A 113,756-nucleotide genomic window follows, 5' to 3' on the forward strand; every position below is an offset into this window, starting at 1 on the left:
ACATCCAGGCAAATGACAGTGCTTCGCCGGACAAGAGCCGGCGGAGACGACGTCGATCCCTCTCCAAAAAACCGGAATATCACATGACAGATGCGGACTCTCCGGCACCGATCGAAAGCGCGCTGCTGAACGAAGCGGCCGGCAGCACGATCCGCCACGGCTATTTCACCCGTGCGGGCGGCGTTTCCCAGGGAATCTATCGCGGCCTCAATGTCGGCCTTGGCTCGCATGACGAGCGCGAAAATGTGCAGGAGAACCGCAGACGCGTCGCCGCCTGGTTCGGCCTGCCGGTCGAGCGGCTGGCGACGGTCCATCAGGTCCATTCCCCCGATGTCGTCACAATCGGACCGGACTATGATGGCGACCGGCCGCAGGCAGATGCCATGGTCACGGCAACACCGGGCATCGCGCTCGGCGTGCTTGCGGCCGATTGCGGCCCGATCCTGTTTGCCGATCCGGAAAGTCGGGTCATCGGCGCGGCCCATGCCGGATGGAAAGGCGCGCTGACCGGCGTGCTTGAAAACACCATCGATGCCATGGAGGCCCTTGGCGCGACCAGGGACAACATCGTCGCCTGCCTCGGCCCCTCGATCAGCCAGGCAAGTTACGAGGTCGGCCCGGAATTCGTCGAGCGCTTCCTTGCCTATGATCCGACCTACGAACGCTACTTCGTCCCCTCCCAGTCAGCGGGCCACGCAATGTTCGATCTGCCGGCACTGACCGTCGAACGGCTGAAAAACGCCGGCGTGCGCGCCGAAAGCCTGGGTGTCTGCACTTATCCCGATAGCGAGCGCTTTTTTTCCTATCGCCGGACCACACATAAAAAGGAGCCGGATTACGGCCGCCAGATTTCGGCGATAAGCATAACGGAGATGTAAGCAGCATGGCACTTCATTTCGAACCGGCTGAATTCGCCAGCCGCCTCGCCCGCCTGACGGACAAGATGAAGGAAGAAAAGCTCGATGCGCTGCTGCTTTTTGCACAGGAGAGCATGTACTGGCTGACCGGCTACGACACCTTCGGCTACTGCTTCTTCCAGACGCTGGTCGTCAAGGCTGACGGCACCATGGCGCTCCTTACCCGCTCGGCCGACCTGCGCCAGGCCCGGCACACCTCCGTTATCGAGGACATCCATGTCTGGGTCGATCGCGTCAACGCCGACCCGACGATGGATCTCAAGAATCTGCTGGTCGAAATGGACCTGCTCGGCGCCCGTATCGGCGTCGAATATGACACGCATGGCATGACCGGCCGCGTCGCCCGGCTGGTCGACGCGCAGTTGACGACCTTCGGCCAGCTCAGCGACGCCTCCTACCTCGTCAGCCGCCTGCGCCTCATCAAGAGCCCGACCGAAATCGCCTATGTCGAGCACGCGGCCGTGCTGGCCGACGACGCGCTGGATGCTGCGATCGGCCTGGCCAAGCCTGGCGCCGACGAAGCCGATATTCTTGCGGCCATGCAAGGCGCGGTCTTCACCGGTGGTGGCGACTATCCGGCCAACGAATTCATCATCGGTTCAGGCGCCGACGCCCTGCTCTGCCGCTACAAATCTGGCCGTCGCAAGCTCGATGCCAATGACCAGCTGACACTCGAATGGGCCGGCGCCTACGCGCATTATCATGCCGCCATGATGCGCACGATCGTCATCGGCGAGCCGACACACCGCCACCGCGAGCTCTACAATGCCTGCCTCGAGACGATCCAGGCGATCGAGACCGTGTTGAAGCCCGACCACACCTTCGGCGATGTCTTCGACATGCATGCAAGGATCATGGACGAGCGCGGCCTCGCCCGCCATCGCCTCAATGCCTGCGGCTATTCGTTGGGAGCCCGTTTCTCGCCCTCCTGGATGGAGCATCAGATGTTCCATGCAGGCAATCCGCAGCCGATCGAGCCCAACATGTCGCTCTTCGTGCACATGATCATCGCCGATTCCGATACAGGTACGGCCATGACGCTCGGACAGACCTATCTGACGACAGATGAAGGCCCGCGTGCGCTTTCACGCCATCCGCTGGATTTCATCGGCGCCTAAGTTCTGCAATCACCGGCAAGAATCCGGAATTGACAGACAGGTCCCCCCACCCCCATAAATTCGCACGGGGCTGATGCTGACGTGGGAAGGGACGAACCGAGGGATGACGCGAGTTGCGACTGCGCCCACGCTCCTGATCTGTCTTGCCTTGCTTTCTGCTTGCAACACGACCGATGCATTGACGCTCACGCCGCCGATGGAAATCGGCCACTCCTCGACGGACCAGCGCTCATCCACACCGGTGACGCAGGGCGAAGCCGAGCGTATGGCCGGAGCGCCGCAGCAGACATTTCCAGCTGCACCCCGTCGGAACGGCTATACGCCAGCCTATAGCCAGCAGACATATCCGACCCAGCCGGATTATCAGGCGCAGACCTACCGGCCCGGCACCGGCGCTCCGCCGACGACCATGCAGGCCCAAGCCGATGCGCTGTCCCGCAACGGCTCTTCGCCCGCTGCGTCCGGACCGATCGAAAGCGGGTCGCTTGCGCCACCTACCGTCGCTGCCGAACAACCGCCGTCGCGTCAGCCGACACAGACGGCAGCGCTTGATCCGTCCGTTTCTTCATCGACGTCGGCGCGCGGCAATACCGTGCGCTTCCTGCCCATCATCGGTGCGCCGGTGCAGGCCGTGACCCCGCTGTCCCGCCAGCTCGGGACGGAAGCCCGCGCCCATGGCCTTGCCATCAAGAGTTCCAACGACACCAGCAGCGACTATATTCTGAAGGGTTACCTCTCCGCCTTCAGCGACGAAGGCAAGGTCACCGTGGTCTATGTCTGGGATGTGCTGGACAATGCCGGCGGCCGGCTGCACCGCATTCAGGGACAGGAAAGCGTGCCGACGGCGGCAACCGATCCCTGGGCCGGCGTGCCCGCCTCCGTGATGCAGCAGATCGCCTCCAAAACGATTTCGGAATTTACATCCTGGCGGCAAAGCCAGGGCGGTTAGTCACAAGCTTTTTATAAATATAAAAGTATGTGATGCCTTAGCCCTTGCATTCACCGGGAAGCTGGCTAAAAAGCGCGGCTATCAGCGCATAACAGGCGGACCAAGATGAAGGTTTTCGCAGGCAATTCGAACCGGCAACTCGCCGAAGCGATCTGCAACTATCTCAATGTTCCCTTAGGGAAAGCCAGTGTCCGAAGGTTTGCCGACCAGGAAATCTTCGTGGAAATCCAGGAAAATGTCCGCGGCGAGGACGTCTTCCTCGTGCAGCCGACCGCCTTTCCTGCCAATGACCACCTGATGGAGCTGCTGATCATGATCGACGCCATGCGTCGTTCGTCAGCCCGCCGCATCACCGCCGTGCTGCCGTATTTCGGCTACGCCCGCCAGGATCGTCGCGCCTCAGGCCGCACCCCGATCTCCGCCAAGCTGGTCGCAAACCTGATTACCGAAGCCGGCGCCGACCGCGTCATGACGCTCGACCTCCATGCCGGTCAGATCCAGGGCTTCTTCGATATACCGACAGACAACCTCTTCGCCCTGCCCGTACTGACGCGCGACATCAAGAGCCATTATGACCTCAGCAACGTCATGGTCGTCTCGCCTGACGTCGGCGGCGTGGTGCGCGCCCGCGCGCTCGCCAAACGGCTGGACTGTCTTCTGGCCATCGTCGACAAGCGTCGCGATCGGCCCGGTGAATCCGAAGTCATGAACATTATCGGTGACATCACCGGCAAGGATTGCCTGTTGATCGACGACATCGTCGATTCCGGCGGCACGCTCTGCAACGCCGCCGATGCCATGCTCGCCAAGGGCGCTTCCAGCGTCACCGCCTACATCACCCATGGCGTGCTCTCCGGCGGCGCGGTCACCCGCGTAACCTCGTCGAAGCTGCGCGAACTCGTCATCACGGATTCGATCCAGCCAACGACGGCCGTCCTCTCGGCCCACAACATCCGCGTCGTCACGACAGCACCGCTGATCGGCGAAGCCATCAGCCGCACGGCACAGGAAGAGTCCGTCTCGAGCCTCTTCGACTAAAAAGAGCCGGTATTCGACCGGCTCTTTTGTTTCGGCTTGCATTCTTGTTACTGTCCGGTCTCACTCAGCCCTATCAAGGGCTGATTGTTCACCGTCACAGAACCATCCGGATGTCGAACAACGGCCCACAATGAACGGCCATCTCCCTCTTGAGTAAAGCCCTTCGCCACCGTCATCCAGAGGCTGACTTGACCTCGACCTTCGGTGCCGGATCAAAAAAGCCGGCACGGAGCCGGCTTTTCATTTTCAGATTGAAAGCCGAATGCCTTATTGCGGCTGTACCGGCTCCTGACCTTGTTCCTGTTCCTGATCGGGTTCCTGCCCTTGATCCTGATCCTCGCTCTGATCTGGTTCCTCGGCATCCGGTCCCTTGATCTGCTGACCGTTGACCGCCACCGAACCGTCGCCGGCAACGCTGATATCCCAGCGCGAGCGGCCATCCGGATCGGTCTTGGCAAAGCCCTTGGCCATCATCATGCCGAAGGAGACCTGCTGGAGGTTCGGATCGCTCTTGGCAAGCTCCTGAATCGCGGCGATCGACTTGTCGAGATCGCGCGCAAGAACCGAAGCCTGAACCGAATAGTCCTTCTGCGTATCGATGCGGCCCAGCAGTTTGCCGGTGACGTCGATATCGTAGACGTCGGAGACCGCGGTAAACTTCGGCAAGTCGACGACGAGCATACCATCATGGAAAAGCTTTTCGGCCGCCTGCTTGCCGCTTTCCTCCGAATTGCTGCCGGCCGAGAAATCGATCTTCATGAACTCGTCGCCGAAAGCGGCAAAATCCATGTCGGGGACGGCGATCTGCATATCGATGCTCTTCGGCAGGAAGGCGTGGTAGCTCGCCGGCACGACAGGGCTATCGAGCGTCACATCTGCAGCGTTCATACCGAAGGCAAACCGGACGGCGTCGCTCGGCCCGGCGATCGAGAAATTATAGCCGAACGCCTTGGCGCCACCGTTACCTGCGGCAGTACCGACCGTCAGGTTGTTCGCCGTGATCGATTCATTGAGCGAGGAAAATAGCGGGAACGATGCCTTGAGCACCGATTTCAGCTTTTCGCCATCCTCCTTGCTCAGTTCCTTCTCGTCCATATGCTCCAGGATGAAGAAGACGATATCGCGGATTTCCTTCGCCGGCAGGCTGGCGACATCGGCGTTGAAGTCTATCGAATCCGCCTTGATGTTGACCGGTGGCATCTGCGGGCTCGTGACGGTCTCCGACAGCGCGGAAAGCGAACCGTTGGCCTTGAAATCGAGACGACCATTACCGCTGGCGCTGTCGGTCGAATCGAGCCGGTAGTCCATGCCCGCAAATGTCGCGTCGACCTGGTCCATATCGGACTTTGACGTGACGCGAATGTCAGTGGCCTTGAAATTGCCGGAGCGCAGATAGGCGATCGCAGGATCGAAAACGCCGTCATAGACCATCGATGCTATCGAGTAGGTAAAATCCGTGGCCTTGTCATCCGGCCCCTTGAGGTTGCCGGAGATATTGAAGCTGTTATTGCCTTCAAGGTTCCACAGACCGCTGTCGAGCGGCGTGGCAAAAACCGACCATGGTGTCAGGCCATTCACCACGACCTTGGTCGTGTCGACCTTGCTGAGCAGCTTGGCGAAATCATAAACGATCTCGTATCGGCTACCCGCCGGGTTGACGGTTAGAAAACCGCTCTTTGCAAAATCGTCAGGCAACACTTTCGTCAGGCTGTCGCGAAGCTTGTTGGCTCCATCCTGATTGATCTCAGCCGCATTCGCTGCCCCGAACAGCGATAGGGCAATAATGCTCGTCGTGGTGACAAGTTTGAGACGCATCCGTACTCTCCTCAGCCGCTTTGAATGCGGCATAGGAAGATCGGATATCTTCCGGTGTCAAGCCGCAGTGTTGAGTGCAGCGGCTTGTTTTTCCATTCGTGCCGGGCGGCCAAAGTAGTAGCCCTGAGCCTCATCGCATCCTTCCGACGTCAGCAGCTCGAGCTGGCTCAGCGTTTCCACGCCTTCCGCCAGCACCGGAATCGACAGCCCGCGTCCGAGGGCCAGGATGGACCGAATGACCGCTTTCGCCTCCTGGCTCGTCTCGACTTCGTTCATGAAGCTGCGATCGAGCTTGATCTTGTCGAAGGGGAATGAGCGAAGGGTCTCGAGTGACGAATAGCCTGTTCCAAAATCGTCGATGGCGATAGCGACGCCCTGCTGCTTGAGCGCGCGCATTGCAACCAGCGCCTTGCTCTTGTCGACGATGATCGACGACTCCGTTATTTCAAGTTCGAGCCGCGATGCCGGCAGGCCGGTTTCCTGGAGCACGGCGCGAACGAGCTCGGCTATGTTTGCATGGGCGATCTGGATGGGCGAAATATTGACGGCGATCTTGATGTCGTCCTTCCAGCTGACCGCTTCCCTGCATGCCTCGCGAAGGACCCATTCTCCGATGGGCACGATCGCGCCGCATTCTTCGGCAATCGGAATGAAATCGACGGGCGAGATGTTTCCGCGTTCAGGATGGTTCCATCTGAGCAGTACCTCGTAGCCGGTCGTCTTGCCGGTCGCGACCGACTTCTGCACCTGATAGTGAAGGTACATCTGGTCACGCTCGATCGCGGTCCAGAGGTCACGCGCCAGCCTTCGTCTGTCACGAGACGCTTCATCCATGGATTCTTCATAGAAGCAGACATTGCGCCCGACCTCATGCTTTGCACGATACATGGCCAAATCTGCGTTTGCGAGAAGCGTTTCGGCATTTTCGCCGGCCTCGGGGTAAAGTGCGACGCCAACGCTGGCGCCGGGGACGATATGGTGTCCCTCGAAATCCATCTTCTCCATGAGCGTAGCTTCCAGCCGCGCAACGAAGTCGTCAAGCTCTGCCCTGTCGTTGAAGCGCTTCACGGCTGCGAACTCATCGCCGCCAAGTCGGGCGACGAGCTCCTCGTCGCGCAGGATTCCGTTCAAGCGGGCGGCCAATGTGCTCAACACGAAATCACCTGCGACATGACCCATCTGGTCATTGATTTCTTTGAACTTGTCCAGGTCGATGCCAATCACCGCAACCTTGCTCGACAGCCTTTTGGCGATTGTCAGCTGATGTGAGAGATAGTCGTTGAACGTGGGACGGTTAGGAAGGCCAGTCAACGCATCGTGCTTGGCCATGAACGCGATTTTCTCTTCGCGTGCCAGTCGTTCGGTAATGTCTTCGAATGTCGTAACCCAGCCGCCATCCGCCAGAACGTTGAATGTCGCAAGAATCGAGCGACCGCTCGTCGTCTGATGCACTAGGGTTTTCTGGCCGGAGCGCATGGTCGCCATATGCCGGCGATAATGATCGGTCGCCCTTGTATCTGCGGCGTCGCCATCGCCAAAGACGATCTGATAGCCGCTGCGAACGATCTCGGAATAGGCAAGGCCCGGGCGAATGAAATTCTCGGGAAACCCGAAGAGCTGGCTATATCTGGCGTTTGCGAGGATCAGCCGCTCATTGCGGTCGAACATCGAGATGCCCTGGCTCATGTTCTCGAGTGCCAGATCGAGGTTCCTCGATACTTCCCTGATCCGATCCCCGTCGATCTTTGCCTGCGTGATATCGCGGGTAATCTTCACGTATCCGATGAGATGATGGTCATCATCATACACGGGTTGGATGACGACATGTGCCCAGAACGAGGATCCATCCCTGCGAAAACGCAGCCCTTCCGCTTCAAATCTGCCGTTGGCGAGAGCGGATTGGAGCGCACGCTGCGGAAGACCATTCTTCTGATCCTCTTCGGAGTAGAACCGTGCGAAGCTCTGGCCGACGATTTCAGCGGCGCTATAGCCCTTGGCGCGTTCCGCCCCGGTATTCCAGTTCGTCACGATGCCTGAAGGGTCGAGCATGTAGATTGCGTAATCTGTCACGCCCTGCAGGAGCAGCTCGAACCTGGTTTYGCTTGCACTCGCCTGCCTGGCGGCGCGAAACGCAATGATCGATGCCGAAATGCCCGAGGCGAGCATTGAGATCGATACGGCAAGAATGGTCGCCAGAAGAAACGGCTTCGAAAGCGCCTGCGGCTCGATCGCGTTTGCGCCTCCTTCGATAATCGTCAGCGCCCCCATCGCGGTGAAATGCATGAGGACGATGCCGAGTGATAGTGCGGACGCTGCAGAGAGAATGCTCCAGTTCGAGCCCTTCCAGTTCTTTGTGAGCGTAAATCCCCAGGTCGCCATGGCCGCCGATATGATCAGCGCAACGACAACGAGATACCGATCCCAGACGATGGTCCCTGGAACCTGGAGTCCGGCCATGCCGATGAAATGCATGGCTGCGACGCCGACGCCAAAAGCCAGGCCCGCGGCAATATTGGCCTGGGAGCCCGCAAGTGACACGGCAGCAAGGCCGGCCACAAAAGTGGAGGCAAAGGCCGCGCCGAGTGAAATAAGCGTCAGATCGCGATCAAAACCGACGACGATGCCCGGATCATAGGCGAGCATCGCGACGAAATGCGTCGACCAGATACCGAAGCCGCCCGCTGCCCCGGCCACGGAAAGCCAGATCCAGCGCGGCACACCTTTTGCCCTGCCAGCGCTTCTCAAGAACAGGATCGTTCCCAGATTGGACACAAGGCATAGTGCGGCAGCCAGGAGAACCAGCGTCAGGTCATGTTGGTATGTCAGGCAGTATGCGATCGCAAACATGAGAAAACCCATTCTTTTCAAGCCTGACATCGATCTGACCGCGTTAAAGAAGGGATAATCCGGCGCCTTTGCAGGCAAAGTGGAACCTTCTGTTCGACTTTGTGATTAACGCCCGGACAACGAAAGCTTATCAGTGGTTTTGGTGCCACCCTCGCAATACCAACGATTGCATTGCGCGATTTTTCGGGTGTATTACGGCAAGACGCGATGGGCAGGATATGGCCGACGACATGCTCTTCTCGACAGAGCCTGTCACCGCTTGCGTTTCCGTGACACTTATATTATAGGCCACGCGTCCGCGTAGACACCCTTGGAGGCAACGCGGATGAGGACGGGCACGCCCGCCTCCGGTCCGACGGCACAAGGCTTTTTGCCCGCCGCGGGCTCTCCAAATAACCTCGAAAGGACTAGCCATGAGCCACGAAACTTACGAGCTCAAGGCCGAGGCGCGCGAACGGGTTGGTAAGGGGTCCGCCCGTGAACTCCGCCGCAACGGCTTTATTCCCGCTGTCATCTATGGTGACAAGCAGGCCCCGATTTCCATCGCTATCAACACCAATGAGGTGACGAAGCGCATTCATGCCGGTGGCTTCATGACCACCGTTGCGACCATCGACGTCGACGGCAAGAAGTACCAGGTTCTGCCGAAGGACTACCAGCTCGATCCGGTCCGCGACTTCACGATGCACGTCGATTTCCTGCGCGTATCTGGCAACACCCAGGTTACCGTTGAAATCCCGGTTCACTTCGTCAACGAAGACAAGTCCCCGGGCCTCAAGGTCGGCGGCGTTCTGAACATCGTTCGTCACGAAGTCGAAGTTCAGTGCCCGGCAAACGCGATCCCGGAATTCTTCACGGTTGACCTCTCCGGCCACAAGATCGGCGACAGCATCCACATTTCGGAAGTCACGCTGCCGAAGGGCGTTACGCCCACTATCGCCGATCGCGACTTCACGATCGCAACGATCGTTGCTCCGGCTGCAGGCATCGACGAGTCCGCTGCCGAAGGCGAAGCAGAAGCCTGATCGCTTCTACCAATTTGTAAAGCATAAGCCCGTTTTCCCTGAGGAAAGCGGGCTTTTTCATTTCCGGAAAAGGCCCATTTCAGCAACATTTAACACATTCRTGGAAGCATGTTCCTGCTGGTTGCGAAGTCCCCGCCCTGCTGCGTGACCGCAGAATATTCCGACCCCGTGGAGCAAACGGAACCATGAATAATTCCGTTGAGAACAGATTTTTTGCGATTGTTTGCGGCGCGCTGCTTGTTTTTGTAGCCCCCCTTTTTGTTCTTTTTCTTTTCCTTTCCTCCGAACGCGCCGACAAGGAAATACGCGACCATATTTCCGTTCTTCTTGTTGCCAATGCCCAGGCGCTTGCCAAGCCGCTTTGGGATCTTGATGCCGACAGCGTAACCCAGATCAGCGCGACGGTCGTTTCGCAGGGTGCCATCGTTAAGGTGGAAGTGCGCGATCAATCCGGCCAGCTCGATGTCAGCCAGTCGACCATTCCGAGGTCATTCGACGGTAAGCTGGTTCAGGTATCACGCGCCATCATCTACAACACCGTCGATGGGCCGAAAAACCTCGGCAGCATTTCCGTCTTCTATCCGGCACTCGGCCTGTTTTCCGGCCTGAAGCAGGAAGAGGTCGTTTTCGTCTCGATCTTCATCTTCGCGGTGCTGGCCGTTTTCGCCACCGCGCTCATCGGCAACCGCATCTTCGTCATCCAGCCCCTGATGCGCCTGACGGCCGCAATCGAGGCGACACGCCAGCTCGGCTCCCGCCATCATGTCGACTGGCGGTCGAACGACGAAATGGGCCGCCTCGCCCAGAGCTTCAACGAAATGCAGACGAAGCTCGAGAATGAGGAAACCGAGCTGAAGCTCGCGCATCGCCGCACCACCGATATCTATGACCTGACGCCCGCCATGCTCTTCTCGCTCGACGACGAAGATCGCATCACCGCCGTCAGCGACTATTGGCTGCTTGCAACCGGTTATCACCGCGCCGCCGTAATCGGCCGGAATTTCTCCGATCTCGTGACCTCCTTCACCCGCGACAAGTTCGTCAATCGCAAGAGCCAACGTGAGAACGGCACCGGTGACGTCACCGTCAAGTTCATCTGCATGGACGGCCGCATCATGGACGCCCTGATCATGGAGTCGGCGCTGACGACCCAGGGACAGGAAGGTCAGTCGCTCTCCGTCATGACCGATGTGACGGAACTGAAGGCCTCCGAAGACCGCAATCATCGCCAGGCGATATCGGACCATCTGACAGGTCTGTTGAACCGCCAGGGCTTCGAAGCCGTACTCGACAGCAAGATCGCAGCCGCCGATGCCGCCGATCAGGAACTCGCCTGCCTCTTCGTCGACCTCGACCGCTTCAAGTGGATTAACGACAATATGGGCCACGCCGCAGGCGACGCGGCCCTCATCGAACTCGTCGAGCGGCTGAAGACGTTGCTTGCTCCCTCCGATGAAGCTGCCCGTCTCGGCGGCGATGAATTCGCCATCCTGCTGCCCGCCAAGAATGCCGAGAAGCGCGCTCGCGCCATGTGCGACCAGATCGCTTCGATCTTCGAGACCCCTTTCGGCCCGGACATGCATCTCAGCGCCTCTGTCGGCATCGCCATCTATCCGCGCCATGCTGCGACGGCAGCCGAACTGCTGCAGAAGTCCGACATGGCCATGTATGCCAAGAAGCGCGACGGCAAGAACGGCGCACGGATTTTCGACAACGGCATGCTCGACCATGCCCGCCGGCGCGCCGAGATCGAAGCGCATATCGAAGCCGGCCTCGCCGACGACTGGTTCGAGGCCTATCTCCAGCCGATCGTGAACCTCAACGGCCGCGGCATCGCAGGCTTCGAGGCGCTGATGCGCCTCAACCATCCGCAGAAGGGTCTCATGCCGCCGGCCGAGATCATCAGCGTGGCCGAAGAGACTGCCAAGATCGTTCGCGTCGGCAATGTCATCATGGAAAAGGCGATCGCCAATCTGGCGAAGATTTCTCGCCTGCCCGGCATGCAGAATACCTATCTCGCCATCAATTTCTCGCCGCTGCAATTCGAGCCGGCGCTCGCCGCCCGCCTCGCCGCCATCCTCGGCCGCCACAGCATTCTGCCGGATCGTATCGTCGTCGAGATCACGGAAGCGGTGCTGATGCACGACAACCCGCAGATCCGCATGATCGTGACGGAACTGCGCCGTTTCGGTTGCCGCATCGCGCTTGACGATTTTGGTACCGGGTATTCGTCGCTGAGTTATCTCAATCGTTTTCCGGTCGACATCATCAAGATCGACCAGTCCTTCACCCGCGCCATCAATGACGCTGACGATGACGTGCGCCAGAAGAGCCGCATGCTGATCGAGGGCATCACGACGCTGTCGCACAAGATGAACTGCACCGTGATTGCCGAAGGCATCGAGACCGAGGAGGAATGCGGCACCCTGCACCAGATGGGCCTCGATTATGGTCAGGGCTATCTGTTCCACCGTCCGCAGAACGCCGCCAGGCTGATCGAGGAATTGAGCAGCTCGCTCTCGGATGTGGCGCGCGCTTCATGAATTGACGAGATACGGGAGGTATCGCGATGAAAAGGCTGCTGCTTCTTGCACTTCTTGCCCTGCCCTGCTTTTCCGCGTCGGCGTCAGCCCAGACGGTAGCCTTCGTGACCGAGGAATACGCCCCTTTCAACTACCGCGACGGAAAGGTTATCAAGGGCGCCACCGTCGAACAGGTTCAGAAGGTGATGGCCGATATCGGCGTCGATTATACGCTCGACGTCATGCCCTGGGCCCGTGCCTTCAGTCTCGCACGCACGACATCGATGACCTGCGTCTTCGCGACCGCCCACAATGCCTCGCGCGACGGCCTGTTCAAATGGGTCGAGCCGCTTCTCGTCGACCGCAACATCCTGATTACCCGCCAGGGTTCAGGCGTCTCTGCCGCCAACCTCGAGGCGGCAAAGAAATACGTTATCGGCACACAGCGTGACGACTATACCGAAGTGACACTCAAGGAGAAAGGCTTTACCAAGCTCGACGTCGCCAGCGATTTCAACGCGACGCTGCGCAAGCTGCTCGGCGGCCGTATCGACATGATGCCGATCTCCGAACTCTATTTCGACAAGCTGAAGGCTGACCAGCCGCTGGAAATGGTGACCGTGCTGTCCTCCCAGCCGATGGGAATTGCCTGCGAGAAGAACTTCCCGGACGATCTCCTGGCCCGCATGCAGGCCTCGCTGGACAAGCTGATTGCCAGCGGCGAACAGAAGCAGATCTTCACGAAGTATGGCCTGCATCTGCTGAATTGATCGGCCGCCCGCCGTTCACGCCCGCCTTTGCCACTTGACTTTCCCGCCGTTTCGCGGTGGTGAACGCCAACAGCTCTTGCAAGGAAGACAGGCCATGCTGATCATCGCGGGTCTCGGCAATCCCGGCGCGAAATATGCCGGCAACCGGCACAATATCGGCTTCATGGCGGTGGATGCCATCTATCGCCGCCACAGCTTTTCGCCCTGGTCGAGGAAATTCAAGGCCGAGATTTCCGAAGGTGAGCTGGCGGGTGAGAAGGTGCTGCTGATCAAGCCGCAGACCTTCATGAACCTGTCGGGCGAAGCGGTCGGCGAAGCCATGCGCTTCTACAAGCTGCAGCCTTCCGATCTCGTGGCGATCTATGACGAGCTCGATCTCCCGGCCGGCAAGGCGCGGCTGAAGACCGGCGGAGGCCATGGCGGCCACAATGGCATCAAGTCGCTCGACGCCCATTGCGGCAAGGAATACCGCCGCCTGCGCCTCGGCATCGGTCATCCAGGCGCCAAGGAACTCGTGCACAACCATGTGCTTGGTGATTTCGCCAAGGTCGACCGGGATTGGCTGGAACCGCTGCTCGACACGCTCGCCGACAACGCCGACATGCTGGTCCGCAATGAAGATTCCCAGCTGATGAACAAGATTGCACTCGCGCTCGGCGGCAAGGCGGAAGAGGAAAAGCCGAAGCCGGAGAAGAAGCCGGCAGGAAAGTCCCACATTCACCAGGCCCGCAATCACGGCCAGCAGAAGCTTCCGGCGACTGGCCCCATGGCCGAGATGCTGAAAAAGATGTTCGGCAACAAGGGCGACTGAACGCGATGGTAGGCGGGGACTTCAGCATCCGGCCCGCGGCCGTCGGCGATTTGCAGGGCCTGACCACCCTCTACCAGCACCTCAACCCGACCGATCCGGTCCTCTCTGCCCATATGGCAACGGAACGTTTTTCCGCCATTCTGGCGCAGCCCGGCATGACGGTCTTGATTGGTTTTGCCGGCGAGATCGCTGCCGCGACCGTCACGCTGGTCATCGTGCCCAACCTGACGCGCAATGGCGCCTCCTACGCACTGATCGAAAACGTCGTCACCCACGCTGATCACCGCAAGCAAGGTTATGCCGGCAAACTCATCCGGCATGCGATTGAAGAAGCCTGGAACGTCGGCTGCTACAAGGTCATGCTGCTCACCGGATCCAAGAATCCGGCAACCCTGCGCTTCTATGAAAACTGTGGTTTCATGCAGGACAAGACCGGCTACCAGATCCGCCGCCCGTGTTGAGACGCACGTCCTTTCCTCCGGCCACTATTCCTCAGGCTCCGTCGTGAACATCAGTGGAAAGCCCATCTCCTTGGCAAGGTCGATGGCTTCCTTGGCCTTCGTCTCCGCAATATCTTTGGTACAAACCACGACCACGCAGGAGCCGAGCTTGTGTGCCGTCATCATCACGCGGTAACCGGCCTCTTCGCTCATGCGAAAAACGACCTTCAGCACCACGGTGACAAATTCGCGTGGCGTATAATCGTCATTGACGAGAATGACCTTGTAGAGCTTCGGCTTGTCCAGCTTCGGCTTCACCCTGGTCTTGGGTTTTAAGGCAATGTCGTTGTCAGCCATCGGAAATCCGCCCGTTGATGACATGGGAAGGGGTTTGGATCTAACTAAGCTTTTTAGATTGCAGAATTTCGACACCTGGTGCCGGGGGAAATCCCGCGAGAGTAAGAATAATGCTGCCAAGCCCCGACGGCAAGGGAGCGGCGAGAAAAGCGCTCTAAGACTTGACCGCTCCCCTCCTTTATCCCATAGCCACGGCCAAGGATTTCTTGAGAACAGCAGGTTTCAGCCATGGGCTTCAAATGCGGTATCGTCGGTCTGCCGAATGTCGGCAAGTCGACCCTCTTCAACGCACTCACCAAGACGGCGGCAGCGCAGGCGGCGAACTATCCCTTCTGCACGATCGAGCCGAACACCGGCGAAGTGGCCGTTCCCGACGCCCGCATGCAGAAGCTTGCCAATATTGCCAAGTCGAAGGAAATCATCCCGACCCGCATCAACTTCGTCGATATTGCCGGCCTCGTGCGTGGCGCATCGAAGGGTGAAGGTCTCGGCAACCAGTTCCTCGCCAATATTCGTGAAGTCGATGCCATCGTGCATGTCCTGCGCTGCTTCGAGGACGGCGACATCACCCACGTGGAAGGTCGCATCGATCCGGTTGCCGACGCCGATACGATCGAGACCGAACTGATGCTCGCCGATCTCGAAAGCCTTGAGCGCCGCACGGAGCAGACCCGCAAGCGCGCCGCCGGCAAGGACAAGGAGTCCTTGGCCATGCTGCCGATCATGGAAGCCTCGCTCGCCCTGCTGCAGGACGGCAAGCCGGTTCGCACCCTGCTCGCGAAGCTGGACGCGGAAGAGATCCGTATCCTCCAGGGCCTTAACCTCCTGACCTCGCATCCAGTCCTCTATGTCTGCAACGTCGCCGAAGGCGACGCTGTGACCGGCAACCAACATACCGAGGCTGTCGCCGTGATGGCGAAGGCGCAAGGCGCCGAAACCGTCATTATCTCGGCTGCGATCGAATCCGAAGTCGCCCAGCTTCCAGATGAGGAAGCCAAGGAGTTCCTTTCAGCCCTCGGCCTTGACGAAGCTGGCCTCGACCGCTTGATCCGCGCAGGCTACAAGCTGCTCGACCTTATCACCTATTTCACGGTCGGCCCGAAGGAAACGCGCGCCTGGACGATTGCGCGCGGCACCAAGGCGCCGCAGGCAGCCGGCGTGATCCACTCGGATTTCGAACGCGGCTTCATCCGCGCCAATACGATCGCCTATGACGACTACATCCAGTTCAATGGTGAAGTCGGCGCCAAGGAGGCCGGCAAGGCGCGCGACGAAGGCAAGGAATATGTCGTCCAGGACGGCGACGTCATCCACTTCCGCTTCAATACCTGATGCATAGGCATGTCGCGCAAAAGCCCGCAGCGTTTTTGCGATAACGACATGCGTCAAGCAGAAAAACCAAAGCTGCCGCTCAGCCGGGCGGCAGTCTCTCTACCACGCCTGACGGCAAGGCACGCAACACGATGCGCCGAAGCGGCATCCAGCCCGTACCGATGACTAGCACGATCACGCCGACGATAATGAGCGTTCCGAAAATATAGGTATCGACGGTCGCACTCCCCTGCCGGAATATCCCATAGATCGCCAGTCCCAGCGTCAGCAGGCCAGACGTGACGAAAGCGCGCCGGTCGATGATCAGGCCGATCAGCATCAACAGCACGACGATTACGACGACAACCGGGGTCTTGAAGGAGTTGGCGTCCATGATGTCCAGCCAGCCGCCGTCGAGTGAGAGCAAGATCCGGATGCTGTAGAGCAGCGCAGGTGCGGCAACGAGATGAAGCCAGAAGGCGACATCCGATCGCGTCGTGCGGCGAAGCCTGTCGCTGAGATCGAAACCGAGTGCAGCGACGAACAGGCCGACGGCGCAGGCAAACAGGATGACCGACACAAGAGTCGGATGGTTGAGGATGAAGGCATCGTCGCCGCTCGCCCATTGCAGCAGGCGGAAGACAAGCGCGAGCACGAGTGCCAACCCCGAGAAGATGGAAAGCGCAAGCGCAAGCGGCACACGGTAGCGCAGATAGAAAAGCCCCATGATGACGGGGAATGCGACGATGAACCTGTCGATGCCATCGCCTGTCAGCCACAGATCGGCATTGGAGGGATAGACCGACAGCATCATCCGGAAGGTCCAGGCAAAAACCGCCAGCGTCAGCACGACAGCCGGCAGCGCGAGGCGCTGGCGCTTCACGAGGATTTCTGCCAGCAGGAGGATTGCCGGCAGCACCGCATAGAGCGAAGCAAGTCCCCAGAGGCCCGCCAGCGCGATCAGGATGCCGATGGTGATGAGGACGTCGTGAAAGCCCCTGACGAAGCGTGGCGTCTCTGTATCCGACCAAGCCGGCTCCAAGGGCCCCGCTGCACGCGCGTCGACGACGACACCGCGTGCAGCCAGGAACGGCACCAGCCGCTCGCCAGCCTCGGCGGTAATCAGCCCCTCGCGCGCCGCCTCGTCGAGTATCGACCTTAGTTCAGCCATGCCGGTTCGTTCCTATGGAATCATTGAGCCCGCGCGGATGCTATTGTAAGCAATGACGCCTGCCTATGATGAGGAGCCCTAATGCCTGCAGAAAAGCTCGCCTATGAGGATTTCCAGCCCGGCCGGCGCTTTCCGCTTGGCCCGAAAGCAGTGACGGCACCCGAAATCATCGAATTTGCCGCGGAGTTCGACCCTCAGCCCATGCATCTGGACGAGACCGCGGGCCGTGCCAGCATCCTCGGCGGCCTTGCCGCTTCCGGCTGGCATACGTCGGCGATGTTCATGCGCATGATGGCCGACAGTTTCGTCCTGAACTCGCTTTGCGAAGGTGCACCGGGCGTCGATTTCATGGAATGGCGCAAACCGGTGTTGGCAGGCGACACGCTCTCCGGCCATTCGACGGTGCTGGAGGCACGTCCGATGCGCTCGCGTCCAGGCCTCGGCATCGTTAAATTCCGCCACGAGGTGGAAAACCATCGCGGCGAACTGGTCCTACTGTCGGAAAACTCCGTCATCTTCGGCATGCGTGGTAGCCCGGAGGTCAGCGCATGAGAATGACCGAACTCTACGCCGCCGGTGAGAAGAGTGAGATCGGGACCTATGTCTTCACCGAAGAAAAGATCCTCAGCTTCGCCCGGAAATACGATCCGCAGCGCTTCCATACCGACAAGGATGCGGCCGGCGACACGATGTTCGGCGGGCTCTGCGCCTCCGGATGGCATACGACGGCCGCCTGGATGCAATGTTTCCTCAAATACTGGATGGCGGAGATCGACCGGCTGAAGAGCGAGGGCCTGGCCCCGCCGAACCTCGGCCCCTCACCCGGCTTCCAGAAGCTGCAATGGCTGAAACCGGTCTTTGTCGACGAGACGGTCAGCTATTCCGTGACCTTTCTCTCCGGTCGCCCGCTGGCGTCGCGGCCCGGCTGGCATGTCAACAGCATCCTCTGCGAAGGCGTCAATCAGGACGGTATTGCCGTCATCCGCTTCGAAAGCAGCGTGCTCGAATTCGAGTGATGCGGGCAGAAGCAATTCCAGCAAACGCCTAAAACGGCTCTGCTGGAATTGACAGGTTCAATGGCCGGAAAACTCGACGAGCGTATGCACGTCGACCCCGAGATCCTCAAGCTTCTTGCGGCCGCCGAGATCCGGCAGGTCGATGACGAAGCAGGCGCCGACCACTTCCGCGCCGATCTGGCGGAGAAGCTTTGTCGCCCCCACAGCCGTGCCGCCCGTCGCAATCAGATCGTCGACGAGGATCACCTTTTCGCCTGGCTCAACGGCATCGCGATGCATCTCCATTTCGTCCACGCCATATTCCAGGCTGTAGGCGATGCGCACCGTGTCATGTGGCAGCTTGCCCTTCTTGCGGATCGGCACGAAGCCCGAGGAAAGCTGATGCGCAACCGCGCCGCCGAGGATGAAGCCCCGCGCTTCCATGCCGGCAATCTTGTCGACCTTCAGACCAGCATAGGGCTGCACGAGTTCATCGACCGCGCGGCGGAAGGCCCGGGGATTGCCGAGCAACGTGGTGATGTCGCGAAAGATGATGCCGGGCTTGGGATAATCCGGAATGGAGCGGATGCTGGCCGCAAGCTCCGAAAGCGTGTTGTTCATCGAAAATCCGTATCTGCGAGGGGCACAAAACGCCCGCACACTATCAATTGCGCCGGGTCAAACCAAATAAAAAAGGCGGCTGAAAAGCCGCCTTTTCCGATGAGACCGATTATATCTCAGTGGTCGGTGCGCCCGTAGATCGAGCGCTTGGTCAGATAGACCAGCACCGTGAAGATCAGCAGGAAGACCATGACCATGAAGCCGGTACGCTTGCGCTCTTCGAGATGCGGCTCGGACGCCCACATCAGGAACGACGAGACATCCTTGGAATACTGATCGACCGTCTGCGGCGAACCGTCGTCATAGGTGACCTGGTCGTCGGAAAGCGGCTTCGGCATGGCGAGAACGGCAGCGGCATGGAAGTACGGGTTGTAATGCGAACCTGCCGGAACCTGGAAGCCGGCCGGCGGCTCTTCATAGCCGRTCAGCAGCGAGTGGATATAGTCCGGACCGCTTTCCTGATACTGGGTGAAGATATCGAAGACGAACTGCGGGAAACCGCGTTCGACTTCGCGGGCCTTGGCAAGCAGCGACATATCCGGGGGAGCCGCACCGTTGTTGGCAGCAGCGGCAGCTTCCGCATTCGGATAGGGCGATGGGAAGTGGTCGGATGGAACTGCCTTGCGGGTGAACATTTCACCGCTGGCGTCAGGGCCGTCCTGAACTTCGTAATTGGCCGCGAAGGTCTTGACCTGTGCATCCGAATAGCCGAGTGCGCCCAGCGTACGGAAGGGCACGAGGTTCATCGAGTGGCAGGCGGAACAGACCTCGGTATACACCTTCAGGCCGCGTTGGAGCTGGCCCTTGTCGTAATGGCCGAACGGGCCGGCAAAGGTCCAGTCGATTTCCTTCGGTTCCTTCAGCGGATAGTGCGGGGTAGCACTTTCCTCATGATGGGCAGCCGGGGCGGCAGCTTCCTGGGCGAACGCGACGCCGCCAAGGCCGGCTGCGACAGCGAGCGAGAGGATGCTTGCAACAAGCTTTTTCATATTTCTATTCCTTCCCGTCCGCTCGCTCAGGCCTTGATCGCAGCAGTCTTGTTGCGCTTTTCGAGCACCGCTTCAGTGATCGAGTTCGGAATGCGGCGCGGTGTTTCCACCAGCCCAAGGACCGGCATCGCGACCAGGAAGAATGCGAAGTAGAGCAGCGTGCAGAACTGCGAGATCGTCGTATACAGGCCTTCCGCAGGCTGCGAGCCGAGCCAGCCGAGGATGATCGCGTTGATTACGAACAGCCAGTAGAACAGCTTGAACCACGGACGATAGACCGCCGAGCGCACCTTTGAGGTGTCGAGCCAGGGCAGGAAGAACAGCACGATGATGGCGCCGAACATGACCAGAACGCCGCCGAGCTTGGAGTCGATCGGGCCGACATTGAAGGTGATCGAGCGCAGCATCGCGTAGAACGGCAGGAAGTACCACTCCGGAACGATGTGGGCCGGGGTCTTCAGCGGATCGGCCGGGATGTAGTTGTCGGCATGGCCGAGATAGTTCGGCAGGTAGAAGACGAAGTAGGCATAGACGATCAGGAAGACCGAAACGCCGAGCGCATCCTTGAGCGTTGCGTAAGGCGTGAAACGAACCGTATCCGTCTTGGTCTTGACCTCGACGCCCGTCGGGTTGGTCTGGCCGGTAACGTGCAGCGCCCAGATGTGCAGGACGACGACGCCGGCGATCATGAAGGGCAGCAGGTAATGCAGCGAGAAGAAGCGGTTCAGCGTCGGCTGGTCGACGGCAAAGCCGCCAAGCAGGAACTGCTGGACCCATTCGCCAACCAGCGGAAAGGCCGAGAAGAAGCCGGTGATGACGGTTGCGCCCCAGAAGGACATCTGGCCCCAGGGCAGGACATAGCCCATGAAGCCGGTTGCCATCATCAGGAGGTAGATGACGACGCCGAGGATCCAGAGAATTTCGCGCGGCGCCTTGTACGAACCGTAATAGAGGCCGCGGGCGATGTGCAGGTATACGGCGACGAAGAAGAAGGATGCGCCGTTGGCATGCAGGTAACGCAGCAGCCAGCCGTGATTGACGTCACGCATGATCTTTTCAACAGAGTTGAACGCGATCGTGGTGTCGGCGGCATAGTGCATGGCGAGCGTTACGCCCGTCAGGATCTGCACGATCAGCATGACGGCGAGCATGGCGCCGAACGTGTAGGCATAGTTCAGGTTCCGCGGAACCGGATAGGCAATGAAGCTGTCATAGACCATGCGCGGCAGCGGAAGGCGCGCATCGACCCATTTTTCCAAGCCGGTTGATGGCTCGTAGCTGGAATGGCCACTCATTAATCAGTCTCCCCTCAACCGATCTTGATCTTTGTGTCGGACAAAAATGAAAAGGTCGGGATCGCCAGGTTCTGCGGCGCCGGGCCTTTGCGGATACGGCCGGCCGTGTCGTAGACCGAACCATGGCAGGGACAGAACCAACCATTGTATTCGCCGGCCTGACCGAGCGGAACGCAGCCGAGATGGGTGCAGGTGCCGATCATGACGATCCAGTTTTCCTTGCCCTTGCCGCCGGAGCGGTCATCGCCCGTTGCAGGCGCGTCGGCAGGAAGGTTTGCATTGCGGGCGATCGGATCCTTGAGGTCCGACAGCTGGACATCGGCTGCAGCCGTGACTTCTTCCGGTGTGCGGTTGCGGATGAAGATCGGTTTGCCGCGCCACTTGACGGTCAGCGACATGCCGGGCGTAAGGCTTGTGACGTCCACTTCGATGGAAGCCAGCGCGAGCGTCGACGCATCCGGACGCATCTGGTCGATGAACGGCCAGGCAACCGCAACGGCGCCGACCGCACCGGCCATGCCAGTGGTGAGATAAAGGAAATCACGGCGAGTGGGCTCTGAAGCCTCGCTTGTCGTTACGTGTTCGCTCACGGCTTAACCATCCTCTGCGCAATTGTCGCGGAATTCCGCCCTGCCCCTCCAGAGGCGGCGAATCTATCAGAACATATTTCGGCCATAGATTCCCCACCAATCCGGCGCGTTCTATGCTTGATCGCAAATTATGTCCAGCCTTGACAAGGGGATGGGGGCACAATGTCGCGGGAAATTTGAGTGAATTTTTTAAGGCAATCACTGGCTTGCAACTTTGCTGCATTGCAACAAACTGGGGCGCGTGTTAGGCGCTGGTGAGTTTGCCATACGAATTTGGATTTGCGCCGATGAGGCATACTGTTTTCTGCGTATTGAGCGTCCTCATCACCATTGTTCTCGCCCTCGTTTCGCTCCGTTATCTTACCGATTTCTGGCTGCTTTCGCTCGTTTACAGCTTCCAGGTTCATCTCAGCATCATCTGTGCTGTCGGTGCCGTTATTGCCCTCTTTTTCAAGCGGCACTGGTATGGGTTCCTGATGCTGGCGGTGGCAACCTTCCTGAATATCCATGGCGTCATCATGCTGCGCGAATTCGCCGGCAAGCCGCCTTCGGAGAACGCCCCTCGCCTTTTCCGGCTCATGTCCTTCAATATCGAGAATGACAATTTTGAAAACGGCGGGCGGATTGCTGATGCCATTCTGGCCTCGGGCGCCGACGTGGTCGACATCATGGAGGCCGAGCCGGTCTTCGCGCAGTTGCCACGGCTTCAGCAGCTCTATCCCTACCGGATCGGCTGCGATGCGAGCGCGACATGCGATACGCTCGTGCTGTCGAAACGTCCCTTTGCCCGGCAGGAGATCCGCGACATCGGCGAGCTTTGGAAACAGCGGCTCGTGTCGATTTCGATCGACTTCGACGGGACGCCTGTCGATCTGCTGTTCCCCCATCTCTCCAAGCCGTATTTTGATGATTTTCAGGCTGACGAGCTCGAGGATCTCACCGCTTTCATGAAGCCTCATACAGGCGCACTTGTGGTTGCCGGAGATTTCAATTCTTCAATCTTGGCGCCCACCATCCAGCACTTTTTGCGCGGAACGGGACTGAAGACGGATTTCCCGGAACCAACCACCTGGCCGGTCAGCGCGGGCTCCTTCGGCATCAGCATCGACCATATCTTCGCAAGGACGCCACTGCTCATCCGCTCGACGAGCCGGCTGGAAGACAGCTTCGGCTCGAACCATTACGGCCTAGTCAGCGATTTCGTTCGCGAACACTGAACGCGTATCGTCGTCGTCGGAAGCGAGGAAGCCGCCGGACTGGCGTGCCCAGAGCTCGGCATAAAGGCCGCCCTGTTTCAGAAGCGCATCATGCGTGCCTTCCTCGATGATCTTGCCGCGATCGATCACGACAAGCCTGTCGAGCGCGGCGATGGTCGAAAGCCGGTGAGCGATCGCAAGCACCGTCTTGCCTTCCATCACGCGATTGAGGTTCGACTGGATCGCCTCTTCCACTTCCGAATCGAGCGCCGAGGTCGCCTCGTCGAGAACGAGGATCGGCGCATCCTTCAGCATCACCCGTGCAATGGCGATACGCTGCCGCTGGCCGCCCGAAAGCTTGACGCCACGTTCGCCGACATGGGCATCAAAACCCTTGCGCCCCTGCTGGTCTCGCAGCCGCTCGATGAAATCGAGCGCCTCGGCGCGTCTGGCGGCCTCGACAAGCCGTTCCTCCCCGGCATCAGGCCGACCGAACAGGATATTGTCCCGCACGGAGCGATGCAGCAGCGACGTATCCTGGCTGACCATGCCGATCTGCATGCGCAGCGATTCCTGGGTGACGCCGGCAATATCCTGCCCGTCGATCAGGATGCGCCCGCCTTCGAGATCGTAGAGGCGCAGGAGAATGTTGACGAGCGTCGATTTGCCCGCACCGGAGCGGCCGATGATGCCGACCTTTTCGCCCGGACGGATCGTCAGCGAAAATTTGTCGATGACGGCATTCTCCTTGCCGTAATGGAAAGACACGTTCTCGAAACGGATGCCTGGCTGCTTGATGACGAGTTCTTTCGCATCGGGACGGTTGACGAGATGCAGCGGCTGGGAGATCAGCTCGGCCGCGTTCTGGATGGTGCCGAGATTGCGCATGATGCCGTTGAACTGCGTCATCAGACGTCCGAGCAGGAAGTTCAGTCTCAGAACCAGCGTCAGCGAGAAGGCGACGCCCCCGGAGCTGATCAGTCCGCGCAGCCACAGGTCCACGCTGATGCCGGCCATGGTCACGATCATCAGGCCCGACAGCAGCGCCATCGAGGCGCGCACGCCGGTGATGAAACGCGTGAACTGCAGCACCGTGTCCTGATAGGTGTTGAAGCCATTGAGCATGTAGCGGTCGCTCTCTTCGTCGCGGGCGAAGAGCTTCAGCGTCTGGATATTGCTATAGGCATCGACGATGCGGCCATTGAGCAGCGAGGCTGCCTCAGCGGTTTCACGCGAATGATAGCGGATACGCGGCACGAAATAGCGGGCAAGCACGCTGAAAGCCATCAGCCAGAAGAGCACCACCGCAGCCAGTGAGAAATCAAGCTGCCCGACCAGAACCAGCGTGGTGACGGCATAGATGCCGACAAACCAGACGCTTTCCATCAGCGATGTCACGAGATCGCCCGTCGCCTGGCCCGCTGACCAGACCTTGGTAACGATGCGCCCGGAAAAATCGCTCTGGAAGAAGGCGAGCGACTGGCGCGACACATGCAGATAGGACTGCCAGCGCGCAAGATTATAGAAACCGGGCGTAATCACCTGCTGGTCGATGAGCGCAATCAGGAAGGCGACGACGAAGCGAACGATGCCGATCAGTGCCAGCATGCCGAAGATCTCGCCGCCATGGGCGGTCAGAAGCGTGCTCCAACCGGCTCCCGGCTTGATCGTGCTGAGGATGTCGACGAGCCTGCCGACGAACCAGAAGAGCGCCGCTTCGATCGCAGCCGACATGCCCCCGAGGATCAGCATGGCGATAAACGGCCACTTGGCCTGGCCGATATAGAAGGCGATGAATCCAAATGTACTGCGCGGCGGCTGAAGATTGTCGCGAGCGCGGAAGGGATCTATCCAGGTTTCGAACAGGCGAAGGATCGGAGTGAGCAGCATCACCGCGATATAGGCCCGTTCAGAATTGTGGCAAAGAGAATATAGGGCCGCCAAAACCTTATATTTTGGTAATGATCTGTAATATCGGCGTCATCACCATTGATACGGGTGGCAGCGACCACGATCTCGTGCCATGATCGCTACTTACCGGAGACCGCGGATATGGAAACGAAAACGCTCAATGCGCATCTTCCGCTTCCCCTTGCGGAAAAGCTCGACGCCCTGGCCGACGCGCTCGATGTGCCACGCGACAGCATCGTGACGGAGGCGATCGCGAGCTGGATCGAACGGGAAGAGCGGCAGCGCATCTTCACGCTGCAGTCGCTTGCCTCGAACTCAATCATGGTAGTGGAACATCATCGCGTCATCGACTGGGCCGACAGTCTCTGCGCGGATCGGGTCCGCACGCTCTAGCGATATGGCCGGACAAGGAAAAGCCCTCCCCGCTCATGCGGGAAGGGCTTTTTTATTGGGCTGCGACTTCAGCCTCTTCCTCGTGATCGGCAAGGAAGCCGCCGGACTGGCGGGTCCAGAGGTCGGCATAAATGCCACCGTGGCTCACCAACTCTGCATGTGTGCCGCTTTCGATGATGCGGCCCTTGTCGAGCACGATCAGGCGGTCCATCTCGGTCAGCGTCGACAGGCGGTGGGCGATCGCGATGACGGTCTTGCCTTCCATCAGCGCGAAGAGGTTTTCCTGGATCGCCGCTTCCACTTCGGAATCGAGCGCCGAGGTCGCCTCGTCGAGCACCAGGATCGGCGCATCCTTCAGGAAGACACGCGCGATCGCGATACGCTGTCTCTGGCCGCCGGAAAGCTTGACGCCGCGCTCGCCGACCTGTGCATCCAGCCCCTTGCGGCCCTGCATGTCGACAAGCCCTTCGATGAACTCCCAGGCGTTGGCCCGCCTTGCCGCCTCGATGATGTCCTCGTCACTCGCATCCGGGCGACCATAGGCGATGTTGTCGCGGATCGAGCGATGCAGGAGCGAGGTATCCTGCGTCACCACGCCGATCAGCGCACGCAGGCTGTCCTGCGACACGGCAGAAATATCCTGTCCATCAACGGTGATGCGCCCGGACTCAAGATCGTAGAACCGCAGGAGCAGGTTCATCAGCGTCGTCTTGCCAGCACCCGATCGCCCGACGAGGCCGACCTTTTCGCCGGCTCGGATATCGAGCGACAGGTTCTCGATGATGCCCTTGCCCTTGCCATAGTGGAAGCCGATCCGGTCGTAATGGATCGCACCCTTCTTCGCCGTCAGCGGGGCGGCGCCCGGCTTGTCGACGATATCGTGCTGCTTCGACATCATCTCCATGCCGTCATAGACGGTACCGATGTTTTCGAAGAGTGCGGAGACTTCCCACATGATCCATTGCGACATGCCGTTGACGCGCATCGCAAGACCAATGGCGATGGAAATCGCGCCGACCGAGATCGTGCCGTTCAGCCATAGATAGATCGACAGGCTGGAGATGACGAACAACGAGATGCAGTTGTTCAGATAGACGCTCATGTGAAAGAGCGTCACCTTGCGCATCTGCTGGTGAACCGTATCCAGGAACCCGTCCATGCTTTCCCGCGCATAGACCTCTTCACGGCCGGCATGGGAAAACAGCTTCACGGTCGCGATATTCGTATAGCTGTCCACCACGCGGCCAGTCATCAGCGAGCGTGCATCGGCCTGCTGGGCCGCGATCTTGCGAAGCCGCGGCACGAAATAGGCAACGATACCGATGTAGATACCAAGCCAGGCGAGGACAGGCAGCATCAACCGCCAGTCGGCGGCCGCGATGATGACGATCATCGACAGGAAATAGGTCACGACATAGACGAAGACGTCGAGGATTTTCATGACCGTTTCGCGCACGGCAAGCGACGTCTGCATGACCTTGGTGGCAACGCGTCCGGCGAACTCGTTGGCGAAGAAGGTCATGCTGTGACGCAGCAGGAAGCGGTGCATCTGCCAGCGCGCGATCATCGGGTAATTGCCGAGCATCATCTGGTGCATGATAAGGGAATCGAGACCGGCAACGAGCGGCAGGCCGATCAGCACCAGCGCACCCATCCAGATGAGCTTGTGGCCTTCGTTCTGCAGGAAGGTCGCGCGGTCGGCATTCGTCAGCCAGTCGACGATATCGCCGAGGAACTGGAACAGCGCCACTTCGCCGATGGCGATCGTCGCCGTCAGAACGGCCATGAGTGCAAGCCATCCTGCCGCCGGCTTCGTATAGTGCCAGCAGAAGGCAAAAAGGCCTTTCGGGGGAGCAACCGGCTCCTCGCTCGGAAAGGGATTAAGTCGCTGCTCGAACCAGCCAAACATGAAAATCGCTCCGGAATTTCCGCGTTCCGGCCCCGTCTTCGCGCCCGCAGGGGCGCATGCAAGCACATATGGGAACCGGAGGCTCAAGGGGCGAGGCCATAACGGCCGCGCAATGAATCAAATGGGCAATTAGGGAAGAAAAGCGCTTTATACGCGCCAGATCACCAACAGCGGCATCACAGGCGGGAGACGCATCAGCACAAAAATATCCATGTCGGCGCTCCCTGTTGGCGATTGAAGATATGCACCGATAACGCGAAAATGCCCAAATTTCCAGCCCCGCCGCATCGGAAAATGACCATCAAATGGTCAAAAAACGTCCTGTTGCGTCAAAATCACAGTTCGGATAGGCCATTTTTGCATCATCGTAACGGACAACTTCCCATGGCAGACCTCAGGCTTGCGCTCTACCAGCCCGATATTCCCGGCAATACCGGCACAATCCTGCGCCTAGCCGCCTGCCTTGGCTTTGCAGTCGACATCATCGAACCGGCCGGCTTCGACATTTCCGATCGCAACCTGAAGCGCGCGGGCATGGACTATCTGGCCGCTGCCGCACTGACACGCCATGTCAATTGGGACCGCTTCGAGGAATGGCGTGCAGCCACCGGCCGCCGCCTGATCCTCGCCACGACGAAAGCATCGCAGCGCTACACGGATTTCGCCTTCCGGCCCGACGATATCCTGCTCTTCGGCCGTGAAAGCGCCGGCGTGCCCGATCACGTGCATGAACGTGCCGATGGGCGCGTCCTGATCCCGATGGTGGAAGGCCAGCGTTCGATCAACCTCGCCGTCTCCGCCGCGATGATAACAGGCGAGGCAATGCGCCAGACCGCCTGGTCGTGAACCTGCACCCATGCCGATGCTTGGCGGCCTTGATGTCGCAAACACCGCTTTGAATCGACGCAAAATCGCCTATATTAATTAGCCAGGCAATCAATAAATCTGCACAAGCGGTGAGATTCCAATAATTTACTCGACTGCGCAAATGTAGAATCGGGAAAAGCTTCTCAAGAAGAAGAAAAAGATCAGGACCATGGAATCCACAATCGTCATGATCAATCTGTTCGGCGCGATCGCGCTGCTGCTCTTCGGCCTGGCACAGGTCAAGGACGGCGTCACGCGCGCCTTCGGAGCACGTCTGAGGACAGGGCTTGCAACCGGCACGGCGAGCGGCCCACGCTCGATCCTGTCAGGCTTCCTGGCAACCATCGCCCTTCAGAGTTCGACGGCGACAGCCCTGATGACGGCGTCTTTCGTGGAGCGCGATCTCATCAAGCCGCGCATGGCACAGATCGTGTTGCTGGGCGCCAATGTCGGAACGGCTGTGACCGCCTGGATCGTCGCAACCGGCATCGAGTGGCTGTCGCCGCTTCTCATCCTCCTCGGCATCGTGCTCTATCGCGGCAAGTCTGCTGCCCGCCACGGCGGAGGTGCGGCCATGATCGGCATCGGCCTGATGCTGCTCTCGCTGCATCTGCTCAGCAACGCGACGGAACCGATGCGCAGCTCTCCGGCGCTGGCCGCGTTCATCGGCCTTCTCGGAGATGCCTGGCCGGTCGCTTTGGCCCTTTCGGCAGCCCTCGCCTTCATCTCGTCGTCCAGTCTCGCCGTCGTCGTGCTGATCCTCTCATTGGCCTCGACCGGCATCGTCTCGCCTGAACTGATCGTCATTCTCGTGCTTGGAGCCAACCTGGGCGGCGCAATCCCGCCTGTCATCGCCACCCTCTCCGGTCCGGCATCGGCAAGGCGGGTGACGCTTGGCAATCTTATCGTTCGTACGGCCGGCTGCCTCGTGGCGCTGCCGCTTGCCGGCTACGCGGCGCCGCTCCTCGAAATGCTGCCTTTTGGCCCTTCCAAACTGCCGGTCGATACGCATCTGATCTTCAATATCCTGCTCGCCGCCGTCGCGTGGCCCTTTTCCCCGATGCTTGCCGCTTTGACCAGCCGCCTCGTGCCCGACGATGTTCAGCCGGATCAGGGGCCRAAATTTCTCGACATGCAGGAATTGTCCACACCCGTGGTGGCGCTTGCGAGTGCCACCCGCGAAGTGCTCGGTGTCGGCGACCTGATCGAACGCATGCTGATGCGCAGCTCGGAAGCTTTCCAGCACAACGACATGTCGAAGCTGGCCGAGATCCCATCTCTCGAGAAGAGGGTCGATCTCCTGCAACAGGAGGTGAAGATCTATCTTTCCAAGCTCGGCCGCGTCGGCCTGAGCGACGAGAATGCACGGCGCTCGATCGTCATCATCGACTACGCGATCAATCTCGAGCACATCGGCGACATCATCGAGAAGGGCCTGCTGGAACAGGTCGGCAAGAAGGTCTCGCTCGGCCTGAAATTCTCGGAGGATGGTTACAGGGAACTGCACAAGCTGTTTGACCTGACGATCGACAACTTGCGCGTCGCGCAGACGATCTTCGTCACCCGCGACTTCAACCTTGCCAAACAGATGATGGAAGTGAAGGTCGAAGTCCGCCGCATGGAGAAGCAATCTGCCGAGCGGCATCTGGAGCGGCTTCGTGACGGGCGTGCCGACAGCCTGCAGACCAGCTCACTCCATCTCGACATGCTGCGGGATCTGAAGCGTATCAACGCTCATATCGTGTCGGTAGCGCACCCGATCCTCGATGAAAGCGGCTTGCTGATCGAAAGCCGTCTGCGCGATGCGGCGGAATAGGGTCAGTCGGCGGATGGCAGGCGGCGCATGGTGAATTCGATCTGGTCGCCTTCAAGCTGGCGCCAGCTCTCCACCTCTGTCCAGTAGGCAGCTTTGGGATATTCATCGAACCATTCGCGCGCCTTGGCGCGGGCTTCCAGAAGCCCCATCCGATACGTCTCGCGGACGAAGTGATCTTTCTGACGGGCGGACGCTTCTGCCCGATGCTTTGCGATCCTGCGCTTCAAGCCTTCAAAGGGCGGAGGCCCCGGAATTTTCGCCATAAAACCTACCTCTTGATCGAAAGGTAGTATCGAAATCGCCCCTTTGCGAGTCGAATCTTGCAAGCCCTTGCAGCCACCTCCCTGTGCTGGCGGGCGCCTGCTGCACCTGCTAAACGATAGTCATAATCAGGAAAGAGCGAATCGCATGGAAAGACCGGAACTGCCGATCGGCCTGCCCGAAGACATCGAGGACAAGAAGACCGCCGCCCGAACATGGTTCGAAGGATTGCGCGACACGATCTGCTCTTCCTTCGAGGCACTGGAAGACGAACTCGAAGGCCCGCTATCCGATCAGGAGCCCGGCCGTTTCGTCGCCAAGGACTGGTCGCGCGAAAACGGTGCAGGTGGCGGTGGCCGCATGTCGATGATGGAGGGTCGGGTCTTCGAGAAGGTCGGCGTGCACACCTCCACCGTCTACGGCGAGTTCTCATCGGATTTCCGGGCGCAGATACCAGGCGCCAGTGAGGATCCACGCTTCTGGGCGTCAGGCATTTCGCTGATCGCCCATCCGGTCAATCCCAATGTGCCGGCCGTTCACATGAACACCCGCATGGTCGTCACTACCAGCCGCTGGTTCGGCGGCGGCGCTGATCTGACCCCGGTGCTCTCTCGCCGCCGCACGCAGGAGGACGAGGACACACTGCTCTTCCACAAGGCCATGGAAATCACCTGCCGCAACCATGCGGTCGCCGATTACGATGCCTACAAGAAATGGTGCGACGATTATTTCTTCCTGAAGCATCGCAACGAAGCGCGTGGCGTTGGCGGCATCTTCTACGACTGGCTGCATTCCGCCGAGGAAGCCGGCGGCTGGAATGCAGATTTCGCCTTCACGCGGGATGTCGGCCGGGCCTTCGCCATGGTCTACCCAAAGATCGTCCGTTCAAACTTCAACAAGGACTGGACGGAAGCCGACCGTGACGAACAATTGATTCGCCGTGGTCGCTACGTCGAGTTTAATCTGCTCTACGACCGGGGAACGATCTTCGGCCTGAAAACCGGCGGCAATGTCGAATCCATTCTCTCTTCGCTGCCACCCGTCGTGCGCTGGCCATAAGCCAGCGCCAAGCGTGCGGGACCGGCACGCTGATAAATTTGAAACACAATTCCGGTAAAATCGCGTTGAAAGGCCTTCATCAGAACTGAGTGCGTCCTAAATTAGCTTCTGTGCGTTACAATCGGAGGAGGATTGTCATGACGGTACAAAGCAGCCCCCCTGCTTCTGCAGGTGTTCAGGAAACGTCCCGCGCAATCGAAGCGCCCGAGTTTCTAACGCGCATCGCCGAAGACTTGAGAGCGAAAAGCGGCTCCGACCTGCCGCTGTCCTGCTTTGTTGAGCAGGTGAAATTGCAGCTCGCAGGCGGCAAGACCCCGGAAGAACTTGAACAGCAGGCAACAGGTGCTGCCAACAGCAACAAGCCCGCACACCTTTCGGACACTTACATGGCCTGGGCAATGCCCCACCAATAACGAGCCTTTCGGCCGACTTCCAGGTCGGCCGGAGCTTTCCTCCGCCGGAACCTTCTCCATTGCCGCACATTCCCCAGTCGCGCGAAAGCGCGTTGGTTCTGCATTTCAGAGACAGGAGAAGACCATGCGACTTTTCGAATGCGGTACGCTCGTTCCCGGATGCGATTGGCACACAAGGGCCGATAATGATGCTGAAGTTGTTCGCCGCGCCGTCGAGCATATGAGAACCGCCCACGGCGAAACGACCATTCGCGAAAACATGGTGGACAATATCAAGGCCCGCATCCGCGACGAGGCGAACGCGGCCTGACCTCAACCTGCAATCTCCGAGAGCCGGGCGAGCAATGCCGCCCGGTCGGAGACGAAATTCTCTTCCACCCACTGGTTTTCCAGGGTCGACAGGATTTCGCCGACCTTCGGGCCGGCTGGTATGCCTGTGGCCATCACGTCCGCGCCATTCAACGGAAACTGCGGTTTTTTCCAGATGCTCGCATGATCCAGAAGCTTTGAAAGCCGCGCCGAACGGCTCATCTCATCGAAATTGCCATTCTCTGCCTTGCCGCGGGCAACGCCAAGCGCCAGCTTCAGCCGTACGACGATACCGTCTGGGCCGTCTCTGTAGAGCAGCTTTTCGAAGGCTGCTGCGGAAATCTCGTCATTGACCGGAGCAGCCTTCGCCCAGGCCCGCAAATAGGCCGATTCCGTATTTGAAAATTTCAGCCGTGCAGCCAATTCCTCCAGCCGCGCCGCATCAGGCGGAACGATCGAGGCAAGCCGCAGCAGGGGATCAGGCGTCCAGCCCAGCGCTTTTTCGGTTGAAACGAGCGCCGGAATGGCATCGATGCCCCATTTCTCCGTTTCCGGCAGGATTTCCGAGAGAACCGCAACCTGTCGCATCCAGAGAAGCGCCCGGCCTGGATCTTCGGCCGCGAGCAGCTTCCGCAGTTCAGACCAGACCCGTTCGGCCGACAGTGTCTTCAGCTTCGACCTTGCAGCCGAAGAGGCCTTCAGTCCCTCCGCATCGGGCCGGCCGGAACCATACCAGGCAAAGAAGCGGAAGAAGCGCAGAATGCGCAGATAGTCCTCTTCGATCCGCGTCGCTGCATTGCCGATGAAACGAATGTTGCGCTTCTCGATATCGGCAAGTCCTCCGACGAGATCGATCACCTCACCCGAGGCATTCGCATAAAGCGCGTTGATGGTGAGGTCGCGCCGCTCGGCATCGGACTGCCAGTCCATGCTGAAAGCGACCTTGGCGCGGCGTCCATCCGTCTCCACGTCGGTGCGCAGCGTCGTCACCTCGAAGGGCCGTCCGTCGATGACGAGCGTCACGGTGCCATGCGCGATGCCTGTCGGCACCGCCTTGATGCCGGCCGCAGCCGCCCGTTCCATCACGGTCTCCGGTAGCAGGGTTGTTGCGATATCGATATCGGCGACCGCAAGCCCCATCAGGCTGTTGCGCACGGCACCGCCGACAACGCGCCCTTCTCCGCCATCGGCGTTCAGGAGCGCAAAAACACGGCCGAGCGCCGGATCCTGAAACCATGGCTGATCGACCACTGAGGTCATGCATAGAGCCTTTCATAGAGCGTGCGGACGATGCCGGCGGTGATGCCCCAGATCATCCATGTTTCATATGGCATGCGATAGAAATGCCGCTCGATGCCATCAACAACGCGCTTGTCCCTGTTGTGATTGGCCGGATTCATCAGGAAGGAAAGCGGCACCTCGAAAACATCGTCCACTTCGATCGGATTGAGTTGCAGTGAGAAACCGCGCTGCACCACGCCGAGGACGGGCGTGATACGGAACCCGGTGGATGACAGATAGTTCGGCAACCGCCCGACCGTCTCGACGAAACCGCCGTCAAGGCCGATCTCCTCTTCGGTTTCCCGAATCGCGGCCTTCTCGGGCGAGACATCGTCCGGATCGATCGAACCACCGGGAAAGGCGATCTGGCCGGAATGCTTGCGCAACGTCGACGTCCGCTTGGTGAAGATCACCTTCGCCTCATCGCCATCGTCGACGACAGGCACCAATACGGCCGCATCGCGCAGCTTCAAGGTCTCGGCCAGCGCCACGATATCGGGATTGAGCACATGGTCGCCATGGTCGCGCCAGGCATGGTCGACAGGCGCCCCGACCTGATTGAGCGCGCGGCGGCGGAACTCGGCAGCCGAAAACGGGGGATAGATCCTGCTGATCGCTTCGCTCATCGGGAGGCTGCTTCCAGTTCATCCGCCGGCATGATCGGAAAGATCTCGCCGCCGGAGCGAACGACGAACATATCCCGGCCGGCAACCTCGGCCACTTCCCCGAGTTCTACCATTTCATACATCACGGCGCGTGACACGAGCGCTTCAAGCCGCCCCCGCACATGCAGATAGGGCTTCAGTTCGCTGTCTTTCCCATTTGCTTGCCCATGTCCTGGCCCATCTCCCGGCCCATGCCCTGGAAAACGCAGAGGATGATCCTTGCCGGCCTCTATGACATCGCCGACATTGGTGCGGAAGGTCAGAACCTTCTGTCCGTCCTTCTCGCTCGCATTCATCTCGACGGCGACAAAGGGCGCGTCGACGACCCTGATGCCGACCTTTTCCACAGGAGTTACGAGGTAGGTCTTGCCGTCTTCATCTTTCCTCAAAACGGTGGAAAAGAGCTGAACCAGCGGCTGCCGGCCAATCGGCGTGCCCATATAGAACCAGGTGCCATCCGCCCTGATTTCCATGTCGATATCGCCGCAAAAGGGCGGATTCCATTTCTCGACAGGCGGCAACCCGCGCTTTTTTCCGGATTTCGCCTCGGAAGCGCGCGAAATCAGCGCGGCAAGCCCCGCTGCATCCGCCATATGCTTCATTTCCTCGGCTGCCATTCTTCTGTCCCGGTTTGCTCTTAACGAAATAAGTCACGAGATAGTCATTTGAAACAAACTTGTCAGCCCGCAACATCTTCATAACTGTATCGGGCATGAGGCACGCCTAGTAAAATCAGACGATTCGCAGCCGAATGATTTCAGCCGTTGGAGACGCCCGTGGGTATGATCAAGACCGAAGCCAGCCTCGATGAACAGGCGATTGTCGCCGCCGCAGAACGAGCGCTATCCGATATCGCCGCCATCCGCACGGAAGTTTCCAAGGTCATCTTCGGTCAGGAAAGCGTGGTTGAAAATACGCTTCTCGCCGTTCTCTCCGGTGGTCATGCCCTTCTCGTCGGCGTTCCCGGCCTTGCCAAGACCAGGCTCGTGACGACGCTTGGCGAAGTCCTCGGCCTTGCTGCAAACCGTATCCAGTTCACCCCCGACCTGATGCCATCCGATATCCTCGGCTCTGAAGTGATGGACCAGGACGACAATGGCCGCCGCTCCTTCCGTTTCGTCAAGGGTCCCGTCTTCGCCCAGCTTCTGATGGCTGACGAAATCAACCGCGCCTCGCCACGCACCCAGTCTGCTTTGCTGCAGGCGATGCAGGAATACCATATCACCATTGCCGGCCAGCGTTATGACCTGCCCTCGCCCTTCCACGTTCTGGCAACGCAGAACCCGCTTGAACAGGAAGGCACCTATCCGCTTCCCGAAGCCCAGCTCGACCGTTTCCTTCTGCAGGTCGATGTCAACTATCCCGAACTTGCCGCCGAACGCCAGATCCTGCTGGAAACCACGGGCCTGACCGAAGCCAAGCCCGAACCGGTCATCAATGCGGCACGTCTGTCCGAAATTCAGACGCTCGTCCGCCAGATGCCGGTCAGCGACACCGTCGTCGATGCCATCCTCTCGCTCGTACGCTCAGCCCGCCCGGGCCAAGGCAATGCCTCCACCGACAAGCATGTCGCCTGGGGCCCCGGCCCGCGCGCCGGCCAGGCGATGATGCTCTGCGCCCGCGCTCGCGCGCTCTACGAAGGCCGTCTGGCACCCTCGCTCGACGATATCTACGCACTCGCCGAGCCTGTTCTCGAGCACCGCATGGCCCTGACCTTTGCCGCCCGTGCCGAGGGCATGTCGGTGCGCGACGTCATAGCCGGACTGGTCAGGCAGGCAAAGGGATAAGGAAGCGTAGCGCGTGGCATCCATCGGACAGATCGTCAACCCGACGTCAGGCAATGATGCCCTTTCCCGCGCAAGGCAGCGGGCCGCTCTCGTGCCGGATTGCCTGGTTGAAGCCAAGCGTATCGCCAATACCGTGATTGCCGGCTGGCATGGCCGCCGCAAACGCGGCATCGGCGAGAATTTCTGGCAGTTCCGCCCCTATAGCGAAGGCGAAAGCCTGTCGCGCATCGACTGGCGCCGCTCCGCCCGCGACGACCATACCTATGTGCGCGACCGAGAATGGGAGGCCGCCCACACGATCTGGCTCTGGGCCGATATGTCGCCCTCGATGATGTACAAGTCGACCTATGGCAGCGCATCGAAGGAGAGCCGTGCGCTGGTCATCATGCTGGCGCTGGCCGAGATCCTCGCCCGCTCCGGGGAGCGTATCGGTTGTCCCGGGGTGATGGAGCCCGTCTCCGCCCGCAACGCCGCCGAAAGGCTTGCAGCTGTCCTGATGCACACGCCGTTGACCGGCGGCCTGCCGGAAACTGCGATGGTGCGCGGCTGGAGCGATCTCATCCTCATCGGTGATTTTCTTGATGACGCACCCGCCATTATGGCCCGTCTCGGGCCGCTTGCCCGCCGCGGCCTGCGCGGCCATGTGGTCGAAATCGCCGATCCGGCCGAGGAAATCTTCCCCTACAACGGCCGCACCGAATTCACCGATCCGGAAACCGGCGAAAGGCTGACCTCCGGACGAGCCGAGAGCCTGCGCGAAGCCTATCGCAACGCATATCTCGCCCGGCGCGAAAACCTCGGTCAATCACTGCGCCATCTCGGCTGGACCTTCGTCAGCCACCGCACAGATCACCTGGCGTCCGAAGCGCTGGTCGCAATCCATATGTATCTTTCGGGAATGCCGGCAAAGGCAACGCATGGAGGACAGCTTTGAGCGCTCTTCCTTTCGCCTTTGCCTATCCCGCCATCCTTGGCGCGTTGATTGCCCTTCCCGTTATCTGGTGGTTGCTCCGGCTCACGCCGCCGCGTCCGCAGGCAGAAGTCTTCCCGCCGCTGAAGATCCTCGCGACCGTGCTGAAGCGCGAGGAAACGCCGGCGAAAAGCCCCTGGTGGCTGACGCTGCTGCGCATGCTTCTGGCCGCCGCGATAATCTTTGCGATCGCCGATCCAGTCTTCAATCCGCGGACCAGCACGCTTGCGTCCGGTGGTCCGCTCGTCCTTTTCGTCGACAATAGCTGGGCTTCGGCACCCGACTGGGAGCGCCGTGTCCAGACGGCCGACGCACTGATCGACGATGCCGAGTCCGCCGGTGCTGTCGTCTCGGTCGCCTTCACCGCAGAGCCCACAAACGACGCGACACCCGGGACGGCCTCGGCCGCCCGCGAAAAACTGCGTGCCGCCCAGCCGAAGCCGCTCGTGCCCGATCGCCAACGGGCATTCGAGGCCCTGCGCTCGGCGCTCAACGGCACGCATCCGGGTACGCTTGTCTTCCTCACCGACGGCGCGGCAAGCAGTGATAACGACGCCATCGTGCGTCAACTCTCCGACCTTCAGCCCACCGAACTGCGCGTGATCGAAGGCGATGCGGCCCAGACGGTCGCAATCTCCGGCGCCGCCAATGCAGCTGACGCGATGACGGTCAAAGTGACCCGCCTCAGCCCCGGTGGCGCGATCTCCGTCCCGCTCAACGCACAGGACGCACAGGGCCGCGTGATCGCCACCGGCAGGGCAGATTTCGCCCCCGGCGAGACAGCCGTCAATGCCGGCATTTCCGCTCCTTTCGAGATGCGCAACGATTTTGCCCGCGTCAGCATCAATACTGGCGCCACCGCGGGCGCCGTGCATTTGCTCGACGATGCCTTCAAGCGCCGCAGGGTCGTGCTGCTGTCGGGCGAAAGCGGCGATGAATTCCAGCCGCTGCTATCCCCGCTCTACTACATTCAGCGGGCGCTTGAACCCTATGCGGACCTGGTGAGGCCGACCGATGCCAATCTTTCGGTCGCCATCCCGAAACTGCTCGCCAACAATCCCTCCGTCATCATCATGGCCGATATCGGCCGTCTTCCGGAGGATACCTACGCGCCTCTCCAGCGCTGGATATCGAATGGCGGCATGCTGCTGCGCTTTGCCGGCCCGCGCCTGGCTGCAGCCCCTGCCGAAGACCCGCTGATCCCGGTCACTTTGCGACAAGGCGAACGGGCGCTTGGCGGCAGCCTGTCCTGGAGCGAACCGCAGGCGCTTGCCGAATTCCCCGCTTTCGGCCCGTTTGCCGGCATACCGCGCCCGACCGACGTCACGATCAACCGTCAGGTTTTGGCGGAGCCGACGCCTGATCTTGCCGAACGCACATGGGCAAGCCTTGCCGATGGCACGCCGCTCGTAACGATGAACAAGATGAATGCCGGCCAGATCGTTCTCTTCCACGTGAGCGCCGAAGCCACCTGGTCAAACCTGCCGATTTCAGGCACGTTCGTCGAAATGCTGCGACACCTCATCCAGATCTCGCGTTCTGGCGGCGTGACCTCGGAATCGACAGGCAGCGCGCGTGTCGCCGAAACCCTGCCTCCCTTCCGCATGCTGACGGCCAAGGGCACGTTGGTGACGGAAACCGGCAACGCCCGTCCGCTGATACCGAATGCCAAGGCCGCGCCCCTTGCCAATTTTGACAACCCGCCCGGCCTCTACGGTTCGGAAGATGGTTTTGCGGCGCTCAACGTGTTGCCCGAAAACGCGAACCTGAAACCACTCGACATTGCTGGCGTTAATGTCGTCCGCGCCGGTCTCATCGGCGGCGAAAGCTGGTCTGCCAAGCCCCTGCTCTTCTTCATCGCCTTCCTGCTGCTCCTCGCCGACAGCCTGATCGTGCTCTTCATGAACGGCGCCTTCTCCCGCATGCGCCCGCGCGCCAGGGCTGCCGCGACGATCGCCGTGGCGCTTGCGGCCGGACTGATGCTGCGGCCGGACATCTCGCATGCCAATGACACCCAGCCAGGCGACGACATCATCATGCAGCGGCTGGACAATACCCATCTCGCCTATGTCGTGACCGGCGAACAGGATGTCGACAATATTTCCGAAGAGGGGCTCGACGGCCTCACGAAATTCCTGACTTACCGCACGACGCTGGAGCCGGCTCCGCCCGTCGGCGTTGACCTGAACAAGGACGAGCTGTCCTTCTACCCGATCATCTACTGGCCTGTTTCCGCAACCGCGCCGATGCCGTCCAACGCCGCCATCAGCCGTATCGACGCCTACATGCGCAACGGCGGAACGGTGCTTTTCGATACGCGCGACCAGATCGACTCTCTCGAAGGCGGCAGCGACACGACTGCCAACGGCCAGCGCCTGCAGCAGATCCTCGCCAATCTGGATATTCCGCCGCTGGAACCCGTACCGCACGACCACGTGCTGACCAAGTCCTTCTATCTGCTGTCCAGCTTCCCCGGCCGCTACGCCGGCAGCCCGCTCTGGATCGAAGCGCGGCAGGGAGGTCAGAACCAGAGCAATGCCAATAGGCCGGCCGCTGCCGCAGACGGCGTCTCGCCGATCCTGATTACCGCGAACGATTTTGCCGGTGCCTGGGCCGTCGACGATAATGACACACCGCTCCTGCCCACTGTGCCGCCGGATGAGACGCAGCGCGAATATGCCTTCCGCGCAGGCGTCAACATCATGATGTACATGCTGACCGGCAACTACAAGACGGACCAGGTCCACGTGCCCGACCTGCTCGAACGGCTGGGGCAGTGACATGACGATCGATTATTCGCCTTTCCTTCCCTGGCCCTTTCTGGCGGTGCTGACAGGCATCGTCCTTCTGATCGCCATATTCGCGATCTGGCGTGGCATTCGCGGCGCGTGGATCCGCACTCTTGCCGCTCTCGCCCTCCTCGCAGCACTTGCCAACCCGGTATTGCTGCAGGAGGACCGCGATCAGCTGTCAACCATCGTTCCCGTTATCGTCGACCGCAGCCAGAGCCAGCAGACGGCCGATCGCATGACGATGACCGATGAGGCGCTCGCCTCGCTGAAGACGCAGCTGGCGCGCTTTCCGCAAATCGAGCCGCGGTTCGTGGACGTGAACGAGGACCGGAATTCCGATGTGCCCTCCACGCGTCTCTTCGATGCGCTCTCGGCCTCGATCGCCGACGTGCCGCCTTCGCGCGTCGGCGGCGCGATCATGCTGACGGATGGCGAAGTGCATGACGTACCCGGCGTCAATCAGGCGCTCGGCTTCGACGCACCGATCCATGGCCTGATCACCGGCAAGCCGAACGAGTTCGATCGCCGCATCGAAGTCATCAAGGCCCCCCGCTTCGGCATCGTCAACGAGGAGCAGCAGCTCGTCCTGCGGGTCTTCGACGACGGCCCGAGCCCGGGCGGCGCGGCAAATGTGACGGTGCGCCTCAATGGCGACGAGATCGCCACCCTTCAAGCAACACCCGGCCAGGATACGCCCTTCTCCTTCAAGGTGGCCCGCGGTGGCCCGAATGTGCTGGAATTCTCCGTTGCCGGCATTCCCGGCGAGGTAACGGATGCCAATAACCGCGCCGTGCACATCATCGATGGCATCCGCCAGAACCTGCGCGTCCTCCTCGTCTCGGGCGAACCGCATGCCGGCGAGCGCGCCTGGCGTAACCTCCTGAAATCCGACGCGTCGGTCGATCTCGTACATTTCACCATTCTGCGGCCGCCAGAAAAGCAGGACGGCACGCCGATCAACGAGCTGTCGCTGATCGCCTTCCCGACGCGAGAGCTCTTCGTCGACAAGATCAAGGATTTCGATCTGATCATCTTCGACCGCTATCAGGACCGCGCCAATGTGCTGCCGATGCTCTATTACGACAACATCGCGCAATACGTGGAAAACGGCGGCGCGCTGCTGATTGCCGCCGGCCCCGAGCATGCAAGCCCGGAATCGATCGCCATGACGCCGCTCGCCTCCGTGCTGCCGGCAGAGCCGACCGGCCGGATGATCGAGCAAGCCTTCTACCCCCGCCTGTCAGAACAGGGCCGCAAGCATCCCGTCACGCGCGGGCTTGACGGCTCCGGCGACGAGCCGCCGCATTGGGGCCGCTGGTTCCGCAGCGTCGATGTCGACCGGCCGCAGGGCCAGACCGTTATGGTTGGCGCCGACAACCATCCGCTGCTGGTTCTCAACCGCGCCGGCCAGGGACGGGTCGCCATGCTGCTTTCCGACCAGGGCTGGCTCTGGGCGCGTGGCTTCGAGGGCGGCGGCCCGCATGTCTCGCTCTATCGCCGCATCGCCCACTGGCTGATGAAGGAACCGGCGCTGGAAGAAGAGGCACTGACAGCGCGCACCTCCGGCCGCACGCTGGAAATCACCCGCCAGACGATCGGCGATGCCCCCGGTGACGCGGTCGTCCGCTACCCCTCGGGCAAGACCGAGAACCTGCCGCTGACGCAGACCGAGCCCGGCCTCTACAAGGCCGAAAAGCGCATGGACGAGATCGGCCTTTTCGAAATCCGCAATGGCGACCTGACGACACTCGCCCATGTCGGCGCTGTCGATGCCCCGGAATTCAAGGCGATGATCTCGACGACGGCGGCTCTGAAGCCTATCACCGACAAGAGCCGCGGCCTCGTGACCCGTGTCGTCAACAATGCCGGCGCCATCAGTGTCCCGCCGATCCTTCCCGTGCGGGGCCAGGTACGCGTCACCGACAATGACCGCATGCAGATCCGCATGACCAACGAGACCGTGTTGAAGGGCATCAACACCTTGCCGCTCTTCGCAGGCTTTGCAGGTGTCGGCATTCTGCTTCTCGCCTTTGGCGCCATGTGGTGGCGCGAAGGACGATAAAAATGCCGGAATTCGAGCTCACCGCTTCCCCTTCACCGGAAGAGCTCGCTGTCATCACCGATGGCCTGACGGCTTTCAACACCGAGGATGTCGGCCCGTCCGAGCGGCAGGCGCTTGCCGTTCTGATCCGCGATACCGACGGCAAGGTTTCCGGCGGTCTGTCCGGCTACACTGCCTGGGGCTGGCTCTTCGTACAGTTGCTCTACATTCCCGATACGCTCCGCGGCAGCGGCATGGCCGGCAAGATCCTTGCAAAGGCGGAAGAAGAAGCCGCTGCCCGCGGCTGCCGCGGGGCCTGGATCGATACGTTCAATCCGAATGCGCTCAGCGCGTACAAGCGTCAGGGCTACGAGGTCTTCGGCGAACTGCCGGATTTTCCCGACGGCCGGACGCGGACCTTCCTCAAGAAGATGCTGTGACGAGAGCAATTCCAGCAAAAAAGGACGGAAATGCCCTACTTCCGCCAGGCAATCTTGCCCCTCAGCCGGGCATGCGCATCTTCCGCGAATGGCACGACGAGAACGCGGCTCGGATCGACCGGACCAGGAAAGGTCAGCGCGGCATAAGCGACCTTTTCGAAGCCGAGCGGGCAATAGTAGGGCGGGTCGCCGACCAGTATGACGGCTTCCGAGCCCTTGCGTTTGGCAGCTTCCACCGCAATGCGCACCAGCTCCCGGCCAATGCCCTTGCTTTTGTGCGACGGCCGCACCGCAAGAGGTCCGAGCAGATGCCCCTTCACCGTTCCGGCCATAACCGGCGTCATTCGCACAGAAGCGATCGTTTCGCCGTCATCGGCGCAGATGAAGGAGAGCGACAGGTCATGCGGTCCCTGCTCGCGGATGCGTGCAGCGGCGCGCGTATGCCGGCCCGGGCCGAAGGCTTCTTCGTTGATGTGTTCGATAGCGGCGTCGTGAGACGCATCCTCGGTGAGGTAGACGAGATCGTGCTTGTACATGAGCATGGTAACAGAGACCGTATAGACGCAGATATATGGGTTCGCGAACACGCCCTCAGGCGTTCGGGAACATCAGCGTCGTCGCAGGCCTCTGAGAATAGACATCAAGCAGGATTCCAGAATTTTGTGAGGAAGGCGGATAGCAGGAAAAATTTCCGGCGTCCATTGCAAAAATTCGGTCAAGAACTGGGTGGCCGAGACGCAGTGTTCAATCTTTGCCAACCTGCAAAATGCGGCGCACTGCAATATCTATGCTGCAACAACCAATTTCAGAGGTAGAAAACATGGGCATGCTGGTAGACGGCGTCTGGCATGACGTCTGGTACGATACGAAGGAAACGAAGGGTCATTTCAAGCGTCAGCCATCGCAGTTCCGCAACTGGATCACGGCCGACGGTGAAGCCGGTCCCAGCGGCAAAGGCGGCTTCAAGGCGGAAGCGGGTCGCTATCATCTCTATGTTTCCCTCGCCTGTCCCTGGGCGCATCGCACGCTGATCTTCCGCAAGCTGAAGAAGCTCGAAGACTTGATTTCCGTTTCGGTCGTCGATCCGCTGATGGTGGAAAACGGCTGGGAGTTCAAAGTCGGCAATGGCGCCACCGGCGACCATCTTTTTGGCTCCAAGGCGCTCTGGGAAATCTACGTGAAGGCCGATCCGCACTATTCCGGCCGCGTCACTGTCCCTGTTCTCTGGGACAAGCAAACCGGCACGATCGTCAACAACGAGTCGGCCGAAATCATCCGCATGTTCAACAGCGCCTTCAATCACCTGACGGGCTCGACAGCGGATTATTACCCGGATGACCTGCGGGCAGACATCGATGCGCTGAACGATGTGGTTTATGACACCGTCAACAACGGCGTCTACAAGTCAGGCTTTGCCACCACGCAAGCAGCCTACGAGGAAAATGTCGTCAAGCTCTTCGAAACGCTGGACAGGCTCGATGAGCGCCTTGGCAAGGGCCGTTACCTTTTCGGCGATCGCCAGACCGAAGCCGACTGGCGGCTCTTTACGACGCTCGTACGTTTCGATCCCGTTTATGTCGGCCACTTCAAATGCAATATCCGCCGTATCGAGGACTACCGCAACCTGCCGGCCTATCTGCGTGACCTCTATCAGACCCCTAGTGTTGCCGACACGGTGAACCTGCGACACATCAAGGAACACTATTACCGGAGCCACAAGACCATCAACCCGACCGGCATCGTGCCCGTTGGTCCGGCGCTCGATCTCGACCGGCCACATGGCCGTGACAAGCTTTTAGCCGCAGCCTGAGCTTTACCAGTAATGTGCCGGCTCCGCCTCGCCGCGGAGCTCGGTCAGCCTCCTATGCGTCGCTTCGGTCGTTTCCGCCGGCAGGTTGTCGATCTCGAAAAAGCCGCTATCGGCAATTTCCCAGTCCGGCGGCCGAGGTGCCGTCTGTTCCACGGTGGCGCGATAGAAGACCACATGATCGCGCCGGGTGATACTGGTGTTGAAATAGACGTGGAAGAGTTGCGGCTTGCCGACGATCCTAAGGTTGCCTTCCTCCCGCAATTCCTTGATGAGCGCTTCTTCTGCCGTCTCGTTTCGCTCCAGCCCGCCGCCTGGCATATGCCATCCGCCGGTATAGCCGTGACGAACGAGAAAGAGGCGTCCCTGCTCGTCGAAACAGGCTGCACGGACCCCCATCGTCATTCCGCGCGCGATGGAAAAATACACGTGCAGCAGCCGCACCAACACTTTCATGTGAAGGGGCCATGTTTGTTTGTCTGCCATGGGCTCTTTCATACTCTCATCGCGCGGATGTGTTTGAATTGTAAATAAGCTGGTCTATGTGTCGTTGCATGTTCAAGCTAGCGCATATCTCCGACGTCCATCTCGGACCCCTGCCCCGCCTTTCCATTCACGAACTTTTTTCAAAACGTATTACGGGCTTTGTGAACTGGCACCGCAACCGGCGCAAGCATCTTTTCGGCAGCACGCTCGATCTGCTGCTGAACGATATCCGTTCGCATAAGGCTGACCATCTGGCGGTGACCGGCGACCTCGTCAACCTCGCAAGCGGCATCGAGATCCGCGCCGCCGCAGCCTGGCTGCGCGAACTCGGCGATCCCGCCGCTACCTCGGTCGTTCCCGGCAACCACGATGCCTATGTGCCAGGCTCCTATGAGAAGTCGATGCGCGCTTGGTACGACTATGTGCGCGGCGACCTCGCTCCGCCGCAATGGGAAGAAGACCGCCACATCTTCCCCTACCTTCGCATCCGCGACAAGGTCGCAATCGTCGGCTGCTCGACGGCCGTCGCAACCCCACCCTTCGCGGCCTCCGGCTTCTTCGGCGCGCGCCAGGCGCGCGATACGGTCAACATGCTGCGCGCTGCCGGTGAAGCCGGCCTCTTCCGTGTCGTCATGATCCACCATCCGCCCATCCGCGGCGCGACCTCCTTTTACAAGCGCATGATCGGCATCCGCCGTTTCGCAGCCGTCATTTCCACCGGCGGAGCGGAACTCGTGCTGCATGGCCATACGCATCTCAATACGCTCTACTGGCTGCGCGGGCAGACAGGTCCCGTCCCTGTCATCGGCATCGCCTCTGCCTCGCAGGGACCGGGCGGCATCAAGCCCCGCGCCGCCTACAATCTCTTCTCCATTTCCGGTTCTCCCGGCGCCTGGGAGGTGAAGGGCGAGCGCTTCAGCATCAACGACACCGGTGACGGCATGATGCCGGAAAGCGCTGATATTTTCGCATTTTAACGCCGTTTGCGGAATCAGTTCCGACGGCGATTGAAGCAACGCGTGAAGAGCGTTTGCCAGTGTCGCAAGATCAGCAATAAAGGCCGCCGGGGCTCTTGGTATTTTCAATCGTCGGCGTACAATCCGACAACCGCAGCGTTTCAAAACGGAGTACGCCCGATGACTGCTTCTCTTCGTCGCCTGTGCAGACTTTCGCTTGTTTCCGTCTTTGCTTTAGGCCTCGCCACGTCCGCTTTCGCGGTCGGCGACAACAATGACGAGACTTCCCCGCCGCAGAAGACCCAGACGACCAAGACCTGCAGCAAAGGCAAGGTGTGGGATGCCAAGAAGAAAGAATGCGTCGACCCGAAGAAGCAGAGCTTCAACGATGACGATCTCTACAAGTTCGCTCGCGAATTCGCCTATGCCGGCCAATATGAAAACGCCATCACGGTGCTCAATCTCGCCAAAAATCAGGACGATCCGCGCATCCTGAACTATCTTGGCTATGCCAACCGCAAGGCCGGCCGCGTGGAGCTCGGCATGTCCTACTACAAGAAGGCGCTGCAGCAGGATGAGAACTACATCCTCGCACGCTCCTATATGGGCATGGCGCTTGCCGAGCAGGGCGACATCCAGGGCGCCCGCGTCCAGCTCGTCGAGATTCGCGATCGCGGCGGCGAAAACACCTGGGCCTATCGCGCTCTGCTGCAGAGCCTGAACGGCTACAGGACATATTGAGACAAGCTCCGCGGGGTATCGTGCGTAAATCCCCTGGCAAGGGATGGATGAATTGCACCCCGCGCTTGCGAAGTACAGGCGACCTGTTCCATAAAAGCCGCCTGTATGGCCGGGATGAATACGATGGCTTCGCGCCCGCCGGGCAAGCCCCGCATGCGAAGCTGGCCCATATTCGATGCTGGTATGAGTTTCGGCCAACGTGAATGCTTCTTGGAAAGACCATGCGCCAACCCGCAACCACCACCGATATCCGGCGTGACCTCGTCGGTCTCTTGCCCCGCCTCCGCCGCTTTGCCATTACGCTCGCGGGAGAGACGACCGCGGCCGATGAGCTGGTTCAGTCGGTGTGTCTGCGCGCTATTTCCAAGGGACATCAGTGGAACGGCGAAGGCCGGCTCGAAAGCTGGATCTATATGCTGGCCCGCCAGCAATGGGCGGAAGACAGTCGCAAGCGCAAGCCGCGTCCGGCCGCGCGAGGCAATGTGACCGATATCCGCGACGCCATTCGCGACCGCGTGGCCGCCGTCGATACCGACGCACTGCACCGCATGCTTGCGGAGATGCCCGAGGGCGTGGCCAGCATTTTCGTGCTGATCGACGTGGAAGGCCACAGCTATCAGCAGGCAGCCGAAATCATGGGCATCACAATCGGCAATATTGCCGGCCAGCTTGCCACCGCACGACTCCATTTCGCCGCATTGTCCGGTCACAATCCGCCCGTTCACAGGTACTGACTGATTTGCTCGATTTCAAAAAACAGCCGCTCGAAGCCCAGCTCGCCGCCCTCCTCGATGGCGAAACCACACCGGAACAGGAGCTGGAGCTCGAAGGCCGGCTGGCGACGGATGAAAGTGCCCGCAAGATCTACGACAAGCTCCGCCACGGCGTCGATTTCGGACGCCGCAAGCTGGACGACATGCTGAAAGAACCTGTTCCGCTGGCGCTTGTCCGCTCCATCAAGAGCACGCAGCCGCCGAAGACGCCGATCGCCCCGCGCAGCGCGCGCCCGCAGCTGAAGCTCGCGCCGAACGGCCGTCAGGCGCTTGCCGCTGCCCTCATTCTCTTCGTCGTCGGTGGTGGCATCGGCTATTTCATCGGCAATGCGCCGGATACGGATGACGCTGCACCGGTCGCGGCGGCGCAGATCAACACCAATGACTGGCTGGGCGACGTCACCGCCTTTCAGCGGCTTCTCGTGCGCCAGCCGCGTCACCTCGTCGAGGTGCCGGCCTCCCAAGCCGAGGAAATCTCCTCCTGGCTCACAACGGCGATCGGCGTGCCGTTCCGCGTGCCGGATCTTTCCGCTGGATCCTGGACCTTCCAGGGCGCGCGCGTGATCCTTGGCGACAACCGCCCTGTCGGCCAGCTTGTCTATTCCAACACAGATGGCGATATCATCTCGATATGTTTCCGCAAGGATGCGCAGCCACCGGAAACGGAAGATTTCAAGGAAACGATCCGCGACGAAATCGGCCTTGTGACCTGGCACAATGCGGGCACGTCCTATGTATTGGCCGGCCCCTCCGCCGAGGCTTCTCTCGGCCAGCTCGCCATGGAAGTCGCCGCCGCCATTTGATGGTCAAGGCACCAGAACGACTTTTCCGCTGATCCGGCGCTCTTCGAGCACGCGATGCGCCTCAGCCGCTTCATCAAGTGAAAAACTCCCGCCGTGCACGACCTTCAACGCTGCGGTTGCGGCGAGATCGAAGAGGAGAGCGAGATCGCCCTTCCATTTGTCAGCGGCAATCAACGGCAGGAGCGAAAAACCCTTCAATGACTGGTTTGCATCGAGCATGGAGCGGATTTCGGAAAGCTCCAGCGAGAACCGCCCCATGGCCGCCAAGAGCATTTCTCCGGCCGGAGCAAGTGCGGCCAGAGACGCCCTCGCGACATCACCGCCAACCGTCTCGTAAATGACATCGGCGCCCTGCCCTCCGGTCGCTGCCTTGACGGGACCGGCCCAATCTTTGGCGGTATAATCGACCGCCACGTCGGCGCCGAGCGAAAGTGCAATTTTCCTCTTGGCCTCGCTGCCTGCTGCGGCAATGATCAGGCTTGCTCCTTCCCGCCTGGCAAGCTGCAGCAACAGCGATCCGACCCCGCCGCCGGCAGCGTTGACGAGCACCACCTTTCCTTTCGGCGGACTACGACGCACCATGTGCAGAGCCGTCAGGCCCTGCACCATCAACGCCGCCGCATCTGCAAAGGAAAGGCTGTCCGGCAAACGCACCGCCGCTCCAGCTTCCACAGCCACATATTCGGCATAACCGCCAAAGCCACGCCCGATTGCGAAGAGCGGGACAGCGACACGTGCGCCAGAGAGCGACGGATCGGCATCCGCCCCAATGTTTTCGACAATGCCTGCCACCTCCACACCGGGAAAGACAGGCAGTGGCGGCGTGACGGCATAACGATCCGCCCGCATCAGAACCTCAAAGAAATTGACGCCGGCAGCATGGACACGCACCAGCACCTCGCCGCCATTGGGTTCCGGTTTCGGCACCTCGATCGTTTCGAGAACCTCAGGCGGACCGAAGCGGGTGAATTGAACGGCTTTCATGGCGGACCTCACGTTTTGATGGCGTGAAGCAGGCCTTAGCACTCGATTTACAGTTCAAAATACACACATATCAGTGCTATACCCACCAGGAGGTGACCATGGCCGAGCCCATGAAAAGATTACCGAAACTGCCTGTGGAACGCGCTTTGAAGGTCATTTCCGGGCGATGGAAACCCGTCATCCTCTATCACGTCTTCTCAGGACCCAGGCGACTTTCGGAACTCAAGCGCATGATGCCTGACATCACCCAGAAGGTGCTGATCCAGCAGCTACGGGAAATGGAAGAGCACGGCCTTGTACGCCGAAAGATCTTTGCCGAGGTGCCGACGCGGGTGGAATATAGCACAACCGAGCTCGGCCTCGGGCTGGAGCCAATTCTACTCGCACTCTGCCAATGGGGACAGAACCACGCGAAGGCGCAGGGCGAACTCGATGAGCTCGCCGATTGCATCGTCAGGCCGCGTCATCCTGAGGCGATCGCGGCCTGATCGGAATGCTCAGGCCTTGCCGGCCTTCACGTCGAGCACGCGGTTGGCAGCCGACACGATCGCTTCGAGCGATGCCGCGACGATATTGGTGTTGATACCGGCACCAAAGAGCTTGCCGCCCGGGTAGGACGTCTCGACATAGGAGATAGCGGCGGCATTGGAGCCGTGCTGCAACGAATGTTCCGAATAGTCCTCGACCGACATCTCGATGCCGAGATAATGCGACAGCGCGTTGATGAAGCCGTCGATCGGGCCATTGCCGCGGCCTTCGATACGCTTGATCTCGCCATTGTCGGTGATTTCGGCCGCCACGACCCTCTGTCCCTTGCGCTCGGTGTCAGGGTAGGTGTGATGATCGACGAACTTCAGGCGGCCATCCGGCTGGGTCACGTAGCGCTCGATGAAGCGGTCGTGGATACGCTTTGACGGAAGCTCCTTACCTTCTTCATCGGTAATGCGCTGGATGTCTCCGCGGAATTCGACCTGCAGGTTGCGCGGCAGGTTGAGCCCGTAGTCCTGCTGCAGGATATAGGCGATGCCGCCCTTGCCGGACTGCGAATTGATGCGGATGATCGCTTCGTAGGAGCGGCCAACGTCGCGCGGGTCGATCGGCAGGTACGGCACTTCCCAGACCGGATGGTTGGCGACTTGTGCTGCCTTCATGCCCTTGTTGATCGCATCCTGATGCGAGCCGGAGAAGGCCGTGTAGACCAGTTCGCCGACATAGGGATGACGTTCGGTGATCGCCATCTGGTTCGAATATTCGAACACTTCCTTGATGCGCTCGATATTGGAGCAGTCGATCTGCGGATCGACACCCTGCGTGAACATGTTGAGCGCCATGGTGACGACATCGACATTGCCGGTGCGCTCGCCATTGCCGAAGAGCGTGCCCTCGACGCGGTCCGCACCAGCCAGCAGAGCGAGCTCGGCAGCGGCGATCCCGGTGCCGCGGTCATTATGCGGATGCAGAGAGATGATCAGGTTCTCACGGTTGTCGAGATTGCGGCACATCCACTCGATCTGGTCGGCGTAGACGTTCGGCGTCGCCATCTCTACCGTCGAAGGCAGGTTGATGATGAGCTTGTTGTCAGGCGTCGGCTTCATCACCTCGATGACGGCGTTACAGATCTCCAGCGCCACATCCAGCTCGGTGCCGGTGAAACTTTCTGGCGAATATTCGAAACGATAGCCGCCTCCGGCCTTGGCCGCCATGTCGCTGATCATCTTGGCGGCATCGACGGCAATCTGCTTGATGCCGTGCACATCCTTGGCGAAGACCACGCGGCGCTGCAATTCGCTGGTGGAATTGTAGAAGTGCACGATCGGCTGCTTTGCGCCTTCCAGCGCCTCGAAGGTGCGGGTGATCAGTTCGGGTCGGCACTGGACCAGCACTTGCAGCGAGACGTCGTCAGGCACATTGCCCTCTTCCACGCACCAGCGGGCGAAATCGAAGTCGGTTTGCGAGGCGGACGGGAAACCGATCTCTATTTCCTTGAAGCCCATTTCCAGGAGCAGGTGGAACATGCGCGCCTTGCGGTCATGGCCCATCGGATCGACGAGTGCCTGGTTGCCATCGCGCAGGTCGACGGAGCACCAGATCGGCGCCTTGGAAATGGTCTTGGTCGGCCAGGTGCGGTCGGGGATATTCACCTGCGGATAGGGCCGGTATTTGACGGCGGCGTCGGGCATGCCCTTGGCGCCTGCGGAGGATCGGCGGGTGGTCGTGTCCATTGTCTTGTCTCCTCGTCCCGGCATTTGCCTCGCGTCTTAGCCGATCATATCAGGCTTGGCGACTGCAAATGCGGACCTTTGATCGGTCGTTTGGTCAATTTTGAAAGTGAGTCGCGAGGAGCGATGGCCGGGCGGGCTTTCGGCCGCCGGGCGCTCCTCAAAGGACCCGGCAACCGCGCGTAAGGCCGAGGAGAAGAAGCGAGGTCAGGGCGCGCGTATTGTCACGCAGGGCCGTGCGGCCGCGTGCAATCGTCTCGGAAATCCGTGCGCTTGTGCTCTTCATGTCCGCGCTTATAGCCTCCGCCGGAAAATCCGGCAACCCCTCGCCTATTTTTTCCTCGCCTGCACGATACGGGACAGCGCCAGCATCAGCCCGCCCGCGATCAGCCCCCAGAAGGCGCCGGATATGCCGCCGAAGGAAACGCCTGACGCAGTGACGAGGAAGGTGATTGCGGCTGCCTCACGCGATTCCGGTGCCTGGAAAGCGGCCATGGCTGAACTGGAGAAGGCGCCGACAAGTGCCAGACCGGCCACGGCCTCGATAAGGATCGGTGGCGCCAGCGCGACAAAGGCCGTCACCGCTCCGGCAAGCAGGCCGAAAATGACGTAGCCGACACCCGAGATCAGCGCCGCCCAATACCGCCGCGAGGGATCGGCATGCGCGTCCTGCCCGGCGCACATCGCTGCGGTGATCGCCGCCAGGTTGACCGCATGGCCGCCAAAAGGCGCCGCCAGAAGCGAGAAGACGCCGGTTACCGCGAAGAGCGGCCCCGGCATCGGATCATAGTGATTGACCTTCAGCACCGCGATGCCAGGAATATTCTGCGACGCCATGGTCACGATGAAGAGCGGCAGGGCAATCGACACGAAACCCGAGAGATTGAAGACCGGATGCACGATATCGATGACCGGCACCAGCGACTGCTCGAGCGAAGAGAAGGCACCCGCGGGAATATCGACACCGAAGGCCAGTACCAGCACGAAAGCCACCAGCGCCGCCGGCACCGCCCAAAGGCGCTTGAAGGCGCCGACCACGATCCAGGTCAGAATGATCGGCAGACCGAGCAGCGGATTGAAGGCGACGGCCTTGACCGGCGCAAAACAAAGGCCGAGCAGCACGCCCGACAGCATTGCATTGGCAAGCGGCGCAGGAATGGCGGCAACCGCCCGTCCGAGCGGCTTGAACAGCCCGGCGACAACGATCAGCACGCCGCAAAGAATGAACGCGCCGACCGCTGCATTGAAGCCACCATCAATCGTTCCGATGCTCGCAAGCAGTGCAGCCCCTGGGGTCGACCAGGCGATACTGACCGGCAGACGCGTGACGGCGCTGAGTATGACAGCGCAAAGCCCCATCGAGATCGACAACGCCATCAGCCCCGAAGCCGCCTGCGCATCCGTCGCACCCACCGCCTGAAGCCCATGCAACACGACGGCAAAGGAACTGGTGAACCCGACGAAAGCCGTCAGAAGCCCCATGAACAGGCTCTGTACGGAGAAATCTTTGAGCATGGCGCGACTCCGGCTGCGAAGATTGCGCATGGAGCAGCATAAGCGAATTGCGCGCAAGCCGGATTGCCCCTGGAAATGTTCGCTTGCGCGGCAATCCCACTAGATTGCATGGCAGCATGCCGGCAGACATGGAAACGCCCCGCCTGCGGATCGCAAACGGGGCGTCAATTCAAGGCAGCATCAGCGAAAAAATCAGATTTCGCTCTGCGAGGTCACGACGCGAGCGACGAGACCATAGGCAATGGCGTCTTCAGCCGAGAGCCAGTAATCGCGGTCGATATCCTTGGCGATCTTTTCTTCCGACTGGCCGGTAGCCTTCGAGAAGATCTTGATCAGGCGCTCGTTCATCTTGATGATCTCGCGTGCCTGGATCTCGATATCCGAAGCCATGCCGCGGGTGCCGCCGGACGGCTGGTGCAGCAGGAAACGGGTGTTCGGCAGGCAGATGCGGCGTTCCTTCGGAGCTGCGGCATAGATGAGGGCGCCGGCCGAGGCAACCCAGCCCGTACCGATCATCCAGACCTTCGGCTTGATGAACTTGATCATGTCGTGAATGGAATCGCCGGATTCGACGTGGCCGCCAGGCGAATTCACATAGATTCGGATGTCTTCGTCATTGGCAGCGGCGAGCGCCACGAGCTGGGTGCAGACCTTCTGCGCCAGTTCCTGCGTGATCGGCCCGTAGATGAAGATCGAACGCGACTTGAAAAGGTTCGCCTCCGTTTCCTTGCCGAGCGGCAGTTCCTTCGTCTTGTCGTCCTGTTCTTCTTCGTCGTTCATTCGAACCTCTCTCGTCCAATGCGGTTCCTCGCACATAGTGCGACTCAATGCGTAAAACAATGCGGGAAAAAGAGGAAGCAGGAAGCGGTGAAGATATTCTTATGACAAACGGACGATATCATCGCATCATCTGAAAAGCCCGGGAGAAACATAAAATGGCCTCCACCTTTCTGCGTGCTGCCATCAGCAATAATGCATTCTGGTGCGATGCGGTCTGCAAGGCGCTGGGCTCGCCAGGTGAGTTCACGTCCACACTCTGGTTTCACCGCCGTGGTACGCCGCCCTTCTATCCTGACATCGTGACGCTGACGGAGGCGGACGGCGAGCAGACGGAGGCGATCGCGACTCTTGTTAACAGCGAGGAACGCGTTTGGGCGATCAAGGATAGCTATGCGGCCCTCGATATTGAGCCGCTCGGCTTCACGCTGCTGTTCGAGGCCGAATGGATCGGAATGCGCACGCCAGTTTCAGTGCCATCTCCAATCTCCTGGAAGCGCATGGAAAGCGCTGCCGATCTTACCCGATGGGAGGTGGAATGGAGCAAGGCGAACAGCCCGGTAGCGCAGAGGATCTTTAGCGAACCCTTGCTCCACGACCCCGAAATCGCCTTTCTGCTCGGCTTCGAACACGACAAGCCGATTGGCGGCGGCATCCTCAATCGCGATGCCGGAGTAGTCGGCCTATCGAACCTGTTTGCCGAAGGCCGGCACGGCGAAACCATCCGTCGTGGGCTGATTGCGCAGGCGGCCGAGCTCTATCCGCGAGAGCCGCTTGTCGGTTATGAACGCGGCGACGAGCTGGACGAAGCGGTGCGCGCGGGCTTCGAAATTCTGGGACCTCTGCGCATCTGGCTGAAGGAGGTCTGAGCTTACTGAAATGTAAGTCGCCAAGGCTTTGAAATGCCCTAATCGCTTCCTAACTCAGCTTTACGCGGCCCATCCGCCGAATGGTAAGGCCGCAGAACTTTAAAGGAGACAGAACATGTCACCGGAAGAACGCCAATTGCTGACCTCCCTTTTCGATCGCGTCCGCACCGCAGGCACAACACCGCGCGATCCGGAAGCCGAAGCGCTGATATCGGAAGCGACCCGCACGCAGCCCTCCGCCACCTACTATCTGGCGCAGGCCGTCATCGTGCAGGAAAAGGGCCTGGAGGCGGCGGCCAACCACATCAAGGAACTGGAAGAGCGTGTACGGCAGTTTGAAGCCGGCGCCGGTGATCACCGCCAGGCCGAGCAGGGCGGCTTCCTGAGCTCGATCTTCGGCAGCACCCAGACGCAGCAGCCGGCCCCCGCTCCCGGTCCCTGGGGCAGCGCGCCGAGGGACAGCTACGAACAGCCGCCGCGCGGCTATGACAACAATCGCCAGATGCCGCAGCAGCCGACCGGCCCATGGAGCCAGCAGGCCTCGGCACCCTCTGCCGGCGGCAGCTTCCTGCGTGGCGCTCTCGGCACCGCGGCCGGCGTGGCCGGCGGCATGCTTCTCGCCAACTCCCTCTCAGGCATTTTCGGCAACCACATGTCGTCGCTCGGCTTGGGTTCGCCTTTTGGCGGCGCCAATCCCTTCGGCAATGCCGGTGCGCCCACCGAGGAAACCGTCATCAACAATTACTACGGCGACAACAGTCAGGCGGATGATTCCAGAGCTGACAACAATGATAACAACGACAACATCCAGCAGGCCGATTACGACGACAACGATGACTTCACGGATGATTCCGGTGACGACACGACGGATGTTTAGGATTTAGCTTTAAGGAAAGAGTGGCAGTTGGTTTCAATTGCCACATCGTTTCCGGGCCCTTCGCCTTGAGCTCAGGGCGTTCGCCGTTGCAATCGATTCACTGGATCGATCGCTGGCTGCGCCCGACCACGTCTCACCCACGTCCACGATAGGTGGCGACACCCTGATCCGGCAACCATACGCCTTCCGGCGGCTTGCCGGTCTGCCAGAAGACGTCGATCGGAATGCCGCCGCGCGGATACCAGTAGGCGCCGATGCGCAGCCACTTCGGATCCAGAAGCTCGACGATGCGCTTGGCGATATAGATCGAGCAATCCTCGTGGAAGGCTCCGTGATTGCGGAAGGAATGCAGGAAGAGCTTCAGCGACTTCGATTCCACCAGAAATTCATTGGGAATGTAATCGATGACGATATGGGCGAAATCCGGCTGTCCGGTCATTGGGCAGAGCGAGGTGAATTCCGGCGCGGTGAAGCGCACGACATAATCGGTGCCGGCATGATTGGATGGCACCTTTTCCAGAATCGCCTCTTCGGGGTTCTTGGCGGTTTCCGTCTGCTGGCCCAGCATCGAAAGGCTGGAAACGTCTGTATTGGGCATTACGCCTCCTTGATCACTTTGACGCGGATGCCATGGGCCTTTTCGCCCTCCGGCTCCACGTGAATGGCAATTGTCGCGCCCGCATGCACGGCGCGGATGGCATCTTCAAGGCGGTCGCAAATATCATGCGCTTCGCGAACCGTCATCTTGCCGGGCACGACGAGATGGAAATCGACGAAGGTGACCGAGCCCGCACGCCGGGTCTTGAGATCATGCACACCGATAGAGCCTGCCGCATGGGTGGCGATTGCCTGCTTGATCGCCTCCTGTTCCTGCGGCTCGACCGCCTGATCCATCAGTCCGCCGACCGACTGCGAGATCACTTTCCAGCCTTGATAGAGAATGTTGAGCGCAACGAGAATGGCGAGAATGGGATCGAAGATCGCATAACCGGTCGCAAGCGCCAGAAGCAGGCCAACGAGAACGCCAACCGAAGTGACCACATCCGACATGATGTGCTGCCCATCCGCCATCAAGGCTGCAGAGCGGTGCTGTCGCCCGGTACGGATCAAAAGCCGCGCCCAGACGGTATTGATGACACCGGCGGCAATATTGATTGCAAGGCCGAGCACGGGCGCCTCGAGCATGCGCGGGTTGGCGAGATGGCCGACGGCCTGCTGAACGATCAGCAGCGCGGCAACGACGATCATCACGCCTTCGGTGACGGCCGAAAGATATTCGGCCTTGTGATGGCCGAAGGGATGGTCATGGTCTGCCGGCTTCTGCGCATAACGGATGACGAAGAAGGCGATGAAGGCCGCCACCACGTTGACGAAGGATTCCAGCCCGTCCGAAAGCAGAGCCACAGAGCCCGTCACCCACCAGGCGACCATCTTCAGTCCCATGACGCCAAGCGACATGGGAATGCCCCAGAACGCCAGTTTCCGAACCGTGAGATTGCCCTCGTCGCTCATATCGTCCCCCTGCGGTTGCGAATGAATTGCAGCATTTAAGCCATTGAAACGCAAAACCGCCCGCGCGGGAATCGCGCAGGCGGCTGATGCGGGTGATATGGGCAATCGCACTCGAAATGTCAAAGGCTTTGGCACTTCGGAACAAAGACAGATCTGATTGACGAAAATTTTATAACCATTTATATAACCTGTAATGTAATTGGGAGAAACGGCCTTGGTGGAAGATGTCGTGAAATCGCTGGGCTACCTTTGCCTCGGCAGCCGCTTCCGCCGCATTGGTGAGCGTCTGCAGGCCGATACGCAGCAGGTGATCGAGGGGCTGGGCGTCTCCATCCAAGCCGCGCAATATCCTTTCCTCGGCGCCATCGACAGGCTCGGCCCACTGACGATAGGCGAACTGGCGCAAGCCGTCGGCATAACCCAGCCCGGCGCGACCCGCACCGCCTCCCAGCTGATGGAACTCGGCTTCCTCGACATGCAGCCATCCGCTGAGGATCAACGGCGCAGGGTCGTGTCGCTGACACCGAAAGGACAGGAACTCGTCGATTATTCCAGGCAACAGGTTTGGCCGCATATCGCAGCCGCCGTTGCCGATCTCTGCCGGGATCTCAACGGCCCGTTGCTGGAACAGCTTGCAGCAATCGAAGACGGCCTCGCCGAAGCACCGCTTACCCGCCGGACGAGCGCCCTGAAGGAGAAGACCCCATGAGCCATATTCTCGATCGGCCGATCTGGAACGCGCTCCACACCGCACATGCCGATCTCGCCGAAGGCGGCGAACGGGCGATGCGCTACCCGCCCTCAATCGTCCCCTTCGCGGCCGCCGCCGACGATACGCGCGAAAGCCTCGAAGCGCTGGAGAACCTTCCTGCCGTTGATGAGGCCATGGCGATTGTCGAAGCCGGACCCGTCATCATACCGCAGGGACTGACGGTCGTCGCCGAGGGAAAGCTGGTGCAGATGGTCGCCGAGCGGCCTTACGAGCGCATTTCCGACAGCCGGTTGCAGCCACTGACCTCTGACGATGCGGAGGAAATGCTCGCGCTGGCGACGCTGACCAAACCCGGTCCCTTCACGCTCCGCGCCCAGAGCCTGGGCACCTTCTGGGGCGTGAAGATCGACGGTCGTCTCGTCGCCATGGCTGGACAGCGCCTGCGCCACCCGGGGTTTGGCGAACTCAGCGGCCTCTGCACCCACCCGGATTTTCAGGGACGTGGCCTCGGTACCCTGCTGTTCCGCTATGTCGCGGGCGAAATCTCCGCCAGGGGCGACACAGTTTTCCTGCATGCCTATTACACCAACACGCCGGCCATCACGCTCTACAAGGCGCTCGGCTTCAAACTGCGGTCCGAAATGAACCTGCGTGTCGTCAAGCGAGGCGCATAGGTCAGCCAAAACGCCGCGGTCTCCTGCTTTTGCCGTTTGTGCCATGATAGCGACCCAATTGCATGGTGTTGACGGCCCTGCAGTCAATTGGGGACCGCGCGGATATGCATTGGATTAATCGCTACATCGACCAACCGTTGCTCGACGGCGCGGCCAGTTCCTTGCGGGCCTGGCATAGTCGCACCGGCCTGTCGCCTGAGCGGCTGGAGCCGCTCTGGAATATTGCAGTGACAGGCCTCCTGCTCTTTGCTGCCGGGCATTTCCTCTCCGGGCCGGCGCTGCTTCTGTGTTACGGCGGCCTGGCCATGTTGACGCTTCCCTCCGCCTGGATGCTCTTTACATCCGGCCGCGACATGGGCGGCTACGACGTCGCGGCCTACAAGAAGCTGAGAACCAGGGCGTTCATGAAGCGAGAGGCGGAATGGGCCGTCCGGCTCGCCATCCTCTTCACCGCCATCTGCCTTCCCTTCGTCTCGCGCTCGGATGATCCAACGGCCGCCTATTTCATGATCGGCGCCAGTCTCTGGTTCGTGCTGACCGGCCCGGCCAGATCCTATCTGGCAGCCGCCGAACCGCCCATGCCACGCGACGGCGATCCCTCATTCAAGGCCGACCTGCAGTTCAGCTGAAAAGCATTGGTCCAGCACGTAATTCAATTGGTCGCGGCACCAATGGAACGAAGCGCTCTCGTTTCCGTTATATTGCCAGCAACCGATAAAGGAGATCGCGATGCTGTACTATGCTCTGGTATTTCTCGTCGTAGCCCTGATTGCAGGCGTCCTTGGATTTGGCGGCATTGCCGGCGCATCCGCTTCGATCGCCCAGGTCCTGTTTTTCATCTTCCTGGTGCTGTTCGTCGTATCCATCGTCGCCCGGCTCATGCGGCGCGTATAGACGAACATCCCAAACATAAAAAACCCGCCGTTTCCGGCGGGTTTTTTATGCGTTCAAGAGAAAGGCCTTCAGGCCGCCTTGGTCTTGGCCCGGCGGGCGAGATGCGCCACCACATTCTCGATCATCCGCATGCCGGCATCGCCGCCGAGCGTCATGATCGATTCCGGATGGAACTGCACGGCCGCGATCGGCTCCTTGGCATGCTCGATACCCATGATCGTGCCATCCTCGCTTTCGGCGGTGATGATGAAATCCCGCGGCAGCGTCGAAGGATCGGCAAAGATCGAGTGATAACGGCCGACCGTGACTTCCTTGGCAAGCCCCGAGAAGACGATGCCCGGCTCCAGCACGCGAATGCGCGACGGTTTGCCATGCATCGGCAGAGCCAGATGACGAAGCTCGCCGCCATAGGCTTCGGCCAGCGCCTGCAAGCCCAGGCAGACGCCAAAGATCGGAAGGTTGCGAGCGCGGGCCTTCTTGATCGTCGCCTTGCAGTCGAAATCCTTCGGGTTCCCAGGTCCCGGCGACAGAACGACGAGATCAGGGTTCAGCCGATCGAAGATTTCTTCCGGCACCGGCGTACGCACAGTCGAGACGGTCGCCCCCGTCTGGCGGAAATAATTTGCTAGCGTATGCACGAAACTGTCTTCGTGGTCGATCAACAGGATGTTGACGCCCTTGCCAACAGAGGCGACATCGCGCTGGGTCTTGCCGGAATTGCCGGTCTTGGCATCGCGGATGGCGGAAAGCATGGCAGAGGCCTTCAGTTCGGTTTCGGCTTCTTCTTCCTCGGGAATGGAATCGTTGAGCAGCGTCGCACCAGCGCGCACTTCGGCAATCCCATCCTTGATGCGCACGGTGCGCAGCGTCAGGCCGGTATTCATGTCGCCATTGAAGCCGACCATGCCGATCGCCCCACCATACCATGCGCGCGGGCTCTTCTCATGCGCTTCGATGAAACGCATGGCCCAGAGCTTCGGCGCACCGGTTACAGTCACGGCCCAGGCATGGCTCAGGAAGCCGTCGAAGGCGTCCATATCGTCCCGCAGACGGCCTTCGATATGGTCGACCGTGTGGATGAGGCGCGAATACATCTCGATCTGGCGGCGACCGATGACCTTGACCGAACCCGGCTCGCAGACGCGGCTCTTGTCGTTGCGGTCGACGTCCGAGCACATGGTGAGTTCGGACTCGTCCTTCTTCGAGTTCAGGAGCTTGAGAATCTGCTCGCTGTCGGCGATCGGATCGTCGCCGCGCTTGATCGTGCCCGAGATCGGGCAGGTCTCGATGCGGCGACCGGAAACACGCACGAACATTTCCGGCGAGGCACCGACCAGATATTCCTGGTTTCCAAGGTTGATGAAGAAGGAATAGGGGGACGGATTGATCGCCTTCAGCCGCTTGGAAATATCCGAAGGCTTGCTTTCGCAGCGCTCCATGAACTTCTGCCCGGGCACCACTTCGAAGAGATCGCCCTTGCGGAAGCTCTCCTTCGCCTTGACGACGAGCTCGGCATATTCGCCCGGACGATGATCGCTCTTCGGCGGGATCGTATCCGTGCGGACAAACGGCTCGGCTGCGATGTCGCCTGCCCTGCCCTCGGTCGTCTTGCCGTTCTTGGAGAAATCGTAGCGATCAACCCAGGCCTTGGCGGCATAGTTATCAACAACGAGGATTTCATCCGGCAGGTAAAGCACCATGTCGCGCTGGTCGGAAGGTCGTTCCAGCTTCAGATTGATCGCGTCGAACTGGAAGGCGAGATCATAGCCGAAAGCGCCATAGAAGCCGATGCTGGCATCGGCTTGCGAATAGAAAAGATCGGTGATGGCGCGAAGTACGGTAAACACCGTCGGCATCTTCGAGCGCTCTTCTTCGGTGAAAACGCGGTCAGGCATCTTGACCGTCAGATCGAGCCTGCGCGCGGTCAGTGCGCCGAGTTCCAGTTCGCTGACGGTCTTCAGTCGCTCGACGATGAACTCGAGGATGACCTCGCCGCGCTCGTTATAGGCTTCGATCCAGACATTGCGGCCGAAGGAGGAGACACCGAGCGGCGGATCGACGACAGCCGTATCCCAACGCGTATAGCGGCCCGGATATTCGTAGTTCGACGAGAAGACGGCGCCGCGCCGCTCATCGAGCTTGTCGACATAGGACGAGACAGCATCGGCATAGGGAATGGCCCGCCTTTGCCGCGTGACGGTAATACCGCCCTTGGTCTCGTAGATTTCCGCACCATCATCCCGCAGGATCGTTACCATAGTTCCACTCCGTTATCGGGCCCGGACGAAAGGCGGCCTTTGAAACAAAAAAGCCGCCTCGAAGTTTCGGGCGGCTCGTTCGTCGTCTTTGGACACGATTGGTCGAGGCCGCCTCAGCGAGCCCACCACCAAACTGCAATGTTCAAGGACTTCTTCATGGGCGAAATTGTTAGCCTGAGATGAAGCCAAGCGCAAGAGGCGATCAGCCCACGAAAAAGGGCGGCCCGAAAGCCGCCCCTGCCCCAGCCTTGAAGGCTGATTTCTCATCAGAATGTCTTGGTGACCGAGATCTTGAAGGTACGGCCCGGCTCCGAATACCACTCCTTGGGCTGCGAAGACGTCGCGCTGAGGTTCACGTCGCGAACGGCGAGCGCACTATAATATTCCTGGTCGAAGATGTTGTAGACACCACCCTGGATGCGCAGTCCCTTGACCTGCTCCGGCGTCCACCATGCCGTCAGGTCGACGATACCATAACCAGGTGCGTCAAACGACGTCAGTGCATTGTCGTTGCCGGTCATCTGGGACGAGAGCGTCGAGGAAAGGTCGAACCCGTATTCGTCATTGCTCCAGCCACCGCCGATGATCGCCTTGAACGGCGCCACGGAACGCAACCGCTCCTGCGTGTCGTCATTGCGGCCATAAGTGTAGGCCAGCGAGGTGTGAAGGTTGATACCGTTGTCGAACGTCTTGATGAGGTTGGCTTCGAGACCGGAGATCGAAGCTGAAGAAACGTTCGTGTAGTTGAACGTCGTAAAGCCGCCCGCGTCAACGGTTGTCACGGTCTCGATGAAGTTCYGATAGCGGGTATGGAAGGCCGCAACCCGCCCCTGCAGACCACCTGTGTCGAAGTTGGCGCCAATCTCGATACCACGGCCGATTTCCGGATCCAGATCCGGATTGCCGAGCTGTGCGTAGCGACCGGTCGGGTTGTRGAAGCGGCTGTAGAGTTCATCCACGGTAGGAGCACGGAAACCGACGGCAAGCTGTGCGTAGAGCTGCACGTCGGGCGTCAGATCATAGGTCGCAAGCAGCTTCGGCGACATGGCGGCTTCCGTGCGGTCATGCAAAGTGCCGAAACGCGTAACACCGGTATTTGTCGCGAAGCCACCGCCGGCCGAAGGATTGTAATTGAACCAATCGAAGCGGAAGCCGGGCGTCAAAGCGAAACCGGTATTGCCGATCTCGATCCTGTCTTCGAAAGTCAGCGCAAGATTCTGGCTGTCGACATCAGGCACCTCCGCCTGGTTGTTGAGCGACGGGCACGTGGTTGGGGTCGGGCAAAGGGCCGAGCTATACTGCGTCCACTTGGAAACACCGATATCAAGACCGATGCGAACCGAGTGATTGAGGCCGGAATATTCGAAATCCTTGGTCGCCGTGCCGCTGAAGCCCCAGGTTTCGTTTTCGATCTCGTTGTTGCGACCGTAGGCAACGTTGGCAGCGGTTCGGCCGTGGCTGCCGGCTTCCTTCTTCAGATCAAGCCAGTAGAGTGTCGCCCGAGCACTGCTGAAAAAGGCGTCGGAAGACTGCGCTTCATAGTCATAATCGAGCGAGACACGATCACGATCGCGCAGGTCGCGGCCGTCGAAATTGTTGATCATGTAGGTGCGGCCAGTGCCCTGCTGCTCCCGGAGATCGGTTTTCAGGTCACGCCGGAAACGCTCAGCCGTCAGCCCGATGCGATGACCGCCTTCGAGATCCTGACGCAACTTGAAGAGCAGGTTGTGCTGATCGAAATCCGCAGGATCCGCCTCGGTGCGCAAACGGCCGTAGCTGTCATTGTCACCCTTGTTGTCGCGCTCATGGCCCTTGCGGTAGCTGCCTTGGAAGAGGATCGACGTATTGCCGACCTTCTTGGCGGCGGCTGCGGATCCGGAAATGCTGCGATCTTCGCTGTCATAGGTCGATTTGACGATCGCGCCCCAGTCGCGGTCTTCCGGAATGAGGTCTTCGGGCTCGAGTGTATTGAGGACGAAGGCGCCGCCCAGCATGCCCGATCCGCCCTTGCTCGAATCCGCGCCGCGCACGATGTCGAGAGAGGAGAGTGAATCGAAATCGAACGTGTCGCCGCCGCCATTGGCGTTGCTGGTCGCGAACGCGCCCTGGCGAGAGCTGTTGGACAGATACGGGATCGGGATCCCATCGATCGTCGTCAGGATACGCGGGCCGGAGAGGCCGCGCAGGTTGAAGCCCGCGTCTGCACGCGAATAGTTCACCGTCGCATCGACGCTACGGCCGATATCGTCGTAATTCGTGACCTGCTTCTGGATCAGTTCCTTCTGATCGATCTCAGTCGCAAGCGGCGTGTCGGCAATACTGCCGGGAGCCGCGCGATTTCCCTTGACGACGATTTTCTGAAGGACCGTTGCGCCTTCGGCATTCGTGGCCGGCGTGCTCGCCGGAGCGCTCTGAGCGAAAGCGTTTGAAACTGGAAGAACAAGTGCGGCTGCTGTGCAGACCATTAGAACCGAGCGCCAATGCCGGACGATCATAACCTACCCTCAAATGGAAATTACCGGGCTGGCTGTCGTGGCGTTTCGGGCGCTCGAGGGGCTGGCTAGGTTTGCGGACGACGGCGGAGATTTCCGCCTTCTTTTTGCCGCATAAAAAACATGAGTTATATTGTCAATATATTCAGCCAATTTATGTTGAATAACACAATCAAGTTTTACCGATGTCGACAAAACGTTGCGCAGTTGCAACGAAACCGGTCCTTTCGCGTTAACTTTCCGCTCGATCAACGACGGGAAACGACGTGTGAGAGAATTTCGGAAGATGGCGGTCCTCCTCGCCGCACTCGCCCTGCTCCCTGGTGCAAGATTGCCGCGAACCGGCCCCTTGCCGGAACCCAAGCCGGAGACGGCGACCGAAAGCCCTTCGGTCCAGCCTGAAAAAAAGCCGGAAACGGAGGCAGTTCCTGAAGCCAAACCGGAGCTAAAACCCGATACGCCGCCGCAGGCTTCCGACATTCCGACGCCCGAGCCCAAGCCGAAGCCGAGCGAAACCTCTGCCACGCCATCGGCTGAAAAATTTGGCCCGCCGCCGCCCCCGCTGGAAGACCAGAAACCACCGAGCCCGGCCGAGCAGACGCTCGAAGAACAGCACCTGACCATCGAGCCGGAGAGCGACGCGGACCATGCCGAATGCGTGAAGGAACTGCAGAGCCTTGGCGTCGTCTTTCGCGAAACACCCCGCATCGACGACGGCAACGGCTGCGGCATCGACAAGCCCATCATTGTCTCCCAGGCTTTGCCCGGTATTACGTTGAAACCCGAAGCCACACTTCGCTGCCCGACGGCACTGGCGCTTGCACGGTGGATGAAGGGTAGTGTCATTCCAGCAGCTTCGGTCGCACTGCCGGCCAACGGTGGCATTACCACCATCAATCAGGCCTCCGCCTATATCTGCCGTCTGCGCAACAGCGCCGAGACCGGCAAGATTTCCGAACATGCGCGCGGCAATGCCATCGACATTGGAAGCTTCAGCTTTAACAAGGGCGAGCCTGTCGAGGTCCGCTCACGACGCGAGGATTCGACACTGACAGGCGCATTCCAGCGCACCGTCAGCGCCGCAGGCTGCCTCTATTTCACGACCGTGCTCGACCCCGAAAGCGATGCCGCCCATGAGACCCATTTCCATCTTGACGTGATCGAGAGAAAGGGCGGTTATCGCTACTGCCACTAAAAATTTCAGACACTTGAGATGACAGCTTGAATCAGATCCTCAAATACCCAGATCAAAGTCTCGGGACGACGATGTCGAGGATCGCAAGTGCATGAAGGCTATTGCAGCCTGCATTATCTTCGGACTGCTTGTTATTGCCATAGGCTTGCTGTTTTCAGGCCATGTCTTTTGGCTCCTGCCGATAGCGATATTGGCTGGCGGAAGCTTTCAGCGGCTGTTCGTTTGGCTATTCATCGACCCCGACGACGAGAAGCGTCGACGCCATCTCATCACGAGCAGCGCGAACGCCACTGGGGATCAGAACAACCCTTCGATATAACCCTGATCGTTGAGGAAAATCCGTTCCGCCGACGGCGATTTCGGCAAGCCGGGCATGGTCATGATCTCGCCGGTAATGACGACGACAAAGCCGGCGCCCGCCGACAGCCTTACTTCGCGCACCGACACTACATGCCCCTCCGGCGCACCGCGCAGGTTCGGATCTGTCGAGAAGGAATATTGCGTCTTCGCCATGCAGACCGGCAGCTTGCCATAGCCTTGTGCTTCCCAGGCCGCCAGCTGGTCGCGGACCGCCTTGTCGGCCGTCACCTCGCCGGCATGATAGATCTTCGAAGCGACGATCTCGATCTTTTCGATGAGCGGCAGGTCGTCGCCATAAAGCGGCTCGAACCTTGCCTGTCCGGATTCGGCTAGCTCCACGACCTTGTAGGCAAGGTCCTCGATGCCGGCAGAACCTTCCGCCCAGTGACGGCAAAGGATGGCTTCRGCGCCATGACGCGCGACATATTCCTGCACGGCGGCGATTTCAGCATCGGTATCCGAAACGAAATGATTAATCGCAACGACGACAGGAACGCCGAACCTGCGCACATTGGCGATATGGCGGCCAAGATTGGAGCAGCCGCGAACCAGCGCCTGAACATTCTCCGCACCGAGATCGTCCTTCTTGACGCCGCCATTCATCTTCAGCGCCCGGACTGTCGCGACGATCACCGCGGCACTCGGTTTCAAGCCGGCCTTGCGGCATTTGATGTTGAAGAATTTCTCCGCGCCGAGATCCGCTCCGAAGCCCGCTTCCGTCACGACATAGTCGCCGAGCTTCAACGCAGTCTTCGTCGCGACCACCGAGTTGCAGCCATGGGCGATATTGGCGAATGGACCGCCATGCACGAAGGCCGGATTATTTTCGAGCGTCTGCACGAGGTTCGGCTGCATCGCATCCTTCAGCAGGACGGCCATCGCGCCATCGGCCTTGAGATCGCGGGCATAGACCGGCGTCTTGTCGAAGCGGTAACCGATGATGATCTCTCCGAGCCTTCGCTCCAGATCCTTGAGATCGGTCGCAAGGCACAGTATCGCCATGACTTCGGACGCGACGGTGATATCGAAGCCGTTCTGCCGCGGGAACCCGTTGGATACGCCGCCGAGCGAGGACACCATGCTGCGTAGCGCCCGGTCGTTCATGTCCATCACCCGTCGCCATGTGATGCGGCGCAGATCAATGTTCTCTTCGTTGCCCCAATAGATGTGATTGTCGATCATCGCCGCCAGCAGATTATGCGCCGAGGTGATCGCGTGGAAATCGCCGGTGAAATGCAGGTTGATGTCTTCCATCGGCACGACCTGGGCATATCCGCCGCCTGCCGCTCCACCCTTCACACCGAAGCAGGGACCGAGCGAGGCCTCGCGCACGCAGACGATCGCTTTCTTGCCGATGCGGTTGAGCCCGTCGCCGAGACCGACGGTGGTCGTCGTCTTGCCCTCGCCTGCCGGCGTCGGATTGATGGCAGTGACAAGGATCAGCTTGCCGTCCTTCTTGTCCTCCTGGGCGGCGATGAACTCGGCGCTGATCTTCGCCTTGTCGTGACCGTAGGGAACGAGCTGCTCCGGCGGGATGCCGAGCTTGGCGCCGATCTCGAAAATCGGCTTCTTTGTTGCCTCACGCGCAATTTCGATATCGGATTTGATGGCAGCCATGGATCGTGTTCCCGTTTTCTCTGCGCGCCCGATTTCTCTATGCGCGACGGACTCGGCGCTTATTTCAATCGGATAGCGAAATATGCCCAAACTGTGAATAGCGCCGCGCCTTGCCCTGCGGCTATTCCATTGTTTATTAGGGGTCAGCGATTCTAAGACTTACGGGGGTAGACCGTGAAATCACTCGAACTTTTGGTCGAGCGCATCATCCTTTCCAGCCGTTGGCTGCTTGTGGTCTTCTATATCGGCCTTGTCCTTGCCTTGGCCGTCTATGCCGTGGCCTTCGCTTTCAAATTTCTGAAGGTCGCAGGAAGCGTGTTCGAGCTCGGCGAGGCCGAAATGATCCTCGCCATGCTCGGTCTCATCGATGCGGCACTCGTCGCAAGCCTCATCGTCATGGTCATGATCTCCGGCTACGAGAATTTCGTCAGCCGCTTCGACGAGGCTGAAAAGGAAGGCGAAGTCTCCTTCCTCGGCAAGCTCGATTCCGGCAGCCTGAAGATCAAGGTCGCCTCCTCCATCGTCGCCATCTCCTCCATCCACCTGCTGCAGGTCTTCCTCAACGTCGATCAATATACCGACGGCAAGATCATGTGGCTGACCCTCATGCATCTGGCCTTCGTTGTGTCTGCGGTCATGCTCGGCTTCCTAGAAAAGTTGATGAGCGTGACCTCGAAGAACGACCTGAAGGACAAGGGCTAAAGCGGCGTCAGGCCGCAAAAGACGGCGGTGTGAAGCAGAAGCGCCGTGTCGCGGCGGCGCCTCTTTTCGAAACTCGGCATCAGTTAACTGAAGCAGACGCCGGAACGATTGCCGCCTCGGATTTTCTGGGGCACAGAACGCTAGCGTTCGGTCCGCAGACATGAAGGCCGGGCTCCTCATCGTAGGGGATCACACCATCGATGATCTCAAGCCTGAGCGCCTGAGGCGGATATATATCTCCTCTCCCGAAAGACGGCGTTATCATCATCGTGTCGAATGTCTCGGGACTGACGCCCATCTCACTGAAATAGGCAATGAATTTTCCGCGCTCAGTCTCCGTAACCTTGGTCGCCGGTTGGCTGAGGCCGAGAGCGGAAGTCCGTCCCACGAGCCGCGACGTTCCGCCCATAAAGGCAATGGTGCAGCTCGAAAAACAGTACGCCCCACCGGCAAAGACTTCCCCCTCGGTCGGCCCGCTTTTGGCCATGCTCGCGGTACAACGCGGATCCTGCATCGGACAATTCGGCAGGCGCGTTCTGCCAATTGACGTATCGAGGCCCGCAGCGCGGATCATACGTCCCATTGCGAAAGCTGCATCCTTGTCTCCACCAAAGGACTGAAAGACGACCGGCAACTTTCTGTCGCCGAGTGTCTTCAAGATCGCTTCCAGCTGAGCCGGTGTATCCGGCATGATGTCGCCATCCGCCGAGATCCACTGCGTGCATTCTTCCTGGCAATTGCCTTTGTACATCACGAGGAAGTCCATCGGATGGGTTTTAGGCGCAGGATAGTTTGGGGATACGGTCGCGCTCTTAACAGGCGGCTCAGGGACAGCAGCTTTGGGCGCCGGATGGCGATAGCATGCGGCATCGGCCGCTGCGTCCTGCGCGCAGAGCGGCATGCCGGGCCATTCATTGTAAGCCAGCATATCCGTGATCAGACCTGTCCGAAGTGCTTCAGTCGGCACGACCATCGCCATGCTGTCGGGTGTGGCGCTCATCATCAGGTCAACGATGTCATCGCTGACCCCCATCTCTTTCAGATACGCCTTCAGAGTCGCGCTAGCTTTTTTGCCGAGCTTGGTGGAACTGCTCTGCCCGGTAACTTTGCGGCCAATCTCCTTACGGGAAACTTCCTGCTTCTTCCCATTCACCATCTTGTATTCGATGCGATAGGACACGCGCATCTTGTTGTAGACGGTCGTGATCTGATGGACGCCGATATAGGCCCATTGAGACGAAACTCGCGTCGTGCCGCCCGCCAAAGCCAGCGGGCACGCAGAAACGCAATATGCGCCATACGAATAGGTGGATCCAGCTGCAGCGCCATTCCGGCCGATGGCAGCCGCGCAACGCAAATCCTCAGGCGGACAGCCTCCCAGCCGCGTACCACCGACCGCCGTTTCCAGCCCAGCCTTGCGAATCATTCGTCCCATTACATAGGCGGCATTCACATCCCCACCTTCGGAACGGAACACGATCGGCAATTTCCGATTCCCGATCTTCCTGAGAATTCTTCTCATTTGGGCAGGTGTGTCGGAGGTTATGCGCCCCTCTGCCGAAATCCATTCCGGACAGTCTTGCTTGCAGACAGATTTATGCACGATGACGAAGCTCATCGGTGGATGTTCCGACTGCTTCTGCTCTGCGGCCTGCAAAAGCGCAATTGGAAGGCTGGAAAGAACTAAAGCAAGTATTATTCGAGAAAACAGATACTTTACGGAAAGGAAAATTGCAAAGCGCACGATTAGATTGCCTCAGTTGCATCCGATCATACGCTTAGCAATTGGTTTGAACGGCAGCAAGCGGGGTTCCCACAGACTTGCTGCCATTTCATTACTTCATTCGCCCATCGCGATCAGGCTGGCATTGCCACCAGCCGCGGCGGTGTTTACCGAGATCACCTGTTCCAGCGCAAAACGCTGCAGATAGGCCGGACCGCCAGCCTTGAAGCCGGTGCCGGAAAGGCTAGAGCCACCAAACGGCTGGGTGCCGACAACGGCGCCGATCATGTTGCGGTTGACATAGATATTGCCGGTATCGAGCGCATCGGTGACGGTGCGGATCGTGGATTCGATACGGCTGTGGATGCCGAGCGTCAGGCCGTAGCCGGAAGCCTGGATCTCCTGCAACACTTTCGGCAGTTCCTTCGCCTTCCACCTGACGATGTGCAGAACCGGACCGAAGACCTCCTTGGTCAGCGCGGCAGCCTTGTCGAGCTCGACGATATGCGGCGCAAAGAAGCTGCCGCCGGCAGGCGCCTTGCCGGCAAAACGCACCTTCTGCGTCTTCTGCATGTCGGCGATATGGGCCTCCAGCATAGCCTTCTGCTTGTCGTCGATGATCGGGCCGACATCGGTGGTTTCGAGTGCGGGGTCACCGAGCTGCAGTTCGCGCGCCGCGCCTTCGATCATCTTCGTCATGTGCTCGGCCACATCCTCCTGCAGGAAGAGCAGGCGCAGTGCCGAGCAGCGCTGACCGGCAGAACGGAAGGCCGAGAGGACCACGTCGTCAGCCACCTGCTCACCGAGAGCCGTCGCATCGACCACCATGGCATTGAGCCCACCGGTTTCGGCAATCAGCGGCACGATCGGCCCATCCTTGGCGGCGAGCGCACGGTTGATCGCCCAGGCCGTCTTCGTCGACCCGGTGAAAGCCACACCGGCAAGGGCTGCATGTGCCGTGATCGCAGCACCGACATCGGGACCGCCGGGCACGAAAAGCAGCGCATCTTCCGGCACGCCGGCTTTGTGGAACAGCTTGACCGCCTCATAGGCAATGAGAGGGGTCTGCGGCGCCGGCTTTGCGAGCACGGCATTGCCGGACACGAGGGCTGCCGAAACCTGCCCGAGGAAGATCGCCAGAGGGAAGTTCCAGGGCGAGATGCAGGCAAAGACGCCACGCCCGCGCCAGAGGTAGCGATTGTCCTCACCGGTCGGCCCCGGCATCTTCGTGACAGTGCCAAACAGCCGGCGTGCCTCATCGGCATAGTAGCGGCAGAAATCCACGGCTTCGCGTACTTCGGCCACACCGTCATCGAGCGTCTTGCCGGCCTCAGCTGCCAGAAGCACCAGCAGCCTGTCGCGGTTTTCCTCCATGAGGTCGGCCATGCGCTCCAGCGCCGATGCACGTTCCTCGACGGAGCGCCGCGACCATGTCTTGAAGCCCTTGGCCGCAATCGCAAAAGCCTTGTCGATATCGGCCGCGGTGGCATTGCGCACCGAACCGACGGTCTTCGAATGATTGGAGGGCGAAACCACGGAAACGTCGGAACCGCTGGCAGCGACGCCGGGGATCAGCGGTGTGGCGGAAATGGCAGCAATGCCCTTGCCGATATTGCCCATCAGCCTCTCGAGCGTCGCGCGATGGCCGAATTCCAGCCCGGCGCTGTTCTTGCGCTTGCCATAGAGCTGCAATGGCAAAGGAATCTTGCTGTTGCGCGCGCTGGCCCCGACATCGAATTCGAGCTTGTCGACCGGACGCTCCAGCAGTGCCTTGATCGGCACGTTCTTGTCGCCGGCCATGGCGACGAAGGAAGAGTTGGCGCCATTTTCGAGCAGACGTCGGACGAGATAGGCGAGCAGGTCGCGATAACCGCCGACCGGCGCATAGATGCGGCAGGCGATGCGGTCGTTGGTATCAAGCAGATGATTGTAGAGGCTCTCGCCCATGCCATGCAGGCGCTGGAACTCGAAGCCGGAGCGATCATTGCCCGCAAGCTCGAGAATGGTGGAAACCGTCAACGCGTTGTGCGTGGCAAATTGCGGAAAGATGCGCGCCCGTTTGGCAAGCATGTGCTGCGCACAGGCAAGGTAGGAAAGGTCCGTCGCCTGCTTGCGTGTCCAGACCGGATAATCATCAAGCCCGCGCTCCTGGGCGCGCTTCACCTCGGTATCCCAGTAGGCGCCCTTGACGAGACGCACCATCATGCGGCGCCCGAGCTTTGCGCAGAGTTCGTCGATATAGTCGATCACGGCAACTGCACGCTTCTGATAGGCTTGGATAGCCAAGCCGAAACCATCCCAGCCGGCGAGCGACGGATCGGAAAAGACGGCGGCGATCACGTCCAGCGAAAGCTCCAGCCGGTCGGCCTCTTCGGCATCAATGGTGAAATTGAGCTGATGCGCCTTCGCCATCTGCGCGAGCTTCAGGAGATCCGGCACCAGCTCCTTCATCACCCGGTCGCGATGCGTGGCGAGATAACGCGGATGCAGCGCCGAAAGCTTGACGGAAATACCCATGCGGTCGGGCAGATCCTTGCCCTTGCCGTTCTTCGCCATCCAGCCGCCGATCGCCTCGATCGCCATCGCGTAGGATTGCCAGTAACGCTTGGCGTCTTCGGCGGTGCGGGCACCCTCGCCAAGCATGTCGAAGGAATGGCGATAGCCCTTTTCCTCACTCTTGGCAGCGCGGTTCAGCGCGTCCTTGATCGTCTCGCCGAGCACGAAATGATGACCGAGGAAACGCATGGCCTGCTTGGTGGCGTTGCGTACGGTCGGCAGGCCCATGCGTTTGACGAGACCCCGCACCACACCTTCAGGCGTCTCGCCGGGCCTGATGATGCGGGCCGAAAGGCCAAGTGCCCAGGCCGAAGCGGAAACGAACCAGCTGTCGGCCTTGCCCTCATGCTCGCTCCAGCCGCCTTCCTTCAGCTTGTCCTCGATCAGCTTGTCCTGCGTCAGCGCATCGGGTACGCGCAGCAGCGCTTCGGCAAGCACCATCAATGCCAGGCCCTCCTTGGTGGAAAGCCCGTATTCCCTGAGGAAGTCCTCAACGCCGCCGATCGATCCCGAATTGCTGCGGATCGCCTCGATCATGCCGCCGGCGCGCTTGTCGATCGCCCCGTCCTGGGAGGCCGAAAAGCGCAGGCCTTCAGCAAAACCATGCAGCAGGCGGTCATCGTCACCGGCAAATGGAGCGTTGAACAGGGCAAAAGGCGTGGAAATCTGGGTCGGCATGTAGTGTTCTCCGTGATTTCGGCAACATAGCTGTTCATTCGTGGTGTTTTTCACTAAACTGAGGCCGACCAACACGATCTTCGCCTACCGACCGCCTGAAAGGCCGCGAAAAATGAAAGAACTCGACCGTCTTGACCGCAAGATTCTCCGCGCACTGCAGAAGGAAGGGCGGCTTTCCAACATAGAGCTCGCTGAACGCGTCAACCTGTCTCCCACGGCCACTGCCGAGCGCGTCAAGCGACTGAGCCGGGACGGTTATATCACGGGCTATATGGCAATCCTTTCACCGGAGAAACTCGGCCGCAGCCTCCTCGTCTTCGTACAGGTTAAACTTGACCGCACCACGCCTGATGTTTTCGACGCATTTGCTGCGGCAGTAAAACGCAGCGACGACGTGATGGAATGTCATATGGTCGCGGGAGGCTTCGACTATCTTGTAAAGGCGCGCATGGCGGGGATGGATGCTTATCGCCAATTCCTCTCGGAAGTGATTCTTTCCCTCCCCGGCGTACGCGAGACACACACCTATGCGGTCATGGAGGAAGTGAAAGGGACGGCGCTTCTACCCGTATAGGCGGTAAATCAACTTAGGCGCGTTTTTCACTGGTTAATTTATCAGAAAATGAATTAATCAGTGTGTGCTAAGTCAATTAGGGCTAGCATGCCCGCGTATTTACGTATTTGATAGCGGTAACATGGGGACCTGCGGGGGCACATAATGTCTTACATGACTACCTCTGAAAGGCAGTCATTACTATCGAGCGAATTCGCAGTGGCCCGCACGCGCGGCCTGTTCGGGCAAGCGCTTGGAAGGGTGGCAGCCGCATTCGGTTTTGAGCATATCACTCTGCTGAACGCTCCGGCGAAAGAAGATTTGCTGCTCAAACCGCTGATCATCGAGAGCTCGCTCCCGGTTTCCTACATCAGGGATTTCGATCGTGGACATATGCTGCGGGCATGTCCCTTCGCCGCGCGCATGAGAGAATCGGCGGTGCCGCAGGTCTGGCATCTCAACGATCCCGCCCATGCCCAGTCTTTCCCAGCCGGCATCAGGAATTTGATGCTGCAGCATGGCATGACCGCCGGTATCGCGATGCCCGTCAACTCCGGGGATGGACAGCGCCTCGTCTTCTGGTTCGGTGGCGAACGCGCATCCCTCGGACAGAGCGAGATCAATGAACTCGCGATGATTATTCTCTACGCCCTCGACACCTACAATACGGTCAAGCGCAATGAGGAGAGCTCCCACAACGCGCTCTCGGCACGCGAGCTCGAGGTCGTGCGATGGACCGCGCAAGGCAAGACCTCGATCGAGATCGGCCAGATCCTGGCGCTATCGGATCACACGGTAAATGCCTATATGACCAACGCAATTAAAAAACTCGATTGCGTCAACCGCACTCAGTTGGTAGCAAAAGCCATCCGATTGAAGCTGATCAACTGAGGAATCAGAAGAGAATCAGCGCGTCATCCCAATCAGGGGGAAACCGTGCCTCTTCGTTTCGAACAGCCGGCCGTCGAACATCGGCTGCAATCGCGTGCCCACATTGGTGTGACAGATGCCGAAGCGCTCACCATGTTCGCGGCCTACCGCCTCTTCGGCTTCTGGCGGATGAACATCGAGACCGGACATTTCTTCGCCAGCGAAGACGTACATGAGATTTTCGATCTTCCCTACAGCGAAGGTCCGGTCAACCTGACCGAACTCATGTCGCGCATCCATCCGGAAGACCGGCTGCTGATCGCCGAAACCTTCGAGCAGGCGAGCCTTCACCGTGCCGGCTTCCACTATGTCTATCGCGTCGACAACGGGCTCGGCGGCTACAAGATGGTGCGCTCCGTCGGGCAGTTCCGCGACGATGCCAGCGGAGGCGGCATCGTCGGCATCACCTATGAATTCGTCGAGAAGCTGCACATCCTCGGCTTCGAAGACAACGGCGATCCTGCTTAGCGGCTAAGAAGCCAGGGCATCTGCCGTGCGTCCGAATGGACGTTCCGCGCTCTAGCGGTCCAATACCGAGCGAATTTCAACGAGATTCGAACGCACCCTCAATATGTAGAAGCCCATCGTGGCGAGGTGGCTCGGCATGATCCAGCCGTCTTCACGTCCGTTGGAAATGATCGCCGGCTGGATGCGAAGTGCTGCCTGGAACTGGCGTGTCGTACCCGACCAGATGGCGCCGAGATTTCGCTCCGACACAACCTGAGAGAAGTCTGCCTGTGCGGCCGACAAAATCGCGTAATAAGCGTAGAGTTGACCATATGCGAACCAGAATCGGTCGTCAGCACGCGTGTCGAACCAGCCGCGATCATGATTTTCCGAGCGTTCGGCCAGCATGTCGGATGTGCTGCCGAGATCGTTGGCAATACGGTCGATGAACTGGATGAGGTTGTCGGCGCGACCGTCGAAAACGGCATTGCAGCCAGCCAGATCCGTATTGAACTTCCTCAGGCTATCGATCGCCGTGCGATAATAGGCCGGCGTCGGTGTCTTCGGTCCGAACGGGTTCAGGCCGAAATACCAGCTATACTCATCGAACTGCAGATTGCCCCGCGCATTCTGCAGATCGCTATTTATGCCGGACGTACCGCGCACGCGCCCCAGCGTATCCACCAGTTCCACGGACGTACGGCGAACGGCCTGATTGATGCCGCGCTGGAAGGATGCCTTGTTGTCGAGGAAGGGCGTGTGATCCCAATCGATGCCGAAGAAGCCCATCTTGTAGAGCACCATCGACGAGATCCAGGCATTCTGGTTGACGTTGAAATCCGTCAGATCGGCCGCGACATCAACGATTGCCGAGCGCTGGCAGCTCTTGGCAGCAGTCCCGTCCGCCGTCGGAATTTCCTGCCCCGCCGGCACCTTTCTATCCGAAAGTCGATACTGGTCGACAAAGTTCGTGTTGAAATTCGACCAGACCTGCGTCTGCCAGATGAAATAGCCATAGAGGACGACGAGAAGCGCGAGAAAGCCGATTATCGGCAGCCGGATCGCCCAGGTCCGCCGCGCATACCATCCGTGCGCGGCCAGGAAGGGCCAGAAGGCCCAGGCGGCAAAAAGGCGAACCCAGCGGCCGATCGTCTGGCCGATCAGTCTGAAAAAACCGGCAATCCGGTCGAACATCGTCGTCTCCTGTCAGGCGGCGAAATGAGGGTATCCCTCCCCACCACATATGCGCTCGATCGCTCAAGTACAACAACAGACAAGGATATTTCGGCCGATGGTACGCGATCTGTCAGGGACGGCAGACTGCCCTCGCCGTCCTGTCAGGAACGCAGCGAACGCAAGAAACCGAGGCCGAATACGGGAGATTTTCGCACCACGTCGATCAACGGTGCATCCGAGGGCTCATCGGCATAGGCCGGAAATTTGCGGGCAAAGTCCTGGTCTGCGCGGCTCTTTCGCTGAACCAGATCCTGAGGCACCAGCATGCCCTTTTCGAAAAGCGCTATGGATGCGGCGATATTTGGGAAAAGCTCCGGCTTGATCCTTACTTTCATGCCCGGACGGTCGGTGTCGACCTGTGCCTGGTAGATGACGAGCCGCTCCTCGGTATCGACCGATAGCTTGCGGATGAGCGCATTGCAGCCGGCGATACGGCCGTTCAACCTGTCGACGAAGGTCTGGAACATGCCGATGAAGCGTTCGCGCCGCTGGCTTTCGTCGCGCATCGCATGTTCCTCGACGGAAATGCGCTCTGCCTCCGCTTTCAGCGCGAGGCGCTCCGCCTCCATCTGCTCCCAATGCGCCTTGTTGCCGTAGACGCCGATGCGACCCTGTGCGTTCAATGCCTTGGCGTTGAGCTCCTTCATCCGCATTCGCGCAATGTCAATCTCGTCGACGAGTCGTCGCCGGTGCTCGACAATGTCGACGAGGCTCAGTTCGGCGCTCTTGTGACGCTCGACAAGCGATTGCCTCTGGTCCTTGAGCAGCGTTGCCAACAGATCGGATTTCGCCAGGAGATCGAGCAGTTGTTCCACGACCGGTGCCTCGCGCACCCGCGCGCTGTGCATGCGCCACATGCGCTGTCGCGAAAACCAGCCGGCCATCTTTTCGCGCCGCGTCAATCCGCGAAAACTGTCGAGGTCCGCCGAAACCTTGGCAGTGAACTGGTCGAGCGAGAAGACGAGTTCCGCAAGCAGCACATCAAGCGTGGAACTATCGGTCAAGAAGGCCTGAAATCGCGCATTCTGCTCCAGGAAAAGCTCATCGGACGAGCGCTGCCCGTCACCATCGAAGCCGGCGATGCAAGCGGCACAATAGTCCGCCTCCCCGCCCATGGCCTCGGCAAGGTCGCGGGCGGCATCATACTGGCTGTCGAAGGGCGGGCTCTTGCGCACCGGGCACTCCAGGGAATCTGCAGATTGCAGATTAGTCATTTGCATCGCCGAAGAAAACAGGCCTTTGCCGGCTCAGACCGGCTCGGCAATCCATTCGCCGTTCATCGCGTCATCCCAATGGCGGCGACACAGCGAAACATATTTCTCGTTCCCCCCGACATCGATCTGTGCGCCTTCGTGCAGCACCTTGCCCTCCGCATCGAGCCGCACCACCATGGTGGCCTTGCGCCCGCAATGGCAAATGGTCCGCACCTCCCGCATCTCGTCGGCGATTGCCAGGAGTTCCTGAGAGGCCGGGAAGAGCTTGCCCTGGAAATCCGTTCTCAGGCCGTAGACCATGACGGGTATGCCAAGCCTGTCGACCACGCGGGCAAGCTGCCAGATGTGATCGCGGGTCATGAAATGTGCCTCGTCGACGAAGACGCAGGAGATCGCCTGCCCTTTACTGCTGAGTTTGCGCACCAGCGCATAGAGATCGCTGTCGCCTTCGAAGGGGATTGCCTCTGCCTCGAGCCCGATGCGCGAACCGATGACACCCCGCCCGACCCGATCGTCGAAGGCCGCGATCAGGAGAACCGTGCGCATGCCGCGTTCGTGGTAATTGTAGGAGGCCTGCAGCAGCATGGTCGACTTGCCGGCATTCATCGTCGAGTAGTTGAAATAGAGCTTTGCCATCGAATTCTCCTTATCTGGCTTCTTGGAAGCTGGAGAACGCAAAGAAAAGCCCCAAGAAATCGATAATCACAGGAAATCCAGGCGGCGAAATCCCCAAAAGCCTTGAAATTCAAGCTTTCTCAAAAAACGCCGGAGCGTCGCAATCATATAGTCCGGAACGCCGCAAACGCGCCGAGATCGCTTGTAAAACTGGTCTATTGATGGTTGGCTTGGGAACGTAAGACTGGGAGTCTAAAATGAAAACAACAAGCGCATTCAAACTCGTCACCGCAACTGCAGTCGCCGCGCTCTCTGTCGCGACCGCTGCTTTCTCCGCAGATCCTGAAAGCTGCTCCACTGTCCATCTCTCGGACATCGGCTGGACGGACGTCACCTCGACCACTGCGACCGCTTCCCTGCTTCTGAAGAAGCTCGGTTATGAGGCCGATATCAAGGTTCTCTCCCTGCCGGTCACCTATACCTCGATGAAGAACAAGGACATCGACGTCTTCCTCGGCAACTGGATGCAGTCCCAGAAGGCCGATATCCAGCCTTATCTGGACGACAAGTCGGTCGAATCCTACGGTCCGAACCTTGTCGGCGCCAAATATACGCTGGCGACCAATGCCAAGGGCGCCGAGCTCGGCATCAAGGACTTCAAGGATATCGCGGCTCACAAGGACGATCTCGACGGCAAGATCTACGGCATCGAGCCCGGCAACGACGGCAACCGGCATGTCATCGACATGATCGACAAGGACACCTTCGGCATGAAGGCCATGGAGCTCGTCGAATCCTCCGAGCAGGGCATGCTGGCTCAGGTCGCCCGCGCCGAGAAGGAAGGCAAGCCGATCGTCTTCCTCGGCTGGGAACCGCATCCGATGAACACCAACTTCAAGATGACCTATCTGTCGGGTGGCGACGACACGTTCGGACCGAATTTCGGCGGCGCCGAAGTCTATACCAACGTGCGTGCCGGCTATCTCGGCGAGTGCCCGAACGTCGGGACGCTGGTCAAGAATCTCAAGTTCTCCCTGAAGATGGAGAACGAGATCATGAACAAGATCCTGAATGAGGGCGAAGATCCGGAAAAGGCAGCGGGCGAATGGCTGAAGGCCAATCCGTCCGCGGTCGAGCCCTGGCTCGCCGGCGTCAAGACGCGCGATGGCAGCAGCGACGGCCTCGCAGCCGTCAAGTCCGGCCTCGGCCTCTGATGAAATGAACGGGGCGGGTCTGCCGCCCCGTTTTCGTTTTCATCCCGATCTTCGTTCTCAAAAGACAGGCGCGCCTCGTGAATTGGATCACCGACGCTAAAATTCCCATTGGCCCCTGGGCTAAGTCCTTTGTCGATTGGCTGACATCGAACGGCGAATGGTTTTTCAACCAACTCTCCGCCCTGTTGTCGCACGTCATTAATGCTTTGCTTTTCGTGCTGCAGACGCCCAATCCGCTGATTGCGGTCCTTGCCATCAGTCTCCTCGCCTGGTGGCTGCGCCGGTCGATTACAGTAGCGGTCTTCACCTGTCTTGGGCTGCTGCTCATCATGAATCAGGGCTACTGGAAGGAGACGACGGAAACGCTGGCGCTCGTGCTCGCCGCAACTTTCGTCAGCATGGTGATCGGCATTCCGCTCGGCATTGCGGCTGCCCGCCGCGCCTGGATCTATGCCGCCATGCGGCCCGTCCTGGACCTCATGCAGACCATTCCGACTTTCGTCTATCTGATTCCAGCGCTTATCCTTTTCGGCCTCGGCATGGTGCCGGGCCTGATCGCAACCGTCATCTTCGCCATCCCCGCTCCCATCCGCCTCACCCGCCTCGGCATCATCTCGACGCCGCCCTCCCTCGTCGAAGCAGCCGTCGCCTTCGGCGCAACGCCGATGCAGGTTCTGCGCAAGGTAGAGCTGCCCTTCGCGACGCCGCAGATCATGGCCGGACTGACACAGACCATCATGCTCTCCCTCTCGATGGTCGTCATCGCCGCCCTCGTCGGCGCTCCCGGTCTCGGCGTACCGGTGGTACGTGCCCTGAACACCGTCAACATTGCCAAGGGTTTTGAGGCAGGCTTCTGCATCGTTATTCTGGCGATCATTCTGGACCGCATGTTCCGCACCGCAGGCGAAGGAGACGGCGCATGACCGCGGTCAGTTTCAATGACGTCAGCATCATCTTCGGCGACCGGCCGGAAATTGGGCTCGCGATGGTCGACCAAGGTCGCTCACGCGACGAGATCAGCGCCGAGACTGGCCTCGTTCTCGGCGTCGCCAACGCCTCGCTGACGATCCAGGAAGGCGAAATCCTCGTGCTGATGGGCCTTTCAGGCTCCGGCAAGTCCACGCTCTTGCGTGCCGTCAACGGGCTCGCGCCCGTCGTGCGCGGCGACGTCGCCGTCTCGGCGGCAACGGGACCGGTAAACCCCTACAGATGCAATGCCAAGGCGCTGCGCGACCTGCGCACGCATACGGTTTCCATGGTGTTCCAGCAGTTCGCCCTTCTTCCCTGGCGCACCGTCGCGGAGAATGTCGGCTTCGGCCTCGAGCTCTCGGGCGTACGGGAAGCCGAACGCAAGAGCCGTGTCGGCGAGCAACTCGAACTCGTCAACCTGACGAAATGGGCGGACCGCAAGGTCAACGAACTCTCCGGCGGCATGCAGCAGCGCGTCGGCCTTGCCCGCGCATTTGCCACCGGCGCCCCGATCCTTCTGATGGACGAGCCTTTCTCGGCACTTGACCCGCTGATCCGCACGCGACTGCAGGACGAATTGTTGGAATTCCAGCGGCGACTGAAGAAGACCATTCTCTTTGTCAGCCATGATCTCGACGAGGCCTTCCGCATCGGCAACCGCATCGCCATCATGGAGGGCGGAAGGATCATCCAGTGCGGAACGCCACAGGAGATCGTCAAGAACCCGGCCGATCAATATGTCGCCGATTTCGTGCAGAACATGAACCCGATCAATATGCTGATGGCCTCTGACATCATGCAGCCCGGGCTTGGCGATGCGGCAATCGGCATGTCGGTCAGCGCCACCGCGCGCCCCACGACGCCGCTCGTCGATGTCCTCGATGCCCTCGCCCGGCAGCCCGGCAGTATCGGTGTCGTCGACAACGGCCAGATCGTTGGCACGATCTCGGCGCAGGATGTCGTCACCGGCCTCACCCGGCACAGGCGCAAGGCCTGAAGCAGGTTCGCGATACGGCACCGAAAACAAAGCACTGAAGCGCGGCGAGCAAATCTCGGAGATCGAGCCACGCTTTAGACTTGATCCTTCCACTCCGCTTTGCGACAACGCGGATATGAAAGAGCCATCCTCAACGCTTCGCGAAACCGACGACGAGGCCCGTAAGCTGGCGCGCACCCTCTTGCGCTCTGCCCGCTATGCGGCCCTCGCCGTTCTCGATCCTGAAACCGGCTTTCCCTTCGCAAGCCGGGTTCTCCTCGGCACCGACATAGACGGCGTTCCGGTCATTCTCGTTTCCGCGCTCTCGACCCACACGAAAGCACTTGCCGCCGATACCAGAGCCTCGCTGCTGACCGGCGAGCCCGGCAAGGGCGATCCGCTTGCCCATGCGCGGTTGACGACCCAGTGCCGTGCGGAACGGGTGGAGCGGGATACGCTCCTTCATGCGCGCATTCGCACCCGCTTTCTCGCACGTCACCCAAAGGCGAACCTCTATATCGACTTCCCGGATTTCTGCTTCTTCCGCCTTGTCCCGCAATCGGCGAGCCTCAATGGCGGCTTCGGTCGTGCATACATTTTGGACGGAAGTGATCTCGTGATTCCCTCCGCGGCAAATGATGACATCGCGGAAAAAGCTGACGCCGCAGTGCAAGATTTAATAGCGCGCCATCCGGACCTGATGTCAGCGCTGGCATTGAGGCTAAAGGCCCCGGAGGCCGGTCTCTGGCGCATAAGCGGTGTCGATTCCGCCGGTTTTGATATGATTTCAGGTGACTTATTGTTGCGTTGCGAGTTCGATATACCCGCTGAGGATTTGGATCACATTTGTTCAAACATATCTAAAATAGCATACCTGATACCTTAAATTTAGGTATATACAATCTTCAAACCCAATTGCTAGTTTTCGCCGTCAGTCAAAGAACCGTCTGACGGCCTGTGCCTGTACGGATGATGTACGTTTCGCATTAGGAAGAAGAAAATATGGAAACCTCTGATTTGGCCGAGCACACCAATGTGGCGGCAGCTTTATTATCGGCCATGGCCAACCCCAAGCGTTTGCTGATCCTCACCAGCCTGGTAAAGGGAGAAGTGCCTGTCGGCGTTCTCGCTACCCAGGTTGGCCTGAGCCAGTCGGCCCTCTCCCAGCATCTGTCGAAATTGCGCGCTCAGAAGCTGGTCAAGACCCGTCGTGATGCACAGACGATCTACTATTCCAGCAATTCCGAGCCGGTCATGAAGATCCTTGCAACACTCGAGGATATCTACGTGGCTCAGAACCGGAGCAGGTCTGCAGCCTGATGTTAGCGCTGACATGATGTCAGTCTGAGCAACGTTCCAGGAGATGTTTCCGCGGACGCTGCTTATGCTATTTTTCAGCACGTGAAGCCTTAGAGGCCGGCAATTCGCAAGAATTGCCGGCCTTGTTTGGTTGGAGAAGCGGGCTTAGCTGCCCACCACTCCGTTCTTGCTGCGCGTCAGCACGACAAGCGACGGACGGGCCGGTACGCCCGGCTTGAAGTCCGGCCAGCTGGTGCCGGCATCTTCCATCGAAGTCGCATCCTCGTTGTCGGCCATGCGCAATTCGCCCGGATGCTGGACCGAGAGGAAGACGCTGGAACCATCAGAGGTGAAGGTCGGAGAACAGGTCTCCGAACCGACGGGCGCGATATAGATGAGCTTCGGCAGCGCGCGGCCCGGACCTTCTGTATCCATCACATAGACGGAATCGGCGATGCCTTCCGGCGGCGGACCGTCGGTCGTCACCCAAAGACGGCCTGCCGGATCGACGGCAAGATTATCAGGATCAGTAAACCATCCGGCCGAAGTGGTCGCCGGATGGAACATCGCCTGGTCTTCGGGCTTTGCCGGATCCCCGCAAAGGACGAAGACGTCCCATTTGAAGCTCTCGGCTGCGTAATCAGGCTTGTCCGGACCGCCGGGGGTTACCAGTTCCAGCAGATGCCCATGCGGATTGGGGCCACGCGGATTGGCAACGTTGACCTGTTCCTTCTCGTCGTCACCCTGGCCTTTCGGCAGGCGGTCCTCATTCTCGGTCATGGCAACATAGAGCTTGCCGGTGCCGAGATGCGGGATGAAACCTTCCGGGCCGTCCATCGGTGTCGCACTGACGAGATCGGCCGCAGCGCGCGTTGCGAGGACCACATCGGCCTGCGTCTTGAAACCGGCTTCCGCCGTTAGCGGGCCTTCGCCGGCAACGAGCGGGATCCAGCGCATCGTGCCGTCGCTCTCGAACTTGGCGACCGACAGCGTGCCGTGGTCGAGCAGGTCCTTGTTGGCGGCACGATCGTCAGGGTTCCACGGATCGCGGGTGACGAAGCGATAGATATATTCGAAATCGTCATCATCGCCCATGAAGACCACGACGCGGCCATCCGGCGCCACGCAACACTGTGCGCCTTCATGTGTCATGCGGCCGAGCGATGTACGCTTGACCGGCTTTGCCGAGGGATCGAAGGGATCGATTTCGACGACCCAGTCGAAACGCATCCATTCGTTCGGCTCTTCCTCGAACTTGAAGCGCGGTTCGACGCGGCTGACGGAATAGATGTCGTTCTCGTCCTCGTCCCAGCCCTGTCGCTCGACCAGTTCCTGGTTCGGGAGCTTTTTATAGTCGCCGGCAAAGACGTCCATTGCGCCTTCTTCACCTGAGAGCATCGTGCCCCAGGGCGTGATGCCGCCATTGCAGTTCGAGATCGTGCCGAAGACGACCGTGCCGGTCGGATCGGCCTTGGTCTTGAGGCGGTCATCACCGGCAGCCGGGCCGGAAATGCCGATTTCCGTGCTCATGTGGATGCGGCGATTATATTTGCCGTCCTTGACCACCTGCCACTGATTGCCGTCCTTGCGCACCTCAAAGACGGAGACGCCGACAGCGGCCATGACCGCACGGATCTGGTCCTCGGTCAGCTTCTCGCGATAATTCTCCGCCGTCAGGCCCGGGAACATCAGGAAGGGCGTCGCATATTCGTGGCTGACGACCATCAGGCCGTGGTCCGAGCTCTTCTCGCCCCAGGGCAATGGCAGGAACTGCGTGAAGTCGTTATTGTAGCCGAACTGGCGTTCGGCGGCCTTGCCGTTGAGCTTGGCCACGTCGAATTCCGGGCTGTCGGCAAAGAGCGCGTCGCCCCAGCGCACCAGGATCTGGCGCTCATAGCCTTCAGGCCAGTGGTCGGCGGTGTCGCGCACGCGCTTCAGTTCTGGGAAAGTGAGCGTCGACTCGGCGGCTTCTGCCTTGGTAGCTTCGAAAGCCGGCGCAAAAGCAGCCGCGCCCATGGCTGCGATGAAGCCTTTCAGAATGGTACGGCGACGAACGCCTTCTTCGAGAATGGTGCCGTAGCTCGGCGCAAATGCACGCCGCGGATTGGGGCGCGGCCTGGTTTTCTGGCGGTCCGTCATGACTACCTCCGGTAAAAACGGTTGAATTTCAAGGAAATGAATGAAATGCCCTTGGCCATTGCGGCCATCGATTTCTGTAGCAATGCCCAGCGAAGGATTGATGACGCCTCAAGCGTCTCGGGAACGGCATTTGGCGGCGCTTCTTCGGCTTGACGCCTTGCCCGGCGCTGATAATTTGACCGGGCAGTAAAAATAAACGGCGCCAAGCCTAAAACGGGAACGGCCTCCCCAACGGCCAGGAGAACAGCATGTCCAACCGCCTGAATGCAACGCCAAACGACCTTCGCGCCTTTTGGATGCCCTTTACCGCGAACCGCCAGTTCAAGAAGGAACCGCGCCTTTTCGTGAGCGCGAAGGATATGTACTACCAGACCCATGACGGCCGTCAGGTGCTGGACGGTACGGCTGGCCTCTGGTGCGTGAATGCCGGACACTGCCGCCCGAAGATCACCGAAGCGATCCGCGAGCAGGCGGGCGAACTCGATTACGCCCCCGCTTTCCAGCTCGGTCACCCCAAGGCCTTTGAACTCGCCAACCGCTTGGTCGACATCGCCCCCGAGGGATTGGATCACGTCCTCTACACCAATTCCGGTTCTGAATCGGTGGAAACGGCGCTCAAGGTGGCGCTTGCCTATCACCGCGTGAAGGGCAATGGCTCACGCTTCCGCCTGATCGGCCGCGAGCGCGGCTATCACGGCGTCAATTTCGGCGGTATCTCCGTCGGCGGCATCGTCACCAACCGCAAGATGTTCGGCACGCTTTTGACCGGCGTCGACCACATGCCGCACACCCACCTGCCCGGCAAGAACAACTTCACCCGCGGCGAGCCTGAAATTGGCGGCGATCTCGCCACCGAACTCGAGCGCATCGTCACCCTGCATGACGCCTCGACGGTCGCCGCCGTCATCGTCGAGCCGGTCGCCGGCTCTACCGGCGTGCTCATTCCGCCGAAGGGTTACCTGCAGAAACTGCGCGAAATCTGCACTAAGCACGGCATCCTGCTGATCTTCGACGAAGTCATCACCGGCTTCGGCCGCCTCGGTGCTCCCTTCGCTGCCCAGTATTACGACGTGAAGCCCGACATGATCACCGCCGCCAAGGGCCTGACCAACGGCGTCATCCCGATGGGCGCCGTCTTCGTGACCTCGGAAATCCACGATGCCTTCATGAATGGCCCCGAGCACATGATCGAGTTCTTCCACGGTTATACCTATTCGGGTAACCCGATCGCTTCGGCCGCAGCCCTTGCAACGCTCGACACCTACAAGGAAGAAGGCCTGCTGACACGCGCAGCCGAGCTCGCCGACTATTGGGCCGATGCGCTGCATTCGCTGAAGGATTGCCCCAACGTCATCGACATCAGAAATACGGGTCTCATCGGCGCCATCGAGCTCGACCCGATTGCCGGCGAGCCAACCAAGCGCGCCTTCACGGCCTTCCTCAAGGCCTATGAAAGCGGTCTGCTGATCCGCACGACAGGCGACATTATCGCGCTCTCGCCGCCGCTGATCATCGAGAAGAAGCACATCGACGAGCTCTTCGGCAAACTGCGCACGATCCTGCAGAACAACATCTGAGCGCAATCATCCCGGATGAATTCAAGGGCGAGGCTCCGGCCTCGCCCTTTCTTTTTGATGTCGGCGACCTCGATCGCGTAATCGGTCTCCGGTGTGACGGATTTCCTGCAGACAGGGCAAATCACCCCAATGGAGATCCCATGCAAAGACTCGTCTTCCTTCTCTCCCTCGCCCTGCTGCTGGCACCTGCAGCACACGCCGGAACCGGTTTTCGTGAAATCACCCTGGCCGGCAAGAATAGCGATAGCCCTGTTCATGTCAGCATCTGGTATCCAACCGCATCCGACGCCGCGCCGGTTCTTCTCGGCGAAACCCCGGCCTTTATCGGTCAGCCCGTGATCCGGGATGCCGCACCCATGACCGGCCCGCATCCGCTGGTCGTCCTCTCCCATGGTTACGGCGGCAGCTGGCGCAACCTCGCCTGGCTTGCCGCCGACCTCGTTGACGCAGGCTATGTCGTTGCCGCGCCCGATCATCCGGGTACGACGACATTCGACATGCGAAAACCCGACGCCGTCGAACTGTGGAAACGCCCCGGCGACCTCAGCCGCGTGATCGATGCTCTGCTCGGCAATCCCGATCTGACGGGCGGCGTGGCATCCGGTCGGATTGCCGCCATCGGCCATTCACTCGGCGGCTGGACGGTCGTCGAACTGGCGGGCGGACGCTTCGATGCGGCCAGGGTAACGAGGAATTGCGCGGCTGAATTCAGCCCGATCTATTGCAAGATATTCGTGGCGCTGGGCATCGGGCGCGATGCCGCCTCCAGTGCGGCACTGGCCGCCGATCACAGCGATGCGAGAATCCGCGCCGTCGTGGCACTCGACCTCGGCCCCGGCCGCGGGCTGATGCCGGAGAGCCTTGCGGCAATCCACATCCCCGTCATGGTGCTGGGTGCTCAGGCGGACGTCGATGCGGAGACGGCAATCAAGGCGGACATCGCAGCCACGAACAAGGATTCCGGCTATATTGCCCGCTATCTGCCGCCAGCAACCACTACCTACAGCCTGATCCCCGGATCGCTGCATTTCAGCTTCATGCAGACATGCAAACCTGGCGCCGCCGAACTGATCGAGGAGGAGGCGCCCGGCGAGAGCATCGTCTGCCGGGATGGTGCCGGCGCCGATCGCGCTGCCATTCACCGGCAGGTTTCCGGCATGGTTACGGATTTCCTGAGAACCGCGCTCGCCGATCAGTAGACAAGGCCCCTCATCCTCGCGCCTCAGAGAGCCGTGAATGACGAAGACGCAGGCCGCGGATCAGATCCGCGGGCCTGCGTCTCGAAACGGATACGTTCAGGAGACGGAGGCGACCGAAAGGCAGAGGGCAAACTTTTTGACGAGCCGGCGATCGAAATGCCCTTCGTTGGCCAGCATCCAGGTCAGCGCCTCTTTCGCGCTCCACGCTGACTTGTAGGGGCGTGCCGAAGTGACCGCGTCATAGACATCGCAAATCGCCGCAAGGCGTGCGTGAAGGCTGATTTCGCCATGGGACAGCTTGCGCGGATAACCCTTGCCGTCGATCCGTTCATGATGATTGAGGCAGACGTCGAGAACAATTTCCGACATGCCCTCCTGACGCGCCAGGATCGCATGCCCCTTTTCCGGATGATCGCGGATCAGTTGCATCTCGTCTTCGTTCAGGCGCCCCTCCTTGTTGAGCACTTCGAGCGGAATTTCGAGCTTGCCGACATCGTGCAACAGCCCCGCCGTGCCGAGCGCCTGCACCACTTCCTCATCTAGCCCGAGGTGGCGGCTGAAAAGGATCATCAGGGCACTGACCGAAAGGGAATGCAGAAAGGTGACTTCATCCTTGGATTTCAGCCGGGTAACGCTGATGAAGACGGCAGGATGGTCATCCATCGATTTGGAAACAGAGGAAATTACCGGCTCGACCTGGTCGACGGAGATCGCATCTCCGCCCCGCAGCCGGCCGAAGACATTTTCCAGCACTTCCACGGATTTCTGAATGGTCTCGCGCGCCGCCTTGATGTCGATCTCGATCTTGCGGGAGGTACCTCCGACATCGATGCCCTTGGTGGTGTTGATCACGACACCTGCATCCGCACATTCATTGAGCTTCAGCGTATCGCTCTCACGCCGCAGTAAGAACCGTCGCCGGGATAGAAGAGGATGGTCCCAGACACCCTCGACCATCTCGATAAACATTCCGGTCCGCACTTGCCTAGCTTCAATACGCTTGAGCATTCAGATATCTGTTCCCGCTATATGTCTGAATCGACAAATCGAATATTTTATTGCACCGCAACAATATACTAGGGAATAGTAGTTATACTCGGATTCTCAGAATCAATTGTTAACTCGCTAAAACAGCAAAGCAAAAACAGTGATCAGCGGCGCCATTGCCAGATATGGGCTTATCCTCAGCCGCCGATATGCTCCGTTGAGGACAGCTTCGCCCTACAAGTCCGCACGACTGAACGTATCGGGCCGGAAGAACCCAACTCTGACAATTGCGGATTGAGATTGCCCTGACAGGGGTGCCGTGATCTGCCGATCAGCCGGGCAGGACAGACCGAAAATTGCGGGAAATGGACTGAAAAATCAAAAAATCGGGCGCAATCTTTTCAGATTTGGCGAAATCGGCCCCGATCTTGTTATCATCTTGCGGAATCTCACCGAAATTTCTAGAAATCTTGCCATGCGCCGGGCGAGCCAAATATGGCCGCGGGGCTCATTGATCGTGCAGCTTTTCCTTGTCCTTGGCACGCTCCTAACGGGATCGCTGACAAAAGAATGGCCTGCGCGACAAGCAACCGGTGGTCGAAGACGACCCTACCCAAGGAGACAGAACATGACCCTGAAGACTCTGACGGCGACGCTGGTCGCCTCGCTGGCATTTGCCCCGCTCGCGCATGCGGATATCGTCATCGGCCTCATCGCGCCGCTGACCGGTCCGGTGGCAGCCTATGGCGACCAGGTAAAGAACGGCGCGCAGACCGCCGTCGATGAAATCAACAAGAGCGGCGGCATTCTCGGCGAGAAGGTCGTGCTCGAACTCGCTGACGATGCCGGTGAGCCGAAGCAGGGCGTTTCTGCTGCGAACAAGGTTGTCGGCGAAGGCATCCGCTTCGTCGTCGGCCCGGTCACCTCGGGAGTTGCCATCCCGGTTTCTGACGTTCTGGCCGAAAACGGCGTGCTGATGGTCACCCCGACCGCCACGGCGCCTGACCTCACCAAGCGCGGCCTGACCAATGTTCTGCGCACCTGCGGCCGGGACGACCAGCAGGCCGAAGTCGCCGCCAAATACGTTCTCGAACATTTCAAGGACAAGCGCGTCGCCATCATCAACGACAAGGGCGCTTACGGTAAGGGTCTCGCCGACGCCTTCAAGGCAACGCTGAACGCTGGTGGCATCACCGAAGTCATCAACGACTCCATCACGCCCGGCGACAAGGACTTCTCCGCGCTGACCACCCGCGTCAAGGCTGAGAAGGTCGATCTCATCTATTTCGGCGGCTACCACCCGGAAGGTGGCTTGCTTGCCCGTCAGCTGCATGACCTTTCGGTCAATGCCCAGATCATCGGCGGCGACGGCCTTTCCAACACGGAATTCTGGACGATCGGCACCGATGCGGCAGCTGGCACGCTGTTCACCAATGCCTCCGACGCCACCAAGAGCCCGGACTCCAAGGCTGCGGCCGATGCGCTCGCCGCCAAGAAGATCCCGGCCGAAGCCTTCACACTCAACGCCTATGCTGCCGTTGAAGTCCTGAAGGCCGGTATCGAGAAGGCCGGCAGCGCCGAAGATGCAGAAGCCGTTGCTACTGCCTTGAAGGGCGGCGAGCAGATCCCGACGGCGATTGGCAAGCTCACCTATGGCGAGACCGGCGACCTTTCCTCGCAGAGCTTCTCGCTCTACAAGTGGGAAGGCGGCAAGATCGTTGCTGCCGAGTAATCGGAACGAATGGAACATGCGACCGGGCGCCAATGGCGCCCGGTTTCGTTTGCGGGCATCGAATCCACAAGCAGATGCGCTATAACTCGCGGAATCGATTGCATCGCGAGGGTAGTCATGACCGCCAAACTCGAACGTCTTATTGATCAGGGTGTGGGTCGGGTGCCGGCCGACATCGTGCTGAAAGGCGGACGCTTCTTCGATCTAGTAACCGGCGAACTCGTCCAGTCGGACATTGCCATCGGCGGCGACCGCATCGTCGGCACCTGTGGCAACTACAGCGGCCAAACCGAGATCGACATTTCCGGCAAGATCATCGTTCCCGGCTTCATCGATACGCATCTGCATATCGAATCCTCTCTCGTCACGCCGCACGAATTCGACCGCTGCGTCCTGCCCTATGGCGTCACGACCGTGATCTGCGACCCCCACGAGATCGCCAATGTGCTCGGCAAGGAAGGCATCGAATTCTTCCTCGCTTCGGCGCTGGAAACGATCATGGATATCCGCGTCCAGCTGTCCTCCTGCGTGCCGGCTACCCATCTGGAGACATCAGGCGCCGACCTGCCGGTCGAAAGCCTCCTGCCCTACCGCGACCATCCCAAGGTCATCGGGCTTGCCGAATTCATGAATTTCCCGGGCGTGATCCATAAGGATCCCGTCTGCATGGCGAAGCTCGATGCTTTCCAGGGCGGGCATATCGACGGCCATGCGCCACTGCTCTCAGGCAATGATCTGAACGGTTATCTCTCGACAGGCATCCGCACCGAGCACGAATGCACGAGCGCGGCCGAAGCCCTGGAGAAAATCCGCAAGGGCATGCACATCCTCGTCCGCGAAGGCTCCGTCTCGAAGGATCTTCACGCCCTGATGCCCATCATCACCGAGCGCCTCTCGCCCTACCTTGCGCTCTGCACCGATGACCGCAATCCGCTCGATATCGCCGAGCAGGGCCATCTCGACTACATGATCCGCACGGCGATCACCCATGGTGTCGAGCCGCTCGCTGTCTACCGCGCCGCCTCGATCTCGGCTGCCCGCGCCTTCGGCCTGCGCGACCGTGGCCTCGTCGCGCCCGGCTGGAGAGCCGATCTCGTCGTCATCGACAGCCTGGAGAATTGTCGGGCGGAAATGGTCTTCTCGGCCGGCCGTCACGTCACCGATACGCTTTTTGCCACCCGCAAGTCCGTGTCGCCCGTTGGCCTCGACAGCGTCAAGGCTCGCCCCGTCAATGCAGCCCATTTCGGCGTGCCTGTTTCGGAGGGAGAAACGCCCGTCATCGGCGTCATGCCCGGCAAGATCATCACCGAGCATCGCCGCTACCGCCTGCCGGCCAGAGGCAATCAGACGACCGTCGATCTCGGCAACGACATCATCAAGGTCGCCGTCATCGAGCGTCACGGCAAAAACGGTAATCACGCCAACGGCTTCGTTCAGGGATTCGGATTGAAGAAGGGCGCCATCGCCTCGACGGTCGGCCATGACAGCCACAATATTTGCGTCGTCGGCGTCAACGAGGACGACATGGCGCTTGCGGCCAATCGTCTGGGCGAGATCAAGGGTGGCTTCGTCGTCGTCGAAGACGGCAAGGTCACGGGTGAGATTGCGCTCCCCGTCGCCGGCCTGATGAGCCTGGACCCCTATGAAACCGTGCGCGACACGCTGCATGATCTGCGCAAGGCAGCCTATGCCCTGGGCACGACCCTGGAGGAACCCTTCCTGCAGGTCGCCTTTCTGCCCCTGCCCGTGATCCCGCATCTGAAGATCTCGGACAAGGGGATGGTGGACGTCGATCGCTTCGCGCTGATCAGCTGATACGAGCGCAGAAGGCGTCAAGCGCCTTGAGCTGCACTGTCTTGGCGCTGGCGGTGGCTTTGAACCCGGGCATGGGCAATGGAGCGCCCAGCACCGTGCCGGCAGGAAGCTGAAACTCCGCGGCCTCACGCGTCAGGTTGAAGACGAAGAGCAGTTTCTCGTCTCCCTTCTCCCTGATGAAGGCGAGCAGGTCCTGATTGCTGCCAACGAATTCCATGCTGCCGTCGATCAGCACCGGATAGCTCTTCCGGAATTCGAGCGTACGCCGGTAATGATGCAGCACGGAGCTGTCATCGTTTTCCTGGGTGTCCACGGAAAGCGCCGCCTGTTCATAGGGCACCGGCAGCCAGCTCTTCTCGGCGCTGGTAAAACCGGCATGCGCTTTGCCGGCTTCCCATGGCATCGGCGTACGGCATCCGTCACGGCCCTTGAAAGCCGGCCAGAAGCGAATGCCATAGGGGTCGCGCAGGTCTTCGAAGGCAAGCTCTGCCTCCGGCAGCCCTAGCTCCTCGCCCTGATAGAGGCAGATCGAACCGCGAAGCGCTGCCAGCACCGAAATCGCCAGCTTGGCGATGACGGGCCGTTCCTCTTCCGTTAGCGCGAAGCGGCTGACATGGCGGTTGACGTCGTGATTGGAGAAAGCCCAGCAGACCCAACCATCTTTCACCATGCGCTGGAAGGTCTCGACGCAGCTTCGGACATGCGTGGCGGTAAATTCGGGGCCGAGCAGATCGAAAGTGTAGCACATATGCAGCTTGTCGCCGCCGGTCGTGTAGGCAGCAACGGTCTTCAATGAGCGTGCCCCATCGCCCACTTCACCTACCGTCGTGCGTCCCTCGTATTGATTGAGAAGGGCCCGGAAGCGTTTGAGGAATTCGAGGTTTTCCGGCTGCGTCTTATCGTAGAGGTGGTTCTGCATACCATAGGGATTGCTGTCGGGCGCATCGAGACCGGCCTGGTCCGGATCCGGAACATGCGGCGGATTGTCCCGGAGCAGCTTGTCGCAGAAATAATAGTTCACCGTGTCGAGGCGGAAACCGTCGACGCCGCGGTCGAGCCAGAACTTTACCGTCTTCAGCAGTGCGTCCTGAACCGGCTTGCTGTGGAAATTCAGGTCCGGCTGCGAGGTCAGGAAGTTGTGCTGGTAATATTGCCGGCGCACGCCATCCCATTCCCATCCCGGCCCGCCGAAGATCGACAGCCAGTTGTTCGGCGCCGTCCCGTCCGGCTTGGGATCGGCCCAGACATACCAGTCCGCCTTGTCATTCGTGCGGCTGGAGCGGCTTTCCACGAACCATGGATGCCGGTCGGACGTATGGGAAATCACCTGGTCGATGATGACTTTTATGCCGAGCCTGTGGGCTTCCGACATCATTGCGTCGAAATCGTCGAGCGTGCCGAAAATCGGATCGACATCGCAATAGTCGGAGACGTCATAGCCCATGTCGGCCATCGGCGACTTGAAGAAAGGGGAGAGCCAGATCGCATCGACGCCGAGGCTTGCGATATGGGAGAGGCGCCGGGTTATCCCCTTGAGATCGCCGAGCCCGTCACCATTCGTATCCTGAAACGAGCGCGGATAGACCTGATAGATCACCGCGCCGCGCCACCAATCCGCATTCCCGCCTGTCTGCAACGCCATGAGCCGCCGTCTCCTGCTTCATTTCGCCCGCAAGACTAATGGCGGCGAAGCAAAAAACAACAGCTCAATGGCCCATTCTCGAGCAAAGATCAGCTAGTCGCGATCGGACAAAAGGGAGACGCTTATAAGCTTGTCCACACCCGAATGCTACCCACTGGTTTAGGGGTTGCAACGCCAAACCTTTGCGTTAAGGTGCCGTTGACCTGCACGTAACAGGTCAAACCGGGAACAAATGACCAAAGAAAAGGCGAAAAGCCTAGAAAGGTGGACCCTCCATGTCCTTTTTCACGAAAAAATTTCTCGCGTCTGCAATGGTTGGCTCATTGCTCGCATTTTCGGCCCATGCGGCCACACTGAATATCCATAATGGTGGCGACCCCACCTCGCTGGATCCGCAAAAGCTCTCCGGCGACTGGGAAAACCGTATTGCCGGCGACATTTTCGAAGGCCTTGTCACTGAAGACGCCAAGGACAACCCGGTTCCCGGCCAGGCCGAAAGCTGGACCATTTCCCCCGATGGCAAAGTCTACACTTTCAAGCTGCGTGACGGCATCAAGTGGTCCGATGGCCAGCCGGTAACGGCAGGCGATTTCGTCTTCGCCTTCCAGCGCCTCATCGACCCGAAGAACGCGGCCGACTACGCCTATCTGCAGTTCACCATCAAGAACGCGGAAAAGATCAACAAGGGCGAAATCACCGATCTCAACGAACTCGGCGTCAAGGCGATCGACGACAAGACGCTCGAGATCACCCTCGAGAACCCGACCCCCTACTTCATCAACGCCCTGATGCACTACACGGCCTATCCGCTGCCGAAGCATGTCGTCGAGGCCAAGGGTCAGGACTGGGTCAAGATTGGCAACATCGTCACCAACGGTCCGTACAAGCCGACCGAATGGGTCCCCGGTTCGCACGTCACGACCGTCAAGAACGACCAGTATTACGGTGCCAAGGATATCAAGATCGACGGCGCGAAGTTCTTCGTGCTTGAAGATCAGGAAGCCGCTCTGAAGCGCTACCGCGCCGGCGAATTCGATATTCTCACCGACTTCCCGACCGACCAGTATGAGTGGATGAAGAAGAACCTGCCGGGCCAGGCGCATGTCGCTCCCTTCTCCGGCCTTTACTACTACGTCATCAACTCGACCAAGCCGCCCTTCAACGACAAGCGCGTCCGCCAGGCTCTGTCCATGGCGATCAACCGCGAAGTCATCGGCCCGCAGATCCTCGGCACCGGCGAACTGCCGGCTTACTCCTGGGTCCCGCCGGGCACGGCAAACTACGGTGAGCCCGCCTATGTCTCCTGGAAGGATCTTTCCTACAAGGACAAGGTCGAAGAAGCCAAGAAGCTGCTGAAGGAAGCAGGCTTCGGCCCGGATCACCCGCTGACCACCGAGCTCAAGTACAACACCAACGACAACCACAAGCGCATTGCCGTCGCGATCGCCTCCATGTGGAAGCCGCTTGGCGTCAATGTCGAGCTCGTCAATGCTGAAACGAAGGTCCACTACGATCAGCTGCAGCGTGGTGAAGTGCAGATCGGCCGTGCCGGCTGGCTCGCCGACTACAACGATCCGGACAACTTCCTGAACCTGCTCGTCACCGGCGTTCAGATGAACTACGGTCGCTGGTCGAATGCCGACTATGACAAGCTGATCAAGGACGGCAACGCTCAGACCGATCTGACGAAGCGCGCCGAGATCTTCAAGAAGGCCGAACAGCTCGCGCTGGACGATTCCGCAGCACTTCCGATCTATTACTACGTCTCCAAGAACGTCGTCTCGCCCAAGATCGAGGGCTTCGTCGACAACGTTCAGGACATCCACCGCACGCGCTGGCTGTCCATCAAGGAATAAGGATGAAAGGCTCTTCCCGGTCAACCCGGGAAGAGCCGCTCCACGCCCATGATCAAATATGCACTCCGTCGATTGCTGTCGACGATCCCCGTCCTGTGGATCGCCGTCACAGCTTGCTTTTTCGTTTTGCGCCTCGCCCCCGGCGGCCCCTTCGATGGCGAAAGGCCATTGCCGCCGGTGATCCTGAAAAACCTCGCGGTTCACTACAATCTGGATAAACCGCTCATCCAGCAGTACCTGATCTACGTTGGTGATCTCCTGCACGGCGACCTCGGCCCCTCCTTCGCGAGCGAGGATTTCACTGTCGCCCAGCAGATCGCGATCGGTCTGCCCTACACCTTCACCATCGGTACGGCTGCCTTCCTGATCGCCATCATCGTCGGCGTCGCCGTCGGCTGTCTTGGGGCGCTCTATCAGAACAAGGCACCGGACTATATTCTGAGTGCTCTCATTCTGGTGGGCGTCGTGCTGCCGAACTTCCTGATCGCGCCCATCATGCAGCTCGTCTTCGGCATCCATCTCGCGTGGTTTCCGGTCGGCGGCTGGGGTGATGGCTCGATCAAATATCTCGTCCTGCCGATCTTCGTTCTGGCGCTGCCGCATGCCGGCCGCATCTCGCGCATCACCCGAGGCTCTATGATCGAGGTGATGAACCAGAACTTCATCCGCACTGCCAAGGCCAAGGGGATCGGCCCGCGTCTGACGGTCATGCGCCACGCGCTGAAACCCGCCATGATGCCCGTCGTGTCCTATCTCGGACCGGCGGCAAGTTATCTTCTCACCGGCTCGCTGGTTGTCGAAAGCATCTTCGGATTGCCCGGCATCGGTCGCTATTTCGTCAACGCAGCGCTGAACCGCGATTACGGCATGGTTCTCGGTACGGTCATCTTCTACATGGTGCTGATCGTGTTCCTGAACCTTCTGGTCGACATCGCCTATGCCTGGCTGGATCCGAAAGTGAGAAACAGATGATCCTCAATCCCGCAAAAAGGGAGCTGCTCGCAGCCGAACTGCTGGAAGCGGAAGGCCTGTCTCCGGAAGGCCGCTCGCTGACCAAGGATGCACTGCGCCGCCTCTCGCGCAACAAGGCAGCCGTCATCTCGATCGGCGTGCTGGTTCTGCTTATCATCGTAGCCTTCCTCGGCCCGAACTTCATCCCCTTCAATTATGAAGACCCGGATTGGGCCGCCTTCCGCGCGCCTCCGTCCTTAGAAAGCGGCCATTATTTCGGCACTGACCCGAACGGTCGCGACCTGCTCGCCCGTGTGCTCTACGGCACGCGCGTTTCGCTTGCCGTGGCGCTGACGGCCACGCTCGTCTCCGTCGTCATCGGCGTGCTCTATGGCGCCGTTTCCGGCTATATCGGCGGCAGGCTGGACTCGATCATGATGCGCTTCGTCGACATCATGTACGCGCTTCCCTACATCCTCTTCGTCATCCTGCTGATGGTGATCTTCGGTCGCAATGTTTACCTGCTCTTTGCGGCGATCGGTGCGCTCGAATGGCTGACCATGGCCCGCATCGTGCGCGGCCAGACCCTGTCGCTCAAACACCGCGAATTCGTGGAAGCCGCGCGCGCCTCCGGTCAGAAACCCTTCAAGATCATCACCAAGCACATCATCCCGAATCTCGTCGGCCCCGTCGTCATCTTCGCGGCGCTGACCGTACCTGAGATCATCGCGACCGAGAGCTTCCTCTCCTATCTCGGCTTCGGCGTGCAGGAACCCCTGACCTCGCTCGGCACCCTCATTGCCGAAGGCACCGACGCCATGGAAAGCATGCCCTGGCTGCTGGTCTTCCCGGCAAGCTTCCTTGTGGCCCTGCTCCTCAGCCTTCTGTTCATCGGCGACGGGCTGCGCGACGCATTCGACCCGAAGGATCGATAGGATGACCCAGGAAAATAAAAAAGAAAAACAGCAGGATACCCTTCTCGAACTGAAGGACTATTCGATCACCTTCGAGACCCCCGAGGGCCAGGTGAAGGCGGTCTCCAACATGAACCTGACGGTCCGCCGCGGCGAGCGCATCGCCATCGTCGGCGAATCCGGTTCCGGCAAGAGCCAGACCTTTCTCGGCGTCATGGGCCTGCTTGCCAAGAACGGCAGGACCACCGGCCAGGCCCTGCTCGAAGGCAAGGACGTGCTGGCGCTGAAACCGCGCGAGCTCGACCATGTCCGCGGCAAGGACATGGCCATGGTCTTCCAGGATCCGATGACGGCACTCAACCCGTCGCTGCGGATTTCCCGGCAACTGACGGAACAGCTTGAAATCCACCGCGGCTTCACGGCCAAGGCGGCATCGGCTGCGGCTCTCGACATGCTGAAGCGTGTCGGCATTCCCGACCCGACGCGCCGTTTCGGCCTTTATCCGCACGAGCTTTCGGGCGGCATGCGCCAGCGTATCGTCATTGCCATGGCGCTGCTAACGAAGCCGAAGCTTCTGATCGCCGACGAGCCGACGACAGCGCTCGACGTGACCATCCAGGCGCAGATCCTCGATCTCTTCAATGATCTGACGGCAGAGATGAACACGGCGCTGATCATGATCACCCACGACCTCGGCGTCGTGGCCGGTCTCGCCGACAAGGTGGCCGTCATGTATGCCGGCCGTATCGTCGAGGAGGCCCCGGTCGACGAACTCTTCGAGAACCCGGCGCACCCCTATACCGCAGCCCTGCACGCTTCGATCCCGCGCCCGGATCAGGATGTCGACGACCTCGTCGTCATCCCCGGCCGCCCGCCGAACCTGCAGCACCTGCCGAAGGGCTGCAATTTCTCGCCGCGCTGCTCGCAGGTTCAGGACGATTGCATCGACCGCCCGCCGCAGCTTCAACAGCAGGGGGCAAACCACTGTGCCGCCTGCTTCCACCCCTTCCCCCGCCGCGAGGAGTTGCTGGTCCATGGCTGAACGCTCGCTTCTGAGGGTCGAGAACCTGACGACCCAGTTCGAGATCCCCTCGAAATCCTTCTTCAAGCCGCCGCTGATGCTGACGGCCGTCAACAATGTCAGCTTCGATCTCGCCGAAGGCCGCACGCTTGGCATCGTCGGCGAATCCGGGTGCGGCAAGTCGACGCTCGGCCGCTCGATCTTGCGTCTCCTGAAGTCGCAGAAAGGCCGTATTCTCTGGCAGGGCCGCAACCTGCTCGACCTGTCGGATGAGGAAATGCGTGCCGCACGCCGCGACATGCAGATCATCTTCCAGGATCCGATTGCCTCGCTCGACCCGCGCATGACGGTCGGCGACATCATCGCCGAGCCGCTCACCGTCTTCGAACCGAAGCTTTCGAAGGCCCAGCGTCTCGACCGCGTGCGCGAGATCATGACCGCCGTCGGCCTGGTGCCGGAGATGATCAACCGCTACCCGCACGAATTTTCGGGCGGTCAGGCGCAACGTATCGGCATTGCCCGCGCCGTCGTCACCAAGCCGAAGCTCATCATCTGCGACGAGCCGGTATCGGCTCTCGACGTGTCGATCCAGGGTCAGGTCATCACGCTGCTTCGCAAGCTGCGCAAGGAGTTTGGGCTGACGCTGATCTTCATCAGCCACGACCTCTCGGTCGTGCGCCTGATCTCCGATGACGTGCTGGTTCTCTATCTGGGCAAGGTGGTCGAAGCCGGCGATTGCGCCACCGTCTTCGAACATCCGGCCCACCCCTATACGCAGGCGCTGTTCTCCGCGGCCCCGATCCCGGATCCGAAGCTCGCGCGCCTGCGCAGCCGCATCCGCCTGCAGGGAGACCCGCCCTCGCCGCTCAACCCGCCGAAGGGCTGTGTCTTCTCGCCGCGCTGCTGGAAGGCGACCGACGTCTGTCGCACCGAAATGCCGCCGACGGAACTGGTTCGTCCCGGCCAGACGGCCGCTTGCTATCATATGGACCGGCCCTGACATGATATTCTCCATCGCCCCGCCCTCGGGGCGATGGACTTTCAACTCTCCTTGACTTGTCTCCTCCCGCCTCTTCGCGTATCCGCAAGAGCAGAAAAAATCCGGGAGGAAAGCTTGAGCGGACGGTTTCTATCGATCGGCGAATGCATGGTGGAGCTCTCGCAGGCCGGTGAAGGCCTGCTGCGCAAGGGCTTTGCCGGCGACACTTTCAACACCGCATGGTATGCTCGCGCCTGCCTGCCGCCCGCCTGGTCGGTCGACTATTTCACCGCGCTCGGCGATGATCCGATGTCCGACGAAATGGCAGCTTTCATGGACAAGGCCGGCGTCGGCACCGGTCTCATCCGCCGCATCAAGGGCAAGACGCCCGGCCTCTACATGATCAATCTCAGGAACGGCGAACGCTCCTTCAGCTACTGGCGCGACAGTTCCGCCGCCCGCAGCCTTGCCACCGATCCTGATCGCCTGCGTGAGGCAGTGGAAAGTGCTGACGTCGTCTATTTCTCCGGCATTACGCTCGCCATCCTCTCCCATGACGACGCCGACACGCTGCTTGCAGAAATCCGTCGCGCCAAGGCAGTCGGCAAATTTGTCGTCTTCGATCCAAACATCCGTCCCCGCCTCTGGTCGAGCTACGATGTGATGCACACGACGATCAGCGAAGGCGGCCGCGCTTCCTCGCTGGTCATGCCGAGCTTCGACGACGAGGTTGCCCATTTCGGCGACGCCTCCATCGACGCCACCATTGAACGCTATCTTGCACTCGGCGCCTCGCACGTCGTCGTCAAGAACGGTGCGGAAGGTGCAACGCTGAGCTTCGCCAACGACAAAACCCATGTGCCGGCAGAAAAGGTTGAAAAAGTCGTCGACACGACAAGCGCCGGCGACAGCTTCAACGGCGCATTCCTTGCCCATTATCTGGAGAACCGGGACGCCCCGGCAGCCGCCCGCTTTGGGGCTAAAATCGCCGCTCGCGTGGTCAGCGAACATGGCGCACTGGTGCCGAAGGAAAAGCTCGGCCTTTGACATCAGGTTGAAGCCTGCGCATGTCGCTTGATCAAGCGGCCCGCGCAGGCTCGCCCCCGCCTCAGCGGTCAATCATATCGATCGTCAGATCAGGAATTGGGCTTCTTGTCGTCGATGCGGACGGCCTCATCGTGATACCAGCAGCTGTCGAGCGCATCGCACACTCCGGCAGCCTCACGCTCCATCATCCGAAAGCGCTCGAAGCGGTTCGAGGCCTGAACGGCCTTGATCGGAAACTGGTAGATCGTCGCGGATTCGCGATGGAAATCGATTGCCATGAGATAGCCTTTCTTTAGCTCGGCCTATCAACATTCACGGTCGCTACAATAGCACAATGCACATAGTTTATGCAAATTGCACAAAATAGATGCAATGTCGCAATTATAAACGCTCGACGCGGCATTTGCTGATTAAGGCCCTGCTGATTTGGTCAAAACTTCATCCATTGCTGACAACGCCGGAATTTTGATCTGGTTCCTGCCTCTTAAATGGCCTCTGCCAAGGACGATAGCCGCGAACCCTCATCGCCTCGCGGGCCGGAAACCTCTCTCGCAAACGCCTGCAACACGGTGATTCGTAAATTTTTTATGTCAGCTGTCCGAACTGGCACGCTACGTGCTTTAGAATAGGCATCCCCTGGCGAGAGGGCGCGCGCTTGCGCCCTTGCCTCAGGATTGCTCAAGTTCGCAGCAGAGAGAGACGCGATGACAAAGTATAAGCTCGAGTACATTTGGCTCGATGGGTACACTCCGGTACCGAACCTGCGTGGCAAGACTCAGGTCAAGGAATTCGAAAATTTCCCGACGCTCGAACAGCTCCCGCTCTGGGGCTTCGACGGTTCGTCGACGATGCAGGCCGAAGGCCGCAGCTCTGATTGCGTGTTGAAGCCGGTTGCCATCTATCCGGATCCGGCCCGCACCAACGGCGTGCTCGTCATGTGCGAAGTCATGATGCCAGATGGCGTCACGCCGCATGCAAGCAACGCCCGCGCCACGATCCTCGACGATGAGGACGCGTGGTTCGGCTTCGAACAGGAATATTTCTTCTACGAAAACGGCCGTCCGCTCGGCTTCCCCGAGACCGGCTATCCGGCTCCGCAGGGCCCCTACTACACCGGAGTCGGCTATTCGAATGTCGGCTCGATTGCCCGCGAAATCGTCGAAGAGCATCTCGATCTCTGCCTCGCTGCCGGCATCAACCACGAAGGCATCAATGCCGAAGTGGCCAAGGGCCAGTGGGAATTCCAGATTTTCGGCAAGGGCTCCAAGAAGGCCGCCGACCAGATCTGGATGGCGCGCTACCTCCTGCAGCGCCTGACCGAAAAGTACGGCATCGACATCGAGTATCATTGCAAGCCGCTCGGCGACACCGACTGGAACGGTTCGGGCATGCATTGCAACTTCTCGACAAAGTTCATGCGCGAAGTTGGCGGCAAGGCCTATTTCGAAGCGCTGATGGCCCAGTTCGACAAGAACCTGATGGACCACATCAACGTTTACGGCCCTGACAACGACAAGCGCCTGACCGGCAAGCACGAGACGGCTCCGTGGAACAAGTTCTCCTACGGCGTTGCCGACCGTGGTGCCTCGATCCGCGTTCCGCACTCGTTCGTCAAGAACGACTACAAGGGCTATCTCGAAGATCGCCGCCCGAACTCCCAGGGCTGCCCCTATCAGATCGCCTCGCAGGTTCTGAAGACGATCTCGGAAGTTCCGACCTCCGGCTTCGCTTCGGCTGCAGCCTAAGTTTTACTGCGGCGCCGACCTCCCCGTCGGCGCCGTTCCTTTTTCAAGGCAAAGCGCCCAAAGGCGATCCATCGCTGACATAATTGGCCGGTTTCTCCTGCCATAAAGCCCTGTATATACTCGCAGAGGGCTGTAATATTTCCATCATGCACTTCCGCCAAAATAGATAAGCGGGAATCGCCATTCCGGAACCCCGCCAGGGGTGGTGCGTTGCCAGAACCAAGCGACGCTGATGGAAATGGAAGCATGCTGCAACGTCCGTCAAATTCATATAGCGGCGAAAGCTGGGCTAGTGCCGCGGCCGCTGGAGCCGTGCCGGAGCGGCTGGTGATCGTGACTGACGCCTGGCACCCGCAGGTCAACGGGGTCGTCCGCTCGATTGAGAATACGAATCGGGAACTCGCCAGGATGGGCGTTGAAGTCTCGATGGTGACGCCGGAGCGTTTCGCCAGCATCCCCTGCCCCACCTATCCCGAAATCCGCCTGTCGATCGCCTGGTACAGCCGCGTTGCCCGCGAGATCGAAAAGCACAAGCCTTCCTATGTTCACATCGCGACGGAAGGCCCGCTGGGACTGACGGCGCGCCGCTGGTGCCTTCGCAAGCGCATGCCTTTCTCCACCAGCTATCACACCCGTTTTCCCGAATATGTCTCGGCCCGGCTGCCCATCCCCGCAAGCTGGCTCTACGCCTTCGTGCGCTGGTTTCACAATGGTGGCGCCGGCTGCATGGTCGCGACCCCGAGCCTCGCCCGCGAGCTCTCCGCAAAGGGTATCAAGAACCTCATGCCGTGGAGCCGTGGCATCGATGCCACCCAGTTCCATCCGATGCCGCTGGAAGAAAAACCGTTCGGCCTTGCCCGCCCGATCTTCATGACAGTCGGCCGCGTGGCGCTGGAAAAGAACCTGCCGGCTTTCCTCGATCTCGACCTGCCCGGTTCGAAGGTGGTGGTCGGTGACGGCCCGGCGCGCGCCGAGCTGGCAGAGCGCTATCCGAATGTGCATTTTACCGGCGTGAAATTCGGTGAGGAACTGGCAAAAGCCTATGCCCAGGCCGATGTTTTCGTCTTCCCGTCGCTGACGGATACGTTCGGCAATACCATTCTGGAAGCGCTGGCCTCAGGCGTCCCCGTCGCGGCCTATCCCGTCACTGGCCCGCTGGACATCATCGGCGAAGAAAGCCTTGTCGGCGCACTCAACGAGAACCTGCAGACTGCCTGCCTGGCCGCTCTGTCGGGCTCGCGGGAGAAGGCGCGCGAGCTTGCCATGCAATATTCCTGGGAAGCAGCCACACTACAGTTCATCAACAATATCCGCGCCGCCAATGGCGTCATCACGCCAAAGTGGAAGAAAGCGTGGCAATATGCCACCAAGTCCCTTCCAAGAAGCAGAAAGCCCGGCGATAGCGCCGGGCCTCTTCCATCATCTGATTGAGCCTTACTTGTGAAGGGCGGCCCGCAGCGTGTCGTTGGCCACTGAAATTGCGCTGCGGACAGCGGGCGTTTCGGCAATTGCATTCAAGAGCACGAAGTCGTGGATCGTGCCATTAAAGCGGATCGATGTGACCTTTACGCCTGCCTGGGACAGCTTGCGGGCATAGGCCTCGCCTTCGTCACGAAGCACGTCATTTTCATCGACGATGACAAGCGCCGGCGGCAAGCCGTTCAGCTGCTCGAGCGAGGCCTGAAGCGGTGAAGCGGTCGGTTCCTTGCGCTTGGCCTCGTCAGGCAAATAAGCATTCCAGAACCACTTCATCGCTTCCTTGGTCAGCCACGGGCCGTTGGCGAACTGGTTGTAAGAACCGGTATCGAAATTGGCGTCGGTGACGGGGTAGAACAGCACCTGCTGGTCGATGGCAGGTCCGCCGCGCTCCTTGGCGAGCAGCGTCACCGCAGCCGTCATATTGCCGCCGACGCTATCGCCGGCGACGGCGAAGCGGCTGGCATCGACGCGGAATTCCTTCGCGTGCTCGGCGACATATTTGGTCGCGGCGTAAGCCTGTTCGATGGCAACAGGATAACGGGCTTCCGGCGAACGGTCATAATCGACGAAGACAACGGCAGCCTGTGCGCCATTGGCGATCTCGCGCACCAGCCGGTCATGCGTATCGGCATCACCCAGCACCCAGCCGCCGCCGTGGAAATATATGACGACAGGCAGCGTGCCCTTGGCGCCCTCCGGGCGGATGATGCGCAGCTTGACGCTGCCGGTCGGACCAACCTTGATAACCTTGTCTTCTTCCTGGGCCGCGAGCTTCTTCACGTCACCCTTCTGGGCACCGGCGAGAATGTTGCGGGCATCGGCAGGCGAGAACGTGTAGATCGGCTTGGAGCCGGCCAGGCTATCGATGAATTTCTGCGTTGTCGGTTCGAGCACCGGATCGGCAAACGCTCCGGCTGCGGAAGCTGCCAGGATTGCTGCTGCGGAAACTGCGGTCTTGATGCCAGACATTGTCGTATCCTCTTGGTTCGTTGCGTTCGTCCTGAACACGCTTTTAATATCGCACACGATTATTTATCATACGATATAAATTATCGCATAGCTGCCATGCACTAAAAGCGGATACGATTATTTATCGCACGATGTAATATCCGCGGGTTCCGGAGATTGAGCCATGTCAGACCAGCTGAAACTCGACACTTTCATCTGCTTTGCCGTCTATACGGCCAGCCACGCCTTCAATCGTGCCTACAAGCCTCTGCTCGACGAGCTCGGCCTCACCTACCCGCAATATCTGGCGATGGTCTGCCTGTGGGAAGAGGACGGCCAGACCGTCGGCGGCCTTGGCGAAAAGCTCTTCCTGGAATCGAGCACGCTGACTCCTCTTCTGAAGCGCCTGGAAATGGCCGGCTACATCCACCGCGAACGCAGCAAGCAGGACGAGCGCGTCGTCGTGCTGCGACTGACGGAGGAAGGCAAGCGGCTGAAGGAAAGGGCAGAGACCGTGCCGGGCTGCATCATCGACGCAAGCGGCCGCAACGCCGACCAGCTCGCGCGACTGCAGGCAGAGATCGTCGCACTGCGGGAAGCCCTGAACAAGAGCGCATCCTGACGCCACGCCTGCTCGGGCAAGCTCATCCCGGCTTGCGCGGCAACGCTGGAAAACGCGCTAAGTCCGCTTCTTCTTCCCCTCAAAGGGATTGTCCGGCGAGCGGTAATGGATCCGGATCGGTACGCTCGGCATATCGAAATCCGCACGCAGCCCGTTGATCAGGTAGCGCGTATAGGATTCCGGCAGCGCATCCGAGCGGGTGCAGGACACCATGAAGGCCGGCGGACGGGCCTTTACCTGCGTCATGTATTTAAGCTTGATACGGCGACCGGAAACGGCCGGTGGCGGGTGCTGCACCTGCTGCTGCTCCAGCCAGCGATTGAGCTTGGCGGTGGAAATGCGCTTGTTCCAGACACGATCCGTGTCGATGATCGACTGCATGAGCTTGTCGAGCCCCCAGCCTGTCTGGCCGGAGATCGGAACGGCGCGGATGCCGCGTGCCTGCGGCAAGAGCCGGTCGGTCTTTTCGCGCAGGTCCGCCAGCACCGCCTGGCGGTCCTCGATCATGTCCCACTTGTTGAAGGCGAGCACGGCCGCGCGTCCTTCGCGCAGCACGAGATCGACAATATGGAGATCCTGCTTCTCGAACGGGATCGTCGCGTCGAAGACGATAACCACGGTCTCGGCAAAACGAATGGCGCGCAGCGCATCGGCGACCGAAAGCTTTTCGAGCTTTTCAATCACCTTGGCCTTGCGGCGCATGCCTGCCGTATCGAACATCTTGATCGTGCGGCCGCGCCATTCCCACTCCACGGAGATGGAATCACGCGTGATGCCGGCCTCCGGGCCGGTCAGCAGCCGGTCCTCGCCGAGGAAACGATTGATGAGTGTCGACTTGCCGGCATTGGGGCGGCCGACGATCGCGACACGCAGCGGCTTGCTGTCATCGTAGACGGGTTCTTCGTCTTCCTCGTCCTCCTCGCCTGATGACTGCGGCAGATCGACATCGGTGACCGCGACATCATCCTTCGGCGGAAAGGCAATATCCTCGCCGACTGCCGCGACGATGGCATCGCGCAGATCGAGCATGCCCTGCCCGTGTTCGGCTGAGATCGCCACCGGTTCGCCAAGCCCGAGCGAAAAGGCGTCGTAGAAACCGCTATCGGACCCGCGCGCTTCGGATTTGTTGGCAACGAGCACGACGGGCCTTCCGCGTCGGCGCAGCATCTCGCCGAGAGCCGTATCAACAGGCGTCAGTCCCGTCTTGGCATCGACGATGAAGAGCGAAAGGTCGGCTTCGTCGATCGCCGCTTCGGTCTGCTGGCGCATGCGGCCCTGCAGGCTTTCGTCGGTCGCCTCTTCCAGACCCGCTGTATCGATGATCGTGAAGCGCAGATCGACAAGACGCGCGTCACCCGGCCGGCGGTCACGCGTCACACCCGGCGTGTCATCGACAAGCGCTAGCTTCTTCCCAACCAGACGGTTGAAAAGCGTCGACTTGCCGACATTCGGGCGTCCGACGATGGCGACCGTAAAACTCATTCTTTTCCCTTAAGCCTTAACCCTGCGCGGCGGGCGCCTTGCCGGATGCGGTGATGAGATCAAGCATCATATGAGCACGATTGCCAACAGCGCGCGGGCTGTCCGGATCGTCAACGATAGCCTGGAACCACTGGCGCGCCTGCGCCATGTTGCCGGCCTTGTAAGCGGCAAGACCAAGCGCCTCGCGCGCCGAGTGGCGGAAGGCGTTGCCCGGGACGGCCATTTCCTCGACAGCAGCAGAAACCTGGTCGTAGGTGCCGTTCTCGATCAGCAGCCAGCCGGCGCGCATCTTGGCGGCATCCTGCACGGCAGCCGGAACGGACTTGTCCTTGGCTATCTCCTGGAACGAGGCGATGGCACCGGCATTGTCGCCCTTCTGGGCCTGGACGGTCGCAGCACGCATACGCGCCAGAACCGGATAGGCGCCATGGCCTTCCTTCTCCAGTTTATCGAGTGCGGCAAGCGCCTCGTCGGTCTTGTTCTCGTCGGCAAGCTTCATCGCCGCCAGGAACTGGTCGCCGGCGCCGGAGGACGCGTTATTGTCCCAATATTCATAGGCGACCTTGCCGATGGTTCCGAGGACGATAAGAACAGCAATGGCAATGATATAGCGGCCAAACCGGCGCACTGCGCCCTTCATCTGGTCGGAACGCAGTTCCTCGTTGACTTCACGAATGAAGCTGTCGTCGTTGAATGCCATTCTCGTCTCCGGCCGCGGATACCCATACACAGTGCAAAACGCACATTGTCGGGCCTTCTACTCCATTTTGCGGCCGTTGTAAGGGGGATATCGCAGAATCGTCACGAAGCAAGCATCGGTAGTGGTGCAACGCCGATCAGCCATTCGTGAACGCGCCAGATCATCAGCGCCCAGACCACCACGCCGATGATGACGGCATAGACGTCATATTTGGCCGAAACGAAAGCCGGCAGCGTTATCTCGCCGCGGCGCTGGCGCCGCTTCAGCGAAATGCGCAGCACCACACCCCAGGCAAGGAATGCCGCAAAGAGCAGCACCGAATAGGCCTCGCCATTCGACAGGAGATGGGCCAGCGCCCAGATTTTCACCGACAATACGATCGGATGTTTCGTCTTCGTCTTGATGTAACCGGCCGGCAGGAAACCAGCGACGAGACAGATTACCGCAATCAGCATCAGGGTGACGGTGAGATGCGCCATACCCATGGGCGGATTGTAGAGCATGCCGATCGGCTCTCTGCGTGCCGCCCCGAAGGCATAGATCACGAAGATCAGCGTCAGGATGCTCGCAATCGCATGAAAGGCGATCCAGGCCGGCTTGCCGACCCTGTCGATCATCGCCTGCCGGAAGCCCGGCACGACGACGCGGATCAGGTGCAGGCCGAGGAAGAGAATAAGACTGAGGACGAGCAGAGCCATGGTGATCTTGTTTTCCCGTTTCTTGGTCAGCCATGGATTACCGGCACAAGATGAAAAATGCCAGCGAGACCGCAGCTTCGCCGCATTTCTGTAACAGGAAAACCGCAATGCAAATTGTCGCGGTGCCCATGTTTCGTTCCATTTTTTCTGCGTCCCTCGCCCTCTCCCTGTTTTTTCCTGCTGTCGCCGGCGCCGCCGACAAGCCGAAGCAGCTTGTCATCATTTCCTTTGACGGCGCACACGACAACGCGCTCTGGCAAAAGAGCCGCGAGATGGCGGCAAAGAACGGCGCCCATTTCACCTATTTCCTCTCCTGTACCTTTTTGATGAATCAGGAAGCGAAGCAGGCCTACCAGGCGCCTCATCAGAAACGCGGAAGATCCAATGTCGGCTTCGCGCAGAGCGATGACGAAATCCGCGAGCGGCTCGGCAATATCTGGCACGCCCACCTCGAGGGCCATGATATTTCCAGTCATGCCTGCGGCCATTTCGACGGCCGCCAATGGAGCGAAGCGGACTGGTCAGCCGAATATGCGACTTTCAAGACCACGCTGAAGAACGCCTGGAAAAGCGTCGGCCTGCAGGAGCCGGCAGGCTGGCAGGATCTCGTCGATCGCGGCATCAGCGGCTTTCGCGCCCCCTACCTTTCGACCGGCGGCGGTGCCGACATGATCGCGGCCGAAAAGAAGGCCGGCTTTACCTATGACGCAAGCCTCGTCACCAAAGGCCCGGCCCTGCCGGTTGATGAAGACGGTATCATACGCTTCGGCTTGCCGCTCATTCCGGAGGGCCCGGGCGAGAAGCCGATCATCGGAATGGATTACAATCTCTTCGTGCGTCACTCCAAGGGCGAGGAAGATGCAGCCGACAGCGCCGCTTTCGAAGAGCGCGCCTATGCGGCGTTCAAGGAAGCCTTCGACAAGCAATATGCAGGCAGCCGCATCCCCCTGCAGCTCGGCTTCCACTTTGTGGAAATGAACGGTGGCGCCTACTGGCGCGCGCTCGACAGGCTGGTCAGCGACGTTTGCCACAGATCAGATGTTGCCTGTGTCAGCTATTCCGACGCAATTCCGATGATCAAGGCCCGCGGCAAGCTGCAGGAGACATCCGGGTTGTAAGCTTCTTCGCTTAAAACCTCTGGATATCAAAAACAACCGCACGTATTGATTGCATCGCGGCTACACTTCGATAAACATTGCCTCAAACGTGCTGCAAGCATGGGGAGGTGACGTCATGACCTTTATAGAAAACCTGGAGTGCCTGGCCGACAAAGACGAATTTCCGGTCTGCGAAACCGGCTTTTTTACCTGGGATATCGTTGCCAACCTGCTCTATGGCGACGGAGCAGTCGCCGAAATCTTCGGACTCGACGCCGCGGAAACGGCAAGCGGCCTGCCGCTCGAAACCTATGTCGCCCGCATCCATCCGGACGATCAACCCGCCGCCGCCAAAGTCATCCGTGATACGATCCTCACACAGGAGCCGGAGCAACAGCGCTACCGGGTCCGTCGCGCCAACGGCGTCTTCCAGCAGGTCATGGCATTCGGGCGATGCTTCCGCGACAAGAACGGCGTCCCGTCTCTTTACGGCGGAATCATCTTTCCGCTCCCCGAGGAGGCCCCTGCTGCGGCGACACCGCTGCTCGATCATTGCCTGGCCGCATATGACATCGCCATCAAGGAGGGCAACATGGCCGTGGCCGACCATATCGTGGAAGCCCTGATGGCTATGGACTGGAAAAATACGGGCTGCACGCGCCCGAACTGACAGTTCTTGAGGAGATGATAAAAAAGAAGGGCCACCGCAGCGGTGGCCCTTTTTCATTCCGCGTCAGCCGTCGACATGTACGACACCGGCCTCGCGCTCGAGATAGCGCTGGTCGATATCCGGCAACGGCTCGTCGTCGATCGCCGCCTCAAAGGCCTTGAGACGCTTGTGGATGGACAGCAGTTCGATGATCGTCGTCCAGGAGTTGACGAGATACTGGAAGGAATTGCTGACCTGTCCAAAAGCCGTCGCGATCTGCTGGAAGATACCGTAGGTGATGGCGCCGGCAACGATGGTCGGTGCCATAAAGAAATAGACGAAAAGATTGTCGGCCTGCAGATAGAACGAGCGGGCAACATTGAAATACAGATAGTGAAAATAGAGCGTGAAATAATTTCTTCGCACTCTTGAGAACAACTCCTGCATCGTCGGCGGCTGTGCTCGGTCGGCATGATCCTCGCCATAGACCAACTCTTTGCGATAGGCCGCCTCTACGCGCTGGTTCTTGAAGTTCAAGCCAGGCAGCTTGATACCCGCGAAAGCCAGCAGAACGGTACCGAAAGCCGACCAGAAGATGGCTAACCAGAAGAGAGAGTTCGGCACTTCACCGAGAAACGGCAGGCTTGTCACGTAATGCGACAGCGCCAGCATGATCGGCAAGAAGACGACCAGCGTCATCACTGAATTGATCAGGTTGATGCCGAGCCCTTCTAATGTCTGGGAAAAGCGCATCGTATCTTCCTGTACGCGCTGAGATGCGCCTTCGATATGACGAAGCTTTTCCCAATTGGCCATGTAGAAATTGTTCATCGCCGTTCGCCAGCGGAAGATGTAGTGGCTGGTGAAAAAGTCGGTCAGGATCGACACGAGCATGCTGAGGAAGGCGATTTGCGCGAAGATCAGAAATAGGTCGTAGAAATTCTCGACGGTGATACCCGGCTTTTTCGTCAGCGCATTTTGCAGCAGATCGCCGAACGGCCGGCGCCAGTTGTTGATGACGACAGTGATCTGCACGCCAAAATAGGTCACGAAGATGATCAGCGCCGAGCCCCAGATGGACCACATCTTCCACGGATGGCTGAGTGCCTTCAGATGCCAGAAACCGCAAAAGATCAGAGCCGCTAAAAGGAAGTATCCGTAAAACCAGAGATTTTCCGGCAGCAGAAAGAACGAGAGATCGATCGGCTGCTGCTCTTCGGGAACCGCCGTAAAACCAAGTGAAGCACCGAGACCGGCGGCGAAGAAATACCAGCCGAAAATTGCGGCCAGCGTCCAGACTACGAGCGAAGTAAAGAACGCCTTTGGCTGGGGAAAGAAGGAATGAAACACGGGAGGTTTTGCTTTCCTGAACTGGAGTCACGGAAGAGTGGCGAACCACTGATTGCCCGGAAATTAAGGCAGTTCGAAGAAAGCGGCAATGGGCTCAAGCCATTGTTACGCACTTGTAACCACTTAAGGGATTTTCTTCATCACAGGCATGACGAGAGCCGCGCAGAAAACCAGCACAACCGCGGCAATAATGGTCGGCAGCACGAAATTTCCCGTTACCTGCGCGATCCAGCCGGCGACGACAGGCCCGATGATCTGGCCGACGCCGAAGGCGGCTGTCATCAGCGCGAGAATGCGGCGCGGGCTATCGGGCGAGAGCCGGCGGCCGATCTGCAAACCATAGGCAGTGATAGCAAGGAAGGTCGCCCCGAACAGTGCGCCGCCGATGAGCGGCGCCACCGAATGCGGCAGCGCTACTGTCGCAAGCACGCCGATCGCTTCGATGATGAGAGCCGCGACATAGACGCCGCCAAGTCCGAGCAGCCGCACGAAAGGTTTCCAGATGAACAGCGCTACCGTTGCCGTCAGCCCGGCAATGAACCAGCAGAGAAATTCGACGATCGGCCCTGAGGCGCTCATGCGGGCGATGGCGACGAGGAAGGTTGCGGTGATGACATAGCCGAAGCCGAAGGAGCCGTAAGAGAGCGTCAGCAGCACCATCGGCCGGTTCCAGACAAGCGCTGGTTCCTTCGCCTGGCCCGTATGCACCGGCCCCTTCGGCAGCAAGGCCCAGGCCACACCTAAGCTGACGAGGCAGAAGAGCGCGCCACCGATCCAGTCCGCGCGCCAGCCGCCGGCCGCGTCGTCAAAGACATAGCCGAGCGCAAGCACCATAACGGAAGAAATCGCAATCCCCGCCCCCGGCCCGCCGAAATGCGCGGCCTGGACATGATCGTTGCCTGCGACAGCCCCGTGGCTCAGCACGATTGCAGACGTGAAGACCAAGGTGAAGGCGCTCGCCACGCCTGCAAGGAACCGGATGACCGCAAAGACCAGGACAGATTCCGTTGCCGCCATGGCAGCCAGCAGGATCGCGGTCGCAAGGAGGGAAAGAAGCGCCACCAGCCGCTCGCGCCCTGCCGCCCAGCCATAGGCGCCGAGAACCGCACCGACGAGATAACCAACGAAATTCGCGGAGGCGATGAAACCGGCATCGGCCGCCGATAGCGGCACGCCGGCCATCATGCCCGGCAGGATCGGCGTGAAGGAAAAGCGCCCGAAACCCATGGCCGCCGCCATGGCGACGGCGCCTGCCAGCGCTGTGGTGAAGAGATTGACCGGACGGTCGTTATTGGGAGCCAACATGCCACTTTTATCGCGCCGCAACATGGTCGTCTCAAGTGAGTAATTCTGATGGCTTCTTCAATTTCGCGAACAGATTTTTGGCACCGCCCCTTGAACGACATATCTTACGATATATGTTTTACGACATAGTGCGATACATCTGAACACAAAGGAGTTCGTTATGAGAGGTTTTCGAGGCGGCTTCGTCGGCGAGGCCATGCGCATGGGAATGGGCCGCAGGTTTTCCGCGGGCGAATTGCAGACGATCCTGCTGGCGCTGCTGGAAGAGCGTCCCAGCCACGGTTATGAACTGATCAAGACGCTGGAGGAGCGCTCCGGCGGCTTTTATGTCCCGAGCCCGGGCGTCATCTATCCGGCGCTGACCTATCTGGAGGAAACAGGACTGGCGGAAGTGGAGAACGACGGGACAAAGAAGCTCTACAAGATCACCGATGCCGGCCGCCAGAAGGTGGAAGAAAACCGTGCCATGATCGACCAGGCACTTGCCAAGCTGGAGCGCATTGCCGAGGGCATGGCCTTCGTCAACCGCATGTTCGACCCGGAGCAGCAGCAGGGAGGCGGCGGTGGACGGCGCCGGCGCGACGAGGAGGACGACGACTTCGGCCGCGACGACGGCAGTGTCCGCGCCGCCCGTCAATTGCTGCGTTCGGCACTGCGCATGCGCCATCCCTGGTCGGCAAGCGAAGCAGCCAGGATTTCCGGAATTTTGGAGCGCGCTGCCATGGAAATCCTGCAGGGCGGCAAGACCGAGCCGCAACGGGATTGAGGCCATATCGACGATTGGCGGCGTGAACCGCCGCCTCGTCGGTGTCAGGTCTTCAGCAGGCCACTCGCAAGATCGCGAAAGGCCTCGACGACCTTGGCGAGAAGGCTGTGCGGGTCTTCCACGGCGGCGATCCAGAGAGCAGCGCTAAGCGACGCGCCGTTGAGCAAGCGCGCGGCAGCTTCCGCATCGACGGGCTTGACGGTGCCCTCATCGATCAGCGCCTGAATTGTCTGGGTTGTCGTTCGAAGGCACGCATTCTGACTGGGCCACTGCGAGGGATCGCCGAGCACCGCCGGCCCATCGAGCAGCATGATGCGCTGGATTTCCGGCTCCAGAGCCATTTCGATATAGGCGGTATATTCCGCCAGCAACCCGAGCCAGGTCGTCTCGGCACGATCCCGCTCGATACGCAACCGCTCCCCCATCTCGCCGTCGATCTGGTCGATCACGGCCTGCAGCAAGCCCTTCTTGTCACCAAAATTGTGGTAGAGCGCCCCGCGTGTCAGCCCCACATCGGCGGTCAGATCGTCCATGGAAGCAGCCGCGTAGCCCTTGACTGCAAAGGCTTTTCGGCCCGCCTGGATGAGCTTCGCCCGCGTCTTCTCCATCATCTGCGCCCGGGTCTTTGCGACCATCACTATCTCCCAAAATACACATACGGACCGTATGTGTATTGACATACGCGTCGTATCTCTGATTATATCCACATACGGAGCGTATATCAATTGCTCCGGAATGGGCTGGCCATACCCACAAATCCTCGTCGCCATCGACGAGCAAATGCCCGGCGAAAGGCACCCTTTTGCCTGAACAGGAGAAAAGCAATGACCAAACGCGAAGCAATCTTTCCCGCCGGCCGGCAGGCTCTCTATGAGATCAACCGCTATTCAGCGGCGATCCGCTCCGGTGACCTTCTCTTCGTCTCCGGCCAGGTCGGCAGCCGTGAAGACGGCTCGCCCGAACCCGATTTCGCAAAGCAGGTACAGCTTGCCTTCGATAATCTGAAAGCCGTGCTGAAGGCCGCCGGCTGCAGTTTCGACGACGTTGTCGACATCACGTCCTTCCACACCGATCCTGCCGCGCAATGGCCCGTGATCTCCGATATTCGCTTCAAGGAAATCGGCGAAGCGCCCTATCCGAACTGGACGGCCGTCGGCGTGAACTGGCTGGCGGGCTTTGATTTCGAAATCAAGGTCATTGCTCGCCTTCCTCAGGCTGCCTGACCGGCCCTCTCAAAAGCAGTGAATTGAGCGCGACGCCGGAAACGCGTGCGGCGGTCAGGAAATCTCGATGATTTCGAGTTCCTGGTCGCCGACGACAGCGATATCGCCGACGGCCTTGCCCGTGAGAACCCGGGCGACCGGCGCGACATAGGAAATCGATCCGGCTTTCGGATCGGCTTCATCCTCTCCCACGATACGATATGTCTGGACGCGCCCATCGTCACGGCTGAAGGTGACAGTGCTTCCGAAGGCGACCGTCGCCGTCGATGTCGGGGCCGGAACAGGCTGGGCCGTGCGAAGGCGCTCGACGAAATAGCGCAGATCACGCAGAGGATTTGCTTGCTGCCGCCGCCGTTCGTTGACGTCCTCGATCGTACTTGCCGCCTCATAGGCCTGGCGCGCTTCCTGCATTTGCAGTTCGAGAGCTTTCAGCCCGGCCTCCGTCACGAGATTTGGATGAGGCGAAATCGCGCGGTCGGGTAGCAGCGTTTCCGCTGCGGTTTCGGCAC

The 113,756-nt window shown here is 60.0% G+C and carries 106 protein-coding genes and 1 pseudogene (1 of these 107 only partly in view); 64 read left to right on the top strand and 43 right to left on the bottom strand.

Going from position 1 to position 113,756, the window contains the following annotated elements:
* Nucleotides 1–83 precede the first annotated feature (83 nt).
* The 4 genes from pgeF (at nt 84) to AC1DF8_RS03440 (ending at nt 4,022) form a co-directional block, all read left to right on the top strand.
* Nucleotides 84–878: a peptidoglycan editing factor PgeF gene (gene pgeF, locus AC1DF8_RS03425; RefSeq protein ID WP_477994973.1), complete on the top strand. Its 795-nt coding sequence runs from the start codon at nt 84–86 to the stop codon at nt 876–878.
* A gap of 5 nt (nt 879–883) precedes the next feature.
* A complete protein-coding gene (locus AC1DF8_RS03430) occupies nt 884–2,035 on the top strand; it encodes a M24 family metallopeptidase (protein ID WP_477994974.1) in 1,152 nt (383 codons plus the stop codon).
* Between the two features lie 103 nt (nt 2,036–2,138).
* Nucleotides 2,139–2,984, top strand: coding sequence for a hypothetical protein (locus AC1DF8_RS03435; RefSeq protein WP_477994975.1), 846 nt, complete (start codon nt 2,139–2,141; stop codon nt 2,982–2,984).
* Between the two features lie 105 nt (nt 2,985–3,089).
* Nucleotides 3,090–4,022 carry a ribose-phosphate pyrophosphokinase gene (locus AC1DF8_RS03440; RefSeq protein WP_007824382.1) on the top strand — a complete coding sequence of 311 codons (933 nt, stop codon included), beginning with the start codon at nt 3,090–3,092 and terminating at the stop codon, nt 4,020–4,022.
* Nucleotides 4,023–4,289: 267 nt separating this feature from the next.
* Here AC1DF8_RS03440 and AC1DF8_RS03445 read toward each other — a convergent pair whose 3' ends face one another.
* Both AC1DF8_RS03445 and AC1DF8_RS03450 read right to left on the bottom strand, forming a co-directional pair.
* Nucleotides 4,290–5,837, bottom strand: coding sequence for a hypothetical protein (locus AC1DF8_RS03445; RefSeq protein WP_477994976.1), 1,548 nt, complete (start codon nt 5,835–5,837; stop codon nt 4,290–4,292).
* 57 nt (nt 5,838–5,894) lie between these two features.
* Entirely contained in the window at nt 5,895–8,684 is a 2,790-nt protein-coding gene (locus AC1DF8_RS03450; protein WP_477994977.1) for a bifunctional diguanylate cyclase/phosphodiesterase, read from the bottom strand.
* A 413-nt stretch (nt 8,685–9,097) separates the two neighbouring features.
* On the opposite strand from AC1DF8_RS03450, the gene AC1DF8_RS03455 reads away from it, so the two are divergent.
* From AC1DF8_RS03455 to AC1DF8_RS03475, 5 genes are all read left to right on the top strand, one after another.
* Nucleotides 9,098–9,709 carry a 50S ribosomal protein L25/general stress protein Ctc gene (locus tag AC1DF8_RS03455; RefSeq protein WP_112543567.1) on the top strand — a complete coding sequence of 204 codons (612 nt, stop codon included), beginning with the start codon at nt 9,098–9,100 and terminating at the stop codon, nt 9,707–9,709.
* 185 nt (nt 9,710–9,894) lie between these two features.
* Nucleotides 9,895–12,252 carry an EAL domain-containing protein gene (locus AC1DF8_RS03460; RefSeq protein WP_477994978.1) on the top strand — a complete coding sequence of 786 codons (2,358 nt, stop codon included), beginning with the start codon at nt 9,895–9,897 and terminating at the stop codon, nt 12,250–12,252.
* Between the two features lie 26 nt (nt 12,253–12,278).
* Nucleotides 12,279–13,001, top strand: coding sequence for a substrate-binding periplasmic protein (locus AC1DF8_RS03465; protein WP_112543565.1), 723 nt, complete (start codon nt 12,279–12,281; stop codon nt 12,999–13,001).
* 94 nt (nt 13,002–13,095) lie between these two features.
* Nucleotides 13,096–13,812: an aminoacyl-tRNA hydrolase gene (gene pth, locus AC1DF8_RS03470; protein ID WP_112543564.1), complete on the top strand. Its 717-nt coding sequence runs from the start codon at nt 13,096–13,098 to the stop codon at nt 13,810–13,812.
* 5 nt (nt 13,813–13,817) lie between these two features.
* Nucleotides 13,818–14,273 carry an N-acetyltransferase family protein gene (locus AC1DF8_RS03475; RefSeq protein ID WP_477994979.1) on the top strand — a complete coding sequence of 152 codons (456 nt, stop codon included), beginning with the start codon at nt 13,818–13,820 and terminating at the stop codon, nt 14,271–14,273.
* Nucleotides 14,274–14,297: 24 nt separating this feature from the next.
* Here AC1DF8_RS03475 and clpS read toward each other — a convergent pair whose 3' ends face one another.
* On the bottom strand, nt 14,298–14,609 hold the full coding sequence (gene clpS / locus AC1DF8_RS03480; protein WP_112543562.1) for an ATP-dependent Clp protease adapter ClpS: 312 nt from the start codon (nt 14,607–14,609) through the stop codon (nt 14,298–14,300).
* Nucleotides 14,610–14,837: 228 nt separating this feature from the next.
* On the opposite strand from clpS, the gene ychF reads away from it, so the two are divergent.
* The gene (gene ychF / locus AC1DF8_RS03485; RefSeq protein ID WP_112972212.1) at nt 14,838–15,941 is read left to right on the top strand and encodes a redox-regulated ATPase YchF; all 1,104 of its coding nucleotides are present in this window, start codon (nt 14,838–14,840) and stop codon (nt 15,939–15,941) included.
* 79 nt (nt 15,942–16,020) lie between these two features.
* On the opposite strand, the gene AC1DF8_RS03490 is transcribed toward ychF, so the two are convergent.
* Nucleotides 16,021–17,091, bottom strand: coding sequence for a hypothetical protein (locus AC1DF8_RS03490; RefSeq protein WP_477994980.1), 1,071 nt, complete (start codon nt 17,089–17,091; stop codon nt 16,021–16,023).
* Between the two features lie 81 nt (nt 17,092–17,172).
* Here AC1DF8_RS03490 and AC1DF8_RS03495 point away from each other — a divergent pair, with 81 nt between their 5' ends.
* A complete protein-coding gene (locus AC1DF8_RS03495) occupies nt 17,173–17,643 on the top strand; it encodes a MaoC family dehydratase (protein WP_477994981.1) in 471 nt (156 codons plus the stop codon).
* Nucleotides 17,640–18,107, top strand: coding sequence for a MaoC/PaaZ C-terminal domain-containing protein (locus tag AC1DF8_RS03500; RefSeq protein WP_113016496.1), 468 nt, complete (start codon nt 17,640–17,642; stop codon nt 18,105–18,107). Before AC1DF8_RS03495 ends, AC1DF8_RS03500 begins: the two co-directional genes overlap by 4 nt.
* 57 nt (nt 18,108–18,164) lie before the next feature.
* On the opposite strand, the gene AC1DF8_RS03505 is transcribed toward AC1DF8_RS03500, so the two are convergent.
* From AC1DF8_RS03505 to petA, 4 genes are all read right to left on the bottom strand, one after another.
* Entirely contained in the window at nt 18,165–18,707 is a 543-nt protein-coding gene (locus AC1DF8_RS03505) for an adenine phosphoribosyltransferase (protein ID WP_112543557.1), read from the bottom strand.
* Between the two features lie 116 nt (nt 18,708–18,823).
* Nucleotides 18,824–19,696 (bottom strand): cytochrome c1, encoded by an 873-nt coding sequence (locus AC1DF8_RS03510; RefSeq protein WP_477994982.1) that lies wholly within the window; start codon nt 19,694–19,696, stop codon nt 18,824–18,826.
* Nucleotides 19,697–19,722: 26 nt separating this feature from the next.
* The gene (locus AC1DF8_RS03515; protein ID WP_112543555.1) at nt 19,723–20,991 is read right to left on the bottom strand and encodes a cytochrome b; all 1,269 of its coding nucleotides are present in this window, start codon (nt 20,989–20,991) and stop codon (nt 19,723–19,725) included.
* Nucleotides 20,992–21,005: 14 nt separating this feature from the next.
* A complete protein-coding gene (gene petA / locus AC1DF8_RS03520) occupies nt 21,006–21,581 on the bottom strand; it encodes a ubiquinol-cytochrome c reductase iron-sulfur subunit (RefSeq protein WP_113016495.1) in 576 nt (191 codons plus the stop codon).
* A 287-nt stretch (nt 21,582–21,868) separates the two neighbouring features.
* On the opposite strand from petA, the gene AC1DF8_RS03525 reads away from it, so the two are divergent.
* On the top strand, nt 21,869–22,798 hold the full coding sequence (locus AC1DF8_RS03525) for an endonuclease/exonuclease/phosphatase family protein (protein ID WP_112543553.1): 930 nt from the start codon (nt 21,869–21,871) through the stop codon (nt 22,796–22,798).
* Here the strand turns inward: AC1DF8_RS03525 and AC1DF8_RS03530 are convergent.
* A complete protein-coding gene (locus AC1DF8_RS03530; RefSeq protein ID WP_477995066.1) occupies nt 22,769–24,667 on the bottom strand; it encodes an ABC transporter ATP-binding protein in 1,899 nt (632 codons plus the stop codon). The two genes, AC1DF8_RS03525 and AC1DF8_RS03530, sit on opposite strands and share 30 nt — an antisense overlap.
* 162 nt (nt 24,668–24,829) lie before the next feature.
* Between AC1DF8_RS03530 and AC1DF8_RS03535 the strand changes: the two genes are divergently transcribed.
* Nucleotides 24,830–25,081 carry a CopG family ribbon-helix-helix protein gene (locus AC1DF8_RS03535; RefSeq protein WP_112543551.1) on the top strand — a complete coding sequence of 84 codons (252 nt, stop codon included), beginning with the start codon at nt 24,830–24,832 and terminating at the stop codon, nt 25,079–25,081.
* 52 nt (nt 25,082–25,133) lie between these two features.
* On the opposite strand, the gene AC1DF8_RS03540 is transcribed toward AC1DF8_RS03535, so the two are convergent.
* A complete protein-coding gene (locus AC1DF8_RS03540; protein ID WP_112543550.1) occupies nt 25,134–26,990 on the bottom strand; it encodes an ABC transporter ATP-binding protein in 1,857 nt (618 codons plus the stop codon).
* 384 nt (nt 26,991–27,374) lie between these two features.
* On the opposite strand from AC1DF8_RS03540, the gene AC1DF8_RS03545 reads away from it, so the two are divergent.
* Both AC1DF8_RS03545 and AC1DF8_RS03550 read left to right on the top strand, forming a co-directional pair.
* Nucleotides 27,375–27,836, top strand: a complete 462-nt coding sequence (locus AC1DF8_RS03545; protein WP_477994983.1) for a tRNA (cytidine(34)-2'-O)-methyltransferase — start codon at nt 27,375–27,377, stop codon at nt 27,834–27,836.
* Between the two features lie 190 nt (nt 27,837–28,026).
* The gene (locus tag AC1DF8_RS03550) at nt 28,027–29,673 is read left to right on the top strand and encodes a Na/Pi cotransporter family protein (protein ID WP_112972204.1); all 1,647 of its coding nucleotides are present in this window, start codon (nt 28,027–28,029) and stop codon (nt 29,671–29,673) included.
* A 2-nt stretch (nt 29,674–29,675) separates the two neighbouring features.
* Here AC1DF8_RS03550 and AC1DF8_RS03555 read toward each other — a convergent pair whose 3' ends face one another.
* Nucleotides 29,676–29,936 (bottom strand): hypothetical protein, encoded by a 261-nt coding sequence (locus AC1DF8_RS03555; protein ID WP_112543547.1) that lies wholly within the window; start codon nt 29,934–29,936, stop codon nt 29,676–29,678.
* A gap of 145 nt (nt 29,937–30,081) precedes the next feature.
* Between AC1DF8_RS03555 and hemF the strand changes: the two genes are divergently transcribed.
* From hemF to AC1DF8_RS03570, 3 genes are all read left to right on the top strand, one after another.
* Nucleotides 30,082–30,993 (top strand): oxygen-dependent coproporphyrinogen oxidase, encoded by a 912-nt coding sequence (hemF, locus tag AC1DF8_RS03560; RefSeq protein WP_477994984.1) that lies wholly within the window; start codon nt 30,082–30,084, stop codon nt 30,991–30,993.
* A gap of 137 nt (nt 30,994–31,130) precedes the next feature.
* Nucleotides 31,131–31,406, top strand: a complete 276-nt coding sequence (locus AC1DF8_RS03565; RefSeq protein WP_112543545.1) for a hypothetical protein — start codon at nt 31,131–31,133, stop codon at nt 31,404–31,406.
* 124 nt (nt 31,407–31,530) lie between these two features.
* A complete protein-coding gene (locus AC1DF8_RS03570) occupies nt 31,531–31,716 on the top strand; it encodes a DUF1059 domain-containing protein (protein WP_007824454.1) in 186 nt (61 codons plus the stop codon).
* Nucleotides 31,717–31,718: 2 nt separating this feature from the next.
* Here AC1DF8_RS03570 and AC1DF8_RS03575 read toward each other — a convergent pair whose 3' ends face one another.
* Genes AC1DF8_RS03575 through AC1DF8_RS03585 form a run of 3 tightly spaced genes read right to left on the bottom strand, consistent with a single transcriptional unit; the run spans nt 31,719 to nt 34,278 of the window.
* A complete protein-coding gene (locus tag AC1DF8_RS03575; protein ID WP_477994985.1) occupies nt 31,719–32,975 on the bottom strand; it encodes a CCA tRNA nucleotidyltransferase in 1,257 nt (418 codons plus the stop codon).
* The gene (locus AC1DF8_RS03580; RefSeq protein ID WP_477994986.1) at nt 32,972–33,622 is read right to left on the bottom strand and encodes a CoA pyrophosphatase; all 651 of its coding nucleotides are present in this window, start codon (nt 33,620–33,622) and stop codon (nt 32,972–32,974) included. The genes AC1DF8_RS03575 and AC1DF8_RS03580 overlap by 4 nt, the downstream gene beginning before the upstream one ends.
* On the bottom strand, nt 33,619–34,278 hold the full coding sequence (locus AC1DF8_RS03585; RefSeq protein WP_477994987.1) for a DUF1285 domain-containing protein: 660 nt from the start codon (nt 34,276–34,278) through the stop codon (nt 33,619–33,621). The genes AC1DF8_RS03580 and AC1DF8_RS03585 overlap by 4 nt, the downstream gene beginning before the upstream one ends.
* 159 nt (nt 34,279–34,437) lie before the next feature.
* On the opposite strand from AC1DF8_RS03585, the gene AC1DF8_RS03590 reads away from it, so the two are divergent.
* From AC1DF8_RS03590 to AC1DF8_RS03610, 5 genes are read left to right on the top strand one after another with little or no spacing between them, the layout of a single operon-like run.
* Complete coding sequence (locus tag AC1DF8_RS03590; protein ID WP_477994988.1) at nt 34,438–35,448, top strand: AAA family ATPase; 1,011 nt, start codon at nt 34,438–34,440, stop codon at nt 35,446–35,448.
* A gap of 13 nt (nt 35,449–35,461) precedes the next feature.
* Nucleotides 35,462–36,382 carry a DUF58 domain-containing protein gene (locus AC1DF8_RS03595; protein ID WP_112543540.1) on the top strand — a complete coding sequence of 307 codons (921 nt, stop codon included), beginning with the start codon at nt 35,462–35,464 and terminating at the stop codon, nt 36,380–36,382.
* A complete protein-coding gene (locus AC1DF8_RS03600) occupies nt 36,379–39,198 on the top strand; it encodes a DUF4159 domain-containing protein (protein WP_112543539.1) in 2,820 nt (939 codons plus the stop codon). Before AC1DF8_RS03595 ends, AC1DF8_RS03600 begins: the two co-directional genes overlap by 4 nt.
* Before the next feature lies 1 nt (nt 39,199).
* Entirely contained in the window at nt 39,200–41,272 is a 2,073-nt protein-coding gene (locus AC1DF8_RS03605; RefSeq protein ID WP_477994989.1) for a hypothetical protein, read from the top strand.
* 2 nt (nt 41,273–41,274) lie between these two features.
* Nucleotides 41,275–41,691 carry a GNAT family N-acetyltransferase gene (locus AC1DF8_RS03610; protein ID WP_112543537.1) on the top strand — a complete coding sequence of 139 codons (417 nt, stop codon included), beginning with the start codon at nt 41,275–41,277 and terminating at the stop codon, nt 41,689–41,691.
* Between the two features lie 35 nt (nt 41,692–41,726).
* On the opposite strand, the gene AC1DF8_RS03615 is transcribed toward AC1DF8_RS03610, so the two are convergent.
* Complete coding sequence (locus AC1DF8_RS03615) at nt 41,727–42,278, bottom strand: GNAT family N-acetyltransferase (RefSeq protein ID WP_477994990.1); 552 nt, start codon at nt 42,276–42,278, stop codon at nt 41,727–41,729.
* A gap of 233 nt (nt 42,279–42,511) precedes the next feature.
* Between AC1DF8_RS03615 and AC1DF8_RS03620 the strand changes: the two genes are divergently transcribed.
* Complete coding sequence (locus tag AC1DF8_RS03620) at nt 42,512–43,501, top strand: glutathione S-transferase family protein (protein ID WP_477994991.1); 990 nt, start codon at nt 42,512–42,514, stop codon at nt 43,499–43,501.
* 3 nt (nt 43,502–43,504) lie between these two features.
* Here AC1DF8_RS03620 and AC1DF8_RS03625 read toward each other — a convergent pair whose 3' ends face one another.
* Nucleotides 43,505–43,984 (bottom strand): NUDIX domain-containing protein, encoded by a 480-nt coding sequence (locus AC1DF8_RS03625; RefSeq protein ID WP_113138777.1) that lies wholly within the window; start codon nt 43,982–43,984, stop codon nt 43,505–43,507.
* Nucleotides 43,985–44,052: 68 nt separating this feature from the next.
* Between AC1DF8_RS03625 and AC1DF8_RS03630 the strand changes: the two genes are divergently transcribed.
* The 4 genes from AC1DF8_RS03630 (at nt 44,053) to AC1DF8_RS03645 (ending at nt 47,257) form a co-directional block, all read left to right on the top strand.
* A complete protein-coding gene (locus AC1DF8_RS03630) occupies nt 44,053–44,961 on the top strand; it encodes a metallophosphoesterase family protein (protein WP_112543534.1) in 909 nt (302 codons plus the stop codon).
* A gap of 159 nt (nt 44,962–45,120) precedes the next feature.
* Entirely contained in the window at nt 45,121–45,681 is a 561-nt protein-coding gene (locus AC1DF8_RS03635; protein ID WP_477994992.1) for a tetratricopeptide repeat protein, read from the top strand.
* Between the two features lie 221 nt (nt 45,682–45,902).
* A complete protein-coding gene (locus tag AC1DF8_RS03640; RefSeq protein WP_477994993.1) occupies nt 45,903–46,415 on the top strand; it encodes an RNA polymerase sigma factor in 513 nt (170 codons plus the stop codon).
* Nucleotides 46,416–46,420: 5 nt separating this feature from the next.
* Nucleotides 46,421–47,257, top strand: coding sequence for an anti-sigma factor family protein (locus AC1DF8_RS03645; RefSeq protein WP_477994994.1), 837 nt, complete (start codon nt 46,421–46,423; stop codon nt 47,255–47,257).
* A gap of 3 nt (nt 47,258–47,260) precedes the next feature.
* Here AC1DF8_RS03645 and AC1DF8_RS03650 read toward each other — a convergent pair whose 3' ends face one another.
* On the bottom strand, nt 47,261–48,241 hold the full coding sequence (locus AC1DF8_RS03650; RefSeq protein ID WP_477994995.1) for a quinone oxidoreductase family protein: 981 nt from the start codon (nt 48,239–48,241) through the stop codon (nt 47,261–47,263).
* A 19-nt stretch (nt 48,242–48,260) separates the two neighbouring features.
* Between AC1DF8_RS03650 and AC1DF8_RS03655 the strand changes: the two are divergent.
* Nucleotides 48,261–48,729, top strand: a pseudogene (locus tag AC1DF8_RS03655) (winged helix-turn-helix transcriptional regulator); the annotation flags it as partial.
* A 9-nt stretch (nt 48,730–48,738) separates the two neighbouring features.
* Here the strand turns inward: AC1DF8_RS03655 and leuA are convergent.
* The 4 genes from leuA to AC1DF8_RS03675 all read right to left on the bottom strand — a co-directional run bounded on the left by leuA (nt 48,739) and on the right by AC1DF8_RS03675 (nt 52,755).
* The gene (leuA, locus tag AC1DF8_RS03660) at nt 48,739–50,463 is read right to left on the bottom strand and encodes a 2-isopropylmalate synthase (RefSeq protein ID WP_113147134.1); all 1,725 of its coding nucleotides are present in this window, start codon (nt 50,461–50,463) and stop codon (nt 48,739–48,741) included.
* 157 nt (nt 50,464–50,620) lie between these two features.
* A complete protein-coding gene (locus tag AC1DF8_RS03665; protein WP_281026354.1) occupies nt 50,621–50,746 on the bottom strand; it encodes a hypothetical protein in 126 nt (41 codons plus the stop codon).
* 44 nt (nt 50,747–50,790) lie between these two features.
* Nucleotides 50,791–52,005 (bottom strand): benzoate/H(+) symporter BenE family transporter, encoded by a 1,215-nt coding sequence (locus AC1DF8_RS03670; RefSeq protein ID WP_477994996.1) that lies wholly within the window; start codon nt 52,003–52,005, stop codon nt 50,791–50,793.
* Nucleotides 52,006–52,167: 162 nt separating this feature from the next.
* Complete coding sequence (locus tag AC1DF8_RS03675) at nt 52,168–52,755, bottom strand: ATP-dependent Clp protease proteolytic subunit (protein WP_477994997.1); 588 nt, start codon at nt 52,753–52,755, stop codon at nt 52,168–52,170.
* Between the two features lie 155 nt (nt 52,756–52,910).
* Here AC1DF8_RS03675 and AC1DF8_RS03680 point away from each other — a divergent pair, with 155 nt between their 5' ends.
* Entirely contained in the window at nt 52,911–53,621 is a 711-nt protein-coding gene (locus AC1DF8_RS03680) for a hypothetical protein (protein WP_477994998.1), read from the top strand.
* 115 nt (nt 53,622–53,736) lie between these two features.
* A complete protein-coding gene (locus tag AC1DF8_RS03685) occupies nt 53,737–54,498 on the top strand; it encodes a DUF2076 domain-containing protein (protein WP_183885983.1) in 762 nt (253 codons plus the stop codon).
* Nucleotides 54,499–54,631: 133 nt separating this feature from the next.
* On the opposite strand, the gene queF is transcribed toward AC1DF8_RS03685, so the two are convergent.
* Together queF and emfA are read right to left on the bottom strand one after the other, a co-directional pair.
* Nucleotides 54,632–55,096 (bottom strand): preQ(1) synthase, encoded by a 465-nt coding sequence (gene queF, locus AC1DF8_RS03690; RefSeq protein ID WP_112972187.1) that lies wholly within the window; start codon nt 55,094–55,096, stop codon nt 54,632–54,634.
* A complete protein-coding gene (gene emfA, locus AC1DF8_RS03695; protein ID WP_477994999.1) occupies nt 55,096–56,010 on the bottom strand; it encodes a CDF family cation efflux transporter EmfA in 915 nt (304 codons plus the stop codon). Before emfA ends, queF begins: the two co-directional genes overlap by 1 nt.
* Before the next feature lie 214 nt (nt 56,011–56,224).
* Here emfA and AC1DF8_RS03700 point away from each other — a divergent pair, with 214 nt between their 5' ends.
* The 4 genes from AC1DF8_RS03700 to AC1DF8_RS03715 all read left to right on the top strand — a co-directional run bounded on the left by AC1DF8_RS03700 (nt 56,225) and on the right by AC1DF8_RS03715 (nt 58,290).
* Nucleotides 56,225–56,719, top strand: coding sequence for a MarR family winged helix-turn-helix transcriptional regulator (locus AC1DF8_RS03700; protein WP_477995000.1), 495 nt, complete (start codon nt 56,225–56,227; stop codon nt 56,717–56,719).
* Nucleotides 56,716–57,396: a GNAT family N-acetyltransferase gene (locus tag AC1DF8_RS03705; protein ID WP_113147131.1), complete on the top strand. Its 681-nt coding sequence runs from the start codon at nt 56,716–56,718 to the stop codon at nt 57,394–57,396. Before AC1DF8_RS03700 ends, AC1DF8_RS03705 begins: the two co-directional genes overlap by 4 nt.
* Nucleotides 57,397–57,500: 104 nt before the next feature.
* Entirely contained in the window at nt 57,501–58,025 is a 525-nt protein-coding gene (locus AC1DF8_RS03710; RefSeq protein ID WP_477995001.1) for a hypothetical protein, read from the top strand.
* Nucleotides 58,026–58,125: 100 nt separating this feature from the next.
* Nucleotides 58,126–58,290 carry a DUF1328 domain-containing protein gene (locus AC1DF8_RS03715; RefSeq protein WP_007824505.1) on the top strand — a complete coding sequence of 55 codons (165 nt, stop codon included), beginning with the start codon at nt 58,126–58,128 and terminating at the stop codon, nt 58,288–58,290.
* A 68-nt stretch (nt 58,291–58,358) separates the two neighbouring features.
* On the opposite strand, the gene AC1DF8_RS03720 is transcribed toward AC1DF8_RS03715, so the two are convergent.
* Nucleotides 58,359–60,548 (bottom strand): anthranilate synthase, encoded by a 2,190-nt coding sequence (locus tag AC1DF8_RS03720; RefSeq protein ID WP_112972183.1) that lies wholly within the window; start codon nt 60,546–60,548, stop codon nt 58,359–58,361.
* A 266-nt stretch (nt 60,549–60,814) separates the two neighbouring features.
* Nucleotides 60,815–63,043, bottom strand: coding sequence for a TonB-dependent hemoglobin/transferrin/lactoferrin family receptor (locus tag AC1DF8_RS03725; protein WP_477995002.1), 2,229 nt, complete (start codon nt 63,041–63,043; stop codon nt 60,815–60,817).
* A gap of 283 nt (nt 63,044–63,326) precedes the next feature.
* Here AC1DF8_RS03725 and AC1DF8_RS03730 point away from each other — a divergent pair, with 283 nt between their 5' ends.
* The gene (locus AC1DF8_RS03730; protein WP_112972181.1) at nt 63,327–64,235 is read left to right on the top strand and encodes an extensin family protein; all 909 of its coding nucleotides are present in this window, start codon (nt 63,327–63,329) and stop codon (nt 64,233–64,235) included.
* A 91-nt stretch (nt 64,236–64,326) separates the two neighbouring features.
* On the top strand, nt 64,327–64,554 hold the full coding sequence (locus tag AC1DF8_RS03735) for a hypothetical protein (protein WP_477995003.1): 228 nt from the start codon (nt 64,327–64,329) through the stop codon (nt 64,552–64,554).
* Here AC1DF8_RS03735 and AC1DF8_RS03740 read toward each other — a convergent pair.
* Nucleotides 64,533–66,212, bottom strand: a complete 1,680-nt coding sequence (locus AC1DF8_RS03740; protein WP_112543516.1) for a formate--tetrahydrofolate ligase — start codon at nt 66,210–66,212, stop codon at nt 64,533–64,535. The two genes, AC1DF8_RS03735 and AC1DF8_RS03740, sit on opposite strands and share 22 nt — an antisense overlap.
* Before the next feature lie 174 nt (nt 66,213–66,386).
* Between AC1DF8_RS03740 and AC1DF8_RS03745 the strand changes: the two genes are divergently transcribed.
* On the top strand, nt 66,387–66,914 hold the full coding sequence (locus AC1DF8_RS03745) for a TIGR00645 family protein (protein ID WP_112543515.1): 528 nt from the start codon (nt 66,387–66,389) through the stop codon (nt 66,912–66,914).
* Between the two features lie 79 nt (nt 66,915–66,993).
* On the opposite strand, the gene AC1DF8_RS03750 is transcribed toward AC1DF8_RS03745, so the two are convergent.
* Entirely contained in the window at nt 66,994–68,658 is a 1,665-nt protein-coding gene (locus AC1DF8_RS03750; protein ID WP_477995004.1) for a COG3904 family protein, read from the bottom strand.
* A 96-nt stretch (nt 68,659–68,754) separates the two neighbouring features.
* Nucleotides 68,755–71,871: a bifunctional proline dehydrogenase/L-glutamate gamma-semialdehyde dehydrogenase PutA gene (gene putA / locus AC1DF8_RS03755; RefSeq protein ID WP_477995005.1), complete on the bottom strand. Its 3,117-nt coding sequence runs from the start codon at nt 71,869–71,871 to the stop codon at nt 68,755–68,757.
* Between the two features lie 112 nt (nt 71,872–71,983).
* Here putA and AC1DF8_RS03760 point away from each other — a divergent pair, with 112 nt between their 5' ends.
* The 3 genes from AC1DF8_RS03760 (at nt 71,984) to AC1DF8_RS03770 (ending at nt 73,822) form a co-directional block, all read left to right on the top strand.
* Nucleotides 71,984–72,445, top strand: coding sequence for an Lrp/AsnC ligand binding domain-containing protein (locus AC1DF8_RS03760; protein WP_112543512.1), 462 nt, complete (start codon nt 71,984–71,986; stop codon nt 72,443–72,445).
* A 144-nt stretch (nt 72,446–72,589) separates the two neighbouring features.
* Complete coding sequence (locus tag AC1DF8_RS03765; RefSeq protein WP_113210820.1) at nt 72,590–73,315, top strand: helix-turn-helix transcriptional regulator; 726 nt, start codon at nt 72,590–72,592, stop codon at nt 73,313–73,315.
* 45 nt (nt 73,316–73,360) lie between these two features.
* On the top strand, nt 73,361–73,822 hold the full coding sequence (locus AC1DF8_RS03770; protein ID WP_477995006.1) for a PAS domain-containing protein: 462 nt from the start codon (nt 73,361–73,363) through the stop codon (nt 73,820–73,822).
* Between the two features lie 51 nt (nt 73,823–73,873).
* Here AC1DF8_RS03770 and AC1DF8_RS03775 read toward each other — a convergent pair whose 3' ends face one another.
* The 3 genes from AC1DF8_RS03775 to AC1DF8_RS03785 form a co-directional block, all read right to left on the bottom strand.
* Complete coding sequence (locus tag AC1DF8_RS03775; RefSeq protein WP_112972174.1) at nt 73,874–74,995, bottom strand: DUF2333 family protein; 1,122 nt, start codon at nt 74,993–74,995, stop codon at nt 73,874–73,876.
* 143 nt (nt 74,996–75,138) lie between these two features.
* A complete protein-coding gene (locus tag AC1DF8_RS03780) occupies nt 75,139–76,212 on the bottom strand; it encodes a hypothetical protein (protein ID WP_113201903.1) in 1,074 nt (357 codons plus the stop codon).
* 72 nt (nt 76,213–76,284) lie between these two features.
* The gene (locus AC1DF8_RS03785) at nt 76,285–76,887 is read right to left on the bottom strand and encodes a thymidine kinase (protein ID WP_477995007.1); all 603 of its coding nucleotides are present in this window, start codon (nt 76,885–76,887) and stop codon (nt 76,285–76,287) included.
* 236 nt (nt 76,888–77,123) lie between these two features.
* Here AC1DF8_RS03785 and AC1DF8_RS03790 point away from each other — a divergent pair, with 236 nt between their 5' ends.
* The 5 genes from AC1DF8_RS03790 to AC1DF8_RS03810 all read left to right on the top strand — a co-directional run bounded on the left by AC1DF8_RS03790 (nt 77,124) and on the right by AC1DF8_RS03810 (nt 81,345).
* Complete coding sequence (locus AC1DF8_RS03790) at nt 77,124–78,080, top strand: choline ABC transporter substrate-binding protein (protein WP_112543506.1); 957 nt, start codon at nt 77,124–77,126, stop codon at nt 78,078–78,080.
* Nucleotides 78,081–78,157: 77 nt separating this feature from the next.
* Nucleotides 78,158–79,003 (top strand): choline ABC transporter permease subunit, encoded by an 846-nt coding sequence (gene choW / locus AC1DF8_RS03795; protein ID WP_112543505.1) that lies wholly within the window; start codon nt 78,158–78,160, stop codon nt 79,001–79,003.
* Entirely contained in the window at nt 79,000–80,046 is a 1,047-nt protein-coding gene (gene choV / locus AC1DF8_RS03800) for a choline ABC transporter ATP-binding protein (protein WP_477995008.1), read from the top strand. Before choW ends, choV begins: the two co-directional genes overlap by 4 nt.
* 115 nt (nt 80,047–80,161) lie before the next feature.
* Nucleotides 80,162–80,911 carry a HugZ family pyridoxamine 5'-phosphate oxidase gene (locus tag AC1DF8_RS03805; RefSeq protein WP_477995067.1) on the top strand — a complete coding sequence of 250 codons (750 nt, stop codon included), beginning with the start codon at nt 80,162–80,164 and terminating at the stop codon, nt 80,909–80,911.
* 116 nt (nt 80,912–81,027) lie between these two features.
* The gene (locus AC1DF8_RS03810) at nt 81,028–81,345 is read left to right on the top strand and encodes an ArsR/SmtB family transcription factor (RefSeq protein ID WP_007824533.1); all 318 of its coding nucleotides are present in this window, start codon (nt 81,028–81,030) and stop codon (nt 81,343–81,345) included.
* Between the two features lie 144 nt (nt 81,346–81,489).
* Here AC1DF8_RS03810 and AC1DF8_RS03815 read toward each other — a convergent pair whose 3' ends face one another.
* Entirely contained in the window at nt 81,490–83,463 is a 1,974-nt protein-coding gene (locus AC1DF8_RS03815; RefSeq protein ID WP_477995009.1) for a PhoX family protein, read from the bottom strand.
* Between the two features lie 248 nt (nt 83,464–83,711).
* Here AC1DF8_RS03815 and aptA point away from each other — a divergent pair, with 248 nt between their 5' ends.
* Both aptA and AC1DF8_RS03825 read left to right on the top strand, forming a co-directional pair.
* Nucleotides 83,712–85,040 (top strand): omega-aminotransferase AptA, encoded by a 1,329-nt coding sequence (aptA, locus tag AC1DF8_RS03820; RefSeq protein WP_112972169.1) that lies wholly within the window; start codon nt 83,712–83,714, stop codon nt 85,038–85,040.
* A 140-nt stretch (nt 85,041–85,180) separates the two neighbouring features.
* Nucleotides 85,181–86,239, top strand: coding sequence for an alpha/beta hydrolase family protein (locus AC1DF8_RS03825; protein WP_477995010.1), 1,059 nt, complete (start codon nt 85,181–85,183; stop codon nt 86,237–86,239).
* Between the two features lie 96 nt (nt 86,240–86,335).
* Here AC1DF8_RS03825 and AC1DF8_RS03830 read toward each other — a convergent pair whose 3' ends face one another.
* On the bottom strand, nt 86,336–87,247 hold the full coding sequence (locus tag AC1DF8_RS03830; RefSeq protein ID WP_112543499.1) for an HD-GYP domain-containing protein: 912 nt from the start codon (nt 87,245–87,247) through the stop codon (nt 86,336–86,338).
* Between the two features lie 607 nt (nt 87,248–87,854).
* On the opposite strand from AC1DF8_RS03830, the gene AC1DF8_RS03835 reads away from it, so the two are divergent.
* Nucleotides 87,855–88,958 carry a branched-chain amino acid ABC transporter substrate-binding protein gene (locus AC1DF8_RS03835; RefSeq protein ID WP_112543498.1) on the top strand — a complete coding sequence of 368 codons (1,104 nt, stop codon included), beginning with the start codon at nt 87,855–87,857 and terminating at the stop codon, nt 88,956–88,958.
* A gap of 117 nt (nt 88,959–89,075) precedes the next feature.
* The gene (gene ade, locus AC1DF8_RS03840; RefSeq protein WP_477995011.1) at nt 89,076–90,773 is read left to right on the top strand and encodes an adenine deaminase; all 1,698 of its coding nucleotides are present in this window, start codon (nt 89,076–89,078) and stop codon (nt 90,771–90,773) included.
* Here the strand turns inward: ade and bglA are convergent.
* Nucleotides 90,766–92,415, bottom strand: coding sequence for a beta-galactosidase BglA (bglA, locus tag AC1DF8_RS03845; RefSeq protein ID WP_477995012.1), 1,650 nt, complete (start codon nt 92,413–92,415; stop codon nt 90,766–90,768). The genes ade and bglA overlap by 8 nt on opposite strands.
* Nucleotides 92,416–92,690: 275 nt before the next feature.
* On the opposite strand from bglA, the gene AC1DF8_RS03850 reads away from it, so the two are divergent.
* From AC1DF8_RS03850 to AC1DF8_RS03875, 6 genes are all read left to right on the top strand, one after another.
* A complete protein-coding gene (locus tag AC1DF8_RS03850) occupies nt 92,691–94,271 on the top strand; it encodes a peptide ABC transporter substrate-binding protein (protein WP_112543495.1) in 1,581 nt (526 codons plus the stop codon).
* Nucleotides 94,272–94,319: 48 nt separating this feature from the next.
* Nucleotides 94,320–95,243 (top strand): ABC transporter permease subunit, encoded by a 924-nt coding sequence (locus tag AC1DF8_RS03855; protein WP_112543494.1) that lies wholly within the window; start codon nt 94,320–94,322, stop codon nt 95,241–95,243.
* Nucleotides 95,240–96,157, top strand: a complete 918-nt coding sequence (locus AC1DF8_RS03860; protein ID WP_113208124.1) for an ABC transporter permease subunit — start codon at nt 95,240–95,242, stop codon at nt 96,155–96,157. The genes AC1DF8_RS03855 and AC1DF8_RS03860 overlap by 4 nt, the downstream gene beginning before the upstream one ends.
* Nucleotide 96,158: 1 nt before the next feature.
* Entirely contained in the window at nt 96,159–97,178 is a 1,020-nt protein-coding gene (locus tag AC1DF8_RS03865; protein ID WP_112543492.1) for an ABC transporter ATP-binding protein, read from the top strand.
* On the top strand, nt 97,171–98,157 hold the full coding sequence (locus AC1DF8_RS03870) for an ABC transporter ATP-binding protein (RefSeq protein WP_112972161.1): 987 nt from the start codon (nt 97,171–97,173) through the stop codon (nt 98,155–98,157). Before AC1DF8_RS03865 ends, AC1DF8_RS03870 begins: the two co-directional genes overlap by 8 nt.
* A gap of 114 nt (nt 98,158–98,271) precedes the next feature.
* Nucleotides 98,272–99,183, top strand: a complete 912-nt coding sequence (locus AC1DF8_RS03875) for a sugar kinase (RefSeq protein ID WP_113147117.1) — start codon at nt 98,272–98,274, stop codon at nt 99,181–99,183.
* Between the two features lie 89 nt (nt 99,184–99,272).
* Here the strand turns inward: AC1DF8_RS03875 and AC1DF8_RS03880 are convergent, their stop codons facing one another.
* Nucleotides 99,273–99,461: a DUF2735 domain-containing protein gene (locus AC1DF8_RS03880; protein ID WP_477995013.1), complete on the bottom strand. Its 189-nt coding sequence runs from the start codon at nt 99,459–99,461 to the stop codon at nt 99,273–99,275.
* Between the two features lie 426 nt (nt 99,462–99,887).
* Here AC1DF8_RS03880 and AC1DF8_RS03885 point away from each other — a divergent pair, with 426 nt between their 5' ends.
* Both AC1DF8_RS03885 and AC1DF8_RS03890 read left to right on the top strand, forming a co-directional pair.
* Nucleotides 99,888–100,928, top strand: coding sequence for a glutamine synthetase beta-grasp domain-containing protein (locus tag AC1DF8_RS03885; protein ID WP_477995014.1), 1,041 nt, complete (start codon nt 99,888–99,890; stop codon nt 100,926–100,928).
* Between the two features lie 246 nt (nt 100,929–101,174).
* On the top strand, nt 101,175–102,359 hold the full coding sequence (locus tag AC1DF8_RS03890; protein WP_113115305.1) for a glycosyltransferase family 4 protein: 1,185 nt from the start codon (nt 101,175–101,177) through the stop codon (nt 102,357–102,359).
* Between the two features lie 3 nt (nt 102,360–102,362).
* On the opposite strand, the gene AC1DF8_RS03895 is transcribed toward AC1DF8_RS03890, so the two are convergent.
* The gene (locus AC1DF8_RS03895) at nt 102,363–103,376 is read right to left on the bottom strand and encodes an alpha/beta hydrolase (protein ID WP_477995015.1); all 1,014 of its coding nucleotides are present in this window, start codon (nt 103,374–103,376) and stop codon (nt 102,363–102,365) included.
* Between the two features lie 163 nt (nt 103,377–103,539).
* Here AC1DF8_RS03895 and AC1DF8_RS03900 point away from each other — a divergent pair, with 163 nt between their 5' ends.
* Nucleotides 103,540–103,977, top strand: a complete 438-nt coding sequence (locus tag AC1DF8_RS03900; RefSeq protein ID WP_477995016.1) for a MarR family winged helix-turn-helix transcriptional regulator — start codon at nt 103,540–103,542, stop codon at nt 103,975–103,977.
* Between the two features lie 57 nt (nt 103,978–104,034).
* Here the strand turns inward: AC1DF8_RS03900 and der are convergent, their stop codons facing one another.
* The 3 genes from der to AC1DF8_RS03915 all read right to left on the bottom strand — a co-directional run bounded on the left by der (nt 104,035) and on the right by AC1DF8_RS03915 (nt 106,857).
* Complete coding sequence (gene der, locus AC1DF8_RS03905) at nt 104,035–105,459, bottom strand: ribosome biogenesis GTPase Der (protein ID WP_113201913.1); 1,425 nt, start codon at nt 105,457–105,459, stop codon at nt 104,035–104,037.
* 16 nt (nt 105,460–105,475) lie between these two features.
* Complete coding sequence (locus tag AC1DF8_RS03910) at nt 105,476–106,159, bottom strand: tetratricopeptide repeat protein (RefSeq protein WP_112543483.1); 684 nt, start codon at nt 106,157–106,159, stop codon at nt 105,476–105,478.
* A 101-nt stretch (nt 106,160–106,260) separates the two neighbouring features.
* On the bottom strand, nt 106,261–106,857 hold the full coding sequence (locus tag AC1DF8_RS03915; RefSeq protein ID WP_113201914.1) for an NnrU family protein: 597 nt from the start codon (nt 106,855–106,857) through the stop codon (nt 106,261–106,263).
* A gap of 128 nt (nt 106,858–106,985) precedes the next feature.
* Between AC1DF8_RS03915 and AC1DF8_RS03920 the strand changes: the two genes are divergently transcribed.
* Both AC1DF8_RS03920 and AC1DF8_RS03925 read left to right on the top strand, forming a co-directional pair.
* Nucleotides 106,986–107,975 carry a polysaccharide deacetylase family protein gene (locus AC1DF8_RS03920; RefSeq protein ID WP_112972259.1) on the top strand — a complete coding sequence of 330 codons (990 nt, stop codon included), beginning with the start codon at nt 106,986–106,988 and terminating at the stop codon, nt 107,973–107,975.
* 115 nt (nt 107,976–108,090) lie between these two features.
* Nucleotides 108,091–108,624, top strand: a complete 534-nt coding sequence (locus AC1DF8_RS03925) for a PAS domain-containing protein (protein ID WP_477995017.1) — start codon at nt 108,091–108,093, stop codon at nt 108,622–108,624.
* Nucleotides 108,625–108,687: 63 nt separating this feature from the next.
* On the opposite strand, the gene sbmA is transcribed toward AC1DF8_RS03925, so the two are convergent.
* Together sbmA and AC1DF8_RS03935 are read right to left on the bottom strand one after the other, a co-directional pair.
* Nucleotides 108,688–109,953 carry a peptide antibiotic transporter SbmA gene (sbmA, locus tag AC1DF8_RS03930; protein ID WP_112972154.1) on the bottom strand — a complete coding sequence of 422 codons (1,266 nt, stop codon included), beginning with the start codon at nt 109,951–109,953 and terminating at the stop codon, nt 108,688–108,690.
* Nucleotides 109,954–110,076: 123 nt separating this feature from the next.
* The gene (locus AC1DF8_RS03935) at nt 110,077–111,282 is read right to left on the bottom strand and encodes a YbfB/YjiJ family MFS transporter (protein WP_477995018.1); all 1,206 of its coding nucleotides are present in this window, start codon (nt 111,280–111,282) and stop codon (nt 110,077–110,079) included.
* 136 nt (nt 111,283–111,418) lie between these two features.
* On the opposite strand from AC1DF8_RS03935, the gene AC1DF8_RS03940 reads away from it, so the two are divergent.
* Nucleotides 111,419–112,024, top strand: a complete 606-nt coding sequence (locus AC1DF8_RS03940; RefSeq protein WP_113147116.1) for a PadR family transcriptional regulator — start codon at nt 111,419–111,421, stop codon at nt 112,022–112,024.
* A 44-nt stretch (nt 112,025–112,068) separates the two neighbouring features.
* Here AC1DF8_RS03940 and AC1DF8_RS03945 read toward each other — a convergent pair whose 3' ends face one another.
* Nucleotides 112,069–112,659, bottom strand: a complete 591-nt coding sequence (locus AC1DF8_RS03945) for a TetR/AcrR family transcriptional regulator (protein WP_113147115.1) — start codon at nt 112,657–112,659, stop codon at nt 112,069–112,071.
* Nucleotides 112,660–112,848: 189 nt separating this feature from the next.
* Here AC1DF8_RS03945 and AC1DF8_RS03950 point away from each other — a divergent pair, with 189 nt between their 5' ends.
* The gene (locus tag AC1DF8_RS03950) at nt 112,849–113,247 is read left to right on the top strand and encodes a RidA family protein (protein WP_112543476.1); all 399 of its coding nucleotides are present in this window, start codon (nt 112,849–112,851) and stop codon (nt 113,245–113,247) included.
* A gap of 54 nt (nt 113,248–113,301) precedes the next feature.
* On the opposite strand, the gene greA is transcribed toward AC1DF8_RS03950, so the two are convergent.
* Nucleotides 113,302–113,756: the 3' portion of a transcription elongation factor GreA gene (gene greA / locus AC1DF8_RS03955; RefSeq protein WP_113147114.1), read on the bottom strand. It continues 28 nt past the right edge of the window; only the last 455 of its 483 coding nucleotides appear in the window; the start codon falls outside the window, past its right edge; its stop codon occupies nt 113,302–113,304.

The organism is Rhizobium sp. 05N49, from assembly GCF_056396805.1.

Excerpts from the sequence above, each read along its gene's own strand:
- pgeF (WP_477994973.1), top strand. The coding sequence starts at position 84 with ATGACAGATGCGGACTCTCCGGCACCGATCGAAAGCGCGCTGCTGAAC.
- AC1DF8_RS03430 (WP_477994974.1), top strand. The coding sequence starts at position 884 with ATGGCACTTCATTTCGAACCGGCTGAATTCGCCAGCCGCCTCGCCCGC.
- AC1DF8_RS03435 (WP_477994975.1), top strand. The coding sequence starts at position 2,139 with ATGACGCGAGTTGCGACTGCGCCCACGCTCCTGATCTGTCTTGCCTTG.
- AC1DF8_RS03440 (WP_007824382.1), top strand. The coding sequence starts at position 3,090 with ATGAAGGTTTTCGCAGGCAATTCGAACCGGCAACTCGCCGAAGCGATC.
- AC1DF8_RS03445 (WP_477994976.1), bottom strand. The coding sequence starts at position 5,837 with ATGCGTCTCAAACTTGTCACCACGACGAGCATTATTGCCCTATCGCTG.
- AC1DF8_RS03455 (WP_112543567.1), top strand. The coding sequence starts at position 9,098 with ATGAGCCACGAAACTTACGAGCTCAAGGCCGAGGCGCGCGAACGGGTT.
- AC1DF8_RS03460 (WP_477994978.1), top strand. The coding sequence starts at position 9,895 with ATGAATAATTCCGTTGAGAACAGATTTTTTGCGATTGTTTGCGGCGCG.
- AC1DF8_RS03465 (WP_112543565.1), top strand. The coding sequence starts at position 12,279 with ATGAAAAGGCTGCTGCTTCTTGCACTTCTTGCCCTGCCCTGCTTTTCC.
- pth (WP_112543564.1), top strand. The coding sequence starts at position 13,096 with ATGCTGATCATCGCGGGTCTCGGCAATCCCGGCGCGAAATATGCCGGC.
- AC1DF8_RS03475 (WP_477994979.1), top strand. The coding sequence starts at position 13,818 with ATGGTAGGCGGGGACTTCAGCATCCGGCCCGCGGCCGTCGGCGATTTG.
- clpS (WP_112543562.1), bottom strand. The coding sequence starts at position 14,609 with ATGGCTGACAACGACATTGCCTTAAAACCCAAGACCAGGGTGAAGCCG.
- ychF (WP_112972212.1), top strand. The coding sequence starts at position 14,838 with ATGGGCTTCAAATGCGGTATCGTCGGTCTGCCGAATGTCGGCAAGTCG.
- AC1DF8_RS03490 (WP_477994980.1), bottom strand. The coding sequence starts at position 17,091 with ATGGCTGAACTAAGGTCGATACTCGACGAGGCGGCGCGCGAGGGGCTG.
- AC1DF8_RS03495 (WP_477994981.1), top strand. The coding sequence starts at position 17,173 with ATGCCTGCAGAAAAGCTCGCCTATGAGGATTTCCAGCCCGGCCGGCGC.
- AC1DF8_RS03500 (WP_113016496.1), top strand. The coding sequence starts at position 17,640 with ATGAGAATGACCGAACTCTACGCCGCCGGTGAGAAGAGTGAGATCGGG.
- AC1DF8_RS03505 (WP_112543557.1), bottom strand. The coding sequence starts at position 18,707 with ATGAACAACACGCTTTCGGAGCTTGCGGCCAGCATCCGCTCCATTCCG.
- AC1DF8_RS03515 (WP_112543555.1), bottom strand. The coding sequence starts at position 20,991 with ATGAGTGGCCATTCCAGCTACGAGCCATCAACCGGCTTGGAAAAATGG.
- AC1DF8_RS03525 (WP_112543553.1), top strand. The coding sequence starts at position 21,869 with ATGAGGCATACTGTTTTCTGCGTATTGAGCGTCCTCATCACCATTGTT.
- AC1DF8_RS03530 (WP_477995066.1), bottom strand. The coding sequence starts at position 24,667 with ATGCTGCTCACTCCGATCCTTCGCCTGTTCGAAACCTGGATAGATCCC.
- AC1DF8_RS03535 (WP_112543551.1), top strand. The coding sequence starts at position 24,830 with ATGGAAACGAAAACGCTCAATGCGCATCTTCCGCTTCCCCTTGCGGAA.
- AC1DF8_RS03540 (WP_112543550.1), bottom strand. The coding sequence starts at position 26,990 with ATGTTTGGCTGGTTCGAGCAGCGACTTAATCCCTTTCCGAGCGAGGAG.
- AC1DF8_RS03545 (WP_477994983.1), top strand. The coding sequence starts at position 27,375 with ATGGCAGACCTCAGGCTTGCGCTCTACCAGCCCGATATTCCCGGCAAT.
- AC1DF8_RS03555 (WP_112543547.1), bottom strand. The coding sequence starts at position 29,936 with ATGGCGAAAATTCCGGGGCCTCCGCCCTTTGAAGGCTTGAAGCGCAGG.
- hemF (WP_477994984.1), top strand. The coding sequence starts at position 30,082 with ATGGAAAGACCGGAACTGCCGATCGGCCTGCCCGAAGACATCGAGGAC.
- AC1DF8_RS03565 (WP_112543545.1), top strand. The coding sequence starts at position 31,131 with ATGACGGTACAAAGCAGCCCCCCTGCTTCTGCAGGTGTTCAGGAAACG.
- AC1DF8_RS03570 (WP_007824454.1), top strand. The coding sequence starts at position 31,531 with ATGCGACTTTTCGAATGCGGTACGCTCGTTCCCGGATGCGATTGGCAC.
- AC1DF8_RS03575 (WP_477994985.1), bottom strand. The coding sequence starts at position 32,975 with ATGACCTCAGTGGTCGATCAGCCATGGTTTCAGGATCCGGCGCTCGGC.
- AC1DF8_RS03580 (WP_477994986.1), bottom strand. The coding sequence starts at position 33,622 with ATGAGCGAAGCGATCAGCAGGATCTATCCCCCGTTTTCGGCTGCCGAG.
- AC1DF8_RS03585 (WP_477994987.1), bottom strand. The coding sequence starts at position 34,278 with ATGGCAGCCGAGGAAATGAAGCATATGGCGGATGCAGCGGGGCTTGCC.
- AC1DF8_RS03605 (WP_477994989.1), top strand. The coding sequence starts at position 39,200 with ATGACGATCGATTATTCGCCTTTCCTTCCCTGGCCCTTTCTGGCGGTG.
- AC1DF8_RS03610 (WP_112543537.1), top strand. The coding sequence starts at position 41,275 with ATGCCGGAATTCGAGCTCACCGCTTCCCCTTCACCGGAAGAGCTCGCT.
- AC1DF8_RS03620 (WP_477994991.1), top strand. The coding sequence starts at position 42,512 with ATGGGCATGCTGGTAGACGGCGTCTGGCATGACGTCTGGTACGATACG.
- AC1DF8_RS03625 (WP_113138777.1), bottom strand. The coding sequence starts at position 43,984 with ATGGCAGACAAACAAACATGGCCCCTTCACATGAAAGTGTTGGTGCGG.
- AC1DF8_RS03630 (WP_112543534.1), top strand. The coding sequence starts at position 44,053 with ATGTTCAAGCTAGCGCATATCTCCGACGTCCATCTCGGACCCCTGCCC.
- AC1DF8_RS03635 (WP_477994992.1), top strand. The coding sequence starts at position 45,121 with ATGACTGCTTCTCTTCGTCGCCTGTGCAGACTTTCGCTTGTTTCCGTC.
- AC1DF8_RS03640 (WP_477994993.1), top strand. The coding sequence starts at position 45,903 with ATGCGCCAACCCGCAACCACCACCGATATCCGGCGTGACCTCGTCGGT.
- AC1DF8_RS03650 (WP_477994995.1), bottom strand. The coding sequence starts at position 48,241 with ATGAAAGCCGTTCAATTCACCCGCTTCGGTCCGCCTGAGGTTCTCGAA.
- leuA (WP_113147134.1), bottom strand. The coding sequence starts at position 50,463 with ATGGACACGACCACCCGCCGATCCTCCGCAGGCGCCAAGGGCATGCCC.
- AC1DF8_RS03665 (WP_281026354.1), bottom strand. The coding sequence starts at position 50,746 with ATGAAGAGCACAAGCGCACGGATTTCCGAGACGATTGCACGCGGCCGC.
- AC1DF8_RS03670 (WP_477994996.1), bottom strand. The coding sequence starts at position 52,005 with ATGCGCAATCTTCGCAGCCGGAGTCGCGCCATGCTCAAAGATTTCTCC.
- AC1DF8_RS03675 (WP_477994997.1), bottom strand. The coding sequence starts at position 52,755 with ATGAACGACGAAGAAGAACAGGACGACAAGACGAAGGAACTGCCGCTC.
- AC1DF8_RS03680 (WP_477994998.1), top strand. The coding sequence starts at position 52,911 with ATGGCCTCCACCTTTCTGCGTGCTGCCATCAGCAATAATGCATTCTGG.
- AC1DF8_RS03685 (WP_183885983.1), top strand. The coding sequence starts at position 53,737 with ATGTCACCGGAAGAACGCCAATTGCTGACCTCCCTTTTCGATCGCGTC.
- queF (WP_112972187.1), bottom strand. The coding sequence starts at position 55,096 with ATGCCCAATACAGACGTTTCCAGCCTTTCGATGCTGGGCCAGCAGACG.
- emfA (WP_477994999.1), bottom strand. The coding sequence starts at position 56,010 with ATGAGCGACGAGGGCAATCTCACGGTTCGGAAACTGGCGTTCTGGGGC.
- AC1DF8_RS03705 (WP_113147131.1), top strand. The coding sequence starts at position 56,716 with ATGAGCCATATTCTCGATCGGCCGATCTGGAACGCGCTCCACACCGCA.
- AC1DF8_RS03710 (WP_477995001.1), top strand. The coding sequence starts at position 57,501 with ATGCATTGGATTAATCGCTACATCGACCAACCGTTGCTCGACGGCGCG.
- AC1DF8_RS03715 (WP_007824505.1), top strand. The coding sequence starts at position 58,126 with ATGCTGTACTATGCTCTGGTATTTCTCGTCGTAGCCCTGATTGCAGGC.
- AC1DF8_RS03720 (WP_112972183.1), bottom strand. The coding sequence starts at position 60,548 with ATGGTAACGATCCTGCGGGATGATGGTGCGGAAATCTACGAGACCAAG.
- AC1DF8_RS03730 (WP_112972181.1), top strand. The coding sequence starts at position 63,327 with ATGGCGGTCCTCCTCGCCGCACTCGCCCTGCTCCCTGGTGCAAGATTG.
- AC1DF8_RS03735 (WP_477995003.1), top strand. The coding sequence starts at position 64,327 with ATGAAGGCTATTGCAGCCTGCATTATCTTCGGACTGCTTGTTATTGCC.
- putA (WP_477995005.1), bottom strand. The coding sequence starts at position 71,871 with ATGCCGACCCAGATTTCCACGCCTTTTGCCCTGTTCAACGCTCCATTT.
- AC1DF8_RS03760 (WP_112543512.1), top strand. The coding sequence starts at position 71,984 with ATGAAAGAACTCGACCGTCTTGACCGCAAGATTCTCCGCGCACTGCAG.
- AC1DF8_RS03765 (WP_113210820.1), top strand. The coding sequence starts at position 72,590 with ATGTCTTACATGACTACCTCTGAAAGGCAGTCATTACTATCGAGCGAA.
- AC1DF8_RS03775 (WP_112972174.1), bottom strand. The coding sequence starts at position 74,995 with ATGTTCGACCGGATTGCCGGTTTTTTCAGACTGATCGGCCAGACGATC.
- AC1DF8_RS03785 (WP_477995007.1), bottom strand. The coding sequence starts at position 76,887 with ATGGCAAAGCTCTATTTCAACTACTCGACGATGAATGCCGGCAAGTCG.
- AC1DF8_RS03790 (WP_112543506.1), top strand. The coding sequence starts at position 77,124 with ATGAAAACAACAAGCGCATTCAAACTCGTCACCGCAACTGCAGTCGCC.
- choV (WP_477995008.1), top strand. The coding sequence starts at position 79,000 with ATGACCGCGGTCAGTTTCAATGACGTCAGCATCATCTTCGGCGACCGG.
- AC1DF8_RS03805 (WP_477995067.1), top strand. The coding sequence starts at position 80,162 with ATGAAAGAGCCATCCTCAACGCTTCGCGAAACCGACGACGAGGCCCGT.
- AC1DF8_RS03810 (WP_007824533.1), top strand. The coding sequence starts at position 81,028 with ATGGAAACCTCTGATTTGGCCGAGCACACCAATGTGGCGGCAGCTTTA.
- AC1DF8_RS03815 (WP_477995009.1), bottom strand. The coding sequence starts at position 83,463 with ATGACGGACCGCCAGAAAACCAGGCCGCGCCCCAATCCGCGGCGTGCA.
- aptA (WP_112972169.1), top strand. The coding sequence starts at position 83,712 with ATGTCCAACCGCCTGAATGCAACGCCAAACGACCTTCGCGCCTTTTGG.
- AC1DF8_RS03825 (WP_477995010.1), top strand. The coding sequence starts at position 85,181 with ATGCAAAGACTCGTCTTCCTTCTCTCCCTCGCCCTGCTGCTGGCACCT.
- AC1DF8_RS03830 (WP_112543499.1), bottom strand. The coding sequence starts at position 87,247 with ATGCTCAAGCGTATTGAAGCTAGGCAAGTGCGGACCGGAATGTTTATC.
- AC1DF8_RS03835 (WP_112543498.1), top strand. The coding sequence starts at position 87,855 with ATGACCCTGAAGACTCTGACGGCGACGCTGGTCGCCTCGCTGGCATTT.
- ade (WP_477995011.1), top strand. The coding sequence starts at position 89,076 with ATGACCGCCAAACTCGAACGTCTTATTGATCAGGGTGTGGGTCGGGTG.
- bglA (WP_477995012.1), bottom strand. The coding sequence starts at position 92,415 with ATGGCGTTGCAGACAGGCGGGAATGCGGATTGGTGGCGCGGCGCGGTG.
- AC1DF8_RS03850 (WP_112543495.1), top strand. The coding sequence starts at position 92,691 with ATGTCCTTTTTCACGAAAAAATTTCTCGCGTCTGCAATGGTTGGCTCA.
- AC1DF8_RS03855 (WP_112543494.1), top strand. The coding sequence starts at position 94,320 with ATGATCAAATATGCACTCCGTCGATTGCTGTCGACGATCCCCGTCCTG.
- AC1DF8_RS03860 (WP_113208124.1), top strand. The coding sequence starts at position 95,240 with ATGATCCTCAATCCCGCAAAAAGGGAGCTGCTCGCAGCCGAACTGCTG.
- AC1DF8_RS03865 (WP_112543492.1), top strand. The coding sequence starts at position 96,159 with ATGACCCAGGAAAATAAAAAAGAAAAACAGCAGGATACCCTTCTCGAA.
- AC1DF8_RS03870 (WP_112972161.1), top strand. The coding sequence starts at position 97,171 with ATGGCTGAACGCTCGCTTCTGAGGGTCGAGAACCTGACGACCCAGTTC.
- AC1DF8_RS03880 (WP_477995013.1), bottom strand. The coding sequence starts at position 99,461 with ATGGCAATCGATTTCCATCGCGAATCCGCGACGATCTACCAGTTTCCG.
- AC1DF8_RS03885 (WP_477995014.1), top strand. The coding sequence starts at position 99,888 with ATGACAAAGTATAAGCTCGAGTACATTTGGCTCGATGGGTACACTCCG.
- AC1DF8_RS03890 (WP_113115305.1), top strand. The coding sequence starts at position 101,175 with ATGCTGCAACGTCCGTCAAATTCATATAGCGGCGAAAGCTGGGCTAGT.
- AC1DF8_RS03895 (WP_477995015.1), bottom strand. The coding sequence starts at position 103,376 with ATGTCTGGCATCAAGACCGCAGTTTCCGCAGCAGCAATCCTGGCAGCT.
- AC1DF8_RS03900 (WP_477995016.1), top strand. The coding sequence starts at position 103,540 with ATGTCAGACCAGCTGAAACTCGACACTTTCATCTGCTTTGCCGTCTAT.
- der (WP_113201913.1), bottom strand. The coding sequence starts at position 105,459 with ATGAGTTTTACGGTCGCCATCGTCGGACGCCCGAATGTCGGCAAGTCG.
- AC1DF8_RS03910 (WP_112543483.1), bottom strand. The coding sequence starts at position 106,159 with ATGGCATTCAACGACGACAGCTTCATTCGTGAAGTCAACGAGGAACTG.
- AC1DF8_RS03915 (WP_113201914.1), bottom strand. The coding sequence starts at position 106,857 with ATGGCTCTGCTCGTCCTCAGTCTTATTCTCTTCCTCGGCCTGCACCTG.
- AC1DF8_RS03920 (WP_112972259.1), top strand. The coding sequence starts at position 106,986 with ATGTTTCGTTCCATTTTTTCTGCGTCCCTCGCCCTCTCCCTGTTTTTT.
- AC1DF8_RS03925 (WP_477995017.1), top strand. The coding sequence starts at position 108,091 with ATGACCTTTATAGAAAACCTGGAGTGCCTGGCCGACAAAGACGAATTT.
- AC1DF8_RS03935 (WP_477995018.1), bottom strand. The coding sequence starts at position 111,282 with ATGTTGCGGCGCGATAAAAGTGGCATGTTGGCTCCCAATAACGACCGT.
- AC1DF8_RS03940 (WP_113147116.1), top strand. The coding sequence starts at position 111,419 with ATGAGAGGTTTTCGAGGCGGCTTCGTCGGCGAGGCCATGCGCATGGGA.
- AC1DF8_RS03945 (WP_113147115.1), bottom strand. The coding sequence starts at position 112,659 with ATGGTCGCAAAGACCCGGGCGCAGATGATGGAGAAGACGCGGGCGAAG.
- AC1DF8_RS03950 (WP_112543476.1), top strand. The coding sequence starts at position 112,849 with ATGACCAAACGCGAAGCAATCTTTCCCGCCGGCCGGCAGGCTCTCTAT.